The sequence below is a fragment of the Streptomyces sp. NPDC028305 genome (assembly GCF_055569495.1).
Map to the genome: position 1 here is coordinate 112,718 of NZ_JBVHTN010000007.1, position 109,791 is coordinate 222,508.

Annotated in this window: 110 protein-coding genes (2 of these 110 only partly in view); 53 read left to right on the forward strand and 57 right to left on the reverse strand. The window is 73.2% G+C overall.

Going from position 1 to position 109,791, the window contains the following annotated elements; translation table 11 throughout:
* Positions 1-1,431, forward strand: the end of a protein-coding gene (locus tag ACZ4WQ_RS30235; protein WP_398373162.1) for an AAA family ATPase. It extends 2,391 nt beyond the left edge of the window; 1,431 of the gene's 3,822 nt are visible here — the last part of the coding sequence; its start codon lies off the left edge, out of view; its stop codon occupies positions 1,429-1,431.
* A gap of 78 nt (positions 1,432-1,509) precedes the next feature.
* Here the strand turns inward: ACZ4WQ_RS30235 and ACZ4WQ_RS30240 are convergent, their stop codons facing one another.
* The 5 genes from ACZ4WQ_RS30240 to pdxR form a co-directional block, all read right to left on the reverse strand.
* Positions 1,510-3,192: a DUF885 domain-containing protein gene (locus ACZ4WQ_RS30240; protein WP_385346295.1), complete on the reverse strand. Its 1,683-nt coding sequence runs from the start codon at positions 3,190-3,192 to the stop codon at positions 1,510-1,512.
* Between the two features lie 111 nt (positions 3,193-3,303).
* Positions 3,304-4,575, reverse strand: a complete 1,272-nt coding sequence (locus ACZ4WQ_RS30245; protein WP_398373165.1) for a GNAT family N-acetyltransferase — start codon at positions 4,573-4,575, stop codon at positions 3,304-3,306.
* Between the two features lie 194 nt (positions 4,576-4,769).
* Positions 4,770-5,294: a DUF1990 family protein gene (locus ACZ4WQ_RS30250; RefSeq protein ID WP_398373167.1), complete on the reverse strand. Its 525-nt coding sequence runs from the start codon at positions 5,292-5,294 to the stop codon at positions 4,770-4,772.
* Between the two features lie 30 nt (positions 5,295-5,324).
* Complete coding sequence (locus ACZ4WQ_RS30255) at positions 5,325-6,929, reverse strand: alkaline phosphatase D family protein (RefSeq protein ID WP_385346299.1); 1,605 nt, start codon at positions 6,927-6,929, stop codon at positions 5,325-5,327.
* A 67-nt stretch (positions 6,930-6,996) separates the two neighbouring features.
* Positions 6,997-8,553, reverse strand: coding sequence for a MocR-like pyridoxine biosynthesis transcription factor PdxR (gene pdxR / locus ACZ4WQ_RS30260; protein ID WP_398373169.1), 1,557 nt, complete (start codon positions 8,551-8,553; stop codon positions 6,997-6,999).
* A gap of 47 nt (positions 8,554-8,600) precedes the next feature.
* Here pdxR and ACZ4WQ_RS30265 point away from each other — a divergent pair, with 47 nt between their 5' ends.
* Positions 8,601-9,674: a DMT family transporter gene (locus ACZ4WQ_RS30265; protein WP_398373171.1), complete on the forward strand. Its 1,074-nt coding sequence runs from the start codon at positions 8,601-8,603 to the stop codon at positions 9,672-9,674.
* Between the two features lie 108 nt (positions 9,675-9,782).
* Positions 9,783-10,691, forward strand: a complete 909-nt coding sequence (locus ACZ4WQ_RS30270; RefSeq protein WP_385346305.1) for an RNA polymerase sigma-70 factor — start codon at positions 9,783-9,785, stop codon at positions 10,689-10,691.
* Here the strand turns inward: ACZ4WQ_RS30270 and ACZ4WQ_RS30275 are convergent.
* On the reverse strand, positions 10,685-11,464 hold the full coding sequence (locus ACZ4WQ_RS30275; RefSeq protein ID WP_311729505.1) for an SDR family NAD(P)-dependent oxidoreductase: 780 nt from the start codon (positions 11,462-11,464) through the stop codon (positions 10,685-10,687). The genes ACZ4WQ_RS30270 and ACZ4WQ_RS30275 overlap by 7 nt on opposite strands.
* Positions 11,465-11,612: 148 nt before the next feature.
* Between ACZ4WQ_RS30275 and ACZ4WQ_RS30280 the strand changes: the two genes are divergently transcribed.
* A complete protein-coding gene (locus ACZ4WQ_RS30280) occupies positions 11,613-12,356 on the forward strand; it encodes a GntR family transcriptional regulator (RefSeq protein WP_385346307.1) in 744 nt (247 codons plus the stop codon).
* 146 nt (positions 12,357-12,502) lie between these two features.
* Here ACZ4WQ_RS30280 and ACZ4WQ_RS30285 read toward each other — a convergent pair whose 3' ends face one another.
* The 6 genes from ACZ4WQ_RS30285 to ACZ4WQ_RS30310 all read right to left on the reverse strand — a co-directional run bounded on the left by ACZ4WQ_RS30285 (position 12,503) and on the right by ACZ4WQ_RS30310 (position 19,109).
* Positions 12,503-14,071, reverse strand: a complete 1,569-nt coding sequence (locus ACZ4WQ_RS30285; RefSeq protein ID WP_385346308.1) for an SMI1/KNR4 family protein — start codon at positions 14,069-14,071, stop codon at positions 12,503-12,505.
* Positions 14,072-14,147: 76 nt separating this feature from the next.
* On the reverse strand, positions 14,148-14,864 hold the full coding sequence (locus ACZ4WQ_RS30290; RefSeq protein ID WP_385346310.1) for an SMI1/KNR4 family protein: 717 nt from the start codon (positions 14,862-14,864) through the stop codon (positions 14,148-14,150).
* Between the two features lie 101 nt (positions 14,865-14,965).
* Complete coding sequence (locus ACZ4WQ_RS30295) at positions 14,966-15,580, reverse strand: hypothetical protein (RefSeq protein ID WP_468022583.1); 615 nt, start codon at positions 15,578-15,580, stop codon at positions 14,966-14,968.
* A 52-nt stretch (positions 15,581-15,632) separates the two neighbouring features.
* Positions 15,633-16,880 carry an ROK family protein gene (locus ACZ4WQ_RS30300; RefSeq protein ID WP_311729500.1) on the reverse strand — a complete coding sequence of 416 codons (1,248 nt, stop codon included), beginning with the start codon at positions 16,878-16,880 and terminating at the stop codon, positions 15,633-15,635.
* Between the two features lie 67 nt (positions 16,881-16,947).
* The gene (locus tag ACZ4WQ_RS30305) at positions 16,948-17,601 is read right to left on the reverse strand and encodes a response regulator transcription factor (protein ID WP_468022584.1); all 654 of its coding nucleotides are present in this window, start codon (positions 17,599-17,601) and stop codon (positions 16,948-16,950) included.
* A gap of 197 nt (positions 17,602-17,798) precedes the next feature.
* Positions 17,799-19,109, reverse strand: a complete 1,311-nt coding sequence (locus ACZ4WQ_RS30310; protein WP_468022585.1) for a sensor histidine kinase — start codon at positions 19,107-19,109, stop codon at positions 17,799-17,801.
* A 100-nt stretch (positions 19,110-19,209) separates the two neighbouring features.
* Between ACZ4WQ_RS30310 and ACZ4WQ_RS30315 the strand changes: the two genes are divergently transcribed.
* The 3 genes from ACZ4WQ_RS30315 to ACZ4WQ_RS30325 all read left to right on the forward strand — a co-directional run bounded on the left by ACZ4WQ_RS30315 (position 19,210) and on the right by ACZ4WQ_RS30325 (position 21,431).
* A complete protein-coding gene (locus tag ACZ4WQ_RS30315; RefSeq protein ID WP_311729497.1) occupies positions 19,210-20,187 on the forward strand; it encodes an ABC transporter ATP-binding protein in 978 nt (325 codons plus the stop codon).
* A 6-nt stretch (positions 20,188-20,193) separates the two neighbouring features.
* Entirely contained in the window at positions 20,194-20,916 is a 723-nt protein-coding gene (locus tag ACZ4WQ_RS30320; RefSeq protein ID WP_311729496.1) for an ABC-2 transporter permease, read from the forward strand.
* Between the two features lie 74 nt (positions 20,917-20,990).
* Positions 20,991-21,431, forward strand: coding sequence for a hypothetical protein (locus tag ACZ4WQ_RS30325; RefSeq protein WP_311729495.1), 441 nt, complete (start codon positions 20,991-20,993; stop codon positions 21,429-21,431).
* 32 nt (positions 21,432-21,463) lie between these two features.
* Here the strand turns inward: ACZ4WQ_RS30325 and mug are convergent, their stop codons facing one another.
* The 3 genes from mug to ACZ4WQ_RS30340 form a co-directional block, all read right to left on the reverse strand.
* Positions 21,464-22,012 (reverse strand): G/U mismatch-specific DNA glycosylase, encoded by a 549-nt coding sequence (gene mug, locus ACZ4WQ_RS30330; protein WP_311729494.1) that lies wholly within the window; start codon positions 22,010-22,012, stop codon positions 21,464-21,466.
* 19 nt (positions 22,013-22,031) lie between these two features.
* Complete coding sequence (gene purB, locus ACZ4WQ_RS30335; RefSeq protein WP_311729493.1) at positions 22,032-23,465, reverse strand: adenylosuccinate lyase; 1,434 nt, start codon at positions 23,463-23,465, stop codon at positions 22,032-22,034.
* A 92-nt stretch (positions 23,466-23,557) separates the two neighbouring features.
* Positions 23,558-24,328, reverse strand: a complete 771-nt coding sequence (locus ACZ4WQ_RS30340; RefSeq protein ID WP_311729492.1) for an SGNH/GDSL hydrolase family protein — start codon at positions 24,326-24,328, stop codon at positions 23,558-23,560.
* A 31-nt stretch (positions 24,329-24,359) separates the two neighbouring features.
* On the opposite strand from ACZ4WQ_RS30340, the gene ACZ4WQ_RS30345 reads away from it, so the two are divergent.
* The gene (locus ACZ4WQ_RS30345) at positions 24,360-24,614 is read left to right on the forward strand and encodes a hypothetical protein (protein ID WP_311729491.1); all 255 of its coding nucleotides are present in this window, start codon (positions 24,360-24,362) and stop codon (positions 24,612-24,614) included.
* A gap of 133 nt (positions 24,615-24,747) precedes the next feature.
* Positions 24,748-24,969 carry a hypothetical protein gene (locus ACZ4WQ_RS30350; protein ID WP_311729602.1) on the forward strand — a complete coding sequence of 74 codons (222 nt, stop codon included), beginning with the start codon at positions 24,748-24,750 and terminating at the stop codon, positions 24,967-24,969.
* A 56-nt stretch (positions 24,970-25,025) separates the two neighbouring features.
* On the opposite strand, the gene ACZ4WQ_RS30355 is transcribed toward ACZ4WQ_RS30350, so the two are convergent.
* The 3 genes from ACZ4WQ_RS30355 to ACZ4WQ_RS30365 all read right to left on the reverse strand — a co-directional run bounded on the left by ACZ4WQ_RS30355 (position 25,026) and on the right by ACZ4WQ_RS30365 (position 27,971).
* Positions 25,026-26,030, reverse strand: a complete 1,005-nt coding sequence (locus ACZ4WQ_RS30355; RefSeq protein ID WP_311729490.1) for a hemolysin family protein — start codon at positions 26,028-26,030, stop codon at positions 25,026-25,028.
* Positions 26,027-27,406 carry a hemolysin family protein gene (locus tag ACZ4WQ_RS30360; RefSeq protein WP_361189122.1) on the reverse strand — a complete coding sequence of 460 codons (1,380 nt, stop codon included), beginning with the start codon at positions 27,404-27,406 and terminating at the stop codon, positions 26,027-26,029. Before ACZ4WQ_RS30360 ends, ACZ4WQ_RS30355 begins: the two co-directional genes overlap by 4 nt.
* Positions 27,407-27,539: 133 nt before the next feature.
* Complete coding sequence (locus ACZ4WQ_RS30365) at positions 27,540-27,971, reverse strand: GNAT family N-acetyltransferase (RefSeq protein WP_468022586.1); 432 nt, start codon at positions 27,969-27,971, stop codon at positions 27,540-27,542.
* A 108-nt stretch (positions 27,972-28,079) separates the two neighbouring features.
* Between ACZ4WQ_RS30365 and ACZ4WQ_RS30370 the strand changes: the two genes are divergently transcribed.
* The 3 genes from ACZ4WQ_RS30370 to ACZ4WQ_RS30380 all read left to right on the forward strand — a co-directional run bounded on the left by ACZ4WQ_RS30370 (position 28,080) and on the right by ACZ4WQ_RS30380 (position 31,319).
* A complete protein-coding gene (locus ACZ4WQ_RS30370; protein WP_311729487.1) occupies positions 28,080-28,307 on the forward strand; it encodes an antitoxin in 228 nt (75 codons plus the stop codon).
* A complete protein-coding gene (locus ACZ4WQ_RS30375; RefSeq protein ID WP_311729486.1) occupies positions 28,304-28,675 on the forward strand; it encodes a fic family toxin-antitoxin system, toxin component in 372 nt (123 codons plus the stop codon). The genes ACZ4WQ_RS30370 and ACZ4WQ_RS30375 overlap by 4 nt, the downstream gene beginning before the upstream one ends.
* Before the next feature lie 79 nt (positions 28,676-28,754).
* Complete coding sequence (locus ACZ4WQ_RS30380; RefSeq protein ID WP_311729485.1) at positions 28,755-31,319, forward strand: glycoside hydrolase family 3 N-terminal domain-containing protein; 2,565 nt, start codon at positions 28,755-28,757, stop codon at positions 31,317-31,319.
* Positions 31,320-31,394: 75 nt separating this feature from the next.
* Here ACZ4WQ_RS30380 and bioD read toward each other — a convergent pair whose 3' ends face one another.
* From bioD to bioB, 3 genes are all read right to left on the reverse strand, one after another.
* Positions 31,395-32,108: a dethiobiotin synthase gene (bioD, locus tag ACZ4WQ_RS30385; protein WP_468022587.1), complete on the reverse strand. Its 714-nt coding sequence runs from the start codon at positions 32,106-32,108 to the stop codon at positions 31,395-31,397.
* Between the two features lie 65 nt (positions 32,109-32,173).
* Positions 32,174-33,487 (reverse strand): adenosylmethionine--8-amino-7-oxononanoate transaminase, encoded by a 1,314-nt coding sequence (locus tag ACZ4WQ_RS30390; RefSeq protein WP_311729483.1) that lies wholly within the window; start codon positions 33,485-33,487, stop codon positions 32,174-32,176.
* Positions 33,480-34,709, reverse strand: coding sequence for a biotin synthase BioB (gene bioB / locus ACZ4WQ_RS30395; protein WP_361189134.1), 1,230 nt, complete (start codon positions 34,707-34,709; stop codon positions 33,480-33,482). The genes ACZ4WQ_RS30390 and bioB overlap by 8 nt, the downstream gene beginning before the upstream one ends.
* A 171-nt stretch (positions 34,710-34,880) precedes the next feature.
* Between bioB and ACZ4WQ_RS30400 the strand changes: the two genes are divergently transcribed.
* Positions 34,881-36,053 carry an 8-amino-7-oxononanoate synthase gene (locus ACZ4WQ_RS30400; RefSeq protein WP_468022588.1) on the forward strand — a complete coding sequence of 391 codons (1,173 nt, stop codon included), beginning with the start codon at positions 34,881-34,883 and terminating at the stop codon, positions 36,051-36,053.
* A 5-nt stretch (positions 36,054-36,058) separates the two neighbouring features.
* On the opposite strand, the gene ACZ4WQ_RS30405 is transcribed toward ACZ4WQ_RS30400, so the two are convergent.
* Complete coding sequence (locus ACZ4WQ_RS30405; RefSeq protein WP_352132645.1) at positions 36,059-36,316, reverse strand: DUF397 domain-containing protein; 258 nt, start codon at positions 36,314-36,316, stop codon at positions 36,059-36,061.
* Between the two features lie 9 nt (positions 36,317-36,325).
* A complete protein-coding gene (locus ACZ4WQ_RS30410; protein ID WP_361189141.1) occupies positions 36,326-37,195 on the reverse strand; it encodes a helix-turn-helix domain-containing protein in 870 nt (289 codons plus the stop codon).
* Positions 37,196-37,444: 249 nt separating this feature from the next.
* On the opposite strand from ACZ4WQ_RS30410, the gene ACZ4WQ_RS30415 reads away from it, so the two are divergent.
* Positions 37,445-37,873, forward strand: a complete 429-nt coding sequence (locus ACZ4WQ_RS30415) for an ATP-binding protein (RefSeq protein ID WP_311729478.1) — start codon at positions 37,445-37,447, stop codon at positions 37,871-37,873.
* Between the two features lie 6 nt (positions 37,874-37,879).
* Here the strand turns inward: ACZ4WQ_RS30415 and ACZ4WQ_RS30420 are convergent, their stop codons facing one another.
* The 5 genes from ACZ4WQ_RS30420 to ACZ4WQ_RS30440 form a co-directional block, all read right to left on the reverse strand.
* On the reverse strand, positions 37,880-39,085 hold the full coding sequence (locus tag ACZ4WQ_RS30420) for a nucleotidyl cyclase domain-containing protein (RefSeq protein ID WP_311729477.1): 1,206 nt from the start codon (positions 39,083-39,085) through the stop codon (positions 37,880-37,882).
* A gap of 85 nt (positions 39,086-39,170) precedes the next feature.
* Positions 39,171-39,569, reverse strand: coding sequence for a VOC family protein (locus tag ACZ4WQ_RS30425; RefSeq protein ID WP_311729476.1), 399 nt, complete (start codon positions 39,567-39,569; stop codon positions 39,171-39,173).
* A 76-nt stretch (positions 39,570-39,645) separates the two neighbouring features.
* A complete protein-coding gene (locus tag ACZ4WQ_RS30430; RefSeq protein ID WP_311729475.1) occupies positions 39,646-40,119 on the reverse strand; it encodes a C40 family peptidase in 474 nt (157 codons plus the stop codon).
* A 158-nt stretch (positions 40,120-40,277) separates the two neighbouring features.
* Complete coding sequence (locus tag ACZ4WQ_RS30435; protein ID WP_311729474.1) at positions 40,278-40,586, reverse strand: hypothetical protein; 309 nt, start codon at positions 40,584-40,586, stop codon at positions 40,278-40,280.
* Positions 40,587-40,592: 6 nt separating this feature from the next.
* Positions 40,593-41,228, reverse strand: coding sequence for an ATP-dependent Clp protease proteolytic subunit (locus ACZ4WQ_RS30440; protein ID WP_468022589.1), 636 nt, complete (start codon positions 41,226-41,228; stop codon positions 40,593-40,595).
* An 80-nt stretch (positions 41,229-41,308) separates the two neighbouring features.
* Here ACZ4WQ_RS30440 and ACZ4WQ_RS30445 point away from each other — a divergent pair, with 80 nt between their 5' ends.
* The 8 genes from ACZ4WQ_RS30445 to ACZ4WQ_RS30480 all read left to right on the forward strand — a co-directional run bounded on the left by ACZ4WQ_RS30445 (position 41,309) and on the right by ACZ4WQ_RS30480 (position 48,155).
* Entirely contained in the window at positions 41,309-41,608 is a 300-nt protein-coding gene (locus tag ACZ4WQ_RS30445; RefSeq protein WP_311729472.1) for a type II toxin-antitoxin system Phd/YefM family antitoxin, read from the forward strand.
* Between the two features lie 204 nt (positions 41,609-41,812).
* Positions 41,813-42,115 (forward strand): urease subunit gamma, encoded by a 303-nt coding sequence (locus ACZ4WQ_RS30450; protein WP_358846217.1) that lies wholly within the window; start codon positions 41,813-41,815, stop codon positions 42,113-42,115.
* 15 nt (positions 42,116-42,130) lie between these two features.
* The gene (locus ACZ4WQ_RS30455) at positions 42,131-42,442 is read left to right on the forward strand and encodes an urease subunit beta (protein ID WP_385336551.1); all 312 of its coding nucleotides are present in this window, start codon (positions 42,131-42,133) and stop codon (positions 42,440-42,442) included.
* Positions 42,435-44,156 carry an urease subunit alpha gene (locus ACZ4WQ_RS30460; RefSeq protein ID WP_398373205.1) on the forward strand — a complete coding sequence of 574 codons (1,722 nt, stop codon included), beginning with the start codon at positions 42,435-42,437 and terminating at the stop codon, positions 44,154-44,156. Before ACZ4WQ_RS30455 ends, ACZ4WQ_RS30460 begins: the two co-directional genes overlap by 8 nt.
* Positions 44,157-44,171: 15 nt before the next feature.
* Entirely contained in the window at positions 44,172-44,870 is a 699-nt protein-coding gene (locus ACZ4WQ_RS30465) for an urease accessory protein UreF (protein WP_398373207.1), read from the forward strand.
* Positions 44,871-44,923: 53 nt separating this feature from the next.
* Entirely contained in the window at positions 44,924-45,631 is a 708-nt protein-coding gene (gene ureG, locus ACZ4WQ_RS30470; RefSeq protein WP_311730594.1) for an urease accessory protein UreG, read from the forward strand.
* Complete coding sequence (locus tag ACZ4WQ_RS30475; RefSeq protein WP_398373210.1) at positions 45,628-46,449, forward strand: urease accessory protein UreD; 822 nt, start codon at positions 45,628-45,630, stop codon at positions 46,447-46,449. The genes ureG and ACZ4WQ_RS30475 overlap by 4 nt, the downstream gene beginning before the upstream one ends.
* A gap of 128 nt (positions 46,450-46,577) precedes the next feature.
* Positions 46,578-48,155, forward strand: coding sequence for an alpha/beta hydrolase (locus ACZ4WQ_RS30480; protein ID WP_385337214.1), 1,578 nt, complete (start codon positions 46,578-46,580; stop codon positions 48,153-48,155).
* A 70-nt stretch (positions 48,156-48,225) separates the two neighbouring features.
* On the opposite strand, the gene ACZ4WQ_RS30485 is transcribed toward ACZ4WQ_RS30480, so the two are convergent.
* Positions 48,226-49,293: an NAD-dependent epimerase/dehydratase family protein gene (locus ACZ4WQ_RS30485; RefSeq protein ID WP_398373212.1), complete on the reverse strand. Its 1,068-nt coding sequence runs from the start codon at positions 49,291-49,293 to the stop codon at positions 48,226-48,228.
* 296 nt (positions 49,294-49,589) lie between these two features.
* Here ACZ4WQ_RS30485 and ACZ4WQ_RS30490 point away from each other — a divergent pair, with 296 nt between their 5' ends.
* Genes ACZ4WQ_RS30490 through ACZ4WQ_RS30510 form a run of 5 tightly spaced genes read left to right on the forward strand, consistent with a single transcriptional unit; the run spans position 49,590 to position 54,008 of the window.
* Positions 49,590-51,095, forward strand: coding sequence for an ATP-binding protein (locus ACZ4WQ_RS30490; RefSeq protein ID WP_398373214.1), 1,506 nt, complete (start codon positions 49,590-49,592; stop codon positions 51,093-51,095).
* Between the two features lie 25 nt (positions 51,096-51,120).
* Positions 51,121-51,507, forward strand: a complete 387-nt coding sequence (locus tag ACZ4WQ_RS30495) for a roadblock/LC7 domain-containing protein (RefSeq protein WP_311730652.1) — start codon at positions 51,121-51,123, stop codon at positions 51,505-51,507.
* Complete coding sequence (locus ACZ4WQ_RS30500; RefSeq protein ID WP_311730598.1) at positions 51,504-51,863, forward strand: DUF742 domain-containing protein; 360 nt, start codon at positions 51,504-51,506, stop codon at positions 51,861-51,863. The genes ACZ4WQ_RS30495 and ACZ4WQ_RS30500 overlap by 4 nt, the downstream gene beginning before the upstream one ends.
* Entirely contained in the window at positions 51,844-52,467 is a 624-nt protein-coding gene (locus ACZ4WQ_RS30505; RefSeq protein ID WP_385336564.1) for a GTP-binding protein, read from the forward strand. The genes ACZ4WQ_RS30500 and ACZ4WQ_RS30505 overlap by 20 nt, the downstream gene beginning before the upstream one ends.
* On the forward strand, positions 52,464-54,008 hold the full coding sequence (locus ACZ4WQ_RS30510; RefSeq protein ID WP_398373217.1) for a cytochrome P450: 1,545 nt from the start codon (positions 52,464-52,466) through the stop codon (positions 54,006-54,008). The genes ACZ4WQ_RS30505 and ACZ4WQ_RS30510 overlap by 4 nt, the downstream gene beginning before the upstream one ends.
* Here ACZ4WQ_RS30510 and ACZ4WQ_RS30515 read toward each other — a convergent pair.
* The 5 genes from ACZ4WQ_RS30515 to ACZ4WQ_RS30535 form a co-directional block, all read right to left on the reverse strand.
* Positions 53,977-54,132: a hypothetical protein gene (locus ACZ4WQ_RS30515; RefSeq protein WP_311730601.1), complete on the reverse strand. Its 156-nt coding sequence runs from the start codon at positions 54,130-54,132 to the stop codon at positions 53,977-53,979. The genes ACZ4WQ_RS30510 and ACZ4WQ_RS30515 overlap by 32 nt on opposite strands.
* A gap of 259 nt (positions 54,133-54,391) precedes the next feature.
* Positions 54,392-55,342 (reverse strand): cytochrome c oxidase assembly protein, encoded by a 951-nt coding sequence (locus tag ACZ4WQ_RS30520; protein ID WP_358846209.1) that lies wholly within the window; start codon positions 55,340-55,342, stop codon positions 54,392-54,394.
* A 78-nt stretch (positions 55,343-55,420) separates the two neighbouring features.
* Positions 55,421-56,446, reverse strand: coding sequence for a 6-phosphofructokinase (locus ACZ4WQ_RS30525; protein ID WP_311730603.1), 1,026 nt, complete (start codon positions 56,444-56,446; stop codon positions 55,421-55,423).
* Between the two features lie 152 nt (positions 56,447-56,598).
* Complete coding sequence (locus ACZ4WQ_RS30530; RefSeq protein WP_311730604.1) at positions 56,599-57,330, reverse strand: type 1 glutamine amidotransferase; 732 nt, start codon at positions 57,328-57,330, stop codon at positions 56,599-56,601.
* Between the two features lie 37 nt (positions 57,331-57,367).
* Positions 57,368-58,606, reverse strand: coding sequence for a Mur ligase family protein (locus tag ACZ4WQ_RS30535; RefSeq protein ID WP_311730605.1), 1,239 nt, complete (start codon positions 58,604-58,606; stop codon positions 57,368-57,370).
* 211 nt (positions 58,607-58,817) lie between these two features.
* Here ACZ4WQ_RS30535 and def point away from each other — a divergent pair, with 211 nt between their 5' ends.
* Entirely contained in the window at positions 58,818-59,366 is a 549-nt protein-coding gene (def, locus tag ACZ4WQ_RS30540; protein ID WP_385336579.1) for a peptide deformylase, read from the forward strand.
* A gap of 20 nt (positions 59,367-59,386) precedes the next feature.
* On the opposite strand, the gene ACZ4WQ_RS30545 is transcribed toward def, so the two are convergent.
* Positions 59,387-60,037, reverse strand: a complete 651-nt coding sequence (locus ACZ4WQ_RS30545; RefSeq protein WP_311730607.1) for a TetR/AcrR family transcriptional regulator — start codon at positions 60,035-60,037, stop codon at positions 59,387-59,389.
* Between the two features lie 153 nt (positions 60,038-60,190).
* On the opposite strand from ACZ4WQ_RS30545, the gene ACZ4WQ_RS30550 reads away from it, so the two are divergent.
* Positions 60,191-61,417 carry an acyl-CoA dehydrogenase family protein gene (locus ACZ4WQ_RS30550; protein WP_311730608.1) on the forward strand — a complete coding sequence of 409 codons (1,227 nt, stop codon included), beginning with the start codon at positions 60,191-60,193 and terminating at the stop codon, positions 61,415-61,417.
* A gap of 18 nt (positions 61,418-61,435) precedes the next feature.
* On the opposite strand, the gene ACZ4WQ_RS30555 is transcribed toward ACZ4WQ_RS30550, so the two are convergent.
* The 4 genes from ACZ4WQ_RS30555 to ACZ4WQ_RS30570 form a co-directional block, all read right to left on the reverse strand.
* Positions 61,436-62,251 carry an SAM-dependent methyltransferase gene (locus ACZ4WQ_RS30555; protein WP_398373222.1) on the reverse strand — a complete coding sequence of 272 codons (816 nt, stop codon included), beginning with the start codon at positions 62,249-62,251 and terminating at the stop codon, positions 61,436-61,438.
* A complete protein-coding gene (locus ACZ4WQ_RS30560; protein ID WP_398373224.1) occupies positions 62,248-62,811 on the reverse strand; it encodes a hypothetical protein in 564 nt (187 codons plus the stop codon). Before ACZ4WQ_RS30560 ends, ACZ4WQ_RS30555 begins: the two co-directional genes overlap by 4 nt.
* Positions 62,812-62,979: 168 nt before the next feature.
* Positions 62,980-63,219 carry a DUF397 domain-containing protein gene (locus tag ACZ4WQ_RS30565; RefSeq protein ID WP_311730611.1) on the reverse strand — a complete coding sequence of 80 codons (240 nt, stop codon included), beginning with the start codon at positions 63,217-63,219 and terminating at the stop codon, positions 62,980-62,982.
* A gap of 1 nt (position 63,220) precedes the next feature.
* On the reverse strand, positions 63,221-64,042 hold the full coding sequence (locus ACZ4WQ_RS30570; RefSeq protein ID WP_311730654.1) for a helix-turn-helix domain-containing protein: 822 nt from the start codon (positions 64,040-64,042) through the stop codon (positions 63,221-63,223).
* A gap of 298 nt (positions 64,043-64,340) precedes the next feature.
* On the opposite strand from ACZ4WQ_RS30570, the gene ACZ4WQ_RS30575 reads away from it, so the two are divergent.
* Complete coding sequence (locus tag ACZ4WQ_RS30575; protein WP_398373227.1) at positions 64,341-65,768, forward strand: hypothetical protein; 1,428 nt, start codon at positions 64,341-64,343, stop codon at positions 65,766-65,768.
* Positions 65,769-66,041: 273 nt separating this feature from the next.
* On the opposite strand, the gene ACZ4WQ_RS30580 is transcribed toward ACZ4WQ_RS30575, so the two are convergent.
* The gene (locus ACZ4WQ_RS30580; protein WP_311730613.1) at positions 66,042-66,866 is read right to left on the reverse strand and encodes an SDR family NAD(P)-dependent oxidoreductase; all 825 of its coding nucleotides are present in this window, start codon (positions 66,864-66,866) and stop codon (positions 66,042-66,044) included.
* Positions 66,867-67,261: 395 nt separating this feature from the next.
* Between ACZ4WQ_RS30580 and ACZ4WQ_RS30585 the strand changes: the two genes are divergently transcribed.
* Positions 67,262-67,687 (forward strand): ATP-binding protein, encoded by a 426-nt coding sequence (locus ACZ4WQ_RS30585; protein ID WP_311730614.1) that lies wholly within the window; start codon positions 67,262-67,264, stop codon positions 67,685-67,687.
* Positions 67,688-67,785: 98 nt separating this feature from the next.
* On the forward strand, positions 67,786-68,289 hold the full coding sequence (locus ACZ4WQ_RS30590) for a hypothetical protein (RefSeq protein ID WP_385336594.1): 504 nt from the start codon (positions 67,786-67,788) through the stop codon (positions 68,287-68,289).
* A gap of 13 nt (positions 68,290-68,302) precedes the next feature.
* On the opposite strand, the gene ACZ4WQ_RS30595 is transcribed toward ACZ4WQ_RS30590, so the two are convergent.
* Positions 68,303-69,154, reverse strand: a complete 852-nt coding sequence (locus ACZ4WQ_RS30595) for an NAD(P)H-binding protein (protein ID WP_385336597.1) — start codon at positions 69,152-69,154, stop codon at positions 68,303-68,305.
* Entirely contained in the window at positions 69,147-69,659 is a 513-nt protein-coding gene (locus tag ACZ4WQ_RS30600; protein ID WP_385336600.1) for a nuclear transport factor 2 family protein, read from the reverse strand. Before ACZ4WQ_RS30600 ends, ACZ4WQ_RS30595 begins: the two co-directional genes overlap by 8 nt.
* Positions 69,660-69,797: 138 nt before the next feature.
* On the opposite strand from ACZ4WQ_RS30600, the gene ACZ4WQ_RS30605 reads away from it, so the two are divergent.
* The 3 genes from ACZ4WQ_RS30605 (at position 69,798) to ACZ4WQ_RS30615 (ending at position 73,888) form a co-directional block, all read left to right on the forward strand.
* Positions 69,798-70,415: a TetR/AcrR family transcriptional regulator gene (locus ACZ4WQ_RS30605; protein ID WP_385336603.1), complete on the forward strand. Its 618-nt coding sequence runs from the start codon at positions 69,798-69,800 to the stop codon at positions 70,413-70,415.
* 142 nt (positions 70,416-70,557) lie between these two features.
* Positions 70,558-72,642 (forward strand): SpoIIE family protein phosphatase, encoded by a 2,085-nt coding sequence (locus ACZ4WQ_RS30610; RefSeq protein ID WP_398373232.1) that lies wholly within the window; start codon positions 70,558-70,560, stop codon positions 72,640-72,642.
* 121 nt (positions 72,643-72,763) lie between these two features.
* Entirely contained in the window at positions 72,764-73,888 is a 1,125-nt protein-coding gene (locus ACZ4WQ_RS30615) for an asparaginase (protein ID WP_311730620.1), read from the forward strand.
* 55 nt (positions 73,889-73,943) lie between these two features.
* Here the strand turns inward: ACZ4WQ_RS30615 and ligD are convergent, their stop codons facing one another.
* Positions 73,944-74,948, reverse strand: coding sequence for a non-homologous end-joining DNA ligase (gene ligD, locus ACZ4WQ_RS30620; RefSeq protein WP_385336610.1), 1,005 nt, complete (start codon positions 74,946-74,948; stop codon positions 73,944-73,946).
* 241 nt (positions 74,949-75,189) lie between these two features.
* Here ligD and ACZ4WQ_RS30625 point away from each other — a divergent pair, with 241 nt between their 5' ends.
* Positions 75,190-76,251, forward strand: a complete 1,062-nt coding sequence (locus tag ACZ4WQ_RS30625) for an ATP-dependent DNA ligase (RefSeq protein ID WP_398373235.1) — start codon at positions 75,190-75,192, stop codon at positions 76,249-76,251.
* A 103-nt stretch (positions 76,252-76,354) separates the two neighbouring features.
* On the opposite strand, the gene ACZ4WQ_RS30630 is transcribed toward ACZ4WQ_RS30625, so the two are convergent.
* Positions 76,355-77,059 (reverse strand): dienelactone hydrolase family protein, encoded by a 705-nt coding sequence (locus ACZ4WQ_RS30630; RefSeq protein WP_311730623.1) that lies wholly within the window; start codon positions 77,057-77,059, stop codon positions 76,355-76,357.
* 22 nt (positions 77,060-77,081) lie between these two features.
* A complete protein-coding gene (locus ACZ4WQ_RS30635; protein ID WP_385336617.1) occupies positions 77,082-77,867 on the reverse strand; it encodes a SigB/SigF/SigG family RNA polymerase sigma factor in 786 nt (261 codons plus the stop codon).
* A gap of 258 nt (positions 77,868-78,125) precedes the next feature.
* On the opposite strand from ACZ4WQ_RS30635, the gene ACZ4WQ_RS30640 reads away from it, so the two are divergent.
* The 3 genes from ACZ4WQ_RS30640 (at position 78,126) to ACZ4WQ_RS30650 (ending at position 82,754) form a co-directional block, all read left to right on the forward strand.
* A complete protein-coding gene (locus tag ACZ4WQ_RS30640; RefSeq protein ID WP_311730626.1) occupies positions 78,126-78,734 on the forward strand; it encodes an HhH-GPD-type base excision DNA repair protein in 609 nt (202 codons plus the stop codon).
* Between the two features lie 539 nt (positions 78,735-79,273).
* Positions 79,274-80,980 carry an ABC transporter ATP-binding protein gene (locus ACZ4WQ_RS30645; protein ID WP_398373238.1) on the forward strand — a complete coding sequence of 569 codons (1,707 nt, stop codon included), beginning with the start codon at positions 79,274-79,276 and terminating at the stop codon, positions 80,978-80,980.
* Positions 80,981-81,011: 31 nt separating this feature from the next.
* Positions 81,012-82,754, forward strand: coding sequence for an ABC transporter ATP-binding protein (locus ACZ4WQ_RS30650; protein ID WP_398373240.1), 1,743 nt, complete (start codon positions 81,012-81,014; stop codon positions 82,752-82,754).
* A gap of 67 nt (positions 82,755-82,821) precedes the next feature.
* Here the strand turns inward: ACZ4WQ_RS30650 and ACZ4WQ_RS30655 are convergent, their stop codons facing one another.
* The 3 genes from ACZ4WQ_RS30655 to ACZ4WQ_RS30665 are packed head-to-tail and all read right to left on the reverse strand — an operon-like array spanning position 82,822 to position 85,929.
* On the reverse strand, positions 82,822-83,601 hold the full coding sequence (locus ACZ4WQ_RS30655; RefSeq protein WP_311730629.1) for a DeoR/GlpR family DNA-binding transcription regulator: 780 nt from the start codon (positions 83,599-83,601) through the stop codon (positions 82,822-82,824).
* A 34-nt stretch (positions 83,602-83,635) separates the two neighbouring features.
* Positions 83,636-84,670: a 4-hydroxythreonine-4-phosphate dehydrogenase PdxA gene (gene pdxA, locus ACZ4WQ_RS30660; protein WP_398373242.1), complete on the reverse strand. Its 1,035-nt coding sequence runs from the start codon at positions 84,668-84,670 to the stop codon at positions 83,636-83,638.
* On the reverse strand, positions 84,667-85,929 hold the full coding sequence (locus ACZ4WQ_RS30665) for a four-carbon acid sugar kinase family protein (RefSeq protein WP_361189187.1): 1,263 nt from the start codon (positions 85,927-85,929) through the stop codon (positions 84,667-84,669). The genes pdxA and ACZ4WQ_RS30665 overlap by 4 nt, the downstream gene beginning before the upstream one ends.
* A 250-nt stretch (positions 85,930-86,179) precedes the next feature.
* On the opposite strand from ACZ4WQ_RS30665, the gene ACZ4WQ_RS30670 reads away from it, so the two are divergent.
* The 9 genes from ACZ4WQ_RS30670 (at position 86,180) to ACZ4WQ_RS30710 (ending at position 95,399) form a co-directional block, all read left to right on the forward strand.
* On the forward strand, positions 86,180-87,769 hold the full coding sequence (locus ACZ4WQ_RS30670; RefSeq protein WP_311730633.1) for an ABC transporter substrate-binding protein: 1,590 nt from the start codon (positions 86,180-86,182) through the stop codon (positions 87,767-87,769).
* 3 nt (positions 87,770-87,772) lie between these two features.
* The gene (locus ACZ4WQ_RS30675; RefSeq protein WP_311730634.1) at positions 87,773-88,702 is read left to right on the forward strand and encodes an ABC transporter permease; all 930 of its coding nucleotides are present in this window, start codon (positions 87,773-87,775) and stop codon (positions 88,700-88,702) included.
* Positions 88,703-88,705: 3 nt separating this feature from the next.
* Entirely contained in the window at positions 88,706-89,635 is a 930-nt protein-coding gene (locus ACZ4WQ_RS30680; protein ID WP_311730635.1) for an ABC transporter permease, read from the forward strand.
* On the forward strand, positions 89,632-90,492 hold the full coding sequence (locus tag ACZ4WQ_RS30685; protein WP_358846187.1) for an ABC transporter ATP-binding protein: 861 nt from the start codon (positions 89,632-89,634) through the stop codon (positions 90,490-90,492). Before ACZ4WQ_RS30680 ends, ACZ4WQ_RS30685 begins: the two co-directional genes overlap by 4 nt.
* Complete coding sequence (locus ACZ4WQ_RS30690) at positions 90,489-91,361, forward strand: dipeptide/oligopeptide/nickel ABC transporter ATP-binding protein (protein WP_311730637.1); 873 nt, start codon at positions 90,489-90,491, stop codon at positions 91,359-91,361. The genes ACZ4WQ_RS30685 and ACZ4WQ_RS30690 overlap by 4 nt, the downstream gene beginning before the upstream one ends.
* 76 nt (positions 91,362-91,437) lie before the next feature.
* Complete coding sequence (locus ACZ4WQ_RS30695) at positions 91,438-92,448, forward strand: aldo/keto reductase (RefSeq protein WP_385336642.1); 1,011 nt, start codon at positions 91,438-91,440, stop codon at positions 92,446-92,448.
* Between the two features lie 62 nt (positions 92,449-92,510).
* Positions 92,511-93,749: a sialidase family protein gene (locus ACZ4WQ_RS30700; RefSeq protein WP_468022590.1), complete on the forward strand. Its 1,239-nt coding sequence runs from the start codon at positions 92,511-92,513 to the stop codon at positions 93,747-93,749.
* On the forward strand, positions 93,742-94,422 hold the full coding sequence (locus tag ACZ4WQ_RS30705) for an SDR family NAD(P)-dependent oxidoreductase (protein WP_398373249.1): 681 nt from the start codon (positions 93,742-93,744) through the stop codon (positions 94,420-94,422). Before ACZ4WQ_RS30700 ends, ACZ4WQ_RS30705 begins: the two co-directional genes overlap by 8 nt.
* 167 nt (positions 94,423-94,589) lie before the next feature.
* Entirely contained in the window at positions 94,590-95,399 is an 810-nt protein-coding gene (locus ACZ4WQ_RS30710) for an endonuclease I family protein (RefSeq protein WP_358847201.1), read from the forward strand.
* A gap of 47 nt (positions 95,400-95,446) precedes the next feature.
* Here the strand turns inward: ACZ4WQ_RS30710 and ACZ4WQ_RS30715 are convergent, their stop codons facing one another.
* A complete protein-coding gene (locus ACZ4WQ_RS30715; RefSeq protein WP_311730642.1) occupies positions 95,447-96,073 on the reverse strand; it encodes a ScbR family autoregulator-binding transcription factor in 627 nt (208 codons plus the stop codon).
* A gap of 111 nt (positions 96,074-96,184) precedes the next feature.
* Between ACZ4WQ_RS30715 and ACZ4WQ_RS30720 the strand changes: the two genes are divergently transcribed.
* Both ACZ4WQ_RS30720 and ACZ4WQ_RS30725 read left to right on the forward strand, forming a co-directional pair.
* The gene (locus ACZ4WQ_RS30720) at positions 96,185-97,165 is read left to right on the forward strand and encodes a ScbA/BarX family gamma-butyrolactone biosynthesis protein (RefSeq protein ID WP_311730643.1); all 981 of its coding nucleotides are present in this window, start codon (positions 96,185-96,187) and stop codon (positions 97,163-97,165) included.
* A gap of 320 nt (positions 97,166-97,485) precedes the next feature.
* Entirely contained in the window at positions 97,486-98,163 is a 678-nt protein-coding gene (locus tag ACZ4WQ_RS30725) for an HAD family hydrolase (RefSeq protein ID WP_311730644.1), read from the forward strand.
* Between the two features lie 32 nt (positions 98,164-98,195).
* On the opposite strand, the gene ACZ4WQ_RS30730 is transcribed toward ACZ4WQ_RS30725, so the two are convergent.
* The 4 genes from ACZ4WQ_RS30730 to ACZ4WQ_RS30745 form a co-directional block, all read right to left on the reverse strand.
* Positions 98,196-98,678 (reverse strand): hypothetical protein, encoded by a 483-nt coding sequence (locus tag ACZ4WQ_RS30730; protein WP_311730645.1) that lies wholly within the window; start codon positions 98,676-98,678, stop codon positions 98,196-98,198.
* 103 nt (positions 98,679-98,781) lie between these two features.
* Positions 98,782-99,771, reverse strand: a complete 990-nt coding sequence (locus tag ACZ4WQ_RS30735) for an SCO0930 family lipoprotein (protein WP_311730646.1) — start codon at positions 99,769-99,771, stop codon at positions 98,782-98,784.
* Between the two features lie 191 nt (positions 99,772-99,962).
* Positions 99,963-101,477 carry an NADH-ubiquinone oxidoreductase-F iron-sulfur binding region domain-containing protein gene (locus tag ACZ4WQ_RS30740; protein WP_311730647.1) on the reverse strand — a complete coding sequence of 505 codons (1,515 nt, stop codon included), beginning with the start codon at positions 101,475-101,477 and terminating at the stop codon, positions 99,963-99,965.
* Positions 101,465-102,316: a ferric reductase-like transmembrane domain-containing protein gene (locus ACZ4WQ_RS30745; RefSeq protein WP_311730648.1), complete on the reverse strand. Its 852-nt coding sequence runs from the start codon at positions 102,314-102,316 to the stop codon at positions 101,465-101,467. The genes ACZ4WQ_RS30740 and ACZ4WQ_RS30745 overlap by 13 nt, the downstream gene beginning before the upstream one ends.
* A 558-nt stretch (positions 102,317-102,874) precedes the next feature.
* Between ACZ4WQ_RS30745 and ACZ4WQ_RS30750 the strand changes: the two genes are divergently transcribed.
* Positions 102,875-103,912, forward strand: a complete 1,038-nt coding sequence (locus ACZ4WQ_RS30750; RefSeq protein WP_394816893.1) for a PucR family transcriptional regulator — start codon at positions 102,875-102,877, stop codon at positions 103,910-103,912.
* 104 nt (positions 103,913-104,016) lie between these two features.
* On the opposite strand, the gene ACZ4WQ_RS30755 is transcribed toward ACZ4WQ_RS30750, so the two are convergent.
* Genes ACZ4WQ_RS30755 through ACZ4WQ_RS30765 form a run of 3 tightly spaced genes read right to left on the reverse strand, consistent with a single transcriptional unit; the run spans position 104,017 to position 107,222 of the window.
* Complete coding sequence (locus ACZ4WQ_RS30755; RefSeq protein ID WP_468022591.1) at positions 104,017-105,030, reverse strand: RNA polymerase sigma factor; 1,014 nt, start codon at positions 105,028-105,030, stop codon at positions 104,017-104,019.
* Entirely contained in the window at positions 105,030-106,562 is a 1,533-nt protein-coding gene (locus ACZ4WQ_RS30760) for a DUF1996 domain-containing protein (RefSeq protein WP_468022592.1), read from the reverse strand. The genes ACZ4WQ_RS30755 and ACZ4WQ_RS30760 overlap by 1 nt, the downstream gene beginning before the upstream one ends.
* Before the next feature lie 9 nt (positions 106,563-106,571).
* Positions 106,572-107,222, reverse strand: a complete 651-nt coding sequence (locus ACZ4WQ_RS30765) for a DUF4142 domain-containing protein (RefSeq protein WP_311725349.1) — start codon at positions 107,220-107,222, stop codon at positions 106,572-106,574.
* A gap of 231 nt (positions 107,223-107,453) precedes the next feature.
* On the opposite strand from ACZ4WQ_RS30765, the gene ACZ4WQ_RS30770 reads away from it, so the two are divergent.
* Together ACZ4WQ_RS30770 and paaK are read left to right on the forward strand one after the other, a co-directional pair.
* Positions 107,454-108,020: a hypothetical protein gene (locus ACZ4WQ_RS30770; RefSeq protein WP_468022593.1), complete on the forward strand. Its 567-nt coding sequence runs from the start codon at positions 107,454-107,456 to the stop codon at positions 108,018-108,020.
* 223 nt (positions 108,021-108,243) lie between these two features.
* On the forward strand, positions 108,244-109,581 hold the full coding sequence (gene paaK / locus ACZ4WQ_RS30775) for a phenylacetate--CoA ligase PaaK (RefSeq protein ID WP_385336677.1): 1,338 nt from the start codon (positions 108,244-108,246) through the stop codon (positions 109,579-109,581).
* A gap of 26 nt (positions 109,582-109,607) precedes the next feature.
* Here paaK and ACZ4WQ_RS30780 read toward each other — a convergent pair whose 3' ends face one another.
* On the reverse strand, positions 109,608-109,791 hold the 3' portion of the coding sequence (locus ACZ4WQ_RS30780; protein WP_468022594.1) for a SpoIIE family protein phosphatase. It continues 2,729 nt past the right edge of the window; only the last 184 of its 2,913 coding nucleotides appear in the window; its start codon lies off the right edge, out of view; the stop codon is at positions 109,608-109,610.

The window sequence follows — 109,791 nt, forward strand, 5'->3', positions numbered from 1 at the left end:
GCGGGCCATGTGGACCGTACGGCGGAGGAGGCCGCGCTGGCGGCCTACCGGCGGGCCGAGGCCGGGCGGGAAGAGGACGAGCGGGGGCGGCAGTCGCTACGGGAGGCGCTGGCGGGCGCGGAGGCCGCCGCGGGCGGCGGCACGGCGGACGAGCTGGACCGGGCCGTGGCCGACGTGGAGACCGCACTGGCCGAGGCGCGCGGGGCCGGGGCCGACGGCCACGCCGCGCGCGAGGCCCTGGCCCACGCCGAGGAGGAGCACGAGCGGCGCCTGGCCCAGAAGCAGGAGGCCGAGCGCCGCGCCGCGGGGCGTACCTCGCACCGCGAGGCCCTGGTGCGGGAGCGGGCCGCGCTGCTGGCGGACCTGGAGCGGGCCCGCGGCGGAGCCGCCACCGTCGCTGAGCGCGCCGCCCGGCTGGAGCGCCACGCGGGGCTGCTGGCCGGGGCCGCCGAGGCGGCCCGCGAGGCGGAGGCCGCCACGCGGCGGCTGGCGGAGGCGGAGGCACGGCTCGCGGACGCCGCGCGCCGCGCGGGCTTCGAGACGCCGCACGCCGCGGCCTGCGCCGTCCTGCCCGCGGCGAACCAGCGTGGGCTGCGGCACCGCCTGGACCAGTGGCAGACGGAGTCCGCGGCCGTCACGGCGGAGCTGGCCGACCCGCAACTGGCCGCGGCCGCGCAGGAGCCGCCCGCCGACCCCACCGCCGCCGACGCGGCGGCCGAGGCGGCCACCCGGGCGCTGCGCGAGGCGTCGGCGCGGGACGCGGCGGCCCGTACCCGCTGCCAGGAGCTGGACAAACTCTCCGCCCAGGCCGTCGCCGACGCGCGGCGGCTCGCCCCGCTGCGCGACGAGCACGACCGCCTGGCCCGGCTGGCCACGCTCGCCGCAGGCACCTCCGCCGAGAACGAGCGGAAGATGCGCCTGGAGGCGTACGTCCTGGCCGCGCGCCTCGAACAGGTCGCGGCCGCGGCCAGCGCGCGGCTGCGGCACATGTCCGCCGGGCGCTACACGCTGGTGCACTCCGACGCCCGGACGGGCGGCCGCGGCAGGTCGGGCCTGGGCCTGCATGTCATCGACGCCTGGACGGGCAGCGAGCGCGACACCGCCACCCTCTCCGGCGGCGAGACCTTCTTCGTGTCGCTCTCGCTCGCCCTCGGCCTCGCCGACGTGGTGACGGACGAGGCGGGCGGCACCCGGCTGGACACCCTGTTCATCGACGAGGGTTTCGGCAGCCTGGACGAGCAGACCCTCGACGAGGTCCTGGACGTGCTGGACTCGCTGCGCGAGCGGGACCGTACGGTCGGCATCGTCAGCCATGTCGCCGATCTGCGGCAGCGCATACCGGTGCGTCTTGAGGTGGTGAAGGGCCGGGACGGATCGGCGGTGCGCCACCGTACGGCCGGGGCCACGGCGGGGGCGGGCCGCCGCCCCTGACACGTCCCCAGGGGCGGCGGCGCGGCCCCAACGGGGCGCGCCGCGCCGCCCCCGCCGCGGCCGGTCCCGGCCCGCCCGTCAGATCGCCGAGAGCTCGGCCACCAGGTCGTCCAGGCCCAGCGAGCCCTGCGAAAGGGCCGCCATGTGCCAGGACTTGGCGTCGAAGGCATCGCCGTGGGCCTTGCGGGCCGCCTCGCGCCCGGCCAGCCAGGCCCGCTCGCCCAGCTTGTAGCCGATGGCCTGGCCCGGCATGCCCAGGTAGCGCACCAGCTCGCTCTCGACGAAGTCCGCGGGCCGGCCGCTGTGCCTGCCGAAGAACTCCTGCGCCAGCTCCGGCGTCCAGCGCTCCCCGGGGTGGAACGGGGAGTCGGCGGGGATCTCCAGCTCCAGGTGCATACCGATGTCGATGATCACGCGCACCGCGCGCATCATCTGCGCGTCGAGATAGCCCAGGCGCCGCTCGGAGTCGGTGAGGAAGCCCAGCTCGTCCATCAGCCGCTCCGCGTACAGCGCCCAGCCCTCCGCGTTGGCGCTGACCATGCCGACCGTGGCCTGGTAGCGGGAGAGCCGGTCGGCCACGTGCGCCCACTGCGCGAGCTGGAGATGGTGGCCGGGCACACCCTCGTGGTACCAGGTGGAGACCAGGTCGTAGACGGGGAAGCGGGTCTCGCCCATGGTGGGCAGCCAGGTCCGGCCGGGGCGGGAGAAGTCCACCGACGGCTGGGTGTAGTACGGCGCCGCCGCGCTGCCCGGCGGCGCGATCATCGACTCGACCCGCTTGACCCGCTCGGCCAGGTCGAAGTGGGTGCCGTCCAGCGCCTCGATGGCCTGGTCCATGAGCCCCTGGAGCCAGACGCGGGTCTCCTCGACGCCCTCGATGGCCTCGCCGTGCTCGTCGAGGTGGCGCAGCGCCTCCCAGGGGGTGGCGCCGGGGAGGATCTTCTCCGCCTCGGTGCGCATCTCGGCGTGCAGCCGGTGGTATTCGGACCAGCCGTAGGCGTACGCCTCGTCCAGGTCGAGGTCCGTGCCGTTCCACATGCGCGCCCAGGTGCGGTAGCGCTCGCGCCCGACGACATCGGGCGCGCCCTGGACCGCCGGTCCGTACACATCGCGCAGCCAGTCGCGGAGCGCGGCGAGGGCGGCGGTGGCCTCGACCGCCGCCCCGTCCAGCTCGGTGCGCAGCGCGTCGGGGCCGCCGGACGCGAAGTCGGCGAACCAGCCGCCTTCGGCGCCGATCCATTCGCCGAGCTGGCCGACGACCGTGGTCACCTGCCGGGGGCCCGCGGGCAGCTCCCGGCGCAGCCCCTCGGCGAGCGAGGCGCGGTATCCCTCCAGGGCGGCGGGTACGGCGCGCAGCCGCGCGGCGACCGCCGCCCAGTCGTCCTCGGTCTCGGTCGGCATCACGGTGAAGACGCCGCGCACCTCGTGGAGCGGGGAGTGGAGGTTGCTGACGGCCCGCAGCTGCTCGTGAGCCTCGTGCACGGCGAGTTCGGCGGTCAGCCGCTCCCGCAGCAGCCGGGCGCAGCGCCGCTCGCTGTCGCTGTCCGCACCGGGCCGCGTCTCGGCCTCGGCGAGCCGGTCCAGGGTGGTGCGGGCGAGGCTCGCGAGCGCCTCCCGCCCCGCGGGGGAGTAGTCCGGCAGGCGCCGGGCGCTCTCGGGCACCCCCAGGTAGGTGCCGGTGATCGGATCGAGTTCGATGAGGGCGTCGACGTAGGCGTCGGCCACCTGGCGGGGCAGGGATGCGTCATTGGTGTCGGACATGCGGCCATCCTCGTACGGCGGGAGGTGTCGCGTCACGGGCATTGGACGTGACGTACCTGACCGAGATCATCTCGTGCCGGACCAGCCCGCGCCCCCGCCCGGCGCGGCCCGCTACGCGCCCGAGGTGATCACCGCGGGTGAGAGCCGGGCGGTGATGACGAGCGTGCCCTCCTCGATCTGGTAGTCCAGCGGCAGCTCCAGCGCGCGCATCGCCGCGACCATGCCGGTGTTGGCCGACTGGGTGACGGCGTAGACGCTTTCGCCCCCCGCCTCCGCGGCCATCGCGACCAGCCGCCGCAGCACCTCGCCGCCGATGCCCCGCCGCTGCCACTCGTCCTCGACGAGCAGCGCGATCTCGGTCTCGTCCCCGTCCCACAGCAGATGGCCGAGGGCGACCAGCCGTCCGGAGGCGGTGTACGCGGCAAGGGTGCGGCCGAAGCGCGGGCTCAGCAGGTGGGTCAGATAGCGGTCGGCGTCGTCGGCCGGGCCGTGGTAGCGCCGGGTGAGCGTCGCGGCCGAGCACCGCTGGTGCATGGCGCGCGCGGCGTCCAGGTCGCGGGTGTCGGCGCGGCGCACGGTGATCTCGTTGCCCTCGGGCAGCGTCAGCACATCGTGGCGGCGGGGCACCCGCGGGCCCAGCCGGGTGTCCAGCTCGACCAGGGCGCGGGCGCGCGCGAACTCGGTCGGGGTGAAGGGGAGGTAGGGGCGCTCGACGGTGATCGCGCCGCCGGACGGGTCCCGCAGCCGCATCACGGTCTCCTCCAGCACGCCCTCAACCGGCGGGGCGCCGTCCGCCCCGGCCACGGGATGCCTGCCGAGGGACTTGGCGGGCACCGACCGGATGGTGCAGCGGCCGAGCAGCCCGCGCAGCGCGAGGGGGAGTTCGGCGGCGTCCAGGGCGGTGCGGGTGGCCAGGGACAGGATCCGGGTCGGCGCGTCCACCAGGTCGTGGGCGTCGGCCCGCTCGAGCCAGGTGTCGCGGCCGCCCCCGGTGGTGACGGCGCCGGTGAGCTCGGAGGGCGGCAGACCGGCGGGGGCGCGCAGCAGGAACTCGTCGACGGTGCCGTCGGCCAGCGGGTGGGTCTGGAGCGACAGGATGTCGACCTCGTGGTGGGCGAGCGCCATGCACAGCGCGGCCAGGGTGCCCGGCTCGTCCCGCACGGTCGTCCGCATCCGCCACAGGGTGGTCTCGGCGCTCCGCGCGCCGGTTCCGCCGTTTGTGTGGTGAGCGCCGTTCGTGCCGTCCGTGCTGCCCGTACCGTCAGTGCCGTCCGTGACAGGGCCGTTGCCGTGGCGCCGTGACCACCGGGCGGCCAGCTCTACCAGATCGCGCCGCCAGCCGTGGGGGCGCCGGGTGTGGTCGTGAGGGGTCGCGTCGGTCATGCGTACACCCTTGCGGAGGGGTGTTGCGCGATCACGAACGCATTGTGACCGATGGGTTAAGAGGGTATTTGCGACGCGAAACCGTTTTTGTCTGGAATGGAGCGGTTGAAAGGCGGAGCCTGTCGGGGCTCGCCGCCGCCTCTCAGGGTCTCATGCCGCGCCAATCAGGCTGCCATGCGGTGGGGTTCAGGTTCTCACGCGGTGGCCAGCCGCCGCAGCACGGCCCCGCAGCGCCGCGCGTACGCCCGCTGGAACAGCGGCACCAGCGGCCCGGCGGCCCGCGCGTACCAGACCGCCGGACGGCTGAACGCGGTCACCGTGAGCAGCACGGTCCCGTCCCGCTCCAGGCTGACCACGAACGACTCCTCGCCACGCTCCGGGTGCCCGGGCAGCGTCCCGTACGCGAAGCCGATCCGCGTCTCCTCCGCCAGCGTCCACACCACCTGGCACGGCGCGCGCAGCCGCAGCCGCCCCACCCCAAGACCGATCACCACCGGCAGACCCGCCACCGCGGTCGGCTCCCAGCAGCGCACCGACACGCCCACCGCCCGGTGCATGCGCCAGTCCATCACGGCCCGGCCCGCGGCCCCGAACGCGTCGGGGCCGCGGCCCACCGGGACGGACACCCGGAGATGGCTGTAGCCGTCGGGCAGCGGCCACTGCCGCGTGGCGCCCGTCTCCGGGTAGGTCAGACGGGATGCGGGGCCGGTCGTGGACATGCCCGTACGGTACGAGCCCGGCCCCGCACGTCACTGACCGACGCGCCCGGGCTGGAGCACCTTGGTGTAGAGCACCGTGCCGCCCACCTCGCGCAGCCGCACCGTCAGCTCGCCGCTGTGCCCGTCGATGTCCACCTCGCCGTAGAACTGGAAGCCCTCGGCCGGCGAGACGTTCGCCCTGGTCGGCGCCTTGACGAAGGGCTGCTCCGGCCCGAAGGTTCCGTCCAGCTTCACCGCCGGGAAGGAGCCCGCGTTCAGTGGCCCGGAGACGAACTCCCAGAACGGGGCGAAGTCCTTGAAGGCCGCCCGCGACGGGTCGTAGTGCTGGGCGCTGGTGTAGTGGACGTCCGCCGTCAGCCACACCGTGCCGGTGATCTTCCGGTGCTTGATGTGCCGCAGCAGCTCCGCGATCTGGAGTTCACGGCCGAGCGGCGCGCCCGGGTCGCCCTGCGCGACCGCCTCGAAGTCCGTCGCCCCGTCCGGGACCACGAGGCCCAGCGGCATGTCGCAGGCGATCACCTTCCACACCGCGCGCGACGCCGACAGCTCCCGCTTGAGCCACGCCAGCTGCTCGGCGCCGAGGATGCCCTGGGCGTCGTCGGGCTGCCGGTCCGGGGAGTTGGCGTTCCGGTACGTACGGCAGTCCAGCACGAAGACGTCGAGCAGCGGGCCGTGCCGGAGCACCCGGTACACCCGGTTCTGGGCGTCCGACCGCATCGTGGAGATGGGGAAGTACTCGCTGAACGCCTGCCGCGACCGCGCCGCCAGCACGTTCACGTTCTTCTCGGTGTAGCGGTCGTCGGTGAGGATCTCGCCCGGGTACCAGTTGTTGAGCACCTCGTGGTCGTCCCACTGGATGATGGTGGGCACCTGGGCGTTGAAGCGGCGCAGATTGGCGTCGAGGAGGTTGTAGCGGAAGTTGCCCCGGTACTCGTCGAGCGTCTCGGCGACCTTGGACTTCTCCTCGGTGACCAGGTTCCGCCAGGTGCGGCCGTCGGGCAGCGTCACGCTCTGCGTCATCGGGCCGTCGGCGTAGATGTTGTCACCGCTGCACAGGAAGAAGTCCGGGTCCAGCCGCCGCATCTCCTCGAAGATCCGGTAGCCGCCGAGCTCCGGGTTGATGCCCCAGCCCTGCCCCGCCAGGTCGCCCGACCACACGAACCGCAGGCCCTGGCGGCGGGCCGGCGCGGTGCGGAACGTCCCGTACACCGGCTCGCCGGTGCGGCGCGGGTCGTCCGGGTCGGCGAGCAGCACCCGGTAGTGCACCTGGGTGCCCGCGGGCAGCCCGTGCAGCGGGGTGGTGCCGGTGAAGTCGCTGCCGGCCCCGAGCACCGGGCCCCGCCAGCGCCGCGCCTTCGCGAACGACTCGGTCGCGGATGTCTCGACGACCATCCGGGCCGGACGGTCCGAGCGCACCCACACCAGGCCCGAGGACGTGGTCACATCGCCCACCTGGACGCCCCACTGGGCGCTCGGCCGTCCGGACAGCGCCTGCGCGGGCGCGGCGGACGCCACTGACGACGCCAGCGCCGGCAGCGCCAGCCCGGCGGACGCCGCCGCCGAGCCCCGCAGTACCTGCCGCCGTCCAATTCCTCTGTCGGATTCCCGCGCCATGCCGAACCTCCCGTTGCTCATGGAACCGCTGTGCGGTCCTGTTGCTATCGGTGCCAGATGCCTCGCGTTCGAACGGACAGTGAACAACTCACCGCGGGGTGCCGGGAAGGCCCGGGGCCCGGGCCTCGGCGATCAGCGCCACGGCCCGGGCGATCCGGGCGGGGGAGAGGTGGGCGTAGCCCATCACCAGACGCACCTCGCCGGCGTCCTCGGCGTCCTCGGCGTTCTCGGCGTCCTCGGCGTTTTCGTCGTCCTCGGCGTTTTCGTCGGGCGAGTGGGCGGGGGTGTCGGCGGGCCGCCGGGCGAAGTCGGCGAGCGGGCGCAGCGCCACCCCCGCCTCCGCCGCGCGCTCCAGGAAGCGCGCCTCGGGCCCGTACCGCCGCGGCAGCCGCGCGATGATGTGCAGCCCGGCGGCGATCCCGGTCACCTCCGTGCCCGGGAAGTGTTCCGCCAGCGCCGCGACCAGCGCGTCGCGCCGCTCCCGGTAGGCGCGCTGACAGCGCCGCAACTGCCGGTCGTAGTCGCCGCGTTCGATGAACTCGGCCAGCAGCGCCTGGTCCAGCGCCGGATTGCCCAGGTCCATGGTCCGCTTGCGCTCCACGACCAGGTCCACGAGGTGTTCGGGGACCACCAGCCAGCCCAGCCGCAGCCCCGGGGCGAGCGACTTGCTGACCGACCCGGCGTAGGCGACCCGCGCCGGGTCCAGGCCCTGGAGCGCGCCGACCGGCGCCCGGTCGTAGCGGAAGTCGCCGTCGTAGTCGTCCTCCAGCAACAGCCCGTCGGCGGTCCGCGCCCACTCCAGCAGTTCGAGGCGGCGCCGCGCCGAATACGCGATGCCCGAAGGGAACTGATGGCACGGAGTCAGCTGGGCGGCCCGCGCGCCCGAGGCGGCCAGCGCGGCGGGGGAGGCCCCCTCGGCGTCCAGCGGCACGGGCACGGTCGTCAGGCCCGCCGCCGAGAGCAGCGCGGTGTTCTCGGGGCTGCCCGGATCCTCCACCGCCACGGCCCGGTGGCCAAGACCGGCCAGTGTGAAGCCCAGCAACGTCATGGCCTGCGCCACACCCGAGCAGATCACCACGGACTCCGGGTCCGCCACCACCCCGCGGCGGCGGGTGAGCAGCCCCGCCACGGCCGCCCGCAACTCCGGCAGCCCGCGCGGATCCGGATACCCGAGCCCGCTGTGCGGAAGGCGCGCCAGAACCCGGCGGTGCGCCGCCGACCACGCGGCGCGCGGAAACAGCGACAGATCGGGGGTGCCGGGCAGGAAGCCGGTCCCGGGGGCGTCGGCGGCCGCGGGGCGCCGGTGCTCCCGCGCCGCCGTGGCCCGCGCCGCCCCGCTCACCCATGTGCCCGAGCCCCGGCTGCTGTTGAGGTATCCCTCGGCCGTCAGCTGCTCGTACGCGTCGGTCACCAGGCCGCGTGAGACCCCCAGGTCGGCGGCCAGCTCCCGGCTGGACGGCAGCCGGGTCCCGGCGGCGATCCGGCCGGAGCGCACCGCCTCGCGCAGCGCGGACTGAAGTGTCCGCCCGCGCTTACGGGGCGGCGCGGCCGCGGTGGGGAGCAGCAGCTCCCACGCGGCGGTCCAGGAAGAGGCCCGCGAGGTGGTCCGGGAGGGGGTCCGGGAAGTGGTCCGGGAATCAGCCATCGAATTGGACCTTAAGGGGTACCGGTCGGCTGCCTAGCGTCGGCGCCATGAAACGAAGTGATCTTCCGGAGGGCGCGGGACCGGCCGAGCCCACCGCTGCCACTGCTGCCACCGCGCGGTCGCGCCATGGGCGGCTGGGGGCGCTGCTCGCGGCCGTGGCGTGCTGCCTGGTCGGTGCCTCGTTCACCGCCAACAGCGTGCTGGGCGACTACCCGCTCGCGGGCGGCCAGGCGCTGCGCTACGGCCTCGCCTGCGTCCTGCTCCTGCCGCTCGCCGCGCGCGGCGGGCCGGTGCGGGCTCCGCTGCGGGCGCTGAGCGGGCGGCAGTGGGGGCGGCTGGCCGCGCTGGCGGCCGTCGGGATGGTGGGGTTCAACCTGGCCGTGCTGGCGGCGGAGGGCAGCGCGGAACCCGCGGTGCCCGGGGTGTTCGTCGGCTGCGCGCCCGTGGCCGTCGCCGTGATCGCGCCCGCGCTCGACGGGCGGCGCCCGGCCCCGGCGGTGGTCGCGGGGGCGCTGTCGGTCGCCGCGGGCGCCTTCGTCGTGCAGGGGTGGGGGCGTACGGACACGGCGGGGCTGCTGTGGTCGCTGGGGGCGCTCGTGGGCGAGGTGGGCTTCGCCGTCCTGGCCGTCCCCGTGCTGCGGCCGCTCGGACCGCGGCTGCTGTCCGCCGCGGCCTGCGGCCTGGCCGCTGTGGAGTCAGCGCTGCTCGGCCTGGTGCTCGACGGCGGGGGATGGCTGCGGACACCGGACGGCGGGGAGGCGGCGGCGCTGCTGTGGCAGGGGGTGGTGGTCACCGTCGTCGGCTTCGTGTGCTGGTACGTCGGCGTCCAGCGGATCGGCGCCGAGCGGGCCACCCTCTTCTCGGGGCTCATCCCCGTCTCCGCCGCCGCGACCGCACCGCTCGTCGGCACCGGCGGATACGGCCCGGCACAGGCGGGCGGCAGCCTTCTGGTCGGGCTGGGGGTGGCCCTGGGCTCGGGCGTGCTGGGCACGGCGAGCGGCCGGTCAGCGGCTGCCGTCCAGGATCACGGAGGCGACGGGCGCGGGGTCGTCGATCACGCGGACACGGCGGCGGCCGGGGAGGCGGACCAGCCGGGCCCCTGCGACCACGGCCCCGGCTGAACGCCGCCAGGGCCGGGCGCGGATGGCGCCGGCAGGGCGGATCGGTGCGGTGCGGTGCCCGCCGGGCCGCCGGACGACCGGCCTCGGCCGGATGGGATGATGAGCCGCGTGACCACCGCAGATACCGCGACGGACGTCTTCGAAGAGCACCGCCCCACGCTGACCGGCGTCGCCTACCGGATGCTGGGCCGGGCGGCGGACGCGGAGGACGTCGTCCAGGAGGCGTGGCTGCGCTGGTCCGGCGCCGACCGCGAGCCGGTGCGCGACCCCCGCGGCTATCTCGTACGGATCACCACCCGCCTCGCCATCGACCGGCTGCGGCAGGCCCAGGCCCGCCACGAGGCGTACGTCGGCCCATGGCTGCCCGAGCCCATCGCCACCGACTTCGGCCACACCGCCCCGGACACCGCCGAGCTGGCGGTGCTCGCCGAGTCCGTCTCGCTGGCCGTGCTCGTGGTCCTGGAGTCGCTCTCGCCGCTGGAGCGCGCGGTGTTCGTGCTGCGCGAGGCATTCGGCTTCCCGTACGGGGAGATCGCCGCCGCCCTGGACCGCACGGAGGCGGCGGTGCGGCAGATGGCCGGGCGGGCGCGGCGCCATGTGGACGAGCGCAAGCCGCGGTTCGAGGTGGACCCGGGGCAGCGCCGCGACCTGACGGAGCGTTTTCTGGCCGCAGCCCGCAGCGGGGACCTCGACGGCCTGCTCGCCCTGCTGGCACCCGACGCCCGCCTGATCAACGACGGCGGCGGGAAGGCCAAGGCGGCGCTGCGCGTCCTGGAGACGGCGGGCAAGATCGCCCGCTTCGTGGTGGGGATCAGCCAGGACGCCGTCCCGGACCCGGAGTTCGTCTTCACCGAGCTCAACGGCGGGCCCGCGGTGGTGCTCTTCTCGGCCGGCCGCCCCGACACGGCCCTCTCCCTCGATGTCGCCGAGGGCCGTGTCCAGGCCGTCTACATCGTGCGCAACCCCGACAAGCTGACACACCTGACGCGGCGGTTGCCCGGCGCCGGGGGTCAGTGAACGGAGAGCCCGCCGTCGACGAAGATCGCCTGCCCGGTGACATAGGCGGAGGCGCGGCTCGCCAGGAACACCGCGGCGCCCTCGAAGTCCTCGGCCAGGCCGTTGCGCCCGACCATCGTGCGCGCGGCCAGCGCCGACACCTTCTCGGGGTCGGACGACAGCCGCACGTTGAGCGGCGTCATCACGAAGCCCGGGACCAGGGTGTTGCAGGTGACGCCGTACGGCGACCACGCCTCGGCCTGTGACCGGGCCAGCGACTCCAGCGCCCCCTTGGAGACCCCGTACGCGCCGCTCTGCACAAACGCCCGGTGCGCCTGCTGGGAGGTGATGTGGATGATCCGCCCGAAGCCCCGCTCGGCCATCCCCGGGCCGAACCGCTGCCCCAGCAGATAGGGCGCCTCCAGGTTCACCGCCATCGTGGTGTCCCACACTTCCTCGCCCAACTCGCCCATCGGGGGCCGCAGATTGACCCCGGCGCTGTTGACCAGGATGTCGGGCTCCCCGAACACCGCGGCCGCCTCCTCGGCCGCCGCCCGGACGGCGTCACGGGTGCCCAGGTCGGCGCTCACCCAGGCCGCCCGGCAGCCCTGCCCCGTCAGCTCCTCGACCGTGGCGGCCAGCTCCGCCTCCCTGCGCGCCACCACCACGACGCTCGCGCCCGCGCGCGCCAGGGCCCCGGTGATGGCACGGCCGATGCCCGAGCTGCCCCCGGTCACCACGGCGACCCGGCCGTCCAGCGAGAAGAGTTCGGAGAGATAGGACTGTGAGCTCATGGCGGCATCCTAGGCGGCGCGTCGATTGGTCTTGACCAACCCGGGGCGCCGTCCTATCGTCGCCATAGATACTGCAACAACCTTTAATAAAGAAACACGCATATCGAAGCGCGCATGTCGCGGCGCACAGACTGTTGCGGAGGACAGGGTGGGGACCACGCAGCTCGACACGGTGCCGGAGCCCAAGTACTGGCATCTGAAAACCGTGCTCACCGACGCGCTCGACTCGGAGTTCGCGGTCGGTGAGATCCTGCCCAACGAGCGTGAGCTCGCGGCCCGCTTCGGCGTGGCCCGCGCCACCCTCCGGCAGGCCCTCGAACAGCTCGAGCTGGAGGGCAGGTTGCAGCGCCGCCGCGGCGTCGGCACCACCGTGGCCCCGCCCCGCATGGGCGTCGCGGTCGGCGAGCGCGCCCACAGCTGGGAGGACGCGGACGACGCGGCCTGGCAGCCCGTCGACAGCACCGAGACCGCCCCGCCCGCCGAGATCGCCCGGCTGCTGGAGATCCAGCCCGGCGCCCTGGTGCACATCGTGCGCCGCAGCCGCGTCGGCCACGGCCAGCCGATCGCCGCCGAGCTTCTCTACGTCCCGCCCGCGTCCGTCCCCGGCCTCAGCGCCCTCGACACCCCGCCCGGCGCCGCCCGCGCCCGCGCGATCCTCCGCGAGCTGCGCCACGTGGAACTCGGGGGCCGCGAGCAGTCGGTCGAGCTGGGCTCCGCCCGGGCCGACCAGGCCAAGGCCCTGGACCGGCTGCCCGGCGCCCCCGTCCTCGTGGTCACCACCCGCTACACCGCGGCCGGCCACACGATCGCCGTGGCGGTGGCCACCTACCGCGCCGACACCTGCCGCCTCACCTTCGGCGACGGCGCGGGTGTGGAACTCCTGGCGGGCTGACCCCGGACGGAGCCGCCCGCCACCACCCGCGCCCAGGCCCTGTCTCCCCGATCTCAGCGGGCCCGCGACGCCTGGCACCCGCCCCCAGCGGTCGCTGGGGGCGTCACCGTCACAGAGATCGGAGAGACGGGGCCCAGCGCCCGGGCTCACCCGCCCTCGGTTCCGAGCGTGCCGGTGAAGCGCAGCGCGCCCCCGGTGTCCAGGCCGATCCGGTCCGACCAGGCGAGGGCCTCGTCCAGCGTGGCCTCGTCGTCGGCCAGGCGGGCGGCGGCGAGGGTGGGCGGCGCCTTGCCCTCGTCCAGCAGGGCGGTCCACTGCCGCGCGGTGAGGGCCAGATAGCGCAGGTCGGGCAGGTCGGCCAGGACGGTCGGATCGCGGACCTCGGCCCGGGAGAGGTCCAGGCCGCGCAGGTTCGGGACGGTGCGCAGCGGGGCGATGTCGATCGGGGCGGTGGTCCCCAGGCTCAGAGAGCTGAGATCCGGGTGGCCTTCGAGCGGCGTCAGGTCGCCGCCGTCCAGGGTGACGCGCAATGACTCGACGGGCAGCGCGCGCAGCGGCGTCAGATCGGCGGTGGCGCCGCTGTTGAGGTGCAGCAGCCGCAGGCTCGGGGCCGCCAGGAGCGGGGCGAGATCGACCGGGCCGGTGGCGTCGTTGATGTGGATGGCCTGGAGGGCGGGCGGGATCACGTCGGGGATCTCGCCGATGATCCTCTCCGGGCCGAACCTGCGGCCGGGCTCCAGCGGGAAGACATAACCGTCCTCCTCCTCGTACGCCCCTTCTTCCAGCTCCTTCAGGTGGCGGCCGAGCAGAGAGGTGAGCGAGTCGGCGACGTAGGCCGGGCCCCTGTTGTAGTCGCGGCCCATCCGGATGACCTGGCCGGGCCGGCCGTCGCGGGCCGGGGCCAGGTCCACCGCCAGGTAGTTGCCGTCCTCGCCGGTGGCGAAGGGCAGCCAGGCCGGGTGCCCGTCGCAGCGCCGGACGGTGTCGGCCGGGTCGGTGTCGAAGACGACCGAGTGCCAGGCCAGCTCCCAGCTGTACCAGGCCGATTCGCGCTGGTCGGCATGGACGGTGACCAGGCTCTTCAGCGCCATCCAGGCCATGCCGCCGAGCAGGTAGCGGTGCTCGAAGCCGACGCCGTCCCCGTCGGCGATCGAGTACAGCGCCCGCAGGTCGGCGGGCAGGGGCCGGCCGATGCGGCGCTCGGCCTCGTCGAGCGCGGCGGCCGAGGCGGGCGGCGGCAGCTGCTCGGGCCGCCCCAGGATCGCGGCCCGCCGCTCCAGATACGCGCGGAACCGCGCCACCGCCAGCTCCGGGTCGCCCGCGGGCGCGGCCGTGCCCGCCTCCTGCCCGAACCCCGGCTCGGGCAGCCGGTAGTCGGGGTCCAGCACGACCTGGAAACCGCCGCCTCGCCCGCGCAGGCTGGTGATCGTGTCCGCGGACGCGACCAGCCGGTACTCGCCGGACGGGCGGCACTCGATCTCCAATGTGGTCGATTCACCGCCCCCGGTCGCCCGCAACGCCCCGGCCAGTGCCCTCAGTTCGGGAAAGAGGCTGGGCACCGGGTGGCGCCACGAGGCCGTGCCGGGGACGAAGTAGGCGCCGGTCAACGAGGCCCCGCCCGCGCGCGCCGTGCACCCCAGCACCGCCCGCGTCCAGCCCGCCGGCGCGGCCGCGACGAGCTTCTCGACGATCCGCCGCGCGGCCTGCTCCACCATGCCCTGCTCCCCGTTCTGCCGGTACTGCTCGTCATCATCGCAGTGGGCTGTGACAGACGGACGGGCGCGGTGTCCGCTACCCGCCGGACGTGGTCCGGCCGGAGGTGAACTGAAGCCGTGGCGGCGGCTCGGTCGTCTCGTCCCAGGCGCGGCGCTCGGCGTGGTCGAGCCAGTTCAGATACCACTCCGCGAACGACACATGCCCCGTTCTGCGGATCAGCTCGACCGGCACCACGCCCTCCCCGACCGCCCGTACGTCGTCCCACATGGTGCCGCTGAGGGGGCCCGTGACCACGAGGAGCGAGTAGTACCCGCAGCCCTGGTGGCCGATGCAGAGGGTGCCCTCGGTCAGTGCGTCGAGCAGCTCGTCGTGGCGGGCGTCCCAGGTGGCGTACACGGCGGCGAAGGCGTCGTCGTCGGCGTCCGGATGGTCGGCCCGCGTGGGCTCCGCGCACTCGTGGTCCTCGAGCTCGGCCGTGAGCCCGGGGCGGAAGGGCAGGGCGCAGTGGCCGGAGGCGGGCGGGGTGTCGGGGCCGGGGGGTTTGATCGGGAACAGGCCGTACTCGGGGCCCGCGCCACCCGCTCCCACCTCCAGGAGGAACGTGCGGTACTCCTGGGGCAGTTCGGCGCCGAACCGCCTCTCCACCGCCTCCAGCTGCTCCTCGGTGAGGACGGGCAGCAGCTCGAAGTTGTGGCCGTGGTCGGGGTAGTCGGCGCCGAACACCGCCCACCACCGCGGCGCCTTCCGCAGCGCGAGCACACGCTCCCGCACCCCTGCCCAGGTCCCGCCCATCGCTCCTCCTCGGGAATGCAACACCGCCACCACCGTACGCAGCCCCGCGCCACTCCGCCGCGGGGCCGGCATCCGGTGGCGCAGGGGGGCCGGGGACGGCGTCAGCCGAACCAGACGACCAGGCGTACGTTGTCGGCGCCGATATCGGCGGCCAGCTCTCGCATCGTCTGCCAGACCTGCGCCCAGGGCGCCTCGTCCGGAGGGACGAGCATCCGTGCGGTGAGGATCACGGGGCGGTACACCGCGCCGTCCAGGGGCACTTCGCCGCCCGGTGGCCACTGCGACGGCGCGAGGAGCATGTGGCCGCCGAAAATGTCGGACGCTGCATCGGCCAGGTCGACCGTGGCCGGTACGACGTCGTGCCTGACGAGTTCGCCGGTCGGGCCAGGTCGCCACCGGGCCGCCCAGTACCGGGCGGGGCCGTCGGCGAGGGGGGCGTCCCAGTCGATGGCGGCGACTTCGGCCCAGGTGGCGCAGGTGTGGCTGTGACCGTAGAAGTCCTCGGTGCCCGTTTCCCGTACCCAGTCCGAGGCGTCGGGCGGAAGCCCCCGGCTGTCGAAGAGCGGACGCTGGATGTCGTCGCTGTTTCCGAAGCCGAAGAGACACTCCCACGCGGAGCGGTCCCGGCCGAGCCGGAAGTCCAGCAGGTTGACCTCGGTTTCCCAGCGGCCGTCCGCCGCACGGATTTCGATCACGCCGCTGATGTCCGTTCCCATGAGGGACGACCCTAGAACAGCCGGAACATCTGGGCGGCCTGCCGCGGCCGGATCAGCGGCTCGCGCGGCGGGCCGTGACCGTGGACTCGACGGCGAACAGCTCCTCTTCCACATGGTCGAGGGCCAGCCGGAGCGCGCCGGTCACCACGGCCGCCTCGCCGAGGAGGGACTGGGCGACCTGGGGCGGGCGCAGGCACCAGCGGGCGAGCTCGTCCCGAAGGGGGTCGAGGACGCCGTCCAGGCCGGTGGCCCAGCCGCCGACCACCACGACCTCGGGGTCGAGGGCGAGGACGAGCGCGCCCACGTCATGGACGAGGCGGCGGATGAAGCGGTCGACGGCCGCGCGGGCGCGGGTGTCCCCGGAGCGGGCGAGGGCGAAGACGCGGGCGACCTGGCCCTCGTCGAGAGGGTTGAGCGGTTCGCCGGTCGTGGAGAGGACCTCTTCCGGGGTGGCTTCGCGGCCCAGCAGGTGCAGGGCGCCGATCTCGCCCGCCGCGCCGCCGAAGCCGCGGTGCAGCCGCCCGCCGATCAGCGACCCGGCGCCGGGGCTCAGACCCGCCAGGACGAAGACCACGTCGTCGGAGCCGACGGCGGCGCCCTTCCAGTGCTCGGCCACGGCGGCGGCGTTGGCGTCGTTCTCGACGAGCACCGGGCAGCGGAAGGAGCGGCGCAGGCGCTCCCCGAGGCGCAGCCCGGTCCAGCCGGGGAGGGCGGTGCCCAGGTGGACGGTGCCGTCGGCCTCGACGACGCCGGGGCTGCCGACCCCCACCGCCCGCAGCGAGTGGCGGGAGACCCCGGCCCGGCGCAGCAGGTCGGCGACGGCGCCGCGGACCCGCTCCAGGCGCTCGTCGGCCGACGCCTTCTCGGACACCTCCCGCACCGTGGAGCCGAGCGGTCGGCCGTCGAGGTCGGAGAGCAGGGCGGCGACACGGTGGGCGCCGATCTCGACGCCCAGCAGATGGCCGGCCTCGGCCCGGAACCGGAAGCGCCGGGCGGGGCGCCCCTGACGGCGGACGCCGCCCTCCTCGGCGGGCATCTCCACCACCAGGCCGTCCGCGATCAGCCCCTCGACCACGCCCTCGACGGTGGGGCGGGACAAGCCGGTCACCCGGGTGAGGTCGGTGAGGGTGGCACAGCCCGGCGCGGCGTCGGGGGCGCGCTCCGGGGCGCGGTCGGCGTCCGCGCCGGCACCGGGGTCCCGGCCCTCGGGGGACACGGTCGCCGCGCGCAGCGCGTGCAGGACGACGGCGGAGTTGATGCGCCGCAGCAGGGACGGATCCCCGCCGGTGAGCCGCCCCACGTGGACCTCCCTGCTGTGGGTGTCTGCCGGATCGTAGCCGCTGGACGTGGACGCGGCGAGAGGCACGTCAGCCGGGCACCACGAAGCCCGACTCGTACGCCGCGATCACCGCCTGGGTGCGGTCCCGCGCGCCCAGTTTCGCCAGCACCGCGCTGACGTGTGTCTTGACCGTCTCGGTGCCGATGAGCAGATGGCCGGAGATCTCGGCGTTCGACAGGCCACGGGCCATCAGCCGCAACACCTCCGCCTCGCGTTCGGTGAGGGCGGCCCGCTCCATGGCCTCGCGGGCGCGCGCGTTGCCGCCGCGGGCCGCGGCGAGCGACCGTACGGCCGCCGGGAACAGCAGCGACTCCCCCTCCGCCACCAGGCGCACCGCATGCACGATCTCGGCCGGGCGGGCCCGCTTGAGCAGAAAGCCGTCCGCCCCGGCGAGCAGCGCCTCGTACACGTACTCGTCGTTCTCGAAGGTCGTCACGACCAGGATCCGGGGCGGGTCGGGGACCGCCCGCAGCACGGCGCGGGTCGCCTCGATGCCGTCCAGCAGCGGCATCCGCACATCCATCGCCACCACATCCGGCCGCAGTTGCCGCACCAGCGGCACCACCGAGGCCCCGTCGGCCGCCTCGCCGGTGACCCGGATGTCCGGCTGGGACTCCAGGATCGCGCGCAACCCGGCACGCACCAACTGCTCGTCGTCGACGAGGAGGACACTGATCGGCACGCGAACACCCTAGACCGTCCGGCAGTAGGGCCCGCGGCGTCGCGTGCCGATGGGCGGCGCCTGGCCGCACCCCGCTCGTCGCACGCAGCGCCGCTGCGCTCTCCTCACGGGGCACGCCCATGCTTGCCCCTCGACCCGCTCCTTCACCCGCGCTCCCTACCGCCGGACGGTCTTAATGTGCTCGCCTCGGCCTCGGATCACACGTGGGCGTCGCTCCGGTCGGGCGGCAGGGTCACACTCAGCCGCCACTCGCCCTCGTACGGGCCCGCCTCCGCCTCGCCGCCCAGCAGCGCCGCCCGCTCGCGGATGCCGCGCAGGCCGGTGCCGCGGCCGGGACCGGCGAACGGCCCGTCCGGGCGGCCGGGACCCGGCAGCGGGTTGCGTACGTCCAGCCGCAGCGCCCCCGTGTCCGCGGCGACGGCGACCCGTACCGTCACCGGCACCGGGCCCGCGTGCCGCAGCACATTGGTCAGCGCCTCCTGGAGAATGCGGTAGCCCTCGCGGGACACCGGTCCTGGCAGCTCCTCCAGCGGGCCGGTCACCTCCGCGTCGAGCGTCGAGCCCGCCGCCCGCGCCGACTCCAGGAGGCGCTCGGCGTCGGTGAGTCCCGGGCGGTCGGCCGGGCCCCGGGCGGTGTCCTCGCGCAGCAGCCGCAGCACCCGCTCCAGGTCCTCCAGCGCGCTCCGCCCGGTCTCCTCGATCGCGGCCAGCGCGCGGTCCGTGAACTCCGCGGAGCCCGCCGCGCGCGCCGCGCCCGCCTGCACCACGGCGACCGTGAGCGCGTGTCCGATGGAGTCGTGCAACTCGCGGGCGAGCCGGTTGTGTTCCAGGAGCCGCTCCGTACGCTCCTCCAGCGCGGCCAGCCGCTCCGCGGCCGACGGGCCCAGCAGCCGGGTGGCGGCCGCCGTCATCAGGCTCCCGGCGGCCACGACCAGGGCCATCAGGGCGGCGAGGGGGAGCGGGGCGAGCAGCGCGTACCACCAGTGGTGGCCGCTGATCCGTAGGCCCATGACCGCCGTGGGCGTGCCATCGGACGCCGCGGCGACCAGCGCCCCCGTCACATTGGGCAGTTGGACGCTCAGCAGCGCTGTCAGACAGCCCGCCTCCAGCCGCAGCACCAGCCACAGCGCGGTGCGCGCCCGGTCGCCCCGGGACGCGGACGGCGCGGCCGCGATCCGCGGGGCGAGATGCCCCTGCTGGTGGCGCGCGTGCTCTCCGGGGGTGAGGAGCAGACGTGCCTGGAGCCCCTCCGCCAGCCGGGTGGCCGGCACCATCGCGACGGCCACCAGCGGCAGCACCGGCAGCACCGGCAGCCACAGCAGATCGGCGGTGCGGAGGTCGAAGAGCCCGGGGTAGACCAGGCCGCACGCCGCCGCCACCACGGCCCCCATCAGCAGATGCAGCCAGCGGGTGTAGGTGACCGCCCGGGCCAGCGGGGCGACGGCGGCCCGTGCGGCGCGCGGGATACGGGTGGCGAGGGCGGCGGGCGACGTGGACACATCGGCCATCGTGCCCTGAGCCCCGCTCCCACGCCCTCCCCCGCGCGGGGGAGGCCGACCCCGCTGGTGGGGGAAGCCACGGGCGGCCCGGCACGGCAGCGTGGAGACCATGACCACCGCGACGTCGATCGACGTACATGAGCTGACCAAGGACTACGGGTCGGTGCGCGCCGTGGACGGGCTGACCTTCCGGGTGGAGCCCGGCCGGGTCACCGGCTTCCTCGGGCCCAACGGCGCCGGCAAGTCCACCACCATGCGGATGGTGCTGGGCCTCGACCGGCCGGACTCCGGCACCGCGACCGTCGGCGACCGCCCGTACCGCGAGCACGACGAGCCCCTGCGCCACGTCGGCGCGCTGCTGGACGCGGGCGCCGCCCATGGCGCCCGCACCGCCCGGGACCACCTGCTGTGCCTGGCGCTGAGCAACCGCCTCCCCGCGAGCCGGGTCGACGCCGTGCTGGAGGAGTCGGGGCTGGCCGCTGCCGCGAAGCGGCGCATCAGGACGTTCTCGCTCGGCATGCGGCAGCGACTGGGCATCGCGGCGGCGCTGCTGGGCGACCCGCCCGTGCTGATGCTCGACGAGCCGGCCAACGGGCTCGACCCCGAAGGCATCATCTGGATCCGTACGCTCATGAAACGGCTGGCCGGAGAGGGCCGCACCGTCCTGGTCTCCAGCCATCTCATGGCCGAGACCGCGCTGACCGCCGATCACCTCGTCGTGCTCGGCCGGGGCAGGCTGCTCGCCGACATGTCCATGGAGGCGTTCATCCGGGAACACAGCCGACCGCGGGTGCGGGTGCGCACCACCGAGCCGGAGCGGCTGCGCGCGGAGCTGACCCGCACGGGGCTGACCGTGGAGCCGGACGGGCCGGACCACTGGACGGTCGACGGGGCCACACCGGAGCAGGTCGGCACGCTGGCCGCCCAGCACGGCATCCCCGTCCTCGAACTGGTCGACGACAAGGCCTCCTTGGAGCAGGCGTATCTGCGGCTCACCGCGGACGAGGCGGAATTCACGGCGTCCGCGCCCACATCCGCGCCCACATCCGAGGACGAGAACGTGAACACAACGAAGCAGGAGGTTTGAGGTCGTATGTCGGTCAAAGCGGTGCTGCACTCGGAGTGGATGAAGATCCGCACCCTGCGATCCCTCCTGCTCGCCCTCCTCGGCGGTCTGGTGGCGACCGCCGGGATCTCGGCGGTCGCGAGCGCGACCTATGACGGCAAGGAGAGCGACTTCGACCCGGTCTTCTACTCCTTCTTCGGCCTGCCCTTCGGACAGATCGCCGCCGTCTGCTTCGGCGTCCTCGCGGTGGCCAACGAATACACCGGCGGAGGCATCCGCGTCTGGCTGGCCGCCGTACCCCGGCGCGGCCTCTACTACGGGTGCAAACTGACCGTCGTGGGCCTGTGCGCCCTGGCCGTCGGTCTGGTCACCGGATTCGTGTCGCTGCTCAGCGGCCAGGCGCTGCTCGGCGACGAGGGCGTGGGCCCGGGCGCACAGGGAGCGCTGCGCGCGGCGGTCGGCTGCGGGATCTATCTCGCCCTGCTGACGGTGCTGGCCGCGGGCGTCGCCGCCGTGCTGCGCAGCTCGGTCGGCGCCCTGGCGCTGGTCGTCCCCGTCGTCTCGTTCCTCTCCCCGGTGTTCGGCGCCACGTCCGCCACCAGGTTCCTCCCCGACCAGGCCGGTCAGCAGGTGCTGCATGCCACGCCGGAAGGCCCGCTCGGCGCGTGGACGGGGCTCGGGGTGCTGGCGCTGTACACGGCGGTCGCGGTGTTCTGCGGGCGGCTGGCGGTCGAGCGCCGGGACAGCTGACGGGCGGCCAACTGCCGGGCGCCGTTTGACCGCCGGACCGCCTGATTGTCGTACCCCGCTTGTTTAATGACGTCATGACCAGCACGGCGGACCATCTGGCGACCATCGACCGGCTGCGCGCCCGGGACTTCCCCGACCGGCGGGGCGTCGTCGGGGGCGTGGCGAGCGGCCCCGGCTTCCATGTCGCCGACCTCCGGGTCAGCGAGGACTTCTGGGACGCGGATCTGGAGCGCCTGATCGAGGTCGAGGAGGAATTCGAGGCGGAGCTGCGGGTGCTCGTCCAGGTGTTGTCCTTACGCTGGGGCGAGCCCGAAGTCCTCGACCTGGCATACCATTTGGAGCGCGAAGCCATGGGCGAGCCGGTGCCGGAGCCGCTGCGGTCGCTGTGCGGCTATGTGGGGCGGATGTACGGCTGGCGGACCGGCGGGCGCTGGATAGGGCTGGGGATAGGGCAGGGGGACCGCGAGCTGCCCCTGCAACTGGTCGCGGCGATAGGGGAGGACAGCGTGCGCTGAGCCGCCTGCTCCCAGCCGCCTGTTCTCAGCGGTCAGCCGTCACCGTCGGCGTACGCGGCGGCGCGCAGCCGGCCGTACTCCTCGGCCATCGTGGCCAGGGTCCAGTGGGCGTTGAGCCCGCTGGGGTTGGGCAGGGCCCATATCCGGGTGGCGCCGATGGTGCGCTCCTGCGGGCCGATCCTGGCCCGCTTGTCGCCGAAGGCCACCCGATACGCGGTCACACCCGCGACGGCGAGCCACCGCGGGCGCAGCCGGGCGACCTTCTCCGCCAGGAGCCGCCCGCCCTCGCGGTACTCCTCGTCGCTCAGCTCGTCGGCCCGGGCGCTGGCGCGGGCGACCACATTGGTGATCCCCAGGCCGTACCCCAGCAGCTCGTGCTGCTCGGACGGCTGGAGCCGGCGCGGGGTGAACCCCGAGGCGTGCAGGACGGGCCAGAACCGATTGCCCGGCCGGGCGAAGTGGTGGCCCGTCGCGGCGGTCATCAGCCCGGGGTTGATGCCGCAGAACAGCACGCGGAGGCCGTCCGCGACCACGTCGGGCACGAGGCGGTCGCGGGCGGCTTCCAGTTCGTCGGGGGTCATCTCGGGGTGCCGGGCCCGGTCAGAGGATCGACCCGGGCGTGTACGCCGCGGCCTCCGGGTGGCGCTTGGCGATCTCCTCGATCCGGGCGACCACCGCGGCGACCTGCTCGGCGGCCGCGCCCGTGAAGGACAGCTTGTCGGCCATCAGCCCGTCGAGCTGAGCGCGGTCCAGCGGGATGCGCTCGTCGGCGGCCAGCTTGTCGAGCAGCTCGTTGCGCTCGGCGCCCTGCTCGCGCATCGCGAGCGCCGACGCGACCGCGTGCTCCTTGATGGCCTCGTGGGCCACCTCGCGGCCCACCCCGGCCCGCACCGCCCCCATCAGCACCTTCGTCGTCGCGAGGAAGGGCAGGTAGCGGTCCAGCTCGCGGGCGACGACGGCGGGGAAGGCGCCGAACTCGTCGAGCACCGTCAGGAAGGTCTCCAGCAGCCCGTCGAAGGCGAAGAAGGCGTCCGGCAGTGCGACGCGGCGCACCACCGAGCAGGACACATCGCCCTCGTTCCACTGGTCGCCGGCCAGCTCGCCGGTCATCGAGGCATAGCCGCGCAGGATCACCGCGAGGCCGTTGACGCGCTCGCACGAGCGGGTGTTCATCTTGTGCGGCATGGCGGAGGAGCCGACCTGCCCGGGCTTGAAGCCCTCGGTCACCAGCTCGTGCCCGGCCATCAGCCGGATCGTCTTGGCGAGCGAGGAGGGGGCCGCGGCCAGCTGCACCAGCGCGGTGACCACCTCGAAGTCCAGCGAGCGCGGGTAGACCTGGCCGACGGAGGTGAAGACCTGCCCGAAGCCCAGGTGCCCGGCGATCCGCCGCTCCAGCTCGGCCAGCTTGGCCGCGTCGCCGCCCAGCAGGTCCAGCATGTCCTGTGCGGTGCCGACCGGGCCCTTGATGCCGCGCAGCGGGTAGCGGCCCAGCAGCTCCTCCAGCCGCCCGTACGCCACCAGCAACTCGTCGGCCGCGGTCGCGAAGCGCTTGCCGAGGGTCGTCGCCTGCGCCGCCACGTTGTGCGAGCGCCCGGCCATGACCAGCTCGGCGTGTTCGGCGGCCAGCTTCCCCAGCCGGGCGAGCGTGGCGACCGTACGGCCTTGGACCAGCTCCAGGGAGAGCCGGATCTGGAGCTGCTCCACGTTCTCGGTCAGATCGCGGGAGGTCATGCCCTTGTGGACGTGCTCATGCCCGGCGAGCGCGTTGAACTCCTCGATCCGGGCCTTCACGTCGTGCCGGGTGACCTTCTCGCGCTCGGCGATCGAGGCCAGGTCGACGGTCTCCAGCACCCGCTCGTAGTCGGCGAGGGCGGCGTCCGGCACCTCGATCCCGAGGTCCTTCTGGGCGCGCAGCACGGCGAGCCACAGCCGCCGCTCCAGCGTCACCTTGTACTCGGGGGACCACAGGACGGCCAGCTCCGCCGAGGCGTAGCGGCCGGCCAGGACGTTCGGGATGCGCGGCTTAGCAGTCACGGACAGACAGTCTACTGGGCGTATGCGCAGGCCAGCGCGGTGGCCGTGGTCACGCCCGAACGGCAGCGCCCCAGCGCCGGTACGGCGACGGATCAGCCCTCGTACGGCAGCAGCTCGGCCCGCTTCGGCGGCCGCCCGTCGCCCGAGGAACGGCCCGTCAGCCGCCTGCCGATCCACGGCCCGAGGTGCTCGCGGGCGAAGCGCGCGTCCGAGGCGCGCCGGGCGGCCCAGCCGGGCCGTACGGCGGGCGGCAGCGGTGCGTCCCAGTCGGCCTCCGGCTCGTGCCCCAGCGCCTGCCAGACCGCCTCGGCCACCCGCCGGTGCCCCTCGGCGTTCAGATGCAGCCGGTCCTCCGCCCACATCCGCTGATCGCCGAGCGCCTCGGAGGCGAACAGGTCCACGACGATCGCGCCGTGCCGCGCCGCCAGCCCGTCGATGAAGGAGAACAGCTCCTCCATCCGCGGCAGGAACCGCCCCAGCACCGGCCCGCGCCGCCCCGGGCTGCGCATCAGCACCAGCTGTTTGCAGCTGGGCGCCAGCCGCCCCGCGGCATCCTCGAGCAGCCCGCAGACCTGCTCCACGTCGCACTTGGGCCGCAGCACGTCGTTCAGTCCGCCGACCAGGGTGACCAGATCCGCACCCATCGCCGCCGCCGGGTCGGCCTGCTCGTCGACGATCTGTCCGATGAGCTTGCCGCGCACCGCGAGGTTGGCGTAGCGGAACCCGGGGGTGCGGGCCGCGAGGCGCGCCGCGAGCAGATCGGCCCAGCCCCGGTAGCTGCCGTCCGGCAGTCCGTCGGACATGCCCTCGGTGAAGGAGTCGCCGACCGCGACGTAGCTGGTGTAGGTGGTGTTCATCCGCATGGCGCGGGCGATCCTATCCGGTGGGCGTGCCATGACCGCCCCGTGGGTGCGCGCCACGGCGGGCGCGCGCATGATGAGCCGCATGGGCATGACCAACATCTACTTCGAGGGCGGGGCGCGCAACGGCACGACCGCCATCTGGAACCTGGAGCCGGGCGCCGACATCTACGACGACAACATCTTCCGGCCGCCCGAGCTGTACCGGCGGACCACCAGAACGAAGGTCATCGGGAGGATCGAGTACACGATCTTCCGCTACGACCCATCCGGCACCCGGCCCACATGAGGCTCGCGTGACCCGCGCCTCACGCGCGCCCCGCGCGCCCGGCGGATCCCTCGGTTGGCCCGTGCCGGGTTCCGGACGGGGCGCATCGGGGCAGTCTGGCGGCGTGGATGCCTTTGAATGCGACCGTACGACCATGGCCATCGTGGCCGCCGCGCTCGCCGACGACGGGGAGGGGGCCGTCGCCCTGCTGGACCCGCTGGAGCGGCGGGACGTGTGCCGGGTGGCCGTCCGGCTGGCCGCGATGGCAGCCGACGCGCTGCTGGCCGTGGCGGAGGAAGGGGGCGGGGGCAAGGCCGAGGCGCTCGCCCACTGGCAGGCGTGCATCATCGCGCACGAGTCGCGGCGGGGTGACTAGGCGGTGACACATGGCAGACGCATGAGGGGCGGATGGCGGGCCGCCTGCCCGCCCGCTCAGGCGACCAGCTCGCGCAGCACGTCCTCCATGGTGACCAGGCCCTCCAGACGACCGTCCGGGCCGATGACGGCGGCGAGGTGGGTGCGGCTGTCGCGCATCGCGGTCAGCACGTCGTCCAGCGCCGTCTGGGGCCGCACCCGGGCGATCGAGCGCAGCTGGTCGAGGCGGAACGGCAGGTCGCGGGGGCGGGCGTCCAGCGCGTCCTTGACGTGCAGATAGCCCAGGATGCGCCCGGAGCCGTCGACCACCGGGAAGCGCGAGAACCCGGATTCGGCCGCCAGCCCCTCCAGCTCCTCGGGGGTCACCCCGAGCCGGGCGGAGACCACCCGGTCCAGAGGCAGCACGACATCGCGCACCCGGCGGCGGCCGAGTTCGAGGGCGTCCCGCAGCCGTTCGGTGGCCCGGTCGTCGAGCATTCCGGCCTTGCGGGAGTCCACGACCACCCGGGCCAGTTCGTCGTCGGAGAAGGTCGAGGCCACCTCGCCCTTGGGCTCCACCCGCAACAGCTTCAGCAGGGCGTTCGCGAAGGAGTTGACCGTGAAGATCACCGGGCGCAGGCCGCGCGCCAGGGCGACCAGCGGCGGGCCGAGCAGCAGCGCCGTGCGCACCGGCTCGGCCAGCGCCACGTTCTTGGGCACCATCTCGCCGAACAGCATGTGCACATAGGTCGCCGCGGTCAGCGCGATCACGAACGCCACCGGGTGGATCAGCCCCAGGGGCAGGCCCACCGCGTGGAACACCGGCTCCAGCAGATGCGCGATGGCCGGCTCCGCGACCGCGCCCAGCACCAGCGTGCACAGCGTGATGCCCAGCTGGGCCGCGGCGAGCAGCGCGGAGACGTGCTCCAGGCCCCACAGCACGGCGTGCGCCCGCCGGTCGCCCTGCTCGGCGCGCGGCTCGATCTGGCTGCGCCGCACCGAGACGAGGCTGAATTCGGCCCCCACGAAGAAGGCGTTGACGACCACCGTCAGCAGGCCGATCAGCACCTGGAGCAGGGTCATCGGGCCGCCCCCTCACCGTCTCCGCTCCGGCCGTCCCGGGGATCCCCGCGATCCCCGCGATCCCCGTCGTCCGGCAGCGGCGCGCGCAGCCGTACGCGCGCGGCCCGGTGGCCGGAGTCGTCGGCCACCTCGACGCCCCAGCCCGCCACCTCCAGGGTGTCGCCCCGTACCGGGATCCGGCCGAGCCCGGTGGCCACCAGCCCGGCCAGGGTCTCGTACGGGCCGTGCGGCACCCGCATGCCGAGCGCCTCCAGCTGGTCGACGCGGGCCGCGCCGTCCGCGTCGTACAGCGCCCGGCCCTCCGCGTCCTCCCCGGCCGGGGCCAGGCCCGGCTTCTCGTGCGGGTCGTGCTCGTCGCGGACCTCGCCGACCACTTCCTCGACGATGTCCTCCAGGGTGACGACCCCGGCCGTGCCGCCGTACTCGTCGATGACCACGGCCATGCTGCGCTCCCCCGAGAGCCGGTCGAGCACCCGGTCCACGGTGAGCGGCGCGGGGACGAACAGCGGCTCGCGCATCAGCTCCGACACCGGGCGGCGGGGCCGCTCCTCGGCGGGGAGGGCCAGCAGGTCCTTGATGTGGGCGGTGCCGACGACGGTGTCCAGGCTGCCGCGGTAGACCGGGAAGCGGGACAGGCCGGTGGCGCGCGTGGCGTTGGCGACGTCCTCGGCGGTGGCCCGTACGTCCAGCGCGATGACCTGCACGCGCGGGGTCATCACGTTCTCCGCGGTCAGCTTCCGCAGATTCAGGGTCCGTACGAACAGCTCCGCGGTGTCCTCCTCCAGGGCGCCCTCCCGGGCCGAGTGCCGGGCCAGCGCGACCAGCTCCTGAGGGCTGCGCGCGGAGGCCAGTTCCTCGGCGGGCTCCAGGCCCATCCGGCGCACCGTGCGGTTGGCGGCGTTGTTGAGATGGGCGATGAGCGGGCGGAAGGCGGCGCTGAAGGCGCGCTGCGGGGCGGCGACGGCCCGGGCGACGGCCAGCGGGCGGGAGATGGCCCAGTTCTTGGGGACCAGCTCGCCGACGACCATCAGCACGACCGTCGACAGGGCCGTGCCGATCACCAGCGCCACCGAGTGGACGGCGGAGGCCGGCACCCCCGCCGCCTCGAGCGGCCCGGCCAGCAGCGCGGCCACGGACGGCTCGGCGACCATGCCGACCACCAGATTGGTGACGGTGATGCCGAGCTGGGCGCCGGAGAGCTGGAAGGTCAGGCTGCGCGCGGCCTTCAGCGCACTGGCCGCGCCCCGCTCCCCGCGCTCGACCGCCCGCTCGAGCTCACCGCGATCGACGGTGGTCAGGGAGAACTCGGCCGCGACGAACCCGCCGCAGGCGAGGGCCAGCAGGACCGCCACGGCCAGGAGGAGCACTTCGGTCATCGGGTCACCCCTGTCCCATGGTCCGGCAGGAACAGGGGGAGTGCGCGATGTGGGCCGGCGGGTGTCCGGCGGCCACGCGGCGGAGCCGCACAGGTGGGGCCCGCCGCAGGCGTCAAGATCCGCCGGACAGGGCCTACCGGGAGGTGGCCAGCGGCTTGACCCAGCGGCTCCACTCCGGCTGCGGGGCGTAGCCCGCCGCGCGCCAGGCGTGGTGGGCGAGTGCGTTGTCTTCCAGCACCATCGCGTCACCGCGCCGCCCGCCGAGCGCGGTGAACCGCTCCTCGGCCGCCCGGAGGAGCGCGGTGGCCACCCCCTGGCGCCGGTGGCCGGGGTGCACGGCGAGCCGGTACAGATGGCAGCGCCAGCCGTCGAAGCCCGCGATCACGGTCCCGGCGAGCTGTCCCTCCCGCTCGGCCAGCAGCAGCGACTCGGGGTCGCGGTCGAGCAGTCGGGCCACGCCGTCCCGGTCGTCGCTGATGCTGGTGCCCTCGGCGGCTTCCTTCCAGAAGGCCAGCACGGCGTCGAGGTCCGCGGGCGTCGCGGCCCGTATCACGAGATCGTTCATGGTGGGATCCCATCACCGCCGGGAGCCCGGCGTCGATCGAATTGCCCCCGGTCCCGCGATGCGAGACCCGGCTTGCCGATGCTAGCGGATTGACGCTAGCGTGAGGCCGTGGCGAAGACACAGCTGAACGTCCGGGTCGATGAGGCCACCGCGGAGGTGGCGCGGGAGCGTGCGCTCCAGCGGGGCATGAGCATGAACCGCTACATCGAAGAGCTGGTCCGCAAGGACGCCGGAGAGGTCGGCCATACCTTCGTGGAGGCGGCCGCCGACTTCATGAAGCAGTATCAAACCGTGTTCGACGAGGAGTTCGGCAAGGAGGCCGGGGCGCGGTCTTGACTGTGCGGATCGACCTCGCCTGGCTGCTGATGGTCGCCGAGCGCAGCACCCCCGGGGACCCGCAGGTCACCGACTACGGCGCGCTGGTCGCCGCCGTCAGCAGGCATGAAGCCGAGATATTCGGCACCCCCGTCTACCCCGACCCGCAGACCAGGGCCGCCTCGCTGCTCCAGCTGCTCCTGCTGGTGCCCGCCCTGGAGCGGTCCAACGCGCTGTTCGCCACCGCCGTCGCGTACGCCTATCTCGTCGCCAGCGGGCTGAAGATCGCCACCACCCCCGAGCGCGTCCGCGACCTGGCCCGCCTCGTCAAGGACGGCACCGCAGACGTCCACGCCATCGCCGCCGAGCTGCGCACCTGGAGCGCCTGAGCGGCGTGCCGCCGCGATCGGGGCGGCCCGTCGGCCCAGGATCTGTGCATCCAGCCGAAGGAGCGCCGAAGGAGCCGCGATGCCAGGCCAGCGAGGACAGCGGAGACAGACAAGAGAGCACGGAAGGCTCGGACCCACCGCGGCGTCGCTCATCGCCGGGGCCGTCGTCGTCGCCTTACTGCCCCTCACGGGAGGCGCCGCGGCCGCGGGCCACGCGACGGCCGACGGCTCGCTCAAGGCGCGGGTGGTCACGGACGCGGCCGTCTACCCGGTCGAGGAGGGCGCGACCGCCCGGGTCAGGATCTCCGTGGCCACCACCGGCTCCGCGCCGCTCGGCGAACCCGTGACCGTCGACTACGCCACCGACGCGGACGGCCCGGGCGCCACCGCCACCCCCGGCGAGGACTACCGCCCGGCCGAGGGCAGCGTGACCTTCCCGGCCGGCACCGCCTCCGGCGCCTCCCGCACCGTCGAGGTCGTCACCGCGCGGGGCGGCGGCGCCGAACCCGCCGAGACCGTTCCGCTGCGGCTCACCGTGTCCGGCGCCAAGGCCCCCGCCGAGCCGCCCCGGGTCGTGATCGACGCCCATGGGCTGCCGTATCTCGACCCGAAGCTGCCCGTGCGGCAGCGCGTCAAGGACCTGCTCTCCCGGATGTCGCCGGCGGAGAAGGCCGGACAGATGACCCAGGCCGAGCGCGGCGCGCTCACCTCACCGGGCGACATCGCCGCCTACGGCCTCGGCTCCCTGCTGTCCGGCGGCGGCTCGGTGCCCACCCCCGACACGCCCGAGGCCTGGGCGCGGATGGTGGACGCCTTCCAACTGCGCGCCCAGGCCACCCGCTTCCAGATCCCGCTGGTGTACGGCGTGGACGCGGTGCACGGCCACAACAATCTCGTCGGGGCGACGATCATGCCGCACAACATCGGCCTCGGCGCCGCCCGCGACCCCCGGCTGGCCGAGAGGACGGGCGCGGTGACCGCCTCCGAGGTGCGCGCCACCGGCGTCCCCTGGGACTTCGCGCCCTGCCTGTGCGTGTCCCGCGACGAGCGGTGGGGACGGGCGTACGAGTCCTTCGGCGAGGACCCCGCGCTGGTCATCGCCATGGAGCCGGTCATCAGGGGCCTTCAGGGCGCGCCGAGCGGCAAGGACCTCGACCGCCGCGACAAGGTGCTGACCACCGCCAAGCACTTCGTGGGGGACGGCGGTACGGAGTTCGGCTCCTCGACGACCGACGGCTACACCATCGACCAGGGCGTCACCAAGGTCACCCGCGAGGAGCTGGAGAAGATCCACCTCGCGCCGTACCGGGAGGCCGTGCGCCGCGGGGTGGGCACGGTCATGCCCTCGTACTCCTCGCTCGACATCCTCGGTGACGGGCGGCCGCCGCTCAAGATGCACGCCGACGGGGCGATGATCAACGGCGTGCTGAAGGGCCGGATGGGCTTCGACGGCTTCGTCGTCAGCGACTGGAAGGCCATCGACCAGATCCCCGGCGACTACCCGAGCGACGTCCGCACCTCGGTGAACGCCGGGGTGGACATGGTCATGGTGCCCACGGCGTACGCGGACTTCCACTCCACCCTCGTCGACGAGGTCGAGGCCGGCCGGATCAGCCGGGCCAGGATCGACGACGCGGTCTCCCGCATCCTGACGGCCAAGTTCCGGCTCGGCCTCTTCGAGAAGCCGTATGCCGACACCTCGAACCTCGACCGGATCGGCTCGGCCGGCCATCGCGCCGTCGCCCGCGAGGCGGCCGCGAAGTCGCAGGTGCTGCTGAAGAACGGCGGCGGGGTGCTGCCTCTGACCCCCTCCCAGAAGGTCTACGTCGCCGGGTCCAATGCCGATGACCTCGGCAACCAGACCGGCGGCTGGACCATCACCTGGCAGGGCTCCTCCGGCCGGCACACCGAGGGCACCACGATCCTGGAGGGCATGCGGAAGGCGGCCGCCGACTCCGCTGTCACCTACTCCAGGGACGCCTCCGCCCCGACGGACGGACACGACGTCGGTGTCGTGGTCGTCGGCGAGACCCCGTACGCCGAGGGAGTGGGGGACGTCGGCAACGGCCACGACCTGCGGCTGTCCGAGGCCGACCGGGCCGCGGTCGACCGGGTGTGCGGCGCCATGAAGTGCGCGGTGCTGATCGTCTCCGGCCGCCCGCAGCTCATCGGCGACCGCCTCGGCGACATCGACGCCCTCGTCGCCTCCTGGCTGCCCGGCACGGAGGGCGACGGGGTCGCGGACGTCCTCTACGGCAAGCGGCCCTTCACCGGGCAGCTGCCGCTGACCTGGCCCAAGTCCGAGGCCCAGCTGCCGATCAACGTGGGCGACGCGGCGTACGACCCGCAGTACCCGTACGGCTGGGGGCTGACGACGGCCCGTGCGCCCGGTGCGCACGGCGGCGCGAAGCGCCTCGGGGAGCTGACCGCCGAGGCGAGGGCCCTGTGGAAGGCCGGGCGCGCGGACTCCGCGGAGGGCCGGGCCCTGGTGACGGCCGCGCGGCTCCTGGTCCAGGACCGGGTCGGCCAGAAGATCACCCCGGCGGTGGCGAAGCCCTTCGCCGAGGCGGACCATCTGCTGCTCGGCGGGGATGTGACCGGGGCGCTGCGGAAGCTGAGGGCGGCGTATCGCGCCGCGGGATGAGGCCGCGGGGGTGGGTCGGCGGGGCGCACGCGACGATCGCGTGCGCCCCGCCGCCCGGTTGGACCGTCGGCCCGGTCAGCCGTGCGCCGCGGCGAACCGCTCCGCGCTCCAGGTCCCGTCGAGCTCGGGGGCCAGCCAGCCGGGGGCCGCGGCGCGGAAGTCGGCGGGCGGGAGGGCCGCCGCGCCCTGCGGCACGGCGCCCAGCAGCGGGGCGCCCGCCTCCCCGGGCAGTTCCGCGACGTTGCAGCGGTCCGCGAGGCCCGGGGCCGTGGGCCAGCTGCCGATGACGATGCCGGGGCAGTGCAGGCCCCGGGCGCGCAGCGCCTCCGCCGTCAGGGCGGTCGTGTTGAGCGTGCCCAGGCCCGCCTGGACGACGACCAGCACGGGCGCGTCCAGCAGCCGCGCCGCGTCCGCGAGCGTCGTGCCCTCCTCGTCGAAGCGCACCAGCAGCCCGCCCGCGCCCTCCACGAGCACCAGGTCGTGCTCGGCGGCCAGCTTTCCCGCCGCCTCGGCCACGTCGGCGGGCCGCACGGCGGGACGGCCGGCCCGGCGGGCGGCGGTGGCCGGGGCCAACGGGTCCGGGTAGCGGGCGAGTTCCGCCTGCGTGACCGCCCCCGCCAGCCGCGCCACCTCCGCCGCGTCCCCCGGCTCGTCCGCCCGGACCCCGGTCTGCGCGGGCTTGAGCACCGCGACGGACCGGCCGCCGGCCAGCGCGGCGGCGGCGATGGCCGCGGTGGTGACGGTCTTGCCGATTTCCGTGCCGGTGCCGGTGATGACGAGTACGGGCATGGGGTGGCGCCTTTCGGTCTCTCGTGTGGGTGCGGGGTGTCGCGGCGGACGCCTGCCCGGTCGGGTCAGGCCGCTCGGGCCGCCGCGTGGACGGCCGCGCAGATGCGGGTCACGTCGTCGTCGCCCGTGATGTAAGGCGGCATGGTGTACAGCAGGTCGCGGAACGGCCGCAGCCAGACGCCCTCCCGTACCGCCGCGCGGGTGGCCGCCGCCATGCCCGCTCCGTCGAGGGCGTGGTCGAGCTGGACGACACCGATGGCGCCCAGGACCCGGACGTCCCGTACGCCGGGCAGTTCGGCCGTGGCGGCCAGGCCGTCCCGCAGGCCCGCCTCGATGCGCTTGACCTCCTGCCGCCAGTCGTGGCCGAGCAGCAGGTCGATCGAGGCGAGGGCGACGGCGGCGGCCAGGGGGTTGCCCATGAACGTCGGGCCGTGCGCGAGCACCGGGAGCTCGCCGCGCGAGATGCCGTCCGCCACGCGCGGGGTGCACAGCGCCGCGGCGAGCGTCAGATAACCGCCGGTGAGCGCCTTGCCCAGGCACATCACATCGGGGCTGACGCCCGCGTGTCCGGCCGCGAAGAGCTCGCCCGTGCGGCCGAAGCCGGTGGCGATCTCGTCGAAGACCAGCAGCACGTCGTGCTCGTCGCAGGCCTCGCGCAACACCCGCAGCAGGCCGGGGGAGTGGAAGCGCATACCGCCCGCGCCCTGCACCACCGGCTCGACGATCACCGCGGCCAGTTCGTCCGCGTGGCGGGCGATCAGGTCGCGCAGATGCGCCTCGTACGCGGGGTCCGGCGGGGCGTCGAAGCCGGGCGGGGGCGCGTCGGCGAAGAGGTGACGGGGCAGCAGGCCCGACCACAGGTGGTGCATTCCGCCGTCCGGGTCGCAGACCGCCATCGGCTGCCAGGTGTCGCCGTGGTAGCCGCCGCGCCAGGTGAGCAGCCGTCGCTTGGCGGGGCGGCCCAGCGAGCGCCAGTACTGGAGGCACATCTTGACCGCGACCTCGACCGAGACGGATCCGGAGTCGGCGAGGAAGACGTGTTCGAGCGGCTCGGGGGTGAGCTCCACGAGGCGGGCGGCCAGCCGCACGGCGGGCTCGTGGGTGAGTCCGCCGAACATCACATGGCTCATCCGGTCCAGCTGGCCGCGGGCCGCGTCGTTGAGCACCGGGTGGTTGTAGCCGTGGACGGCGGACCACCACGACGACATCCCGTCGATCAACTCCCGGTGGCCCTCGGCCGGTTCGGCCAGGCGCAGCCGGACCCCGGAGGCGGACTCGACGATCAGCGGGTCCTGGCGGCCGGGCATCGGCCCGTACGGATGCCAGACGTGCCGCCGGTCCAGGGCCAGCAGCTCGGCGGGCGTCAGCGGCTCAGGCATTGGGCGGCAGGTCCGTGCCCGCGCCACGGCGGCGCACGGCGACCAGGTCGGTGCGGGCGCCGGCGGCCTGCGCGGGCTCGACTGCGCCGACCCCGGCTTCGGCGGCCGGCGCCTCCGCGGGCGCGGCGTCGCCGCACGGCCCGCAGCCTCCGCCCGTCGCCTCCCCCTCGGAACAGCTGTGCGAACCGCAGCCCACCCGGGCCGCCGCGAGCGCGTCGGCCCGGTGCGCGGGCAGCGTCGTCGTGTCGCTGCCCTCCACCTCGAAGCCGGCGTCGGCGATCATCGCGAGGTCGTCCGCGCCCGCCTGGCCCTCGGTGGTCAGATAGTCGCCCAGGAAGATCGAGTTGGCCAGGTGCAGGGCGAGCGGCTGGAGCGAGCGCAGATGGATCTCGCGGCCGCCGGCGAGCCGTACCTCGACGTCCGGGCAGACGAACCGCACCATCGCCAGGATGCGCAGACAGCGCTGCGGGGTGAGCGTCCACTCCTGCGCGAGCGGGGTGCCTTCGATGGGGATGAGGAAGTTGACCGGCACCGAGTCCGGGTCCATCTCGCGGAGCGCGAAGACCACGTCGACCAGGTCCTCGTCCGTCTCGCCCATGCCCGCGATCAGCCCGGAGCAGGCGGACATGCCCGCCGCCTGGGCCTGCTGCACGGTCGACACCCGGTCGGCGTAGGTGTGGGTGGTGGTGATGTCCCCGTACGTGGCTTCCGAGGTGTTGAGGTTGTGGTTGTACGCGTCGGCGCCCGCCTCCCGCAGCCGCGTCGCCTGCCCGTCCGAGAGCAGGCCGAGACAGGCGCACACCTCGACGCCCTCGTTCTCCTCCTTGATCGCCTCGATGGTGCGGGAGACCCGCTCCACGTCCCGGTCCGTCGGCCCGCGCCCGCTGGCGACCAGGCAGACCCGCTTGGCGCCGCCGGCGACCCCCGCGCCCGCCGCGGCCGCGGCCTCCTCGGGCTTCAGCCAGGTGTACTTGAGGATGCCGGCGCGCGAGCCGAGCCGCTGTGAGCAGTACGAGCAGTCCTCGGGGCACAGGCCGGACTTGAGGTTGACCAGATAGTTGAGCTTCACCCGCCGCCCGAACCAGGCGCGGCGCACCCTGCCCGCCGCGGCCACCACGTCGAGCACATCGTCGTCGGCGGTCGCCAGCACGGCGAGGGCCTCTTCTCGGGTCGGCAGCTCGCGCCGCAGCCCCTTGTCCACCAGCGTCTTCAGCAGCTCCATGGCGCCGATCCTGCCCTGCCCCAGGGCCCGGGGCAAAGGAGAGACTCCACAACACCACCCGTTCCAGGTGTGTGTATTGCCACACCCTGACCATGCATGGACGCCGCTACGTTCTATCGGGACCCGACAGTTGGCGCCCGACAGGTGCCCGGCGGAAGGCAGGGACGGCGTATGCCCCAGGACCGTCACGACGACCCGTTCGAGTGGATCGACGAACAGAGCGAACGGCGGCGCCGTGCCGGACTCGTCCGCACGCTCACCCCCCGTCCCGCCGACTCCCCGCTGCTCGATCTGGCGGGCAATGACTACCTGGGCCTGGCCAGGCATCCGGAGGTCACGGCCGCGGCCGGTGCGGCGGCGGCACGCTGGGGGGCGGGCTCGACCGGGTCCCGGCTGGTCACCGGCCATACGGAGCTGCACGCCGCGCTGGAGGCGGAACTCGCCGCCTTCTGCGGCTTCGAGGCGGCCCTGGTGTTCTCCTCCGGCTACGCGGCGAACCTCGCCGCCGTCGCCGCGCTGAGCGGTCGCGACGCCCTGGTCCTGTCCGACGCGGGCAACCACGCCTCGCTCATTGACGGCTGCCGGCTGTCCAGGGCCGAGGTCGCCGTCGTGCCGCACGCGGACCTCGAGGCGGTGCGCAAGGCCCTGGAAACCGCCTCCCGGACGGAAACCACCTCTCGCCGCGCGCTCGTGGTCACCGACTCCGTCTTCTCCGTCGACGGCGATGCCGCGCCCCTGCCCGGCCTCGCCGCCGCCTGCCGCGCACACGGCGCGGCCCTGGTCGTCGACGACGCGCACGGCTTCGGGGTGCTGGGCGACGGCGGGCGCGGCGCGCCGTACGCCGCCGGGCTCGCGGGGGCGCCCGATGTGGTCGTCACGGTCACGCTGTCCAAGGCGCTGGGCAGCCAGGGCGGGGCCGTCCTGGGACCGGCGCGGGTGATCGAACACCTGGTCAACTCGGCCCGTACCTTCATCTTCGACACCGGCCTCAACCCGGCCGCCGTGGGCGCCGCCCAGGCGAGCCTGCGCCTGCTGCGCCGCGAGCCGGAGCGCGCCGAGCGCGCCCGCGCGGTGGCCACCGCGCTGTACGAACGGCTCACCGCCGCCGGGCTGAGTGCGGTGCGGCCGGACGCGTCGGTGGTGTCGGTGCGGGCCCCCTCGCCCGAGCGGGCGGTGCGCTGGGCCGCGGACTGCCGGGCGGCCGGGCTGGCCGTCGGCTGCTTCCGCCCGCCGTCCGTCCCGGACGGCATCTCCCGGCTGCGGCTGACGGCCCGGGCGGATCTGACCGATCAGCAAATCGAGGAGGCGGCCGACGCGGTCGTGAGGACCGCGCCGACCGCTTAGACGGCTCAGCTACGCCCGTCGGCGCGGGTCCCGTCGGTGTCGAGCGCGCCGCCCCGTAGCGCGTCGACGAACGTGACCCACGTTTCCGGGGTGAACAGCAACGCGGGACCGGCCGTGTTCTTGGAGTCCCGCACGGCCAGCAGGCCGGGCGGGAGTGCGGCCGACTCGACGCAGTTGTTCATTCCGGTGCTGTAGCTGCTGCGCCGCCATTGCGCATCGCGCAGTGCCGAATCGCAGGGTAGGGACCAGGACATTCCAGACATGGTGCCCCCTCAGGCGCCGCCCCCGATTTTTGTGATGAAGGTCAACGATTCCTTGACTGACAGGGCGTTGGTGCGCAGCGTGTCGAACGCGGCGCTGTACGCCCGGAGGTCTTCTTTCCGCTCCAGGTAGAGGCTACTCGTCAAGTGGTCGAGAACAACAACATCGAGATCACTAATGTGCGAAAACGAAAAAATAATGAAAGGACCCGTGATGCCAATGGGCATTCCGGCCGAGAATGGCAGTACCTGGAGCCGTACTTGAGGGAGCGCCGCCACCTCTGCCAGATGCCTCAGCTGAGCCGCCATCACCCCGGGCCCGCCGACCTCCCGCCGCAGCACCGCCTCGTCGAGCACCGCGTGCAGCCGCAGCGGACGCGCCCCGCGCAGCACCGACTGCCGCGCGATCCGCACCTCCACCAAGGTGTCCACCTCCGGCCGCGGCAGATCCGGCAGCGCCGCCCGGGTCACCGCCCGCGCGTAGTCCGGGGTCTGGAGCAGCCCCGGCACCACCGTGGTCTCCAGCGTGTACGCGGCCGAGGCCTCCGACTCCAGGCTGATGAAGTCCCGGTAGGCGGGCGGCAGCAGATCGCGGTACGCGTACCACCAGCCGCGCCGCGAACCCTCGGGATCCGAGGCGCCCCCGCCGCACAGCGCCTCCAGCAGCGCCCGCAACTCCGGGTCGGCGACCCCGTAGACATCCAGCAGCCGCGTCACATCGGACGGTCTCGCGCCGCTGCGCCCGGTTTCCAGCCGACTCACCTTCGACTGGTGCCAGCCCACCCGGCGCGCGGCCTCACCGCTGGTGAGTCCGGCGAGATCGCGGAGGCGGCGGAGTTCCGCACCGAGCTTGCGGCGGCGCACCGCAGGGCCATACCGCATGATGTCCCCTTTCGGCTATCTGTGAATTCCCGGTCGCCAGTGTGCCGCTCAAATCCGGTCTTCCGTAGCAGAGTTCACCGTTTCGAGCGACAGATATATGCATAACTCGGCGGATCGCCCCCGTCGCGGGCCCTATCGATGGCACTCTGACGCTAGAGCCGCCGGGGCTGCCCAACGACTTCACTGGCTTGGCAATACCACTCGCACGCGCCCGCAGCCGCGACCCCGGCGGGAAGGGACAGGGTCGCCATGGCTGACCACCAGGAAGCATCCGTCACTCTGCCGAGCGCGCCGGTCTCGGTGACCGCGGCGCGAAGATATGTGACGAGCGTGCTGACCGAATGGGGTCTGCCGACGGACGCGGAGACCGTCGGCATCGTACGGCTCGTCGTCTCCGAACTCGCCACCAACGCGGTGCAGCACACGATGGGCCAGTCACCCACCTTCACCGTGGACGTGCGGCTCGAGCGTGAGGAGCGGCTGCGGATCGGCGTCACCGACAGCCACCCCCGATGGCCCAAACGGCTCCCGGCCGCCCCCCACCAGGACAGCGGCCGGGGTCTGCTGATCATCCGTTCACTGGCCGCGGAGTGGGGCGGCGAGGTGTCCGTCATTCCGACACCCGAGGGCGGGAAGACCGTCTGGATCGCGCTGCCCTGGAGCGTTCCCGTGGGCTGAGCGGGCTCACAGGACGCGCTCGACTCCCCCCGTGGTGCCGCGCGCCTCGGCCAGCTCCCGGATGCGCCCGAACACCGGCCCGGCCGCCGGGCTGATCAGATGGTGCGGCATATCGCCGCGCTCGATCACGCCGTACTTGCCGGCGCCCATGAGATACGAGGAGTAGAGGATCAGCCCGTCGGGCCGCCGCATATCGACGGCCAGCGCCGAGAAGCCCGGGAACTCGTCCGTCTGATACACCCGAAGCCCCTCGGCCTCGGCGCCGTAGCGTTCCTTGAACCGGCCGAACCGCTCCAGTGAGTCCTTGATCTTCCGCGTCATGTCCTCCTGGTACTGGTGCGACAGCGTGGCCGCGGCGTCCGAGGACGGATCCAGCAGATAGCAGCTGTAGACGCCGCCCCGGCGCAGCAGACCGAGCACCGCGTCGCGATAGCGGGCCGGGCGCTCCGTGGTCACCAGCCGGCCGGACGAGGTGCGCAGCGCCGTGCCCATGTCGAGGACCTCCTCGGACGCCGCGTCCAGCAGCCGCGCCTTCTCCTCGGAGCTGGGCCGTTCGGGATACGCGTGGACCGTGGTGCCCCCGTCAAGACCGCGGCTCCCCAGCCAGGCCTTGGCCGCTCGCTCAGGCCCGCCGTCCCCGGCCATCAGATACACCCGCTTGCCCTCGTGGCTCCCCACGAGCGCGAACCGCTCCGCGTGCGGGCCCGCGGTGCGGTACACGTCCTCCGAGATCGCCAGGCAGTCCCGGGGGGTCGCCTTCTCCAGATGGGCGGCCAGATTGATGTCGGGGGAGTGGATCGCACCCGTCCGCCCCTCGCCGGTGTGCTGGATCGTGCCCTTGTGCACGGCCATCCGCAGATGCAGCTCGCCGCCCACGCCCGCCCGCGCGAACTCGTCCCGCAGATGGAGCAGGTCCAGGGTGAGAAACGTCCTGGCCGCCTCCAGTGCGACATCGCGGGCCACGCTCTCGCTGTCGTCGTGGACGGCGAAGAAGCCGCCGTCGCCCCGCCAGCTCCACACCCCGCTGCGGGCGCAGCGGCGCTCCGCGGCCAGCTGCTCGATCCGGCTGCGCATCCGCTCGCGCAGCAGATCGAAGGCGTGGGCGGCGCGGTCTCTCGGATTCGACAGAACGATCGTCGAATACCCCGCGGTGTCGACGAACACCAGATACACATGGTCGTAGGTCCGGTCCGCCTCGAACTGCTCGGTCACCACAAGCCCCCTCCTGCTGCCGACACCGGGCCACGCTACGCGCGTTGGCGCAGGCGTCGAAGACCCCCGTCGCAGAAGACTCGCGTCACATCGGCTCCACCAGGCCGCGCTCGACGGCGCTGCGCTCCACGCAGAACTCATTGCCCTCGGGGTCCGCCATCACCACCCAGCCCAGCCCGTCGTCCGTGCGCCGGTCGTCGACGACCCGCGCGCCCAGCGGGAGCAGCCGCTCCACCTCGGCGTCCCGCGTGCCCGAGGGCGGCTGGATGTCGAGGTGGACGCGGTTCTTGACGGCCTTGGCGTCCGGCACCCGCTGGAACAGCAGGCCCGGAGCCCCCGTCTGGCCCGACGAGATCAGCACCTCGTCGTCACCCGGCGCGGAGCCCTCCAGCGGGTACCCGGTGAGGGCGGACCAGAACTGTGCCAGGGCGTACGGGTCATGGGCGTCGAAGGTGATGTTCCGGACCGGGTTCAGATATGACATGTGATCCTCGCGGCGATGGACGGGCCTTCCCGACCCCGCCAACGTACCGGCGCCCACCGACAGTCGGGCTCAGGCATCAGCGCACCTTGCCGTACCAGACCTTCTTGGTCCAGATGCGCTCCAGCCGCACCACGGTCCCCGGCTTGGGCGCGTGCCAGATCCGGCCGCGCCCCGCGTACAGGCCCACGTGGTAGACGCTGCTCCCGGAGTGGAAGAACACCAGGTCGCCGCCGTGGCGGGAGGCGGCCTTGATATGGCGGGTGCGGTTGTACTGCGCGGACGCCGTGCGCGGCAGCCGCTTCCCGGCCCGCTTGTAGGCGTACTGGGTCAGGCCCGAGCAGTCGAAGCGGCTGGGGCCCGCCGCCCCGTATCTGTACGGGGCGCCCTTCTTCGAGGCGGCGATCTGTAGCGCCCGCGCGGCGGCGGACGCCGCGTCGGCCTGCTGTGGAAGCCCTGGCGCCGCTACGGGGCCGCCGACCGCGGCGACGGTCATGGCCGAGACGGCGCCGGCCCTGGACACCACTGCGGGAACTCGCATGTGCGCATTCATCGCGCACCCCCTTCCGTCCGCCGGGGCCCGCCCGGACCGGGCCGGCCAGGCGCCCGGCACGGCGGGTCCTGTCGTCCTAGGGATGGTGCCGCAGCCGTGCCCGGCATGCCGAGCCGGCCGGGCGCGGATTACGCCGTTTGGGTGAACGGGGTCCGGCCTCAGGGCGCCGACGCCGGGGGAAGCGTGACGCGCTCGGTGCGACGCTCGCCGTCCAGGACGCGCAGGGCCCGCTCCAGCGTCGCGGCGTGCAGCCGGCTCTCCCCGCGCTCGTGCATCAGCGCCAGCGCGTCCCGGAGCGCCGTGGCCTTTCCGACCAGGGCCTGCGCGGCGCGCAGCCCCGCGTACGTGTCACTGCCGCGGGCCGGGTTGATGCGGCCCAGCAGGTCCACCACGTCCAGATAGCCGTCCACCAGCGCGCCCTCCGCGCGGGTGAGCGCGGGCAGCGGGGGGAGTTCGGGCGGCAGCACGGCCGCTCACCTCGCCCCGCGCGGCGCCGACGGGCGCTTGCGGCTCTGGGTGAGCCGGTCCACCAGCCCGTAGGCCACCGCGCCCTCCGCGTCGAAGATCTTGTCGCGCTCGACATCGGCGCGGATGCGCTCCGCGCTCTGCCCGGTGTGCCGCACCAGCAGTTCCTCCAGCAGCTCGCGGGTGCGCAGCATCTCCTTGGCCTGGAGCTCCAGGTCGGACGTCGTGCCCTGGACGGGCTCGCTGAACGACGGCTGGTGGATGAGGACCCGCGCGCCGGGCAGCGCGAAGCGCTTGCCGGGGGCCCCGGCGGCGAGCAGCACGGCGGCCGCGGAGGCGGCCTGGCCCAGGCAGACCGTCTCCACGTCGCAGGTGACGAAGTGCATGGTGTCGTAGATCGCCGTCATGGCGGAGAACGAGCCGCCGGGCGAGTTGATGTAGATCGAGATGTCCTGGTCGGGCCCGGCGTGCTCGAGGTGGATGAGCTGTGCGATCACGTCGTTGGCCGAGGTGTCGTCGACCGGCGTGCCGAGGAAGACGATGCGCTCGGACAGGAGCTTGGAGTACGGGTCCATGGTGCGGATCCCGGAGCTCGTGCGCTCGGTGAACTCGGGCAGGACATAGCGCGCCGTCGGGCGTTCCATCGCGTCACCCCTCAGTGTCAGTCGGTAGCCAGGAGCCTGTAAAAAATGTACAGGACGTACACCTCGTTATGATGGGGAGCATGGCCTACGAGATTCCGGTGACGCAAGCCCGAGCAGAGCTCGCGGAGCTCATCAACCGCGTTGTCTACGGCGGTGAGCGCGTGGTCGTGACCCGGCACGGAAAGCCGCTCGTGGCCCTGGTCTCGGCCGATGACCTGCGGCGACTCGAGGAGAGCGAGTCGGAGGCGGAGGATCAGGTGATCAGCACGGTCTCCGCGGTGCGCCCGGTGGCGTCCGCTCCCGGCGAACGGCGGCGGTTCGGCATCGCGGCGGAGCACCGCGGCCCGGACACCGGGGACCGGCGGCCCGGCCGCGCCTGACACAGCCGCCCACCCGCCACCCGCCGCACCCGTACCGCCCGGCCGCACCCCTCGGAGTTAACGCCGTGGAAACGCCGCGGAACTAGCCTTCCGAAACCGGGTGCGAGCCGCCCTGGGCCGCAGGTGAACGGGCGATTTTCCCCTCGACGAGGGACAGAGGGTCCGAGGGACCCCGCCCGACGGGACGAGTGTGAGGTGGTAGGCGTGCAGTTGACCCCGCACGAACAGGAACGGCTGCTCATCCATGTGGCCGCCGACGTGGCCGAGAAGCGGCGGGCCCGCGGAGTGGTCCTCAACCACCCGGAGGCCATCGCGCTGATCACCGCGCACATCCTGGAGGGCGCCCGCGACGGCCGTACGGTCGCCGAGCTGATGTCCTCCGGCCGCGAGGTGCTCACCCGCGAGGAGGTCATGGAGGGCGTCCCCGAGATGATCCACGACGTCCAGGTCGAGGCCACCTTCCCCGACGGCACCAAGCTCGTCACCGTCCACCAGCCGATCGCCTGACGGAGGACGCCTTCCGTGACACCCGGAGAGATCCTGCACGCGGACGAGCCGATCGGCCTCAACGAGGGCCGTCCCGTCACCCGCCTCACCGTGCTCAACGCCGCCGACCGGCCCGTCCAGGTCGGCTCCCACTACCACTTCGCCGAGGCGAACCCCGGCCTCGACTTCGACCGCGCCGCTGCCCACGGCAAGCGCCTGCACATCGCCGCGGGCACCGCCGCGCGCTTCGAGCCCGGCATCCCCGTCGAGGTCGAGCTGGTCCCGATCGCGGGCGCGCGCGTCGTACCCGGGCTGCGCGGGGAAACCGGAGGTTCCCTCGATGGCTGAACTCAACCGCGCCGCGTACACGGACCTCTTCGGGCCGACCGCCGGCGACCGTATACGACTCGCCGACACCGACCTGCTCATCGAGATCGAGGAGGACCGCGCGGGCGGCCCCGGCCGCGCCGGGGACGAGGCGGTCTTCGGTGGCGGCAAGGTGATCCGCGAGTCCATGGGCCAGTCCCGCGCCACGCGCGCCGAAGGGACCCCCGACACCGTGATCACCGGCGCCGTGATCCTGGACCACTGGGGGATCGTCAAGGCCGACATCGGCCTGCGCGACGGCCGGATCACCGGCATCGGCAAGGCGGGCAACCCGGACACCATGGACGGCGTCCACCCCGACCTCGTGATCGGGCCGGAGACCGAGGTCATCGCGGGCAACGGCAGGATCCTCACCGCCGGGGCCATCGACGCCCATGTCCACTTCATCTCCCCGACCATCGCCGACGAGGCGCTGGCGGCGGGCATCACCACCCTGGTCGGCGGCGGCACCGGACCCGCCGAGGGCACCAAGGCGACCACCATCACCCCGGGCCCCTGGCACCTTGCCCGGATGTTCGAGGCGCTGGAGGCCTACCCGGTCAACATCGGGCTGCTCGGCAAGGGCAACACCGTCTCCCGCGAGGCGATGTACTCCCAACTGCGCGGCGGGGCCCTCGGGTTCAAAATCCATGAGGACTGGGGCGCCACCCCCGCCGCCATCGACGCCTGCCTGGGCGTGTGCGAGGAGAGCGGCGCCCAGCTCGCCATCCACACCGACACGCTCAACGAGGCGGGCTTCGTCGGCGACACCCTCGCCGCCATCGCCGGGCGCTCCATCCACGCGTACCACACCGAGGGCGCGGGCGGCGGGCACGCGCCGGACATCATCACCGTGGTGTCCCAGCCCAACGTGCTGCCCAGCTCCACCAACCCGACCCGCCCGCACACCGTCAACACCGTCGAGGAACACCTCGACATGCTGATGGTCTGCCACCACCTCAACCCCGCCGTCCCCGAGGACCTCGCCTTCGCCGAGTCCCGCATCAGGCCCAGCACCATCGCGGCCGAGGACATACTCCACGACCTCGGCGCCATCTCGATCATCTCCTCCGACTCCCAGGCCATGGGGCGGGTCGGCGAAGTCGTGCTGCGCACCTGGCAGACCGCGCACGTCATGAAGCGCCGGCGCGGCGCCCTGCCCGGCGACGGCCGCGCCGACAACCACCGGGCGCGCCGCTACGTCGCCAAATACACCATCAACCCGGCCGTCGCCCAGGGCCTGGACCACGAGATCGGGTCCGTGGAGACCGGGAAGCTCGCCGATCTGGTGCTGTGGGACCCGGCGTTCTTCGGCGTCAAGCCGCAGCTGGTCATCAAGGGCGGACAGATCGCGTACGCGCAGATGGGCGACGCCAACGCCTCCATCCCCACGCCCCAGCCGGTCCTGCCGCGCCCCATGTTCGGCGCGATCGGCCGCGCCCCGGCCACCAACTCGCTCAACTTCGTCACGCGGACCGCGCTCGACGACGGCCTCGTGGAGCGGCTCGGGCTCGGCAAGCGGTTCGTCCCGATCCGCAGCACACGCGGCGTCACCAAGGCCGACATGCGGGAGAACGACGCCCGCCCGCGCGTCGAGGTCGACCCGGACACCTTCACGGTGACCATCGACGGCGAGCCGGTCGAACCGGCCCCGGCCGCGGAACTGCCCATGGCGCAGCGCTACTTCCTCTTCTGAGCGGACGTGGCGACCATGACCGTGCCCCTGTCCGCGGCCACCGCCCGGGCGGCCCTGCTCGTCCTCGCCGACGGCCGGTTCCCCGCCGGGGGCCACGCGCACTCCGGGGGCGCCGAGGCCGCCGTCAAGGCGGGCCGGATCCGGGACGCGGCCACCCTGGAGGAGTTCTGCCGGGGCCGGCTGCACACCGCCGGGCTCACGGCGGCCGGGCTCGCCGCCGCGGCCGCCGCCGGGCTCGACCCGCTCGCGCTCGACGAGGCCGCCGACGCCCGCACCCCGGCCCCCGCCCTGCGCGCCACCGCGCGGCGGCTCGGCAGACAGATGATGCGCGCCGCCCGGGCCACCTGGCCAGGACCGGAGCTCGACGCCCTGGCCGCGGCCCGCCCGCGCGGCGCCCACCAGCCGGTCGTCCTCGGCCTGGCCGCCCGCGCCGCCGGGGCGAGCCCGCTGGACGCCGCGCACATCGCCGCGTACGAGTCGGTCAGCGGGCCCGCGACCGCCGTCGTACGGCTGCTGAGCCTCAACCCCTTCGATGCCACTGCCGTGCTCGCCCGCCTCGTCCCCGAGCTCGACCAGGTGGCGGCGCGCGCCGCCGAGGCGGCCCGGCGGGCCCTCGACGAGGGCCCGGACGCGCTGCCCGCCGCCTCCGCGCCCCTGCTGGACATCACCGCCGAGGCGCACGCGGCCTGGCCCGTACGCCTCTTCGCCTCCTGAGCGCCGTAGCCCGCTCGACCCCATCCCGCACCCCCCAGCCATCCGGAGCCGTCATGCATCTCGACGACCACCTCGACCACGCCGGCGCCTACCCCCAGCGCCACACCCACAGCGCCGCCGACCCCCGCCGCCCCGACGGCACCCGGCGCGCCCTGCGCATCGGCCTGGGCGGCCCCGTGGGCTCCGGGAAGACCGCGACCGTCGCCGCGCTGTGCCGCGCGCTGCGCGACGAACTGTCCATCGCCGTGGTCACCAACGACATCTACACCCGCGAGGACGCCGAGTTCCTGCTGCGCGAGGCCGTGCTGCCCGCGACGCGCATCACGGCGGTGGAGACCGGCGCCTGCCCGCACACCGCCATCCGCGACGACATCTCCGCCAACCTCGAGGCGGTCGAGGACCTCGAGGACGCGCTCGGCGGCCTGGACATCGTGTTCATCGAGTCCGGCGGCGACAACCTCACCGCGACCTTCTCCAAGGGCCTGGCCGACGCGCAGATCTTCGTCATCGACGTGGCGGGCGGCGACGACATCCCGCGCAAGGGCGGCCCCGGCGTGACCACCGCCGACCTCCTGGTCGTCAACAAGACCGACCTCGCGCCGTACGTCGGCTCCGACCTGGAGCGCATGGCCCATGACGCCCGGGCCCAGCGCGGCGACCTGCCCGTCGCCTTCACCTCCCTGGTCGCCGAGAACGGCGTCAAGCCGGTCGCCGACTGGGTGCGCGAGCGGCTGACCGCCTGGACGGCGGCCCCGGCGTGACGGCACCGGCCGTACCGGCTGTACCGGCTACGGGAACCGGCGTACGAGCCACCGCCCGCGTCGTCGCCGAGGCGGACGGGCGGGGCGGAACCGCGCTGCCCGTGCTCGCCGGGGACGGCCCGCTTGCGCTGCGGCGGACACGGCCGGGTGCGGCCGGCGGGGCCGGCGGCGGCGCGGGTGCGGCGCGGGTGACCGTGGTGGGGGCGATGAGCGCCCCGCTCGGCGGCGACCGGCTCGCCCTGGATGTGACGGCCGGGCCCGGCGCCCGGCTCTGGATGGGCGCGGCGGCCGCCACCATCGCCCTGCCCGGCCGGTCGGCCGAACCCGCCCACTACGACGTACGGCTCACCGTCGGCGACGGCGCGACGCTGTGCTGGCTCCCCGAACCGCTCATCTCAGCGCGCGGCAGCGATCTGCGGATGACCTGCCGCGTCGAGCTGGCCCCCACCGCCCGGCTGCTGCTCCGCGAGGAGCAGGTGCTCGGCCGGGCCGGGGAGCCGCCGGGACGGCTGACGGCCCGTCTGACGGTGCGCCGCGCCGGACGGGCCCTGCTGGACCAGGAGCTCGGCTACGGGCCGGGGAGGCCCGGCTGGGACGGCGGCGCGGTCCTCGGCGGGCACCGGGCCACCGGCCAACTCCTGCTCGTCGACCCGGCCTTCGAGGACCGGCCCGTGCCCGTCAGGCAGCTGGGCGAGACGGCGGTCCTCACCCCGCTCGCGGGCCCCGCCGCTCTGGTCACCGCGGTGGCGCCGGACGCGCTGCGGCTGCGCCGGCTGCTCGACGAGGTGACCGCCGATGGCCGCATGTTCACGAATTGACAAAGAAATCCCGGTTCGCGCTGTACCCAGCGGTGAGTCAGGCGCGAGGATCCTTCTGACAATCTGTGATCATCGCCGCAGGGGCGGCGCGACATGGCAGGGGGAGTAGCTACGTGAGACGTACAGCAATGCTCGGCACGGCCGGCGGTGTGCTCACCGGGGCGCTGATAGCGGGCGCCCTGGCCACGCCGATGGCCAGCGCCAAGGCGCGTACGCCGGGGGGAGCGGCGGAGGCGCGCGGTGTGGCGATCGCCGCGGCCAGGGCCGCCGAGGCGGGCGTCGACTGGAAGGACTGCCCGGCCGACTGGAGCCTGGAGAAGCCCATCCAGTGCGGCTATGTGACGGTTCCGCTCGACTACGCCAAGCCGGGCGGCCGCACCATCAAGCTCGCCGTGGACCGGATCGGCAGCACCGGGAGCGCCACCGAGCGCCAGGGCGCGCTGCTCTACAACCCGGGCGGGCCCGGCGGCTCGGGCCTGAAGTTCCCGCGCCGGGTCACCACCGAGAACCCGCTGTGGAAGAAGGCCTCGAAGGCCTACGACTTCGTGGGCTTCGACCCGCGTGGAGTCGGCCACTCCGCCGCCATCTCCTGCGTCGACCCGCAGGAGTTCGTCAAGGCGCCGAAGGCGGACCCGGTGCCGGACAGCGAGGCGGACAAGCGCGCGCAGCGCAAGCTGGCCAAGGAGTACGCGCAGGGGTGCGCGGAGCGCAGCGGCTGGATGCTGCCGTACATGACGACGCCCAACACCGCCCGTGACATCGACGTCATCCGGGCCGCGCTCGGCGAGAAGAAGCTCAACTACCTCGGCGTGTCCTACGGCACCTACATCGGCGGCGTGTACGCCACGCTCTTCCCGACCCATGTGCGCCGCATGATCGTCGACAGCGTGGTCAACCCGTCGCGGGAGAAGATCTGGTACCAGGCCAACCTGGACCAGGACGTCGCCTTCGAGATGCGCTGGAAGGACTGGACGGCGTGGGTCGCCAAGAACGACGCGACCTACCACATCGGGGACACCCCGCAGAAGGTCCAGAAGCAGTGGGAGACGCTGCGCGCGGCCGCCAAGAAGCACCCGATCGGCGGGGTCGTCGGCCCGGCCGAGCTGGTGGGCTTCTTCCAGAGCGCGCCGTACTACGACTCGTCGTGGGCCCCGACCGCCGCGGTGTGGAGCGCCTATCTCGCCGGTGACGAGAAGCAGCTGGTCGAGGCCGCGGGCCCGGATCTGTCCGACACCGCGGGCAACATCTCCTCGGAGAACGGCAACGCCGTCTACACGGCGGTGGAGTGCGCGGACGCCAAGTGGCCGACCAGCTGGCGCACCTGGGACCGGGACAACACCCGGCTGCACAAGGACTACCCATTCATGACCTGGGCGAACGCCTGGATGAACCTGCCGTGCAGCACCTGGGGCGCCCGGCAGCAGACCCCGATTGAGGTCGGCGCGGACAAGGGTCTGCCCCCGACGCTCATCGTGCAGAGCACCCGCGACGCCGCCACCCCGTACGAGGGCGCCGTCGAGCTGCACAAGCGGCTGAAGGGGTCGCGCCTGATCACCGAGAAGGACGCCGGCTCGCACGGGGTCACCGGTCTGGTCAACGCGTGCATCAACGACCGGGTGGACACCTATCTGCTGAAGGGCACGGTGGACGCCCAGGACGTGACGTGCGGCCCGCACGCCACGCCCGTACCGGCCGCCGCCAAGTAGCCGGAGCCACACCGGGCCGGGCCCCGCTCCGGGGGTGCGAGACGCACCCCCTGGGCGGGGCCCGGTGCCGTCAGCGCCCGGAGCCGGCGGCGGACCCGCGCTCGGCCAGCCACGCGTCCTCCGCGGCGTAGTCGAAGAGGTCGAAGGACCCATAGGCCTTGGCCAGGAGCGGGAACGCCTCCCGCCAGTCCCGGCCGCCCGCCAGCCGGCGGGCCGTCCACTCCACCGTCTCCGGGAGCGATTCGGCGTAACCGGTCGCCGCCCGGTAGCCCAGCTCGCGCTCCGCCGCCGACATGTCCATCACCACCGGCCGGGCCGTGCTCCAGGGGGTCTGCCCAAGACCCGGGCGCGGCGGCTCGCCGTCGAACGTGATCAGCTCGCTGGTGGCGCCCATCGCCGCGTCCACCGCGGCCGCGATCTCGGCGACCGTCGGCGCCTGCGGATCGCCCGCGTTGAGCGCCCGGGAGCCGGGCCTGCGGGCGGCCAGCCGCACCAGCTCGGCCAGGTTGTCCACGTGCACCGGGTGGAACCGGCTGGCGCCCCCGTGGGCGAGGATCCGCACCGGCCGTCCGTCGAGCACCCGCTTGACGAAGTACGTCTCGCGGGGCAGGGGGCTGTGCGGGCCGTGGATCGCCCCGGCGCGCAGCAGCGTGGTCGGCAGCCGGTCCCCGGCGGCCAGCAACTCCCGCTCCAGCGCGACCTTGGCGGTGCTGTACGTGTCGTCGCCCGGCGCGACGGTCGGCTGCGACTCGGGAATCGGCACCGGGTAGTCCGGGACGCCGTCCGGCTCGGCCTGGGTGTCGAAGCCGCGGCCTCGGTCGTCCTGGTACACCGCGACGCTGGAGATCACCACCGCCGAGCCGATCCGGTCCGCGAGGCCGAGCAACTGCCGGGCGTGGCGCGACCCGTAGGCCACGCAGTCCAGCAGCACATCGCAGCCGTCCCCGAGCGCCGCCGCCAGCGCGGCGTCGTCCTCCCGGTCCACGGTCACGGCCCGCACCTCCTCGGGCCATCGCTCGTCGCGGCCACCGCCGCGCGAGGCGGCCCGCACCCGCCATCCCTCGGCGGCGAGCGCCCGTACGGCCGCCCGCCCGATCTGTCCCGTCGCCCCGATCACGAATGCGTCTCCGATGGTCATACGCGGACGCTACGTGCTCTCCGGGGCACCGCCCAGCCGCGTTCACCCTGCGCGGATCAGCTCTGGGCGCAACGGCCGTGCGTTCCGGAAAATTTCGAGAACGCAATGAAAATGAAAGAACGCGATCGGTTCTTGGGCTATTTCAATTCGTACTTCAGTGCATTGCCGAGAAAAACGCATATTCGTCTCGGTCGTCGGCGAAAGCGCTATGCTCCTTGGCTCATAGCGAACTCTCCCTGGCTCATTACGAGCCCTTCGCGCTTATTCTCTCCCCGCAGTTCTCAAGAAGGACGCCCATGGTTTTTGCTGGCTCGTCACCCGGAGGCCGGCGGCCCGCCTCCGCGCTCGTATGGCTGATCCCTCCCGCCGCCACGGCGCTCTGCGCGGCGCTGGCCGTGACCCGCGTGCCCACCGGGGCGCGGGCGGCGGCCGTCTGGTGCGGCCTGGCGGCGACGCTGGCGGTGGCCGTGGTGGCGGGCGAGGCGGTGCGCCGCGGGCGCGCCACCGCGACCCTGCGCCTGCGGGCCGCGGAGCGTGAGGCCGCGCTGCGGCAGCGCCTGGTCGACCAGGAGGCGGAGACCAGACGGCTGGCCAAGGAACTGCTCCCCGCGGCCGTGGCCCGGCTCAGGGCCGGCGCCGAACCCGTCGACGTGATGAAGGACATCGACCACTCGCCGTGCCTCGACCCGGACTTCGAGTCCGCGCACCGCTCGGTCCTGGCAGCGATGCTGTACACCGTGCGGGCCGAGGAGGACCTCAGGGACGCCGCCCAGCGGGCCTTCGTCAACATCGCCCGCCGCGTCCAGGCCATCACCAACCAACAGGCCTACGACATGCGGGAGATGGAGGACAAGCACGGCGCCGACCCCGAGGTGTACGCCGATCTGCTCCACCTCGACCACGGCAACGCGCTGATCGGCCGCATGGCGGACAGCATCGCGGTGCTCGGCGGCTCCCGCCCGGGCCGCCAGTGGCGTAGCCCGATCCCGCTGTACAACGTCTGCCGCGGCGCCATCTCGCGGATCCTGGAGTACCGGCGGGTCGATCTGCACTCGGTGGCGGACGTCGGCATCGTCGGCCCCAGCGTCGAGCCGCTGATCCACGCCATGGCCGAACTGCTGGACAACGCCACCCGCTACTCACCGCCGAAGACCCGGGTGCATCTCACCGCGGTCGAGGTCCAGTCCGGGATCGCCATCGAGATCGAGGACGCCGGGGTGGGCCTGACGGAGGAGGCCCGCCGCCGCACCGACCTGGTGCTGGCCCACGCGGCGGCCGGACTCGACCTCAACGACCTGGGCGAGACGCCGCGTCTGGGGCTCGCGGTGGTCGGCCGGCTCGCCCACAAGTACCGCTTCCAGTTCTCGATGCGCCCCTCCGCGTACGGCGGCGTCCGCGCGGTCCTGGTCGTACCGCAGGACATCACCTGCACCACCCCCGCGCCCGGCGGCATGATCGCCCTCGCCGCCAAGCTGCCCCCGCCCAAGCCGGTGCGGCGGCCCACGCCCACCCCGGCCCCGGCGCGCACCGGCCCGGTCCCCGCCGGCCGCGGCCCCGCGATGCAGAACACGGCCGGACTGCCGCAGCGGCGCCGCCGGATGCCCCAGGTGACCCGGCCCGCCCGGGCCCGGGCCGAGAGCGGCGCCGGGCCCGGCGCCCCGGCCGAGCCGGCCGTGGAGCCGGGACTGTGGCTGGGCCCTTTCTTCCAGGGCGTTTCCGGTGCGGCCGAGAACACCGAATCCGGCCGTCCGCACCGTGATGAATCGTCGAACACCTCGTATGAGTCGGATAAGGGTGAATAGGCAAGTGACGCAACCGCGGTACAACATGGACTGGATGCTCCGGGACCTGGCGACCAGCGTTCCGCAGACCCGCCACGTGGTGCTCCTCTCCTCGGACGGCCTGTGCATGGCGCAGATCGGCGCCGACGAGGAAACCGCCGACCGGCTGGCCGCCGCCTGCGCGGGGCTCCAGAGCCTCTCGGGGGCGATCGCCGCCGAATTCCCCGAGGGCGACGGGCGGATGAAACTCGTCGCCATCGAGGTCGACGGCGGGTTCTTCTATCTGATGGCGGCCGGCGTCGGGGCGTATCTGGCGGTGCTGGCCGAGGACAGCGTGGACGCCGGGCTCATGGGCCAGTGCATGAGAAGCCTGGTGGCCCGGCTCGGCGAACACCTCAGCAGCCCGCCGCGCGTCGACGGGCGGACGGCATGAGCGAACCGCGGGAGCGCCTCGCCGAAGGCGCCCCCGAGCGGCTGTACACCCTCGCCGACAGCCGGGCGCGCCGCACCCCGCGGGCCGACGTGGAACTGGTCACCCTGATCGTGGCGCGGGCCGAGACGGAGCCGGGGACACGCCCCGAGTGCGCGGCCGTCCTGAGAATGTGCCAGTTCCCGCTGTCCGTGGCCGAGATCTCCGCGTATCTGGCCCTGCCCGTATCCGGCGTCACCGAGGTGCTCGCGGAGCTGCTCGCGGAGGACCAGGTGGAGACCCGGGCGCCGGTCCCCGCCGCCGAACTGCCCGACCCCGCACTCCTCCAGGCGGTGATGCATGGACTACAGAAGCTCTGAGGCGGTCGCTGGACCGCGCGCCGAGGACGTCCTGCCGTCCTCGGTGAACGCTGCGGTCAAGGTGGTGATCGTCGGTGGGTTCGGCGTCGGCAAGACGACCATGGTCGGCTCGGTGAGCGAGATCCGTCCGCTGACCACCGAGGAGACCATGACCCAGGCCGGGGTCGGCGTGGACGACCTCGCCGGGGTCGAGCGCAAGACCGAGACCACCGTGGCGATGGACTTCGGCCGGATCAGCCTCAACGACCAGCTGGTGCTCTATCTGTTCGGCACGCCCGGCCAGGAGCGCTTCTGGTTCCTGTGGGACGGCCTGTTCGAGGGCGCCCTGGGGGCCGTGGTGCTCATCGACACCCGGCGGCTGGAGGTCAGCTTCGACGTGGTCGGCCGGCTGGAGGAGCGCTCGGTGCCCTTCGTCGTCGCCGTCAACGCCTTCCCCGAGGCCCCCGCCTACCCCGTCGCGGAGCTGCGCGCAGCGATGGACCTGCCCGAATCCGTACCCATGATCGACTGCGACGCCCGGGACCGCGGGTCCAGCCGTGACGCCCTGCTGACCCTCGTGCGCTATCTGCACTCCCTGATCACCGTGACCCCGGAGACCCCGTGACCCCTCCACCCGAGCACCCGGGCACCGACCACCTCGGCACCGGGCAGGTGGCCATGCCTCCCCCCGAATGCCCCGCCCACGCCGCCGTTCACGCCGCCGCCCCCGCCTCCGCCCTGGCGGACCTCTTCGGACCCGGCCACGAAGCCGACCCCAAGGGCTTCTACGAGCGGCTGCGCGCCGAACACGGCGCGGTCGCCCCCGTCCGGGTCGCCGGCGACCTGCCCGCGTGGCTGCTCCTGGGCTACCGGGAGAACCTGGAAGTGGCCCGCACCCCCTCCCGCTTCTCCCGCGACTCCCGCCACTGGGGCGACTGGCGGGAGGGCCGGGTCGCCCCCGACTCGCCGCTGCTGCCGGTGGTCGGCTGGCAGCCCATGTGCACCTTCGCCGACGGCGCCGAGCACGAGCGGCTGCGCACCGCGCTCACCGAGAGCATGGACCGCGTCGACCGGCGCGGGATGCGCCGCCATGTCACCCGGTTCACCAACCAGTTGGTCGAGAAGTTCGCCACCGACGGACACGCCGACCTGGTGACCGAATTCGCCGAGCAGCTGCCCATGCTGGTGCTCACCCAGCTGCTCGGCATGCCCGACGAGGACGGTCCGCGCCTGGTCGAGGCCAGCCGGGACCTGATGAAGGGCACGGAGACGGCCATCAGCAGCAACGAGTACGTCATCCGGACCCTCGAGAACCTGGTGGCCCGCAAGCGCGCCGAGCCCGGTCAGGACCTGGCCTCCTGGCTGTTGAGCCACCCTTCCGGGCTGACGGGGGAGGAGATCGTCCAGCATCTGCGGCTGGTGCTGCTCACCGGCAATGAGACCACCACCAACCTGATAGCCAACACGCTGCTGACGGTGCTGACCGACCCGCGCTTCCGCGCCTCCCTGGCCGGCGGTCAGATGACCCTGCCGGACGCCATCGAGCATGTGCTGTGGAACGAACCGCCGCTCGCCGTGATCCCCGGCCGCTGGGCGACCGGCGACACGGAGCTCGCCGGGCGGCAGATCAAGGCCGGGGACATGCTGCTGCTCGGCCTGGCCGCCGGAAACATCGACCCCGCCATCCGCCCCGAGATCGGCGCGCCCATGTACGGCAACCGCTCCCATCTCGCCTTCAGCGGCGGGCCACACGAATGCCCCGGCCAGGACATCGGCCGTGCCATCACCGACACCGGCATCGACGCCCTGCTGCTGCGCCTGCCCGATCTGCGGCCGGCAGTCCTGGAGACCGAGCTGCGCTGGACCGTCTCGTGGGTCTCCCGCCGCCTCGTGTCGCTGCCCGCCGAGTTCACCCCGCGGCAGGGCGACTCGGACACGGTGGAGACCGAGACGGGCTTGTTGGCACCGGACTTCCTGGCCCGCTATATGGCCCTGCCGGACCGGGCGGAACCGGCCGACCCGGCGGACCCGGCGGAGTTGTCGACCACGCCGGCGCCGCCGCGGGCGGCCGTCGCCGAGCCCGGAAAGCGGCCGTTCCGGGCCCGGTCCTGGTGGCGGTCCCTGTGGCGCGGGCTCAGGCCCGGGCCACCAGCACCCCCACGGTGAGCAGGCCGAGCACCACCCAGCCGAACCAGAGCCATCCATTGCTGCCCAGGGCCACCGAGTACGCGGTCACCACGACCAGGCCCCCCACCGTGCACGCTGTCATCGCCTTCGCAGATCCGGGCATCCCCGCAACCTCCTCAGCCTCAACGGCCCAGGAGGACATCGTCGTACGGACGCCGCCCCCGCCGCTAGACATCGTCCGGCGGCGGGGGCGGCGGGGTGCTCGGTTTGGCCGAAACGGTCAGGTCCTGTCTCCCTGATCTCTGTGACGGTGACATCAGCGGCTCCGCCGCGGGGGCCCGCGGCGTCAGGGGGCACCGCCCAGCGGTAGCTGGGGGCGCGTGCCAGGCGTCGCGGGCCCGCAGAGATCGGGGAGACAGGGCCTAACGGCCGCGGCCCTGAAGCGAGGCCAGATAGGCGTTGTACGCGGCGAGCTCCTGGTCGCCGTCCCGGTCCGCCGTACGGTCCGCGCGCCGCGCCTGGCGCTGGTCCGACTTGTACCACTGGGCGAGCAGCGCGACCAGGACGATCACCGAGGGGATCTCACTGAAGGCCCAGGCGATCCCGCCCGCCGCCGTCTGGTCGGACAGTGCGTCGATGCCCAGCGAGGCGGGCGGGTGCTCGTAGGTGCCGACCATGGGCTCGCTCGCCATCATCAGGGCGATCCCGAAGAACGCGTGGAACGGCATGCCCGCGAAGAGCTCCAGCATCCGCATCACATAGCCGGGCCGGTGCGGGCCCGGGTCCACACCCATGATCGGCCAGAAGAAGAACAGGCCGACCAGCAGGAAGTGGGTCATCATCGCGATGTGTCCGAGCTTGCTCTCCATGAGGAAGTCGAAGAGCGGGGTGAAGTAGAGCCCGTACAGGCTCGCGATGAACATCGGGATCGTGAACGCCGGGTGGCTGACGATCCGCACATAGCGGCTGTGCAACAGTGCCACCAGCAGCTCCCGGGGCCCCTTGCGGCCACGCCCGGCCGTCGGCAGGGCGCGCAGGGTCAGCGTCACCGGGGCGCCGAGCAGCAGCAGGATCGGCGAGACCATGCTGACGACCATGTGCTGGACCATGTGCACGCTGAACATGACCATGCCGTAGTCATTGAGCTTGGTGCACATCACCAGCGCGATGGTGAGGACCCCGAGCGCGAACGACGCCGTCCGGCTCACCGGCCAGCGGTCGCCGCGCCGCGCCAGCCGCGCCACGCCCCAGCCGTACAGGGCGAGCGCCACCACACAGCCGATCAGGAAGAACGCGTCCCCGCCGAACTCCAGCCCGCGCGCCAGCGTGAACGGCGGCAGATCCATGGGCATGCCGTGCCCGCCGTGATCCATGTGTTGTTCTCCTGGTAGTAACGCGACATTGCGACGCGCCCCCGCCAAGCGCCTCGCACCAGGGTAGAACCGCTCAGCTCACAGGACGCACTCGGCCTCGGCGTACCGCTCGGCGGGCACCGTCTTGAGGTGCTCCACGGCCTGGGCGAGGGGCACCAGCGTGATGTCCGTGCCGCGCAGCGCCGTCATGCTCCCGAAGGCGCCGCGGTGCACGGCCTCCACGGCGTGCCAGCCGAACCGGGTGGCCAGCACCCGGTCGTACGCCGTCGGCGTGCCGCCCCGCTGCACATGGCCGAGAATCACCGCCCGCGCCTCCTTCTCCAGGCGCCGTTCCAGCTCGACGGAGAGCTGCCGGGCCACCCCGGCGAACCGCTCATGGCCGTAGACGTCCGTGCCGCCCGCCTCGAAGGCCATGGTGCCCTCGCGCGGCTTCGCGCCCTCCGCCACGACCACGATCGCGAACTTCTTGCCCGCCTCGAAGCGCGCCCCGACCACCTTGGTCAGCTCGTCGATGTCGAACGGGCGCTCCGGCACCACGATCGCGTGGGCGCCCGCGGCCATCCCGGAGTGCAGCGCGATCCAGCCGGTGTGCCGCCCCATGACCTCGACGATCAGCACCCGCTGGTGCGACTCGGCGGTGGTCTTCAGCCGGTCCAGGGCCTCGGTGGCCACGCCGACCGCCGTGTCGAAGCCGAAGGTCACATCGGTGGACGCGATGTCGTTGTCGATCGTCTTGGGGACGCCGACGATGGGCAGCCCCGCGTCCGACAGCAGCCGGGCCGCCTTGAGCGTGCCCTCCCCGCCGATCGGGATGATCGCGTCCAGGCCGAGCTCGGCGACGTGCCCCTTGGCGCGCTCCACGCCGTCGCGCAGCCGCGTGGGCTGGACCCGGGTGGACCCCAGGATGGTGCCGCCGAGCGCCAGGATGCCGCCCACGGCGTCGAGGTCGAGCTTGCGGTAGTCGCCCTCAAGCAGGCCCTTCCAACCGTCGTGGAAGCCGATCACCTCATCGCCGTGGTCGACGACGGCGCGGTGTACGACGGACCTGATCACAGCGTTCAGGCCGGGGCAGTCGCCGCCGGACGTGAGCACACCAATGCGCATGGCCCTGATACCTCTGCAATGTGGGCTGACGGCCGGACCGCGTCGTCCGGCGGGACCCCGCCACCCTACAAGCGCGGGGGCGGCGGGGCCGTGGTGTGTCCGCCATGCGGGCGGACGGTGCGGACCGGGCGGGCCGAAGGGGCCCGGGCCGGTTACGCGGAGGCCTGGGTGGCCGCCGTGATCCGCTCGTTGCGCAGCGCGTCGTACCACTGGTCGTTCACCGGCGGCAGCGCGTTCACATCCAGCGCCAGCTTGAGCAGCAGGTCCGCGATGTGCGGGTTGCGGGCCATGACCGGGCCGTGCATGTAGGTGCCGAAGACGGTGTCGTTGTACGCGCCCTCGGTGCCGTCGCCCGTGCCGTTGCCGTTCCCGAACCGCACGCGCGCGAAGGGGCGCGCGGTCGGGCCCAGGTGGGTCACGCCCTGGTGGTTCTCGAAGCCGGTCAGCGGCGGCAGCCCCAGCCGGTCGTCGATGTCGGCCAGGACGTCGCCGACGCAGCGCTCGCCCTCGCCCCGGGTGCTCACCACATCGAGCAGCCCCAGGCCCGGCTCGCGCTGTCCGAGGTCGTTGATGAACTCGTGCCCCAGGATCTGGTAGCCCGCGCACACCGAGAACACGATGGCCCCGTTGGAGACCGCGCGGTTCAGCCCGCCGTCCCGGCGCAGCCGCTCGGACGCCAGCCGCTGCGGCCGGTCCTCGCCGCCACCGATCAGATAGATGTCACCGGAGGTGGGGATCTGCTGGTCGGAGCGGACGTCGAGGCGGGAGACATCCAGTCCGCGCTGGCGCGCCCGGCGCTCCACGACGAGCGCATTCCCCTGGTCGCCGTACGTGCTCAGCAGGTCCGGGTAGACCCACACGAGCCGCAGGCTGTTCTGGTTCATCCGTCGCATTTTGATTGCCCTTTTTGCTCGTACGGCCTCAGTTGCCCACGCGGCGGCGCAGGTCCTGGAACGCGGTGTAGTTGGCGATCGCCTCGATCCGGCCGGGCGGGGCGATCTGCAAGGCCTCGTCCACGGTCTCGCAGACCCGGAAGTCCAGGCCCGCGACCTCCAGCCGCACCGCGAGGTCCAGCTTGCGGTCGCCGATCACGCAGATCGGGTGCCCGGCGAGCCGGGTGTAGTCCACGTCCCACAGCCAGGAGGTGTCCGTGCCGTCCGCGCCCCGGGCGTTCACCGACAGCAGCACCGGGGTGGGCGGCGGGTCGATGAGGGAGAAGGTCTCCAGCCAGCCCGCCGGGTTCTTGGCCAGCAGCAGCCGCAGCTGGCGCTCCTGGAAGGTGACCACGTCGTACCGCCCGGCGACCGCCTGGACCTGGTACATCCGCTCCAGCGCCACCTGCGGCGGCACCCCGAAGGTCGCCGCGACGGCCGCCGAGGTGGCGGCGTTCGCCTTGTTGGCGCGGCCGGGGAGCTGGAGGTGGATCGGCCAGGCCGAGCCGTGCGGGTCCATCACGTAGTCGCCGTTGAGCGCCCAGGTGGGGACGGGGCGGCGGAAGCCGCAGTCGCCGCAGACCCAGTCGTCGCCGGGGCGCTGAAGCACACCGCCGCACGAGGGGCAGGACCAGGCGTCGTCCTTCCACTCCTGGCCGGCCGCGACCCAGACCACATTGGGCGAGGAGGAGGCGGCCCAGACGATCAGTGGGTCGTCCGCGTTCGCGATCACCACGGCCTTGGAGCCGGAGAGGCCCTCTCGCCACTTCTCCGCGAGCATGCGCGTCTCGGCGGCCCGGTCGAGCTGGTCGCGCGAGAGGTTGAGCAGCGCGATCGCCTTCGGCTCCGTGTCGCGTGCCACCCCGGCCAGGTACTTCTCGTCGACCTCGATCACGCCGTAACGGGCGTCGGAGCCGCCGGCGAGTGCCGAGGTGATACCGGCGGGCATGTTCGCCCCGAGCGCGTTGGAGACAACGGGCCCCGCCGCCCGCAGCGCCTCGGCGATGAGCCGGGTGGTCGTGGTCTTGCCATTGGTCGCCGACACCAGGATCACGTCCAGGTGTCGCGCCAGCCTGCCCAGCAGCTCGGGGTCGAGCCGCAGGGCCACCTTGCCGCCGATCACCGATCCGCTGCCGCGGCCCGCCGCCCGCGACACCGCTGCCGCGGCCTTGCCCGCCGTCACGGCCAGCTTGGCCCGCGGCGACAGCGGCTCCGAGTTGCCTGCCATCGTCTTCGTCCTCCTCGCATACCGGCGCCGCTCCTGCCCCCTGAGGCGCCGGTGGTACGCCCCCTCCGCGCCGAATCGCCAGCCGGGAGGCCACGGTCGGGGATCAGCCTATCGAGATCCGGGCGCTGTCCCGAACCTCACCCGCACAACCTAGACCCTGCCTCCCCGATTCCCGCGGGCCCGCGACGCCTGGCACGTAGGCTTTGCTGCCATGCGAAACGGCGCGATCCCCGGCAGTCGGGGACTGGTGCGGACGATGCGGCTGCTCGGCGATCCGGTGCTGGCCACGCCCTGCGAGGAGGTCACCGCGTTCGACGCGGCCCTCGGGCGGCTGGTCGAGGACATGTACGCGACGATGTACGCGGCGCAGGGCGTCGGTCTCGCCGCGAACCAGGTCGGCGTGGGCCTGCGGGTGTTCGTCTACGACTGCCCGGACGACGAGGACCGCCGTCACCTGGGGCATGTGGTCAATCCGCGGCTGGTCGAGGCCGATGGGGTGACGGTGCGGGGGACGGAGGGCTGTCTCTCGCTGCCCGGCATCGAGGCGGGCACCCCGCGCCACGACCACGCGGTCGTGGAGGGGGTGACCGTGGCCGGGAAGCCGGTGCGGGTGGAGGGCACGGGCTTCTTCGCGCGCTGTCTCCAGCACGAGTGCGACCACCTCGACGGGCGCCTGTTCACCGACCGGCTCACCGGCCTGCGCCGCCGCCGCGCCCTGCGCGCGGCCCAGCGCGCGCCGTGGTCCGCGGACACGGCCTGAGGCCCGGTCCCCGGGTCCGCTCAGGTGCGCGGTGCGCCGATGCGGTCGTCCACCATGGTGAGCCGCCCCCACAGCAGATCGGTGAGGTGCCGCACCAACTCGGCGCGGGTGCAGGGCCGCTCGCGCAGCCACCAGTCGCCCGCCGCGTGCATCATGCCGACGATCCCGTGTCCCCAGACGCGGGCCACGCGTGTGCCGTCGGGGCCGAGGTCGAGCTGTTCGGTGATCACCTTGGCCAGTTCCTCGCCGAGGCGGCGCAGCACCGGGGCCGAGTGGCGGCCGATGTCGAAGCCCTGCTCCGCCTGGGGGGCGTCCTCGGCGGGGTGCATCAGGAAGCGGTAGACCTGGGGCCGCGCCTCGATCGCCGCGAGGTACGTGTCCAGCGTGGCCTCGACGCGCTCCCGGCGGTCGTTGGGGGCGTCGAGCGCGGCGCGCAGCGAGGCGAGGAGCGCGTCGGTGTGGCGCTTGGCGAGGGCGCGATAGAGCCCGCCCTTGTCGCCGAAGTGGCGGTACAGGATGGGCTTGGTGATGCCCGCCTCCGCGGCGATCGCGTTCATCGAGGCGTCCGGCCCGTCCCGCAGCACCACCCGGTCCGCCGCCTCCAGCAGCTCCTTGCGCCGCCGCTGGGCCGCCTGCTGCTGATCGTCACGCTGGCTGGTGCCGGTGTCCATGAAGTCGCCTCCCGCCCCCTGGTCGTTCTTTACGCCTGCGAAACGTAACACTCCGGGCTGGCGCGGGGGGATGGATCTGCCGTGGGAGTTGACATCGTCTACTCGCGAGTAACAGACTCTTGTTACCGACGGTAATGGTGAGGTGGAGGGGTAATGCCGGAATTCTCGTTCGAGCTCGACGACGACCAGAAGGCGGTGCGCGACTGGATTCACGGATTTGCGGTCGATGTGATGCGCCCGGCCGCGGCGGAATGGGACGAGCGGGAGGAGACCCCCTGGCCGATCATCCAGGAGGCCGCGAAGATCGGGCTGTACTCACTGGACTTCTACGCCCAGCAGTACTTCGACCCCACCGGCCTCGGCATCCCGATGACCATGGAGGAGCTGTTCTGGGGCGACGCGGGCATCGCGCTCGCCATCGTCGGCACCTCCCTGGCCGCCGTCGCCGTCCTCGCCAACGGCACCGAGGAGCAGATCGGCACCTGGATCCCGCCCATGTACGGCGACGCGAACGACGTGAAGGTCGCCGCGTTCTGCTCCTCCGAACCGGACGCCGGATCGGACGTCGCCGCGATGCGCACCCGGGCCGTCTACGACGAGGCCAAGGACGAGTGGGTCATCAACGGCACCAAGACCTGGGTCACCAACGGCGGCATCGCGGGCGTCCACGTCGTGATCGCCTCCGTCGACCCGGAGCTGGGTGCCCGCGGCCACGCGTCCTTCGTGGTGCCCCCGGGCACCCCCGGCCTCTCCCAGGGGCAGAAGTTCAAGAAGCACGGCATCCGCGCCTCGCACACCGCCGAGGTGGTCCTGGACGGCGTCCGCGTCCCCGGCCACTGTCTGCTCGGCGGCAAGGAGAAGCTCGACGAGCGCCTCGCCCGCGCCCGCGAGCGGGCCCGCGCCGGCACCGAGCGCGGCAGGAACGCCGCCATGGCGACCTTCGAGGCCTCCCGCCCGGCCGTCGGCGCCCAGGCGGTCGGCGTGGCCCGCGCGGCGTACGAGGTGGCGCTCGACTACGCGAAGAACCGGGTGCAGTTCGGCCGGCCCATCATCGACAACCAGGGCATCGCCTTCCAGCTCTCCGACATGCGCACCCGGATCGACGCGGCGCGCCTGCTGGTGTGGCGCGCCTCCTGGATGGCCACCGCGGGCAAGCCCTTCACCGCCGCCGAGGGGTCGATGTCCAAGCTCTTCGCCGGGGAGACGGCGAAGGCGGTGACGGCCCAGGCGGTGCAGATCCTCGGGGGCAACGGATTCACCCGTGAGTACCCGGTGGAGCGGATGCACCGCGATGCGGCGATCTTCACGATCTTCGAGGGTACGAGCGAGATCCAGCGCCTGGTCATCGCCCGCACCCTGTCCGGCATGCAGATCCGCTGACGGGGAGCGGCGGGGGCGTCAGAGTTTGCGGGCGACGCCCCCGTAGACGTCGGTCTTCTCGACGGGCGCGTCGGGGGGCTCGGGGCGCCACAGGGGGCAGGACGCGATGCCGGGCTCGATCAGCTCAAGACCGTCGTAGAAGCGCGCGACCTGCTCGGGGCTGCGCAGCACGTACGGCACCGCGCCGGTGTCGTCGTAGCCCTGCTGGGCCTGCTTGAGCGCCTGGTCCGTGTCCGTGCTGTCGTAGTGCACGAAGTAGCTGCCCGGCGGAAGCGCCTCCTGGAGCCGCCGCACGATCGCCCGGGCCTCGTCGTAGTCCTGGATGTGGCCCAGGATGCCCATGAGCATCAGCGCGACGGGGCGGCTGAAGTCCAGCGTCTTGGTCGCGGCCTGAAGGATCTTCTCGGGGTCGTGCAGATCGGCGTCGATGTAGTCGGTGACGCCCTCGGGGGTGCTGGTGAGCAGGGCCTGGGCGTGCCGGAGCACCAGGGGGTCGTTGTCGACATAGACGATGCGGGCCTCGGGGGCGATCCGCTGGGCGACCTGGTGGGTGTTGTCGTACGTGGGCAGCCCGGTGCCGATGTCCAGGAACTGGCGGATCCCGGCCTCTCCGGCCACATGCGTCACCGTGCGGATCAGATACGCCCGGGACGCGCGGGCCATGACCTCGATGGTGGGCGCGACCTCGCGGTACTGGTCGCCGGCCACCCGGTCGACCTCGTAGTTGTCCTTGCCGCCCATCCAGTAGTTCCAGATCCGGGCCGAGTGCGGAACCGAGGTATCGATCTTGCCTGAGGCCGGCTGCTGGTGGGGGGTGGACGAGCCGTGAGTCATCTAGGGATTCTCCTGCCCTGCGTGAGGCCGTGCGCGGAGTTCCAACTTACCGCCGAGGCAAGGGACTTCGCCGCGCCGGGGCGCACGGTGAGCACCGGGGCGTGCTGGGCGAGGGTGGCGAAGGCGCGCTCGTAGGCGGCCGCCACGGCCTCGGTCTCCGCCGCGGCCGCCGTCGCGTCCCGCCCGCCGGGCCGCCCCGCGAGCGCGGGTGGCGGGGCCGTCAGATGCAGAAACGCGCCGCCGCGCTCGGCCACCGCCTCGGCGAAGTCGAAGGCCTCGATCCAGGTCACCCGGGAGTGTCCCCGGCGCAGCGGCCCGTAGACCAACTCGCCGACGAACCTGGAGTCCAGGGCGAGCCGCCCGCCGCGCCGCAGCAGCTCGCGGTACGGGCGCGCCGGGTCGAGCGCGGGCAGCTCGCGGGGCGGGCGCTCGACGGTGAACCCGTGGCGGTGGGCCAGCCAGGTCAGCAGCCCGGCGCGGGCGGCGCCGCCACAGCCCTCCACGATCAGGACGCGGCGCCGCACCGCCTCGTGGAAGTCCATCCGCGCCACCCCGGTCATGCCGACATCCCGGTCAACCCGCCGTTCCGTTCGTTGATCCCGCACGGGGCATTCAGTGTGCGCGGCCCGGTCGTCCGGGGGGAGTCCGGGGCCGGGTTGTGCGGTTGTGCGGGCGTAGTGGTTGCCGGGACGGCTTGCGGGGTGGTTTCCGTGGGTGTCGGGGGCCGGTCAGGCGATCAGGAAGTCCGCCCGGCCGGCCTTCGCGGCCTCCAGGAACGAGGCCACCTCGGCCCGGGAGTAGATCAGGGCGGGGCCGGCCGGGTCCGTGGACTGGCGGAGCGCGACCCGGCCGTCCGGCAGCTTCTTGGCCTCGATGCAGGTGCCTCCGTTGGTTCCGCTCCAGGGCTTCTCCCAGCCCTCCGTGCCGAGGTCCAAGGCCGGCATTCCGCTGTAGACCGGGTCCGTCATGTCAGAGCTCCTTACGCAGTTCGGCCAGGATGGGAATGGTCTCGCCGACCGGCTCGGCCTGGACGGCCATCCGGTCCAGCACCTCGAGACAGGTGACGACCTCGCCCGGCTGGTCCACGTAGACCGCGCCGGTCACGCTCTCGGTGTAGACGACGTCGGGCAGTTCGGAGAATCCGAACCGGAAGTAGTGCAGGGGACCGAAGGCCCCGGGGTGCGGGCCCGCCGCGAACCGCATGATCTGAAGCCGGACCTTGGGCGCCGCCAGGGCCTCGACGAGATGGTCGATCTGCCGGCGCATCACCTCGGGCCCGCCCACGGGGCGGCGCAGCGCCGTCTCCTCCAGGATGGCCCAGATGGCCGGGGCGTCCGGCTTGGAGAGCAGGCTCTGGCGCTTGACGCGCAGGGCGATCCGGCGCTCGATCTCCTCGTCCGTGTGATTGGGAAACCCGGCGCGCAGCACCGCGCGGGCGTAGTCCTCGGTCTGGAGCAGACCGGGGACGTAGTGGGGTTCATAGGCGCGGATGACGGTGGCCTCGCTCTCCAGGCTCACATACGCGCTGAACCACTCCGGCACCACATCGCGGAACTGGTGCCACCAGCCGGGCTGGTTGGCCTCCCGGGTCAGATCCAGGAAGTCGTCTATCTCGGGGGAGGGGACGCCATAGGTCCGCAACAGCTCCTTGACGTACGGGATCTTCAGGCCGACCTCGGCCTTCTCCATCCGGCGCACCGTCAGCGGGGTGACCTCGACGGCCCGGGCCGCCTCCTCGAACGACACCTTGGCCCGCTCCCGCAGATGGCGCAGGCGCTTGCCCAGGACCATGCGTAAGACGGTGGGGGCGGCGCTCCCCGGCCGTGCCTCACTCACGTCCTGCCTCCCGGAATCACCGTCATGTGGGTGCAGTGTGCCACGACCTGATAGCACCGGACAGAGCGATGCGGATCGTTCTGAAATTATCAGGACGAAGGTTGCGAGCTGAGTCTGTCGGCGCGCATAGTGGGCACGTGACCCATCTCACGCACCACGGCTGGTGCCCTCAACCGGCCTTGTCCGATAAGGCGTTACGGGTACTCAGCAGCTCCGCACCGCGCGGCCCGGTCCCGAGCGGCCCGATCCAGGAGTGGCCCCGGTGACCCGCGGCGCGGCGCCGGGCACCCGGCACCAGGGCTCGCCCCCCAACCAGGCGCTGGCCGCGGCCCTCAGAGAATCCGGCTGCTCATACGCCTCACTGGCGCTGCGCGTCAATGAACTGGGCCGCTGTCAGGGACACTCCTCCAACTACGACAAGGCGTCCGTCACCCGCTGGCTCCAGGGCGGCCAGCCCCGCGGTACGACGCCCGAACTGATCGCGGCCGTGCTCTCCCACCGGCTCGGCCGGCCGGTGGCCCCCGCCGAGCTCGGCTTCATCCCCGACCGACAGCGCCCGGTCGTCGCAAGGGCGCTGGCCTACCGGGAGGACGTGGCGGAAACCTTGCACACGCTCGCCGAACTCGGCTCCACCGACATATCCCGCCGCAGCCTGCTGGGCGCGGTCCCCTTCGTCGCCGGCGCGCTGGTGACCCCGCAGCGCGAATGGCTGCTGTGGCTGGTCGAGAACCAGGGCACCGCCGGCCCGGCCGCAGGCGATCCGGCCGCGGCCGCCGACGCCGGCCGGATCGAGCAGGTCCGCGCCGCGATCAGCATGTTCGACGAGATGGACAACCGTTTCGGCGGCGGCCAGGTCCGCGCCAGCATCGTCCTGTATCTGTCGACCGAGGTCGTCCCCATGCTCCAGCGGCGCGGCGTGGCCACGGGTGAGCGGCGGGAACTGTTCACCGCCGCCGCCAAGCTGGCCGCGATGGCCGGCTGGAGCAGCTACGACAACGCCGAATACGGCCTGGCGCAGCGCTATATGACCCAGGCGCTGCGGCTGTGCGCCGAAGGCGGCGACCGGGTCCTCGGCGGCCAGATCCTGGCCGGGCTGTCCCATCTGGCCACCAACCTCGGCCAGCCCCAGGCCGGGGTCGAGCTGGCCCGGGTGGGCGTGGCCACGGCCAGGAACGCGGGCAGCCCGCTGGGGCTGATGCGCCTGCACGCGATGGCGGCCCGCGGACACGCCGCCCTCGACGAGCCCCGCGAGGCCACCCGCGCGCTGCGCGCGGCGGACACCGCGCTGGAGGCGAGCCGGGGCGCGGAGGAGGAGTCGGAGTGGGTCCGCTTCCTCGACCACCACTATCTGGCGGCCGAGGCCGCCCTGTGCTTCCGCGACCTGGGCAGCGCGGCCGAGGCCGAGCGCGCGGCGGACAAGTCGGTGCGGGCCAACGGCGACCGGCGCCGCCGCCAGGCCATCAGCCGCTCGGTCCTGGCCACCGCGCATTTGCAGCAGAACCGGCTCGACGAGGCCATCGGCACCGCCGACGCGGCGCTGAGCGCGCTCAGCGGTGTGCACAGCGAGCGCTCGGTCCAGGCCCTGCGCGACTTCCGCGGCCGGCTGCGGCCGCACCGCGGCGAACCCATGGTCCGCGACTTCGAGCTCCGGTCCCGGACCCTGCTCGGCGCTGCGGCCTGAGGCGCGTCCCACGCGACTCCCGCCCACAGCTCCTTCCGGGCTCCACCGCCATGCGGCCCGGAAGGGGACCTCGCCCGGACCCTGCGCCGCCGGGGGTGCGCAGGGACGGGCGCGGCCCACTTCCCGGCAGCGCCCGAACCATGGGCTCTGCCCCTGGACCCCTGGGTCCGGGGCAGCGGCCCCGCGCGGCGCGGCCGCATATCGACAGGCCGCGGAGGTGTCTGGCGGACCTTTCCCCGGCCCGCCGCGGCGTCAAGATCCGCCGGACAGGGCCTAATACCCCTCCGGGGTCGGCGCGTTCTGGGCGCGGTCGACGGGGAGATGCGCGCCGGAGACGCCGCTGGCGGCGTCCGACAGCAGGAACGCGACGACCCGGGCCACCTCCTGTGGCGCGACCAGCTCGCCCTGCGGAAACTCCGCCGCGAACCTGGCGAACGCCTCCGGCTCCGCGCCGCGCATCCGGTCCCAGCGCTTCCCGGGGATGAGCATCGACCCGGGGGAGACGGCGTTCACCCGGATGCCGTCGGGCCCGAGTTCGCGGGCCAGCGAGGCGGCCAGGTGGATCTGGGCGGCCTTCGCCGCGCCGTACTGGGCCTGCGGTCCCGGCTTCCAGCCGGATATGGACGCGATGACCACGACCGATCCGCCCCCGGCCGCGCGCAGATGCGGCGCGGCGGCCCGCACCAGCCGGGCGGTGTGACCGACGTTCAACTCCCAGGTGGCGGCCCAGTCGTGGGCGTCCGCGTCCTCCAGACCGCCCCCGTGCGCGCCGCCCGCACAGGCCACCACGCCGTCCAGACCGCCGAAACGCGCCGCTGAGGCATCGACGAACGCCTCCAGCCGTCCCGCCTCGACGACATCGAGCGCCCGGCTGAACAGAGCATTCCGCTCCGGCCCGCGCAACGACCGTGACAGGGCGGCCAGATCGTGCGCCGTCCGTGCGCAGGTTGCGACCGCCGCGCCATCCGCCAGCAACAGTCGTACGATCTGCTCACCCAAGCCCCGGGTGCCTCCGGTGACCACGATCCGCTTGCCATTCACCCCGGACCACCCCGCAGGCCAGGGCTGATGCCCGCGGTCCTCACTCGCGCTCGCCACGCCCGGACCGTACAGTCCCCGCGGTGTGCGACCCGAACCACTACGCCCGTACAACCGAACAACCCCCGTGCCCCCTCGCCGACCGGACCGTCCAACCGTTTGTCTACGTGAACGGTGACTGACGCACGTCCCGCGCTGTCTTCGAAGGAGGATTCCATGCCGCAACCCGGCACCCACCGTGACCGGGCCGCAGCCGCCCGCGGTAGTCGGCCCCGGTGGGTGGGCCGAGGGGCGCGCACCCCCCGCCCCCGGCGAGGATGCCGCGGTGGGGGCCGTCGGCATGCGCTTACCCGCTTAGCAGGGCATCAACCACCCGCGGCGCCGGGCGCGTTACGGGCGCGCCGGGCCCACGGGGCAGGGCGGGCGGGGCAGGCTCGACAGGCGGTGAGGGGCCGGTGATCTCCTTGGCGACCCGCCGCTTCTTCCGGGCCGAGTTCCCGGCCCGGACCGACCGGGCCTTCGCCGTCCGCCGGATGCTCACCGCCTTCCTGAAGTACTGGAAGCTCGACCAGGCCGTGGACAGCGCCGTGCTGGCCACCAACGAGCTGTTCGCGAACGCGGTGGAGCACGGCAGCAGCGGCCCCGACGACACCGTCACCGTCACGGTGGGTGTGGAGCCCGCCGGGGACGAGCTGCGCATCGAGGTGGCCGACGGCTCGCCGGTCCCGCCGGTCTTCCGCGCGGCGGCCGAGACCGAGGAGTGCGGGCGGGGGCTGGCCATCGTCGACGGCCTGGCCAGCGCCTGGGGCACCGATCCGCCGGACGGGGACGGCGCGGGCAAGAAGGTGTGGTTCACGCTGGCGCTCGACCGGGCGCGGTAGCCCCGGCGGCAGGACGGGCCGACGGGGAAGTGGCAGAGCGCGGGGCCTCCGGGCAGCGGTGCGGACAGCGGACGGGACAGTGGGGGAGCGGAGGCGCTATGCGTAGGCCAGGCACCGTGGAGACCGGCGCGGCCGACTGGCTGCTGTCGTCGACCGGCGAGGAGCCCGGCCGGGTGCGCCTCCAGTGGGCCAGCGGCGACGGCCTCGCCGACCTCCCGGTGGGCCCGCTCTTCGATCTGGTCCGGATGTCCGACGACGTCGGGTTCGCGGTGGTCCAGGAGCTGCGGGGGCGCGACGCGGCGATCGGCCCGGTGATGCTGGCCACCGCCAGCCATGTGCTGTCGTTCCTCGTGCCGCCGGGCTCGGCCCGGGAGTGGAAGGCGTGGCTGGAGGGGACCGGGTACGGCCGCCGCCGCGCCGTGGCCGCCGCCGGGCCGGGCCGGGTGCTGCGCTGCCCCCGGCCCGGCTGCGTACGGCAGGGCCACATCTGGCTGGTCGTGCCGGGCGGCCCGCTCACCGACAGCCGGGTGTTATGGGCCGCGCTGCGGGACAGCGCCCCGCCCCGGCCCCGGGACCGCGCCTCGTACGCGCTCTTCCGGTAGTTCCGGCGCGCGCTCAGGCCCAGGCCGCGCGGTGTTCGACGGCGAAGTCGCGGAAGGAGCGGGGGGCGCGCCCGGTGACCCGGAGCACCGTGTCGGTCGTGCGGTCCTCCGCGCCGCGCCGGATGTCCTCGTCGAGCCCGGCCAGCATGGCGGCGAACTCCTTCGGGTATCCCGCGTCGGTCAGCCGCCCGGCCAGGGCCGCGGTGTCCACCGCGACATGGCGGACGGCCCGGCCGGAGACCTCGGCGATGATGCGCGCGGCGTCGCCGTAGCCGATCGCCTCGGGCCCGGTGATGATGTGCGCGGTGTCGTGCGGCCGTTCGTCCAGGAGGGCCCGCGCCGCGACGGCGGCGATGTCGCCCGCGTCGACGAAGCCGACCCTGGCGTCCCCGGTGGCGGTGACGATCTCGCCGGTCGCGCGGATCGCCTGGGCCACCGGGTGGTCGCGGGTGAAGTTCTGCATGAACCAGGAGGGCCGCAGCACCGTCCACTCGGGCGCGGTCTCCTGGACGAGCCGGTGCAGCGAGCCGAGCCCCGGCGTCTCGGCGGTGACCGCGGAGGAGCTGAGCAGCACCACGCGCCGTACGCCCTGGCGGACCGCGTCGGCCAGGAACGGCTCGACCAGCGACAGCGGCTCGGCCTCCGCCACCGGGGCGATGAGGTACAGGTGGGTCGCCCCGCGCAGCGCCGCGGCGTGGGTGGCCGGGTCGCGCCAGTCGAACCGGACGGTCTCGTGCGGCCCCGCCGCGGGGGCCGGGCGGCGGGCGGCCGCCCTGATCCGGGCGCCCCGCGCGGCGAGAAGCGGCAGCAGCCGGGAGCCGGTGTTCCCGGTCGCGCCGGTGACCAGGACGGTGGGTTCAGCCATCGGCCCGGCCCTCCGCGTACGCGGCGGTCAGCTCGTCGAGGATGCCCAGCGTGTGGCCGGCGGCGAGCGGGTTCCAGTAGTCGCGGTAGGCGGTGATCTCGCCGTCCTCGACCGTGATGAAGGCGACGTACGCCATGCGGTACGGGCGGCCGGTGCGGACGGCGACGCCCTCCACCGCGAACTCGACGATCAGCGTGTCCGGGTCTTCGGTCCGGTGTCTGACGTCATGGGTCACCGTGCGCACGTCCAGATGGTCGGTGTAGTCGCGCACATACTCCCGCACCGCCTCGCGCCCCTCCAGCCGGCTCGGCCGGCCGGGCGGCGCGAACGGGAACTCCATGGTCCCGTCGGCCGCCCACAGATCGGCGAACCCGAGCATGTCGTGGGCGAGCAGCAGTTCCTTGGCCCGGTCGAACACCTCGGCGGCCGTACGGGGGGTACGGGGACGGGGACGGTCCGCGGGATCGGGCTGCCCGGTGGGGGCGGTCCGGTGGGTTGTCTTCATGAGCGAGCACCCTCGTGAGTGAGCTGTGGAGCAGTGATGGAGCAATGATGGAAGGGTCGGACGGAACGGTACCGTTCCGTCGTCTTCCCGAGCGTAAACGGGACGGGACCGTTCCGTCCATCTGTTACCCTCGCCCGTATGCCTGAGCCGACCCGACGCGCCCCGAGCGGCGCCGCCGCCCTGCGCGCCGACAAGACCGCGGCCATCGGCGAGGCCGTGCTCGACGAACTCGCCGAACACGGCTACGGGCGGCTCTCGATGGAGGCCGTGGCCAAACGGGCCGGGGTCGGCAAGAGCGCCCTGTACCGCCGCTGGCCCTCCAAGCAGCACATGATCATCGCGGTCGTCTCCGAGCTGAGCGTCGAGCGCCTGGAGGCCCCCGACACCGGCTCGCTGCGCGACGATGTGCTGGCCCTGCTGCGCTCGGTGGCCGACTGGCTCACCCATCCGCGGTTCTCGCGGATCTTCCCGGACCTGATCGCCGAGGCGCACCGCGACCCCGCGCTGGCCGAGGCGCTGGCCAGGAGCGTCGGCGAGCCGCGCCGCTCGCGCGCCGTCGTGGTCCTGGACCGGGCGGTGCGGCGCGGCGAGCTGCCCCCGGACACGGACCGCGAGACGGCGCTCGACCTGCTCGCCGCGCTGGTCCACTGGCATGTGTCCGTCCGTGGCGTGCGGCCCGACGCCGACTATCTGGAGCGCACCACCGAGACCGTGCTGCGCGCGCTGTCCGCCCGGCCGCGGCCCGTCACCCCCTGAACGCCCGCCGCGTGACCTGGGTGTGCGGGCCCGCGCCCGGAGAGGTATGACAGAAGAAGGGCACTCCGGAGGCCCGCCCGGCCGACCGTTGGTGCCACGTCGGCCCGCCCCTGCGTACGGGCAGCGGGAATGAGGTGCCGGGATGACTGCGCAAGACCGCCCGCGAGGGGACGGCGAGGCGGTGGCCCCGGCCGACCTGGCCGCCGCCCCGGGAGGTCTCCTCGATCTGCTGCGGGTCGCCGCGGTGGTGCTGGACAGCGACGGCCGCATCGCCCTGTGGAGCCCGGAGGCCGAGCGGCTGCTGGGCTACCGCGCCGCCGAGGCCCTGGGGCGCAACGCCGCCCGGCTGCTGGTCGACCGCGAGAACCGGCGGTCCGCGGCGGAGCTGTTCGCCCAGGTGCGCGCGGGCAAGATGTGGGCGGGGGTCTTCCCGGTCCGTCACAAGGACGGCGGCGCCCTGCGGGTGGAGTTCCGCACCATGGGCCTGCGGGACTCCCGCGGCGACGCCTACGCCCTGGGGCTCGCCGCCGACGAGGGCACCGTACGGCAGCTGGAGACCGACCTGGCCGTCTCCGGCTTCCTGGTCGAGCAGTCGCCCGTGGGCCTCGCCGTGTTCGACACGGACCTGCGGTGGGCCCTGGCCAACCCGGCCCTGCGGAAGATGAACGGCCTGTCGCAGGAGCGGGTGCGCGGCCGGCGCCTCGCGGAGATGTTGCCCCACATGGACACCCGGGCCATCGAGGCCGCGATGCTGCACGTCATGGAGACCGGGCGGCCGCTGCTCGACCAGCAGACCGTCGGCCGCACCCCGGCCGACCCGGACCACGACCACGCCTGGTCGGAGTCGTACTACCGGCTGGAGGACCCCAGCGGGCGCGTCCTGGGCGTCGCGATCTCGGTGATCGATGTGTCCAGACGCCACCGGGCGACCAGCGAGATCTCCGAGGCCCGCGAGCGGCTGGGCCTCATCGCCGAGGCCGGGGTGCGCATCGGCACCACCTTGGACCTGCGGCAGACCGCCCAGGAGCTGGCCGATGTGACCGTGCCCCGGCTGGCCGACCTCGCCGCCGTGGATGTGCTGGACGCCGTGGTGCACCGCGAGCCCATGGCCCGGGTGGGCACGGACGGCTCGGCCCGCTTCCGGGCGCTGGCCGTGGCGGCGGGCTACCCCACCGACGCCGTGCACGCCGCGGACCCGGTCGGCGAGATCGCCCGGTACGACCCGAGCCGCATGATCACCCGCTGTGTCCGCGAGGCCCAGCCGATCTTCGTGCCCCAGGTGACCGACGAGGACCTGCGCCGCATCGCGCGGGACGAGGCGGCCACCGCCGTGCTGCGCAAGGAGGGCGTCCACTCCTATCTCGCGGCCCCGCTGATCGCCCGCGGCAGCGTGCTCGGCACCCTCAGCCTGCACCGCACGATCAACGACCGCCCCTTCGACGAGCAGGACCTCACCCTCGCCTGCGAACTGGCCACCCGCGCCGCGCTGTGCATCGACAACGCCCGGCTGTACGCCCGGGAGCGCGACGCCGCGCTCACCCTCCAGCGCAGCCTGCTGTCCCAGCAGCCGCGCGACCTGGACGGCCTGGAGATCGCCTCGCGATATCTGCCCGCGGTCAGCGCGGCCGGCGGCGACTGGTTCGACGTGCTGGCGCTCAAGGACGGCAAGGTGGCCCTGGTGGTCGGGGACGTGATGGGCAAGGGCATCCACGCCGCCGCGATCATGGGCCAACTGCGCACCGCCACCCGGGCCTTCGCCCAGCTCGACCTGGCCCCCGCCGAACTGCTGCGCCACCTCGACGACATCACCACCACCCTGGGCGACTCCATCGCCACCTGTCTGTACGCGGTCTGCGACACGCGCAGCGGCCGGTGCCGGATGTCCACCGCCGGCCATCTGCCACCGGTGCTGGTGCCCCCGGGAGGACAGGCCGAACTCCTCGAGATGCCCAGCGGCGCACCGCTGGGCGTGGGCGGCGTGCCCTTCGCCCCGGCCGAGTGCGAACTGTCGCCGGGCACCCTGCTGGCCCTGTTCACCGACGGTCTGGTCGAGAAGCGCCACCAGTCCATCGACGTGGGTCTGCGCACCCTGCTGGAGCTGCTGAGCCGTCAACAGGGCCCGCTGGAGCGCACCTGCGACCAGGTGCTGGCCGCCCTGCACGGGGCGCCCGACGACGATGTGGCGCTGCTCCTGGCCCGGCTTCGCGCCCCGGCCCCAGGAGGGTAGGAACTCCTGGCGCGGACGGCAATCCCCAGTTCACGATCACCGAACGCCCGGGAAACATGTATGCGGAAAGTTTCCGTCCGCCTGGTTCACATCACCCCCGGCCGAGGAGACCATCCCACCGATGCGCAAGCTCACCCGCCGCTCCACCGTGCTGCTCACCCTCATCTCCCTCGCCCTCGGCACGACCGCCTCGGTCGCCGGAGCGGAGCCCGACAAGAAGCCCCTGCCGAAGGTCGCCGTCATCGGCACCGGCGGCACCATCTCCGGCGTCAGCAAGAGCCGGGTGTCCTTCCAGGACTACGAGTCCGGGAAGCTGCCGGTGTCCAAGCTGGTCGACGACCTCAAGCCGGAGGTGGACACGGTCGCCGACGTCTCCACCGAGCAGTTCGGCAACAAGGGCTCCAGCGGCTACTCGATCGCCGACTACCGCAGACTCACGGCCGCGGTCGACAAGGCGCTGAAGACGAACGACGGGGTCGTGGTCACCACCGGCACCGACACCATGGAGGAGTTCGCGTACTGGCTCGACCTGACCGTCCGCAGCGACAAGCCGGTCGTCCTCACCGGCTCGATGCGCCCCTGGACGGTGATCGGCACCGACGCGCCCGCCAACCTCTACAACGCCATCCACCTGGCCGCCAGCTCCAAGACCACCTGCTACGGCACCGTCCTGATGCTCAACGACCAGATCCAGGCCGCCCGTGAGGTCCGCAAGACGGACGCGCTGCGGATGGACACGTTCACCAGCGGAGCCAGCGGCGAACTCGGCGTCGTCGACCAGGACAACATCCGGCTCAACCGCGCGCCCGCGCGCGTCCAGCAGTGCGGCAGGAAGTCCTGGCAGACCCCCTTCGACCTGGACAAGATCGCCGAGAAGGGCCTGCCCAAGGTCGAGATCGCCTACAGCTACCAGGACGCCGGCGGCGAGGCGGTCAAGGCCTTCGCCGACGCCGGGGCGGACGGGGTGGTGACCGCGGGCACCGGCGCGGGCGGCATCTCCCCGCAGATGTCCGCGGCGCGCAAGGAAGCCGTCAAGAACGGCGTGCTCTTCGCCGCCACGACCCGCACCGGCTCCGGCGCCGTCTACGACACAAACACCGACGGCGTCATCGGCGCCGCGGACCTCACCCCGCAGAAGGCCCGGCTGCTGCTCCTGCTGTCGCTCGCCGCGACGCACGACCAGAACCGGATCCGCGGCTGGTTCGCCACCCTGGGCACCGCCGAGTTCACCTCCCCCAAGAGCTGATTCCGAAGCTGTGAGGGGTGTGGCCGTCCGGCCACACCCCTCACTTCTCGGTGCGTCACTTCTTGGCGCGGCTCGGCTGCACCCGCTTCGGCTCGCCCTTCACCTTCGGATGCTCGGGCGGATACGGCAGATCGCCCAGGCCGTGCTCCCGCTCGTCCCGCTCGGCCAGCTCCAGCGCGGCCTCCAGCCGACAGGGCTGCCCTTCCATGTCGGCGTGCACATCGCCCAGTTCCCGGAACCGCACCGGCATGGTGGCCAGGTCGAAGTCCTCCGGCCGGGCGTCCGGCACCTCCTCCCAGCGCAGCGGCGCCGAGACCGGGGCATCCGCCCGGGGGCGTACGGAATAGGCGCTGGCGATGGTCCGGTCGCGGGCCGTCTGGTTGTAGTCCACGAACACCTTCTCGCCGCGCTCCTCCTTCCACCACGCCGTGGTGATCCGCCGTGGCGCGCGCCGCTCCAGTTCGCGGGCGATGGCGATCGCGGCCCGGCGCACCTGGGTGAACGTCCACACCGGCTCGATGGGCACGAACACATGCAGCCCGCGGCCGCCGGACGTCTTCGGCCACCCCCGCAGCCCCAGCCCCTCCAGCACCGGCCGCAGCTCCCCGGCCGCCCACACCGCGTCCTCGTAACCGGTGCCCGGCTGCGGGTCCAGATCGATCCGCAGCTCGTCGGGGTGGTCGGTGTCCTGACGCCGCACCGGCCACGGGTGGAAGGTCAGACACCCCAGATTCGCCGCCCACACCACGGCCCCGGCCTCGGTGGGGCAGATCTCGTCCGCGTGGCGCCCGCTGGGGAAGGAGATCCGCCCGGTCGGAATCCACTCGGGCAGGTTCTTCGGCGCCCGCTTCTGGAAGAACGACTCGCCCTCTACGCCGTCCGGGTAGCGCTCCAGCATCGTCGGCCGGTCCCGCAGCGCCCGCAGGATGCCGTCGCCCACCGCCAGGTAGTAGCGGGCGACGTCCAGCTTGGTGAAGCCCCGCCGCGGAAAATAGACCTTGCCGGGGTTGGTCAGCCGTACCGTGCGCTCGCCGACCGTGAGCTCCGCCGTCTCTCCCATGACCCCACGCTAGGGCCTGTCGTCAAAGGGGGCGACCGGCCGCGAGCGGCGTCTGGCGCGGTGGATCGCAAGGCGGAGCATCGTCCTCGTACTGGGCGTACTTGGACGATGCGACAACGCAGCGAGGCGCCGTGCCAGGCGTCGGGAGCAGGACGCCCCCTTTGACGACAGGTCCTAGGCCCGCGCGCCCCCGGCCACCTCCCGGCGGGCGCGCGGCCCGCGAGGGACAGACAATCGGGGCATGGACCTTCCGGTCATGCCGCCCGTGGAGCCGATGCTGGCCAAGTCCGCGGCCGCCATCCCGCCGGGCATGCGGTACGAGGCGAAATGGGACGGCTTCCGGGCCATCGTGTTCCGCGACGGGGACGAGGTCGAGCTGGTCAGCCGCTCGGGCAAGCCGCTGACGCGCTACTTTCCGGAGCTGGTCGACGCCCTGCGCGCGAATCTGCCGCCGCGCTGCGTCCTCGACGGCGAGATCGTGATCGCCCGCGGGGGCCGTCTGGACTTCGACGCGCTCCTGGAACGCATCCACCCCGCCGCGTCGCGGGTGCGCCACCTCGCCGAGGTGACCCCGGCGAGCTTCGTCGCCTTCGACCTGCTGGCGCTGGGCGACGAGTCCCTGATGGACACGCCCCTGCGGCAGCGGCGGGACGCGCTGACCGAGGCGCTGAGCGCCGCCGCCGACCCGGTCCACACCGCGCCCTGGACCGATGACATCGAGGTCGCGGAGCGGTGGTTCCAGCAGTTCGAGGGGGCGGGCCTGGACGGCGTCATCGCCAAGCGCCCCGACCTCGGCTACCGGCCGGGGGAGCGGGTCATGGTCAAGGTCAAGCACGAGCGGACCGCGGACTGCGTGGTGGCGGGCATGCGGCCGCACAAGTCCGGCCCGGTCGTCGGCTCGCTGCTGCTGGGCCTGTACGACGCCTCGGGCCGGCTCCAGCACGTCGGCGTGTGCGGCGCCTTCTCCATGCGGCGGCGCCAGGAGCTCATGGCCGAGCTGGAGCCGCTGCGGATGGACTCCTTGGGCGGGCACCCCTGGGCCGACTGGGCCGGCGAGGAGGCGCAGACGCGCGGCCGGATGCCCGGCGCGCCCAGCCGCTGGACCGGCGTCAAGGACCTGTCGTGGGTGCCGCTGCGGCCGGAGCGGGTGTGCGAGGTGGCGTACGACCATATGCAGGGCGACCGCTTCCGCCACACGGCCCGGTTCCGCCGCTGGCGGCCCGACCGCGAGCCGCACGGCTGCACATACAGCCAGCTGGAGGAGCCGGTGCGCTACGACCTCGGCGAGGTGCTGGGCGGCTGACGCACACTCAGCGCCCCTCGGCGCCCCCTCCGTGCCCCCCGAGCGCCCCGGCCGTGCTCCCCCGTGCGACCCGGGGGCGTAACGCGTGTGCCCTCGGGTGCGCTCAGGGCCGCCGGGGGGACCGCCGGGAGCCGCCCGGGCCTCCGGCGGGGGCGGCGGTCATGTCCAGGAACCAGTCGCGGGCCGCCGCGGCCGCCTGGTCCAGCGTCCCGGGCTCCTCGAACAGATGGGTCGCACCGGGCACCACATGCAGGGAGTGCGGCGCCGCGAGCATGGCCGCCGCCTGCTCGTTGAGCCGCAGCACCTCACGGTCCTCGCCGCCCACCACCAGCAGCACCGGGGCGCGGACCCGGGAGAGCGCGCCGCCCGCCAGATCGGGCCGGCCGCCCCGGGACACCACGGCCCGCACCCGCTCCGGCCGCTCCGCCGCGGCCACCAGCGCCGCCGCCGCGCCCGTGCTGGCGCCGAACAGCCCGACCGGCAGCGCGGCGGTCTTCGGGTGCCCGCCGAGCCAGTCCACCGCCGCCACCAGGCGCCGGCCCAGCAGGGGGATGTCGAAGCGGTGCTCGGCGGTGATCGCGTCCACCCGCTCCTCGTCCAGGGTGAGCAGGTCGAACAGCAGCGTCCCCAGGCCCGCCCGCTGAAGCACCTCGGCCACCGCGCGATTGCGCGGGCTGTGCCGGGAGCTGCCGCTGCCGTGGGCGAAGGCCACCATGCCGCCGGACCCCTCGGGCACCACCAGGTCGCCCACGAGCATCGCGCCGTCCGCGGCGATGCGGGCCGTCTCGTCCTCGGGCTCCGGGGCCATCGGCCACCTCCTCCTGCGCGGCTCAGGCATGGGCCAGCAGGCCCTGCCTCAATTCGCTGTACAGCCGGGAGAGCCTGCGGGAGATGTGCATCTGCGAGAAGCCGAGGATCTCGCCGATCTGGCTCTGCGAGAGGCCGACGAAGAACCGCAGATACAGGACGTAACGGTCCTGCTCCGAGAGGTGGGTGATCAGCGCCCGGAGCGCCTCCCGGTTGACGACGCGCTCGATCGCCGCGTCGTCCGCGCCCACCGTCTCGGCGAGCAGCCGCTCCTCGGCACCCTGGACGGCGGCGTTGAGGGAGAGCGGGGTGCACGAGGCGCTGGCCTCCAGGCCCGCTTTCACATCTTCCTTGGGCATGCCGGTGCGGGTGGATATCTCGGTGATGGTGGGGGCGCGGCCGCCGAGTTCCTGTTCCAGCGCGTCGCGCGCCGAGCGGGTGCGGGAGCGGACCTCCTGGATATTGCGGGGGACGTGCAGCGTCCACAGATAGTCGCGGAAGTGCCGCTTGAGTTCGCCGGTGATGACGGGGATCGCATACGAGGGAAATGCGTGACCGAGGTCGGGGTCGTAGCGGTCGACCGCCTTCACCAGGGCGAGCGAGGCGACCTGGGTGAGGTCTTCCATATTCTCGCCCTTATTGCGGAAACGCAGCGCCAGGCGTTTTGCCACGGGCAGCCAGGCGCAGATGATCGCCTCTCGCAGGGCGTCGCGCTCCGGTCCCGGCCGCAATCGGGAAAGGCGAGCGAAGTCACCGTCGGTATCGGGAGTGTCGTCATGGCGCCGGTGGCGAGTCGCGGTTGCTGACATGGTCACTCGTCTCCGTGGTCCGATGTCACATCCAGCCCGCGGCACATGAGGTTCGCTGATGTCCCGCTTGCTCGGCCTCCCCCGGCTGTCGCCGGGAGATACCCCCTTTGTGGTTGATCGAATTCACGGTCGCCACCAGATTCGCACGGTCCCGAATGCCTCGCAATTCGGCCGAATTGACCCCCGTGCCTCCCCCGTGCGGGGGAAGCCGGCCGGGGGAGGCTGGTTCGGCCCCGCCGCGAGGGGTATCCGGGCGGGATGGACGTCACCCTTCGCCTCGCCCAGCAGCCCGAGGCCGACGCACTGCTCGGGCGCAGCCCGCTGGCCGCGCTGACCGGCATGCTGCTCGACCAGCAGGTGCCCATGGAGTGGGCCTTCTCCGGCCCGTACACCATCGCGCGGCGCATGGGCGGTGACGACCTGGACGCGCACGAGATCGCCGCCTGCGACCCGGAGCGGTTCGCGGAGGTGCTGTCGGCCAAGCCCGCGGTGCACCGGTATCCGGGGTCCATGGCCAGGCGGGTGCAGCAGCTGTGCCAGTACCTGGTCGATCAGTACGACGGCGACGCGGCCGCGCTGTGGCGGGACGTCGCCACTGGCGAGGAGCTGCTCGGCCGGCTGAACGCGCTGCCCGGCTTCGGCAGGCAGAAGTCGCAGATCTTCCTGGCGCTGCTCGGCAAGCAGTTCGGCGTGCGGCCGAAGGGCTGGCGCGAGGCGGCGGGCCTCTACGGCGAGGAGGGCTCGTACCGCTCGGTCGCGGACATCACCGGACCCGAGTCGCTGGACAAGGTCCGCGCCTTCAAGCAGCAGGCCAAACAGGCCGCGAAGGCGGCCAAGACCGCCACCCCGAAGCGGCCCAAGCCCTAAGGCCCCGTCCGGCGGATCTTGACGCCTGCGGCGGGCCCACGCGGCGGAGCCGCACATCGACGGGGGCCGGGAAGGGGCGGGGAACAGAACCAAGGTGTGGCTCCGCCGCGTGGCCGCCGGACACCCCCTGGCCGCGGGCCTGCCGGGTCAGTGGTCCGGGGGCTGGAGAAGGGTCCGGGACCGGGTCGGGGCCGGGTGGGTGCGGGACCGGGTCCGGCGCCGGGCCGGGCGGCGGACCGGGCGTGGGGCCCGGGGGTGGCGGGCTCGGCGGCGGGCTGGGTACGGGGTCGGGCGGCGGCCCGGGCGCCGGCCCCGGCTCGGGGCCCGGTCCCTGCCCGCCGGGGCCGGGCGACGGCGGCGCGGGGGCGCGGTCGTCGGGGAAGAGGCGCCGGGGATCGGCCTGCCGTGTCACGGTGACCTCCAGAATTCGTGCGACGGCCACTCATCCATCGCGCCGCGAGTGCCCCGCCCGCCCCCGGCCATGCCTGCCGGAAAATCCATCGTCGGGCGGGGAACGGCATCGCTAGCATCGGCGTGCCATGCGACGCTTCCCTGATCCGGAACCCGGAATCCCAGACCATCGGTCACCCATATCCTATCTGTTATGGCTCGCCCGTGATCTCCGCAATTCAATTCTCCTCGGCATTTTGTGGGGAATTCTCTGCGTGCTGGCCCAGGCGTTCGTACCGGCCGCGATCGGGGCCGCCATCGACGACGGGATCGTCGACCGGGACCGCCGGGCGCTGCTGCTGTGGGGCGGCGCCGTGCTGCTGCTCGGCGTGGTCCAGGCCGTCACGGGGATCCTGCGGGACCGCGCCACCCTCACCACCCGGCTCGGCGCCTCGTACCGCACCATGCAGCTCATCACCCGACAGACCGCCGGGCTCGGCGCCACCCTGCCCAAGCGCATGGCCAAGGGGGAGATCGTCAACGCCGGAGTGGCGGACATCGACCGGATCGGCGAGGCGCTGGCCGGCACCGCCCGCGGCAGCGGCGCGGTCGTGGCCATCGCCGCCATCGCCGCGATCATGCTGGACGCCTCCTGGCGGCTCGGCGCCGTGGTGCTGGCCGGTGTGCCGCTCATGGTCTGGGCGGTCGCGCTGCTGATCCGCCCGCTGCACCGGCGCCAGGAGCGGCTGCGCGAGCACCAGGCCGAACTGACCGGCCGGGCCGTCGACATCGTCAGCGGACTGCGCGTGCTGCGCGGCATCGGCGGCGAGGCGGTCTTCGCCGGGCGCTATCGCGCCGACTCCCAGCGGCTGCGCGGCGCGGGGGTGGCGCTGGCCCGGGTCGACGCCCTGTTCGGCGCCGTCAAGGTGCTGCTCCCGTCCTTGCTGACCTGCGCCGTGGTCTGGCTGGGGGCCCGTTCCGTGGAGTCCGGCCGGATCGGCGCCGGGCAGTTCGTCGCGTTCTACGGCTACGCCGTCTACCTGGTCGACCCGCTGCGCCGGCTCACCGACGCCGTCGGGCAGATCACCCGGGGCCATGTCGCCGCCCGCGGCGTCACCCGCTTTCTCGCGCTCGCGCCCGAACTCGCCTCCGGCACCGATCGGCCCCGGTCTCGCACCGGCCCCCTGGCCGACCCCGACTCGGGGCTGACCGTGGCACCGGGCCGGTTCACGGCTGTGGCCTGCGCCTCCCCGGCCGACGCCGCCACCCTCGCCGACCGGCTCGGCCGCTACACCGACTCCGCCGTCACCTGGCAGGACACTCCGCTCGCCGATCTGCCCCTCGCGGAGGTGCGGCGGCGCATCCTCGTCGCCACCAACGACGATGTGCTCTTCGCCGGCCCGCTGAGTGCCGAACTGGACCCCGCCGGGCCCCGTCCGGGCTCCCGCGAACTGCTGGAGAGGGCGCTGGACACCGCCTCGGCGCGCGACATCGTCGAGGCCCTGCCGGACGGGCCGGACACCGTGATCGCCGCGTCCGGACGCGACCTCTCCGGCGGCCAGCAGCAGCGGCTGCGCCTGGTACGGGCGCTCATGGCCGACCCGGAGGTGCTGGTCCTGGTCGAGCCCACCAGCGCGGTCGACGCCCACACCGAGGCCCGCGTCGCCCGCGGGCTCGGCGCCCATCGCGCGGGCCGCACCACCGTCGTGTTCACCACCAGCCCGATCCTGCTCGACCGGGCGGATCACGTCGTCTACGTGGAGAACGCCAAGGCCGTCGCCCACGGCACGCACGGCGAACTGCTCGGCGACCCCCGCTACCGGGCCGTGGTCGCCCGCGAGGAGGAAACGATATGAGCGCGCCAGGACCGAGCGCGAGTGGGGTGGCATGAGCGCCGCGCTGCCCGTCGCCTCCGCGAAGGAGGTCCGCGCCCATGCCCGGCGGCTGGCCCGGCGTCACCCGCGTGAGCTGGCCGCCACCTTGGCGCTGCACGGCCTGGCCGCCGTCTGCGGCCTGGTCGGCCCCTGGCTGCTCGGCGGCCTGGTCGAGGACGCCGCGCACGGCACCGCCGACATTCCCCGCACCGCGCTGCTGATCTGCGCGTTCATCGTCGCCCAGGCGGCGCTGACCCACGCCGCCGGGTATGCCTCGGCCAGGCTGGGCGAGAAGGTCCTGGCCGGGCTGCGCGAGCGGTTCGTCGACGATGTGCTGACGCTGCCGCTCGCCACCGTCGAGCGGGCGGGCTCGGGCGATCTGGTCACCCGGACCACGCGCGATGTGGACGTGCTCGCGCGCGTGGTGCGCGGCGCCGTCCCGGCCGCGCTCACCGCGCTGGTCACGATCCTCGTCACCCTCGGGGCGATGGTCGTGGTCGGCCCGCTGCTCGCGTTCCCCTGCCTGATCGCCGTCCCCGTCCTGTGGGTCGCCTCCCGCTGGTTCTTCAGCCGCTCCCGCGACGCGTTCCTGGCCCAGAACGCCTCCTACTCACAGCTCACCGAGGGCCTCACCGAGACCGTCGAGGGGGCCCGTACGGTCGAGGCGCTGCGCGTCGCCGAGCGCCGCACCGCCCGCACGGACCAGGACATCGCCGGGTCCTACGCCGCCGAGCGCCGCACGCTGCGGCTGCTCACCGTCTATCTGCCGATCAGCGACACCGCGTATGTCCTGCCGGTGGCCGCCACCCTGGTCGTCGGCGGGCTGTTCGCCGTCGAGGGCCTGGTCTCGCTGGCGTCGGTCACCGCGGCCACGCTCTACGTCCAGCAGCTGCTCGGACCGGTCGACATGCTGCTGTACTCGCTGGGCGATCTCCAGACCGGCGCCGCCTCGCTGGCCCGGCTGCTGGGGGTCGGCCGCGGGTCCGGCGGGAGCGGGCCGGACCCCGCGGCCCGCCCCGATCTCAAGCGCTCGCGAGATCTCGAGGTGCGCGCGGTGAGTTACGCCTACCGGGACGGCCGGGACGTGCTGCGCGACATCGACCTCAGGATCGAGCGCGGGGAGCGGCTGGCCGTCGTCGGCCCGTCGGGCGCGGGCAAGTCCACCCTCGGCCGGCTGCTCGCCGGGATCCACCGGCCGCGCACCGGCGCGGTCACCGTCGGGGGAGTGCCGCTGAGCGACCTCTCACCGGCCGAACTGCGCGGTGAGGTCGCCCTGGTCACCCAGGAGACCTATGTCTTCCGCGGCACGGTGCGCGACAACCTGCTCTTCGCCCGGCCCGACGCGGACGACGCCGAGCTGGAGCGGGCGCTGCGGGCGGTCGGCGCCTGGGAGTGGGCCGCGCGCACGGGGCTCGACGCCCGGGTGGGGGCGGGCGGCGCGGCGCTGCCGCCCGACCGGGCGCAGCAACTCTCCCTGGCCCGGCTGATCCTGGCCGATCCGCACACCCTGGTCCTGGACGAGGCCACCTCGCTGCTCGATCCGCGCGCCGCCCGGGACACGGAGCGGTCGCTCGCGGCCGTCCTCGAAGGGCGCACCGTCGTCGCGATCGCCCACCGGCTGCACACCGCGCACGACGCCGACCGGGTGGCGGTGATGGAGGACGGGCGGATCACCGAACTCGGGCCGCACGAGGAGCTGGTGCGGCGCGGCGGCGCGTACGCCGCGCTCTGGGCCTCCTGGCACGGCCGCACCTGACCCCGCGACCCGCCGCGAGGACGTACCCCGGCGCGCGCGCCCGGTGGGGCCGCGCGCGCCGAGCGCTTTACGCCGCCGTGTCGACGAGCACGACCTCGATGCCCGCCGCCCGCAGCGCCCGCACCTCGTCCTCGTCGGCCGCGCCGTCCGTCACCAGCGTCCATCCGGGCGGCAGTTGGACCCAGGTGTGGAAGGGGCGGCGGCCTATCTTCGACGAGTGGGCCAGCACATAGACGGCGTCGGCCCGGCGGGCCATCAGCTCCTTGAGGCGGGTCTGGCGCAGATCGGCCTCGCACAGGCCGTGGCGGGCCGTCACCCCGTCGGCGCCCAGGAAAACCCGGTCGAAGGTCATCCGCTCCAGCGCGGCCTCGGTGAGCGGTCCGACGAAGCTCTGGCTCAGCGGGCGGAGCGTGCCGCCGAGGCACTCCACCCGCACGCCGTCCACGTCGGAGAGCTCCTGGAGCGCGGTGAGCCCGGTCGTCGCCACCGTCAGATCCCCGGCCGTGCGCAGCTCATGGGCCAGGGCGCCGACGGTGGAGCCCGCGTCGAGCAGGACCGTCTCGCCCGTACGGATCTGCCCCGCGGCCCACCGGGCGATGGCCTGCTTGGCCTCGAAGGCCTCGCCGGTGCGCTGGCGCAGCGATGCCTCGGGGTGTGCCACCAGGGCCATGGCGCCGCCGTAGGTGCGCGCCAGCCGGCCGGCGGCGGTCAGCTGGGCGAGGTCGCGGCGGATGGTGGAGGCGGTGACCCCGAAGGCGCGGGACAGCTCCTCCACGCTCGCCAACCCCGTGGTGGTGGCGAGGTGGACGATCTGGTCGCGGCGGCCCCGCGCTCCCTGGGCAGGCATCGTCACTCGTGGCTCGTCTCTTCTGGTGTTCGGGTCACCGGGCGGGGACCGAGGACATCTCGGCCGCCTGCCGCAGGGCCTCGATCATGCTACCGGCGTCCGCCTTGCCGGTACCGGCGATGTCGAAGGCGGTGCCGTGGTCGACGGAGGTGCGGATGACGGGCAGTCCGACGGTCAGGTTGACCCCGGCCTCCAGGCCGAGCACCTTGACCGGGCCGTGGCCCTGGTCGTGGTACATCGCCACGATCAGGTCGTAGTCGCCCCGGCCGGCCAGGAAGAAGGCGGTGTCGGCGGGGAGCGGGCCACGGGCGTCGATGCCGTCCGCGCGCACCACCTCCAGCGCGGGGACGATCTTCTCCTCCTCCTCGCCGTAGCCGAACAGCCCGTTCTCGCCGGCGTGCGGGTTGATGCCGCACACCCCGATCACCGGGTTCGGGTTCCCGGCGCGGACCATCGCCTCGTGGCCGCGGCGCACGGTGCGCTCGACGAGGCCGGGCTCGATCCGGTTGACCGCGTCGATCAGGCCTATGTGCGTGGTGACGTGGATGACCTTCACGGTCGGGGTGGCCAGCATCATCGACACCTCCTCGACGCCGGTGAGATGGGCGAGGAGTTCGGTGTGTCCGGGGAAGATGTGGCCGCCCGCGTGCAGGGCCTCCTTGTTCAGGGGGGCGGTGCAGATGCCCTGGACCGCGCCGCTCATGGCGAGTTCGGCGGCCGCCCGTACGTACTGGTAGGCGGCGTCCCCGGCCACCGGGGACAGTTGGCCCCAGGGCAGGTCGGCGGGGAGCAGGTCCAGGTCGATCACATTGATCCGCCCCGGGGTGAACTCGGCCTCCTGGGGCGTGTCGACGGGGACGATCCGGCAGTCGACGCCCCGCAGCCGGGCGGCCTGGCGCAGCCGCTCCGCGTCCCCGATGACCACCGGGCGGCAGCGCCCCAGCGTGTCCTGGTCGAGCAGGGCCGGGACGACCACCTCCGGTCCGATGCCCGCGCCGTCGCCCATGGTGACCGCGATGAGGGGCAGCGGGACATCGGCGGGGGAGGCGGGGTTGGGGGATGCGTTCATGGACGGACCTTCCGTTGAGTCGGGTGGGGGCGCAGCGCCTGGACGATCTGCCGCAGTGAGTCGGCGTCGCCGAAGCTGCCCGGGCGGGTCACGACGGATCGCCCGTCGGGGGTACGGAGATGTACGGCGCCGTGGTGCACCTGGCCGACGGGGTGGAGCTCGGTGACGCCGAGCGCGTCCAGCACCCGCCGGGCGGTCTCCCCGCCGGTGAGGACGAGGTCGACGGACCCGTCATGGCGGGCGACGGCGGCGGCGACGGCGCGGGCGAGGCCGTGCACCAGCCGCCGGGGTGAGAACGGGGCCCGCGTGGGGGCGGGGGTGAGGACGGTGACCCCGTCGGCGCTGAGCGGGGGCGGCGCGATCGGCGCGGCCGGGCCGTCCGCGCACAGGGCCTCGACGGGCAGCCGCAGGACGGCGGCGCCGTCGGCGGCCAGCCGCCGGATCTGTTCGGCGGCCGAGGGTTCGGCGGTGCCGACCACGACCAGCAGCGGGCGCGGGTCCTCCAGCGCAGCCGGGGTCGGCGGCACGTCGTCCTGGGGCGGCTCGCCGTCCTGGGGCGACGTGCCGCCCGCCAGGTGGCGGCCGAGGGCGGCGGCCAGGCCGCCGGAGCCGACCAGGCGGGTGCCCGGCCCGTCGGCCAGCGCGGCCTCGACGATCGCGTCCAGGTCGGCGTCGGTCTCGGCGTCGCAGACGGCCACCCGCCCCTCGGCGAGGGCGGTCCGCAGCGCGGTCAGCAGGGTGCGCCGGGAGTCCCGTACGGCCGACAGCGGCACCAGCGCGGTGCGGGCCGGGCCGAGCGCGGCGGCCACGGAGGGCGGCGGGGGCACCGGCTCGGCGCGCCAGGCGTCGCTGTGGTGCAGCGGGGTGGTGCCCAGGTGGACGACGCCCGCGCGCACCGCGCGCCCGGCGGCGGGCAGCGCGGGGGCGACGACCACGCCCGCCCCGCCCGCGGCGAGGGCGGCCACCTCGGCGGCGACATTCCCCCGCAGCAGCGAGTCGATCTTCTTCAGGACCAGGGGGTCGCCCGGGGGCGGCAGGGCCAGCGCGGCGCGGACCGCCTCGGCCGCCTCGGCGGCGGGCAGATGGCGCGAGTCGAGGTCGAGCACGGTGGCCTCGCCCGGGTGGCGCGGGGCGGCGGAGTCCCCAACAAGCACCACCCGACTGCGCGTTGTGCGCGATTCAAGCCCGGCGGCCGTCTCGGCCGCGCCGGACAGGTCGTCCGCGACGGCGAGCAGCCGGCGACTGGGCGTCGGTGACACCGGTACCTCCTCGAACGACCATGAACAGCAATGACCATGAACAGCACGGAATGGCATGGCAGCGGCAGATGGCGGCGCACGCCGCCCCGGCGGTCTCGATGATGACACACCCTGCGCGAAGTGTGCGAGGGGTATTGCGTGAAACGCGCATCCATGTCACGGTGACCGCCGCGACACTGTGACCCGTCCGGCGGCGATCCGGACGGATCGAGCGAGCCGGTCGCTCGCCTGAAATGCCGAGAGGTCAACGATGACCCGTAACCCATCCGGTTTCCCAACCGGTCTGACCGCCGCCAGCCGGCGGACCGTGCTGCGTCTGGGCGCGGGTGCCACCGCAGGCCTCGCGCTCGGTCCCCTGGCCGGGTGCGCCGGTCCCACCGGGGCCCCCGGCCCCGGCACCGTCATCCTGGGGCTGAACCGCTCCCTGGTCAGCCTCGACAACAAGCTCAACCAGTTCGACGCGGCGGTCACGGTGCAGCGCGCCGTCCGCCAGGCGCTCACCCGGATCGGGCGGGGCATGAAGACCGAGCTGGTCCTCGCCGATCGCTTCGAGATGACCGAGCCCACCCGCTGGACGGTGCGGCTGCGGTCCGGCGTGCGCTACTCCGACGGCACCCCGGTCACGGTCAAGGACGTGGCCACCGCCCTGAAGATGTACGCGGGCGTCAACGGTTCCTTCCTGATCGGCCTGTTCCCCGAGCTGCCCGTCGTCGAGCCGGTGAACGAGCGCACGTTCTATCTGCGCACCAAACATCCGGTGCCGATCCTCGACCAGCTGATGGCCAACATCCTGATCAGCCCGGCCGCCAAGAACCGCCCCGAGGAGCTGTCCGGCGGGGTGGGCTCCGGCCCGTACATCGTCACCTCGGCGAACTCCGGCACCGGCGAGTACTCCCTGGCCGCCAACCGCAACTACTGGGGACCGCGCCCCCGCACCGAGAAGGTGCGGGTCCGCTTCGTCCCGGAGGAGTCCAGCCGCGTGGTCGCCCTGCGCAGCGGCGAGCTGGACGTGATCGACACCATCACGCCCGACTCCGCCGAGCAGCTGCGCGGCCTGCCCGGCGTGCGCCTGGAGCGCACCTCGGGCACCCGGGTCAACCAGCTGTTCTTCAACTTCCGCAAGCCCAAGGGACACCCGCTGGCCGACCCCCGGGTGCGCGAGGCGCTCAGCTACGCCATCGACGGCGAGTCCCTGGTGCGCGATGTGCTCACCGGCTCCGCCCAGCAGGCCGAGGGCGTGGTCCCGCTCGCCCTCAGGGGCGCGGTGCGCACCGGGTCCTATGTCTACGACCCCGGCAAGGCCCGCAAACGGCTGACCGCGCTGGGCGCCGGTGACCTCAAGGTGAAGATCATCTGGGAGTCGGGCGAGTTCCCCGCCGACACCTCCGTGATGGAGGCCGTGCTGGAGATGCTGCGCGCCGTCGGCGTCCGCGCCTCCCTCCAGCAGTTCCAGCCGGGCGGCGACATCCTCCAGTGGCGGCAGGGCCGCCGCGGCGACTGGGACGTCCTCGGCAACGGCTACTCCGTCCCCACCGGCTACGCCAGCACCAGCCTCCAGGGAATGTACGGAGGCACCCCCGAAAAAGAGAAGACCCGGGACACCTACCAGGGCTATGTCTTCCCCGAGATCGCGGCCCGCCTGGCCGACGCCTCCCGCGAGAGCGACGAGGACGTCCGCAACAAGAAGCTCGCCGCCGTCCAGAAGGCGATCTGGGACACCCGGCCCTGCCTGTGGGCCTTCATCCCCAATGTGGTGCTGGCCCGCCGGACCCGCGTCCAGGACGTGCGGCTCCTCCAGGTCAACTCCTACGACCTCGCCGCCGTGCGCCTGGAGGGCTGAGCCGTGATCCGCTATCTCCTGCGCCGCCTCGGCCAGAGCGTCCTGACCATCTTCCTGACCGTCTCCACCGTCTTCGTGCTGGTGCGCATGGCGCCCGGCGACCCCGCCACGGCCCTGGCCGGGCCCAACCCGACCAGCGAGGACCTGGCGCGGATCCGCGAACAGTTCGGCCTGAACGACAGCCTGCTCACCCAGTACGGGGTGTTCCTGCGCGATCTGTTCACCGGCGACCTCGGCACCAGCTACTCCTTCCACGCCCCCGCCTTCGACGTGGTGCTCGACCGGGTGCCGTACACCATGACCCTGTCCATCGCCGCCATCGCGCTCACCACAGTTGTCGCCGTACCGCTCGGCGTATGGATGGCCCGCCGCGCCGACACCAAGCGCGAGCTGGGCGCCAACGTCCTCACCATCGCCGGACAGTCCATGCCGGACTTCTGGATCGGCGTGATGCTGCTGACCGTCTTCGCGGTGCTGGTGCCGGTACTCCCCGCCTCCGGGTTCACCACCTGGGGCGGACTGATCCTGCCGACCGTCACCGTGGCCATCCTCCAGATGGCGCTCATCTCCCGGCTGGTCCGCCGCGAGATGGTGGCGGCCCTGACCTCCCCGTATGTCACCGTCGCCCGCTCCCGCGGCGTCTCGGAGCGCGCTCTGACCTGGCGTTACGCCCTCGGCAACTCCGCCATCCCGGTGCTGACCGCGCTCGGCACCCGGTTCGCCGCGATGCTCAACGGCGTCGTGGTGGTCGAGGTGGTCTTCGGCTGGCCCGGCGTCGGCTCCCTGGTCGTCCGCGCCCTGGAGACCCGCGACTACCCCCTCATCCAGGCCACCGTCCTGGTCACCGCCGCCCTGGCGGTCCTCGTCCAACTCCTCATCGACCTGGCCTACCCGCTGCTCGACCCGCGGGTACGCCTGGGAAAGGCGGCCTGAGACATGAAAGGCGCCCTCGAACCCCCGGCCCCGGCCGAGACGGCCGCAGCGGCCCGCCCGAGCGCGGTCACCGCGAAGGACGTGGCCCGCGCCACCGCCACCCGGCGCCACCGCAGCGCGAGCCTGAAACTTATGGCCGGCGCCGTGTGCACCCTGCTGGTGGTGGTCCCCGTGGCCCTCGCCCAGCTGCTGCCGCTGGCCGGAGCCGACGACCAGGACCTCTCCGCGCGGCGGCTGCCGCCGCTGACCGACGGCCATCTCTTCGGCACCGACCAGCTCGGCCGCGATGTGCTCTCCCGCGTGCTGCACGGCGGCCAGGTGTCGCTGTCCATCGGTGTGCTGGCGGTCGTCGTCTCCGGACTCATCGGCATCGTCGCCGGCGCGGCCGCCGGATACTTCGGCCGCTGGATCGACACGGTCGTCTCCCGGCTGCTGGAGGCGCAGATGTCGCTCCCGCTGCTGATGATGCTGCTGCTGGTCGTCGCCCTCTTCGGCCCCTCCGTCACCGTCATCACCTGCGTGATCGCGATCGCCCAGTGGCCCGAGGTGGCCCGGATCACCCGGTCACTGGTGCTGGTCGAGCGGGAGAAGCCGTACGTGGCCGCCGCCCGGGTACTCGGACTGCGTCAGGCCGCCATCCTGGCCCGCCACATCATCCCCAACATCGTCCGCCAGGCGTCCCTGGTCGTCCTCCTGCTGCTCGCCCAGGCGGTGCTGCTGGAGAGCGCGCTCAGCTACCTCGGCGCCGGGCCCCAGCGGCCGTTCGCCACCTGGGGGCGGATCATCTCCGACGGCCAGGACTACATCACTACCTCGTGGTGGCTGGTGACCCTGCCCGGCCTCGTCATCGTGCTCCTGGTGGTCGGGGTCAACCTGCTGGGCGACGGTCTGCGCGACCGCACCCGCCGACGCGCCACGGAGGCCTCCTCATGAGCGAGACCAGCGAGAAGGCTCCGCTGCTGGAGGTCGAGGATCTCCAGATCGAGCTGATCACCGACCGCGGCGTGGTCCGCGCCGTCGACGGCGTCGGCTTCACCATCGCCCCGGGCGAGACGGTCACGCTCATCGGCGAGTCCGGCTCCGGCAAATCGACCACCGCCATGGGCCTGCTGCGCCTGCTGCCCGAGGGGCTGGCCGTGCTGTCCGGCACCGCCCGCGTGCTCGGCTGCGACATCATCGCCGACCCCAAGGCGATCCGGCGGATCCGCGGCCGGGGCGTGTCCCTCATCCCGCAGGACCCGATGACCGCGCTCAGCCCGGTGCACACCATCGGCCACCAGCTGGGCGAGGCGCTGCGGCTGCGCCACCCCGAACTGTCCAAGGCCGAGGCGCGCACCCGCGGCGTCGAACTCCTCGGCCGGGTGCGGATCCCGCACCCCGAGACCCGCTGGGGCGCCTACCCGCACCAGTTCTCCGGCGGCATGCTCCAGCGCGTCCTCATCGCCATCGCCCTGGCCGCCGAGCCCGAGCTGCTCGTCGCCGACGAGCCGACCTCGGCCCTGGACGTCACCGTCCAGGCCGGCGTCCTGGACCTGATGATGGAGTTGCAGGAGCGCACCGGCATCGGCATCCTGATGATCACCCACGACCTGGGTGTGGCCCGGCTGGTGTCGGACCGCATCCACGTCATGCGCGACGGCCGCTTCGTCGAGTCCGGCCCCGTCGAGCGGATCGTCGACCACCCCGCCGAGCCGTACACCCGCGGCCTGCTCGCCGCCGTCCCCACCCTGGGCCCCTGGGACGAGGGCGTCCCCCAGGCGCCCGCCGCCGCACACCGGGAGGCGCTGTGACCACACCCCTGCTGGCCGTCGAGAACCTCGTCGTCGAATACCCCGTCCACGGCGGGAAGTTCCGCGCCGTGGACGGCGTCGGCTTCACCGTCGAGCGCGGCGGGTCGCTCGCCATCGTCGGCGAGTCCGGCTGCGGCAAGTCCACCATCGCCCGCTCCCTCGTCCGGCTGCTGCGCCCCACCGAGGGCCGCATCCTGCTCGACGGCACCGACATCGCCACCCTGCCGGAGCGGCGGCTGCGCCCGCTGCGCCGCCGGGTGCAGATGGTCTTCCAGGACCCGTACGGCTCCCTGGACCCGCATCAGAGCGCCGAGGAGATCGTGGCCGAGCCGCTGCGGCTGGCCGGTGTCGCCTCCAAGGCCGAGCGCGCCCGCCGGGCGGCGGAGCTGATCGACCAGGTCGGGCTGCCCTCCAGCGCCCTCCACCGGCGCCCCGGCGAGTTCTCCGGCGGGCAGCGGCAGCGCATCGGCATCGCCCGCGCGCTGGCCAGCGACCCCGAGCTGCTGGTCTGCGACGAGGCCACCTCCGCGCTGGACGTCTCCGTCCAGGCGCAGGTGCTCCGGCTGCTGCGCGATCTCCAGGCCGAGCGGCAGCTGGCCTACATCGTGATCTCCCACAACCTCGGAGTGGTCCGCGAGATCAGCTCCGAGGTCATGGTGATGCGCGGTGGACGGGTGGTGGAGTCCGGCTCCACGGAGACGGTCCTCGCCGCCCCCGCCGAGCCGTACACCAGGGCGCTGCGCCGCGCCGCCCTCGACCCGACGACGATGCGGGGGCGCAAGCCGCGCGCCCTGGTCTCCGCGATCGTCGCGGCGGCCGCCGCGTCACCGGCCCCGGCGATGTCCACGGACCCCGCCACCCCGTCCTGACCCACCACCCCACCACCCCACCGGCCCCGGCGCGCCCCGCGCGCCGGGGCGCGCCGGCCGAAGGAGCCACCCCCCGATGACCGACCCCGACACCACCCCCCGGACCTCGCCCGGCGCGGTGGAGCTGCCCGGCGTACCGGTGCCGCTCTCGCGCCTGGTGCTGGGCACCATGACCTTCGGCGACACGGTGGACCGCGCCGGTGCCGCCGCGATGCTGGACGCGGCGCTGGACGCCGGGGTGACCGGTGTGGACACCGCCAACGCATACGCGGGCGGGGTCACCGAGACGATCCTGGCCGAGCTGCTGCCCGGCCGCCGGGACCGGATCGTGCTGGCCACCAAGGCCGGAATGCCGCACCCCGACCACGGCGACCACTCCCCGCTGTCCGCGCGCGGGCTGCGGGCGGCCCTCGAAGGCAGCCTCCGGCGCCTGGACACCGACCACGTCGACCTCTTCTATCTGCACCAGCCCGACCGGTCGGCCCCGCTCGAGGAGACGCTGGGCACCGTCGCCGAGTTCGTCGCCGAGGGCAAGGTCCTGGCGCTGGGCGTGTCCAACTACGCGGCCTGGCAGATCGCCGAGGTCGGCCACGCCGCGGAGCGGGTGGGCGCGCCGCGCCCGGTGGTCGCCCAGCAGCTGTACAACCTGCTGGCCCGGCGGGTCGAGGAGGAGTACCTGGAGTACGCGGCCACCAGCGGCGTGCGCACCATGGTCTACAACCCGCTCGGCGGCGGTCTGCTGACGGGTCGTCACACATTCGAGGAGACACCCGGGTCGGGGCGGTTCGGCGACTCCCGGCTGGCCGAGATGTACCGGCAGCGGTACTGGGACCCCCGGCTCTTCGAGGCCGTGCGGGACCTGGCCCGGATCGCCGAGGGCGCGGGCCTCGGACTCGTCGAGCTGTCGCTGCGATGGCTGCTCGGCCGGGACGGGGTGGACGCGCTGCTGCTCGGCGGCTCGCGCGTCGAGCATCTGCTGGCCAATGTGGCGGCCGCGCAGGCGGGTTCGCTGCCGGCCGACGTGGTCGCGGCCTGCGACGAGGTCGGGGCCCGGCTGCGGGGGCCGATGCCGGCGTACAACCGCTGACGTCCCGCTCCAGCATCACTGTGATCTGACACCCACCCCGCACCATCGAAGGAGCCCGCGGCATGACCGCCGACCACGACACCACCCCAGTGCAGTCCGACGAGGCGCTGCGGACCGACGGGCGGGTGCGCGAGCGCCCGGACGACCCGGCGCGCGCCGAGGCGTTCCTGCCCGCGCCCGCCGTGCAGAACCACGCCGCCAACCTGGCCGTCCTGCCGGGGGGCGACCTGGGGTGCGTGTGGTTCGGCGGTACGCAGGAGGGTGTCGCCGACATCTGTGTGTGGTTCTCCCGGCTCGCCCCGCGCTCGGACACCTGGACCGACCCGGTGCGGCTCTCCGACGACCCGACGCGCTCGGAGCAGAACCCCGTGCTCTTCTCCGCGCCGACCGGTGAGCTGTGGCTGCTGCACACCGCCCAGCAGGCGGGCAATCAGGACACCGCCGAGGTGCGGCTGCGGACCTCGGCGGACGGGGGCGCCACCTGGGGGCCGACGCGCACGCTGTTCCCGGCCACCGCGACCGGCGGTGTCTTCGTACGTCAGCCTCCTGTGGTCCTGGAGGACGGGCGGTGGCTGCTGCCGGTGTTCCACTGCGTGGCCACCCCGGGTGTCCCGTGGGTCGGCGACCACGACACCAGCGCGGTGATGATCAGCGATGACCAGGGGCGGACCTGGCGGGAGCGGCCGGTACCCGGGTCCACCGGCTGTGTGCACATGAACATCCACCCGCTGCCGGACGGCACCCTGCTCGCGCTGTTCCGCAGCCGGTGGGCGGACGCGGTGTACCGCTCGCACTCCCGCGACGGGGGCGAGACCTGGAGCGAGCCGGTGCCGACGGAGCTGCCGAACAACAACTCCTCCGTCCAGTACGTCCCGCTCGCCGACGGGCGGCTCGCGCTGGTCTACAACCACAGCAGCGCCGCGGACGCCACCGCGCGCCGGGTCTCGCTCTACGACGAGATCGACGAGGACGGCCAGGCGGGTGAGTCCCCGGCCGCCACCGCCGCCACCGCCCCGGCCGAGGTGGCCGACGGCGGCAGGACCGCGTTCTGGGGCGCGCCACGGGCCCCGATGACCCTGGCCCTCTCGTCCGACGGTGGCCTGACCTGGCCGCACCGCAGGGATCTCGACACCGGCGACGGACACTGCCTGACCAACAACTCGCGCGACCGGCTCAACCGCGAGCTGTCCTACCCGTCCGTGACGCAGGCGCCGGACGGCGCGCTGCACATCGCGTACACCTACCACCGCCGGGCCATCAAGTACGTGCGGGTGGCGCCGGATTGGGCGGCCGATGTCTGAGCCCCGCCACGCGGTGGTCACCGGCGCCAGCTCCGGCATCGGCGCCGCCATCGCCGCCCGGCTGCTGGACGAGGGGTGGCGGATCACCGGGATCAGCCGTACGGAGCCGGTGTCCGCCGAGCGGATGCGCTGGATCCCGGTCGATCTGGCGCGGCCGGAGGCGCTGCGGGACGCGCTCGCCCCGGTGGCCGGGGTGGGCGCGATCGTGCACGCGGCGGGTGTTCAGCGCTCCGCCCGGCTGGGCGGGTTGTCGGCGGCCGACGGCGATCTGATGTGGCGGGTCCATGTGCAGGCGGCCGAGGTCCTGGTCGACACCCTGGCGGACCGGATCGCGGACGGGGGCCGGGTGGTGCTCGTGGGCAGCCGCACCATGACCGGTGTTCCGGGCAAAAGCCAGTACGCGGCCACCAAGGCGGCGCTGGCGGCCATGGCCCGGTCCTGGGCCGCGGAGCTGGCGCCGCGCGCGGTCACCGTGAACGTCGTGGCGCCCGGCCCCACGGACACCCCGATGCTGCGGGACCCCGGCCGCAGCGCGACCCCTCCGGTCGTGCCGCCGCTGGGCAGGCTCGTACGCCCCGAGGAGGTGGCCGGGCTGACGTCGTTTCTGCTCGGGCCGGAGGGGGGTTCGACCACCGGCCAGACGCTGGTGATGTGCGGGGGCGCGTCGCTGTAATCCCCCCGGAGGGAGGGAGGGAGAGGGGGGACGGAGCCCTCTCCCGCGGGCGGGTTTAGTCATGACCCTGTCACGAAACCTCTCCCTGTCGTTCACCTTTGGGAGATCCGCTCTCTGACACGCTTTCGGCGATCGAACGTGAATCGGGGAGAGGACCGCCTGTGCACATGACCCGTGTGACCCGCTGGAAATCCCTGGCCCTGCTGGTCTGCGCGGTGGCCGTGACCGCCACCGCGCAGGCCCCCGCCACCGCCGGCTCCGCGCCCACGAGCCCCGCGCTCGCCGGTGGATACGACGACACGTACTACAAGGACGCCATCGGCAAGACCGGTGAGCCGCTCAAGGACGCGCTGCACAACGTCATCAGCACCAACTCGAAGATCTCGTACAGCCAGGTCTGGGAGGCCCTCAAGAACACCGACGAGGACCCGCGCAACTCCGCCAACGTCATCCTGCTCTACTCCGGCCGGTCGCAGAGCAAGAGTTCCAACGGCGGCAACGCCAACGACTGGAACCGGGAACACGTCTGGGCCAAGTCGCACGGCGACTTCGGCACCGCGACCGGTCCGGGCACCGATCTGCACCATCTGCGCCCCGAGGACGTGTCGGTCAACAGCACCCGTGGCAACAAGGACTTCGACGAGGGCGGCTCCGCGGTGTCCGAGGCGCCCGGCAGCTACACCGACGCCGACTCCTTCGAGCCCCGCGACGCCGTCAAGGGCGATGTGGCCCGCATGATCTTCTATATGGCGGTGCGTTACGAGGGCGGCGACGGCTTCGCCGACCTCGAGGTCAACGACAAGGCGGGCAACGGCAGCCAGCCGTATCTGGGGCGGCTGTCCGTCCTGCGCAAGTGGAACGCCGAGGACCCGCCGGACGCCTTCGAACAGCGTCGCAACCAGGTGATATACGACGACTACCAGCACAACCGGAACCCGTTCGTCGACCACCCCGAGTGGGTCGACGAGATCTGGTAGCCACGCGCCCGTAAGGCCCGCCCACGGCCCTGCCCGCGGCCCCGCGCTCAGCCCTGCCGGGCCACCGGGAGTAGCTCCATCGGGGCGGGGCGGGCCTGGAGCGAGGGCAGCAGCAGCGCCCAGAGATCGGACAGATGGTCCTCGATGGACCGGCGCCGGTCCAGGGCCTCGGAGACGGTGTGCACGCCGAAGAAGGCGCACACCACCGTCCGGGCGGCGCGCTCGGGGTCGATGTGCGGGGCGAGCTCGCCCTCGGCGCGCGACCGCTCCAGCATCGCGGTCACGGCGTCGATCCAGCCGACGAAGGGCGGCGGGAGCGGCGCCGCGATCAGCGTGCGCTCCGTCCACAGCCGCGCCCCCGCCCGGACGACGATGTCGTCGCGGAAGGCGCGGGCCACCGCGAAGCTCAGCCCCACCAACTGCTCCAGGGCGGGGGTGCCGGTGGCGGGCTCGGTGTGCCGCTCGATCAGCGGCGGCCAGGTGGCGAAGTGTCCCTCGACCACGGCGAGCGCGAGTTTCTCCTTGCTCGCGTAGTGGAAGTAGATGGCGCCGCTGGTATGGCCGGACCGGGTGGCGATATCGCTGATGCTGGTGCCGGCGTAGCCCCGTTCGTCGAAGAGGGAAGCCGCCGCTTCCAGGAGGGATCGGCGTGTCTGCTCGGCCCGCTCTTGCACGTGGTGTCCGTCCTCGATCCGTCGCGTGCGATGCGTTGTCGGGGTGAACTTAGCGGACTTCTCGCATGTCATGGAGGTGAAGACCCACAGGTCAACGATTATTAATATTTTATGGCCATTATTGGTGAGGCGCGTGGTTTTCCAGAGCCGCCGGAGCCTGAGAAGCGCCCGCAGCGCGCACAGCCCCCGGAGCCGTGGGAGCTCGCGGTGCCGCGGCTGAGCTGGTCCCGCACCGTGGCGCGCGAGGCGGTGCACCGCACCTCGGTGGCCGAGGTGCTGCTCACCGATGTCCGCGCGCTGGGCGGGGACCGGTTCGTGGCCGCGGTGCAGTGGCCCCGCTCCCACCCCACCTTCCCGCACGGTCCGGACGGCCGCCATCACCCCCTGATGGTCGCCGAGACCCTGCGCCAGCTGGGCATCTATCTGCCCTCCCGCCACTTCACCACCGCCGCGGGGGCGCACTTCGTGATCAAGGACCTCTCCTTCGCGCTCGACCCGTCCGCCGAGCCGCGGGTCGACCACGGGGCCACGGACGTGGTCTGCCGCGCCGCTGTGGCCGACGTGCGCACCACCCCCTGCGGCCGGTTCGTCTCCGGGCTGCGTCTCGACATCCGGCTGCTCACGGACGGGGTGCCCTTCGCGCGGGCCGGCGGCACCGCGCGCTTCCTCGCCCCGGAGGCGTACGAGACGGCCCGCCGCGCGGCGCCGGAGCCTGCCGCGCGGCCCCGCTCGGAAGTCCTCGCGCGGCCCTCGCCGCGGTCAGTGGCGGTGCCGGCGGAGCGTGACGTCATGGTGGTGCGGGAGGGCGGCGCCCTGCGCCTGGACCCGGCGGACCTGCGCCACCCGTTCTTCTTCGACCACTGGAGCGACCATGTGCCGGGCCTGGTCCTGCTGGAAGCCGCCCGCCAGGCCGCGTCGTTGGCGACGGGGGGTGTGCTGACCCGCCCCTTCGGCTGCCGGCTGCGCGCCCTCCGGTTCACCGAATTCGCCCCGCCCGCCCGGGTCGAGTGCGTCCCGCACGGCCGGACCTGTGTCTTCCGGCTGCGGCAGGCGGGGGAGTGGACCGCGGTCGGCGCGCTTCGGTACGTCTGAGCGACGAGCACCCGACCGCAGAACACGGCACCGGCGAACACGGACTCGGCGAACACGACACCGACGAACGAAACGCCGACACATAGTAGTCTCTTGCTTACTGCGGGTCATCTAACTACCGTAGTGATCGTTATCTTTCGGGCAGGCGACTCTCCGCCTGTACGGCTTCCCGCGTCGCGCGAGCGATCAGGCGCTCGCGGATCGGACGGCAGCGGTCGGCGCTCTCGCGCCTGAGCCGCCAGGAACCCCACTGCGCTGGTCTTCCGCAGGTACAGGCACACCCTGCGCCGATTCGTCCACTCCCATGGAACGGCAGGCAGATGACAGCCAACACGCTTCTCGCTTGGACCCCCGCAGCCATCGTCTTCGACTGCGACGGCACCCTCATGGACTCCGAACGGCACTGGGAGAAGGCGCGCGAGGTGGTGCTCAGCCGCCACGGATCCACCGCCGACCGGCAGTTCGCGAACGCCACCAAGGGCCTTCACTACAGCGAGTGCGGCCGCATGATGGCCGAGTACGCCGGGGCTCCCGAGCTCGCCGGGCAGATGACCGCGCAACTCCTGGCGAACTTCCGCCAACTGGTGGCCGAGGACCCGGTCACCATGCCCGGGGCCAGCGAAATCGTCCGCAAGGCCGCCCAGTTCGCCCCGCTCGCCGTGGCGAGCAACTGCCCGCGCGACGTGGTCGAGGCCGGGCTCTCCCGCGCCGGCCTGCTGCGGTACTTCGGCCATGTGCTGGTCCCCGAGGGCGAGGTGCGCCCCAAGCCGCATCCGGACGTGTATCTGGAGGCCGCCCGGCGGTGCGGTGCGGCCCCCGGCGACGCCCTGGCGGTGGAGGACTCCCAGTGCGGATTTCTGTCCGCGTCCCGGGCCGGGCTCAGAGTCCTCGGGGTGGGCCCCCGCAAACCCGCGGACGAGCGGCCACCGGTGGACCTGTGGGTCGCCAGCCTCGCCGATCCCGACCTGCTCAGGTGGGCGGACACCCGCAGATCCTGAGGGCCGCACGGCCGGGCCGACATGACACGCCGTCAGCCGTGCTGCGCGTGTTCGGAGTGGCCCTTCCCGGGCTCCATCTCCATGCCCTGGTGGGAGGTTCCGATCTCGATGGCGCCGCCGAGCTTGGTGCGAAGCGGCTTCAGGGAGTTCTCCGAGGGGGCTGTCACCGACCAGCGGTAGCCGACGAGATAGGTGCCGCCGTAGTCCTTGGACTCCGACAGCCACTCGCGCTTCCCCTTGTCGGTGGCGAAGGTGACCAGGGTGTACTGGGACTTGCCGGACTTGCACGCCGCCTGGCGCAGCTCCTCGGCGTCGGTGACGACATTCGCCTTGCAGCCGATGGCATCGGCGATCTTCGTCAGCGTCGCGGGTCCGGCGGTCTTCACGGCAGAGCCCTCGGCGGCCGGGGAGGTCTTCTTCTGCTCATGGCCTGCGTGGCTCTGCCCCTGGCCGCCGGCGCAGCCGCTCACCAGCAGCACCGCGCAGAGCGCGGTGGCACGCAGTAGGTGTGACACGTCAACCTCCCGGTAGTGGTCCGGCGGGGAGGCCCGGGGGCGCCGGTGGCCTCGGGCCCCCCGCTCGGTGGACCGCTGATTGATACGGATCGCTGCTCGTACTTCACTCCGAGGCGGACACGCCGGCCTTCTTGGCCTTGTCGGTGACCGCGAACCAAAGCCCCTGCTTGCCCTGTCCGTTGGTGTCGCCAGGCTTGGTGTCCCCGGTGAAGGTGTACAGCAGCCAGCAGTCGAAGGCCAACTGCTTGGACCCGTCGGGCCGGGTGAAGGTGGTGAGCTTCTTCGGGTCCACGCCCGCCACCTTGGAGGTGTCCACGGGCTTGACGGGCTTCCAGGTCTCCAGGCAGGCGCCCAGGCAGCCGGTCTTCATCGGCCAGGCGCTGTCCTTGTCGAACCGGTAGACGGTCATGCCCTGGCCGTCCACGACGATCTTGCCGAGCTTGGCGTTGTCGTTGACCGAGAGCTGGAGGCTGTCGTCCTGGGCCGCCTTCTTCCCGGCCGGCTTTCCGTCGGGCGCCAGGGCGTTCCAGGTGCCGCCCACGCCGTGGCCCTTGGTGTCCCCGGCCTTGGTGTCCCCGGCGAAGCGGTACACCGGCCAGCCGCCCAACGTGAGCTGCTTGGTGCCGTCGGCCCGGGTGGTCGTGCCCAGCTCGCCCTTGTCGATCCCGGTGCTGACGGTGGCGTCGGCGGCGGGCACCGGCGGCCACTTGGTGGCGCAGGCGTCGTTGCAGTTGGACTTGGGGGAGGCGCCGGAGGTGTCCTCGTCGAACCGGTAGAGCGTCCAGCCCTTGCTGTCGGTGACGACCGAGCCGAGCTTGGGGACGTCGCGCACGGACAGCTGCTTGGCCGGGCCGGTCAGCGCGTCCTTGCCGGACTCCGTGGCGCCGCTGTCGCCCCCGGCCTCGTTTCCGGAGCCGGCGCTGGTGCCGTAGCCCGACGACCCCGAGGTGGCGCCCACGCCCACGGTCTGGGTGCCGCCGATGGGCTGGACGTTGGCGCTGCCCGAGGACTTGTTCTCGGTGCTGCCGCACGCCGCGGTCATCAGGACCATCGCGACGGAGGCCCCGGCGAACGCGATCTGCCGCTTCTTCATGCCCACTCCTTCAAGCTTGCGGTCCGGCGGCTGTTTTGCGCCGACGTCACTTGCATACGGAGCGGGTCTCGGCGGGCGTTCATGGGCTTCGAAATTTGTCATCAGACGCAAAAACACGTGTTTCCGTGAGCACAGACGAATCGACGGCCGTTATATGACGGCCGTCGAGTGGGGGGAGGTCGAAGCGGGGGCTACTCCTCGAGGCGCAGCGCCAGCGCGGGGCACCGCCGCACCGCGCGGACGGCCTGCCCGCGCAGCTGGCGGGGCACCCCGTACTTGGCCCGGTGCGGATAGCCGTCGATGCCGAGCTCGATCACCTCGGGGAGGATGTCCGCGCACAGCCCATGGCCCTGGCACAGTGTCCAGTCCACGAGGAGCTGTTCCGAGGCGTCCCGCTCGTCCCGCCGGGTGGCCGAGGGACCCGGGGGCAGGGCCAGCGGCCCGGAGGAGGCGCCGTCGGTCAGCGGCAGCACCCCGAGCGTGGGACGGCCGCACCCGGGGCCCAGCGCGTGTTCCCGGAACTCGTCCGGAAACGCGTCCAGCGCGGTGGTCACAAAGCCCGCCGTGCCATCCGGGTGGCTACAGGCGCCACGGCGCTTCACCGACTCGATGTACGCGCTCACGCTGTCCAACGCCGCCTGGCCACCGCCCCGTTCCACCTGGCCGATCGCGTCCGCGAGCGCGGGCAGCCCGATGAAGCAGGGCCCGCACTGGTTGGCGGTCTCGCCCGCCAGCCAGCGCGCCACCCGCGCGGTCTCGCCGACCGGGCAGGTGTTCTCCGGTATCGGCAGCACCGCCCCGGCCCCGAGCCGCGCGTTGTACTTCTCCATGGACTCCCGGGAGATGTTCACCGACGCGAGGCTGTCGGGCAGCAGCCACTTGCCGTGGTAGCCGCCCACCAGAACACCCTGGCCCGGGGTGAGGCCGCACAGCTCCAGGACGTAGCTGAGCGGCACCCCGAACGGGGTCTCCATGACGAACTTCCCGCCCACCGTCAGCAGGGTGGTGCCGGGCTCGGTGGGCAGCCCCACCGAGCGGAACGGCAGGGCGCCCATCCGCGCGGCCACGGCGAGCTGCGCATAGGTCTCGGTGTTGGACAGCAGGGTCGGCAGCCCGGCCAGGCCGCTGTCGCTGGTGCGAATCTTGCGGCCGTTGGGGATGGCGGGCGCGCCGCTGATGCCGTTGATGACGGCGCCGCCCTCACCGGCGACGAACCGGTCGTCCGTCACGCTCACCTGCACCCGCGGGCCGCTCGGGCCGCGCTCGGCGATGGCGGCGTTCAGCGACTCCTCGACATCCGGCCGGTGGACGGCGATGGCCACATCGTCGGCGCCCAGCGCGGTGGCCGCCAGCACGGCGCCGTCGATGACCAGATGCGGGGTGTGCAGCAGCAGCGCGGTGTCCTTGAGGCAACTGGGCTCGCCCTCACTGCCGTTGACCACCACCGCGCAGCGGCCGTCCCGGCGGCCGGCCGACTCCATCACGGCCGTCAGCTTCTTGGCGAACGGAAAACCCGCGCCGCCTCGGCCGCGCAGGTCGATGTTCTCCGCGAGGGCCACCAGTTCGTCCGCCCGCAGGGCGGGCATCGAGCCGTGGACGGTCAGGTGTCCCACCCGGTCGAGCCGGTATGTCTCGTCCAGCCCGGCCAGCAGCCGGGGCGGATCGATACAGGCCAGTCTGGGTTTGGTCGAGATCACGCGCCCCACCCGCGCGAGGCGCCGAGGCGTTCACCATCACGCGAGGAGGCCCCGCCGGCCGAGGGCGCGGAGGACACGGGCCTGCGCGGCCCGCCGCCCTGGGGGCCGCCGACCGCGTTCATCTGGCCGGTGATGACGGCGTCGCGCTCGCTGCGCTCGGCCCGGCGGGTGGCGAGCCGGATCCACAGGGTGATGGCCACCGCGGCCAGCGCCATGATGTATCCGGCGGTCGCCCAGTCCTTCGCGGCGCGGCCGCTCTTCAGACCGTGGATCAGCGCGGCACACCACGCGGGGTACGCGGCCACATGCAGCGCCCGCCACCAGCGGTACCGCCAGCGCGACTTGCCGGCGGAGGCGAAGGAGCTGCGTACCGCTCCGGTGACCGCCGCCGTGATGAACAGGTATCCGGCCAAAGTGCCAAGTCCGATCAGCACAGGTTTATTTGCGTCAGCGAACGGTATCACGATGGCCGCGGCGGGCGTCCGGCTCTCCGCCACCTTCACCCACACATGGAGGACGAGGAAGAGCAGGCCGGCCACCGCGGCGCCACGGTGGACACCCTGGGCGAGCAGCCGGTGGTTCGAGTGCAGGATCAGCCGGTCGGTGGCCGCCAGGCCCCAGAGCACGGCGCTGCTCAGCGAGACCAGTGCGAGGACACCGGCCCCGAAGTCGAGGAAGGCCCAAGTTTTCGTGAACGCACCGGCGTTGCCGGCCACGATCAGCGAGAGTATGACCGCCGCCACAGCGGCGTACAGCACGGTGTGGCGCGGCCAGCCGATGCCGGCTCGGACCGGGCGGGCGCGGCGGGCGGCCCGTCGTCCGCCGGGTCCTCCGGGTCCTTGTGGCATGGTTGATCCTCCGCGGCGAGCCCTGCGGCGCGGCCCCGGAATCGGGGGAGTCGGCGGCTGGGGCATGGGCATTCGAAGCCTCCCGATCGCGCCTGATCGCGCGAATGACGAGTACGTCAAGTCGTCGTTGGGTACGGCAGCATCTCCGAACTACACGTGATCTCCATAAGATTTGTCGTAATGTGACAACTTCTTGTGGACGACCACTGCCCACACCGTCTCGGGCTGCTCCACTGTCATTTCGATGGCAAAGACCCGGCAAAGCGCCGGGACCGGCAGGGGAGGGGTGCCTCCAAGATTCATCGGAGGACCCTCGACTCCCTCTTCCGGAGCGGACGACCGGCGACGGAGGCAACCTCCACGGGCCTGACCGACCCCCCAACGGGCAGGCCTCCCCCCGGCAAGAACGAGGTAATGATGGGCGAACTCGCGAACCGCATCTGGTCCCCCCGTCCCCCCCGTGGCGAGCGGACCCGCGTCCTGCGCAATGAACTCCCGTCCCTGGCCGAAGAAGTGGTTGAGACCCTTCGGCGCAGGATTCCGGGATTCGCCAACCTCTTGGAGGACACTGAGCGTGACAAGGTCCGATGGACGGTCGAACAGGCCCTCCTGACGGCTTTCGGCTACCGGTCCCCTGGCGACGAGGCCACCGAGCAAGCGGTGGCCGACGGAGCCCGGGGCCGTAAGTCCCTGACCGAGGTACCGCCCGAGCGGGCCAGGCGTGACCTCTTCGACGCCCTCGTGGGCGAAGTGCCCGTGTCCGAGCGGGCCCTGGCCGAGCTGTCCCGGGCCGCCCGCTGGCCCCTGCCCGAGACGGTTCAGGCCATCGTCCTGCCCACCCCGGGCGAGGCGCCGCAGTTGGCCGCGGTGTTCGGCGACACCCTCATCGGCGCCGTCGGCGACGAACTGTGCCTGCTGATCCCCGACCCGGTCGCGGACACCGTCCCGGACACCCTGGCCGAGCCGGCGGCGACCGCCGAGCCGGACCCCGACCGGGAGCCCGCCCCCGAGCCGGCCTCCGGGCGCGGCGCCCTGGAGACCGCGCTGCGGGGCCGCACCGCCGCCGTCGGCCATGTCGTTCCGCTGAACGACACGGCCTCCTCGGTGCGGTGGGCCCGACGGCTGCTCACCATGACCCACGCGCGCAGCGGCCCCGAGGCTCGGATACTCTTCGTGGACGATCACCTCTCGACGCTGCTCCTGCTCCAGGACGAGTCCCTGGTACGGGCGTTGGCGTCCCGGTGGCTCAAGCCGCTGGCCGGACTGACCCCCCGGCAGAGCGAGCGGCTACAGATGACCCTGCTCGCATGGCTCGAGGGCGGCGGCGCGCCCGAAGCGGCCAAGGCGCTCAAGGTGCATCCGCAGACCGTGCGCTACCGGCTGCGCCAGATCGAGAAGCTCTTCGGGCCCGGTCTGCGGGACCCGCGGATACGCTTCGAGCTGGAGATGGCGCTGCGCGGCCGCCGGCTGATGGCGCAGATGGACCGGATCCGGCGCCACTACTCCCGGGCGGTCACCCGCCGCGGCCGGGGCGCGCCGACCGGGCTGCGGCCCGTGGGCGGCATGGCGAGGGAGGCGCGCGTCAACGGACTGTGAGCGAGGGCCCGTAGGCCCCGCACACCCGACTGCCGGCCGCGAATCGCGGCCGGCAGTGCCATGTCCGGGGCCATGTCCGGGCCCGGCCCGGAGGAGCGAGTGGTTCAGCGCCGGGTGCCGGTGGACTCCGGGGCCCGAGTGGCCCCAGGCAACGCCGAGTTGAGGCCGAGCAGCTCGGTGTACGCCCGCGCGCAGAAGGAACACTCGGCCAGGTGGCGCCCGAGGCCACGGCCGCGTACCGCGCCACGCCGGACCGACGCGCCGATCATGGCGCTGAAGTGGCGGCAGCGGTCGTTGTCCGCGGACTCGGACTGCACATGGGCGCGCAGATACGCCTCGCGCAGCCCCTCACGGGCCCGGAACGCCAGGGACGTGAGACCGCTGGGCGACAGCCCCATCAGCGCGGCCACGCGCTGCGGGGAGGCGTCCTCCACCTGCGTGTGCCACAGCACGGTCCGCCACCGCGCGGGCAGCGTGCGGAAACCGCGGGCCAGCAGCCTGCGGTCCTCGTCGGCCAGCAGGCGCTGCTGGGGATCCGTCTCGGTGGTCTCCTGCCGCCACGACTCGAAGTCCGCCGTGAGCAGCACCTGGCGCTCGCCGGCGGTCCACTCGATCGCGGTGTGGCGGATGACGGTCAGCAGATACGGGCGCCAGGGGCCACGTGGACCCCCGCCCGACCGGATGGCCTGCAACGTACGAATGAACGCCTCGGACACGAGGTCCTCGGCGTCGTGGAGGGTGCGGCAGCAGGTGCGGGCGTAGGCGAGCGCCGCCTCGTGGTGGCGGCGGTAGAGGATCTCACCGGGCGTCGGGTCCATGGTGCCGAGCCGGCCTCGGTACCCGTCCTTGAGCCGCTGGGTGAGTTCCTGGTCCGTGGGCGATGCCTCACGGCCTCGGGGATCCGGCCCCGTCCGCCCGGGTAACCGCCCGGGGGTGCCCTGGGGTAACTCCTCGGGGTCGGCCCGTTCCGGGTGGCCCGGGGGGCCCGAACGCTCCGCGTGGTCCGGGTGCTGGGCGGCCGGATCGCCGCCGGCCGCGTCGTCCGCGGTCTCGTGCTGCGCGGAAACGCGGCGTGCGCCGACCGAGGAACGGTCGGCGCACGCCTGGCGTTGGGGCATCAGCCGCACTTCCGGCCGCTGTTGATGCAGTCCACCGCCTCGCTCATCAGCTTGTCCGACATCACGTTGATGAAGTCGTCGTGGTCGGTGATCGGCTTGTGCAACTGCTCGGGGAAGCCGTCGACCGCGTAGGTCTGACCCGCCGGGACCTCATAGGTGATCTTGTTCACCAGCTGGGGGATCGCCTGGAAGCCATTGGGGCAGGAGCCGTCCTGCTGGGCGAAGGCCACGTGGTCACGGTGGTTCGCGCTGTCGGCGTTCTTGCCGTCCCAGCAGCTCTGGAAGGCGAAGCTGCGCACCACATCGCTGCCCGCGGGGCAGAGCGGGTACTTGTCGGTCAGCTGGCGGTCCTCGAAGCCGGTGCAGCTCCAGTGGGCGTTGGCGTTGGCCGTGCCGTTGGTGAACGCCTTGGCGTCACCGGTGATGATCCGCAGGAAGCGGGGCATCGCCGTGACCTTGCCGACCGGGTTGCCCTTGAACTCGAGTGTGGAGCTCTTGGCGGTCAGGATCCGGCCGACGTTGCCCTCCAGGCCGCCGCCGAGCTGGTTGGCGTCCTTCTCCTGGGTGCCGTCCTGAACCCGGACCACCGGCCAGTAGTACGTGGACTGGTCGCCGTTGGTGCAGGTGGTGTCGCCCGCGGCCAGGCTGTCGTTGGTGGAGTTGGCGCTCGTGGTCTTGTTGCCCACGTAGTCGTGGGTGTGGTGGGCGCCGTTGCCCACGCCGGGCGCGACGATCACGTTGTCGGTGTTCCGGATGCCCTGCTCGTTGACACCGCACTTCGACTCGAAGCTGCCGGTCGACGCGCCGCCCTGGTTCTGCGGCTCCTTGACGTTGGGCTGCACCTTCGTGATGTCGACGAAGTCGTCCTGCGAGGGGCCGTTGCCCTGCTGTCCGCCGTTGCCACCCTGGTTGTTGCCACCCTGCTGGCCGCCCTGCTGCTGGCCGCCACCTTGCTGGTTGCCGCCCTGCTGCTGGCCGCCCTGCTGGTTCCCGCCCTGGTTGTTTCCGCCCTGCTGGTTGCCGCCTTGCTGGTTGCCCTGCTGGCCGCCGCCCTGCTGGTTGCCGCCCTGGCCGTTGCCACGGCCCTTCCCGGCGAAGTTGGTCTGCATCTTGCAGGCGCTCATCTGCTCGAGGCCCGCCGGGCGTTGGGAGCCGCGGCCGATGGCGGTCCCGATGCGGTCCAGGGTGGCCGTGCGCTGCTGCTGGAGCGTGGTGAGCACGGAGTCCGTGCCCGCCTCCTTCTTGGCCATCCGCTGGTAGGCGTTGGCCACCTGGGTGTCCAGCTCGGCCAGGTTCCTGTCGACCTCGGCACGGGCCTGACGGGGCACGGTGTTGAGCTTCTGGCCCACGTCGGGGCAGCTGATCGTGCCCGCCGTAGCCGACAGCGTCCGGTCCTGGCCGGAGCTCTTGTCGCCGCTCGCGGACGCGTTCGCCGCGATGATGGCCGCCCCGCCGCCGCCGAGCGCCAGCGCGGCCACGATGGCCACGGTCTTGTTCGTGAAACGCCCGCGTTTATGGGTCTGTTGCCTCATGAGATCACTTCACTTTGTGTTGAGGGCCTCGAAGTCGACAAGTCCGGTGTCCTCAAGGACCGTGATGTGGTCGAGAACGACTGCGTTGGCCCTTGTCGCGAGGGACCTGACCATGGAGTTCTCGCTCTGCGCCCGTACCTGAGCGACCAGGCCGAAGACCTTTCCGTGCGCGGCGCGCAGGAGGTTGGCGAACAGCTGCTGGAACTCGGCCGGTGACGCGGCGCTGGTCATCTGGTTGAGCCAGCCCTGCTGCTGCTCATTGGGCTGGGTGGGCAGGGGGATTCCGAGAGCCTGGCCCACCTCGTTGGATCGGCGGTCCAGCTCGGTGTGGCCCTCGATGAGGTGTTCGCCCGCGGTCTTCACGGCGTCGGTGTTACCGCGCTCCTGCGCCATGCGCCCCGAGGGCAGCTCCCACAGGCCGGCGAGCTTGACCTTGCGGACGAAGTCCCTGTCGACCGCGGTGAGCGGTCCGTATTGCGTACTGATGGTTCCTTTACCGTCGTCGATGACCCCGCTCGGGAGCGCTGCGGCGCTGCTTTGGCCGAACAGGCTCACGGGGATGAGCAGTGCCGCGAGCGTCATCGCGAGCGCACCAATGATGAGCCCGGTCCCGATCGTGCGGCTGGAAGCAATGGATCTGCTGATGATGGCTGATCGCACAGCGCCCTCCTTGGTTCGGAGTGACACCGGACGCTAGTGCCTGGTGTGGCCCGGGAGTGGAGAGCTCATCACCAATGAATAAAAGCCTGACAGCGATCTCTACTTGCTGGTACCCTCCCAAACTTTTGCCCTCCGCCCGCCCGGGCCGCTGCCTCCGGTCCTCGCGGCGGCGCGCGAAGGAATTCCCGGAACCGGTGAACGGCCCGCGCCCCGCCTACGTATGGGATGGGTGTGAAGCCCGAGCACGCACCGCGAAGGTGCTTCCCGGAAGACGTCTCCCGTTCGGCGTTCGGCCCCGCCGCCGTGGCCCCGCGCCCCCGGCCGCCGGCCCCGCCGCGCCGCCGGATCGCCGCCGTGGCCCCGGCCGTGGTGGCGGTGGCGCTGCTGGCCGCCGGGTGCGGGTCGGACGCCGACTCCGACAAGGCGGCGATCGACCGCGGCGGAAAGGCCAAGCCGAGCGCGAGCGCCCCGGCCGCCCGGCCGGCCAGCGTGGAGAAGCTGGCCGGGACCATGGGGTGCAAGCCGGAGATCACCACGGATGTCGACGACTACCGTCAGGGCGTCTGCCACGCGGGCAAGAAGAACTATGTCTTCCTCAGCTTTGTGACCACCAAGGGGCAGCGCGACTGGCTCGGCTACGCCCAGATGTACGGCGGGACGTATCTGGTCGGCAACCGCTGGGTGGTCTCGGCGGAGTCCATGCGCACGCTGAAGGAGGCCCGGGGCAAGCTGGGCGGCACCATCGAGGAGTCCGCCGCGTACGGGGCGTCCCCGACGGCCGGGGCGCCCTCGCCCTGACCGCGCTGAGGAGTCGACCGGATCTTGCGCCGATCCATCCCGTTTGTTCCCTCTGTCTGTCCCCTATATAGGGCCCTTCTGCGGGGCCCTCCGCAGCGTCCCCATATATAGGGGACAAGAGGGCGGCCGCGCCGACCCTTGACAGCCCGGTCGGCTGCTGGATTACTTGATCGCGTCGCGCGCTAAACCGAATGGTCGGTCGGCTCCTTGGGGTGGTGCCAGCATGACGGATTCGACGACTGCCGCGGGTGGCGGACGCAGACTGGGGTCCCCGCCGCCGGCCGAGCTCCTCGACGCCGCCGAACGGATGGGGCCGGAAGAGCTGCGCGAGACTCAGCTCGCCCGGCTGCGGGCCACCCTCAGGCGGGTCCACGACCATGTCGAGCCGTACCGGAGGAAGTTCCGCGCGGCCGGCGTCGAACCCGAGGACTGCCGCACGCTCGCGGACCTGGCCCGCTTCCCCCTCACCACCAAGGCCGATCTGCGCGACGCCTACCCCTTCGGCATGCTCGCCGTGGACCGCTCCCGGCTGCGCCGCGTCCATGCCTCCAGCGGCACCACCGGCCGCCCCACCGTCGTCGGCTACACCGAGAACGACCTGTCCATGTGGGCCGAGGTGGTCGCCCGCTCGCTGCGCGCGGCCGGCGGACGCCCCGGCCAGATGGTGCACATCTCCTACGGCTACGGCCTGTTCACCGGCGGCCTCGGTGCCCACTACGGCGCCGAGCGCCTCGGCTGCGCCGTCGTCCCCGCCTCCGGCGGGATGACCGCCCGCCAGGTGCGGATCATCGAGGACTTCGGGCCCGAGGTCATCATGGTCACCCCCTCCTACATGCTCACCCTCCTCGACGAGTTCGAGCGCCAGGGCATCGACCCGCGCACCACCTCCCTCAAGGTCGGCGTCTTCGGCGCCGAGCCGTGGACGGAGGAGATGCGCCGGGAGATCGAGGAGCGCGCCGGCCTCCACGCGGTGGACATATACGGGCTGTCCGAGGTGATCGGCCCGGGGGTGGCCCAGGAGTGCGTGGAGACCAAGGACGGGCTGCATGTGTGGGAGGACCACTTCTACCCCGAGATCGTGGACCCGGTCACCGGCGAGCCGGTGGCCGCAGGCGAGGAGGGCGAGCTGGTCCTGACCTCGCTGACCAAGGAGGCCCTGCCCGTCATCCGCTACCGCACCGGCGATCTGACCCGGCTGCTGCCCGGCACGGCCCGGCCCGCGTTCCGCCGCATCCAGAAGATCACCGGCCGCTGCGACGACATGATCATCCTGCGCGGGGTGAACCTCTTCCCCAGCCAGATCGAGGAGATCGTGCTGCGCACCCCCGGCGTCGCCCCCCACTTCCAGCTGCTGCTGACCCGGCGCGGCCGGATGGACCACCTGACGGTGCGGGCCGAGGCGCGCCCCGGCGCCACGCCCGAGGCGCGCGCGGCGGCCGAGCGGGCCATCGCCCAGGCGGTCAAGGACGGGGTGGGGCTGACCGTCGAGGCGGAGGTCGTGGAGCCGGAGTCGCTGGAGCGCTCCGTCGGAAAGATCCGCCGGGTCAAGGATCTGCGCTGACGGCCCACCAGGTCGGCGCGCCCAGGTCAGCGCGCCCCGCCGCGGGGCAGCGGCTGCTCGGTCCAGATCACCTTGCCGTGCTCGGTGTAGCGGGTGCCCCAGCGCTGGGCGAGCTGGGCGACCAGGAACAGCCCGCGGCCGCCCTCGTCGGTGGTGCGGGCCCGGCGCAGCCGAGGGGAGGTGCTGCTGCCGTCGGCCATCTCGCAGATC

Excerpts from the sequence above, each read along its gene's own strand:
- ACZ4WQ_RS30240 (WP_385346295.1), bottom strand. The coding sequence starts at position 3,192 with ATGTCCGACACCAATGACGCATCCCTGCCCCGCCAGGTGGCCGACGCC.
- ACZ4WQ_RS30245 (WP_398373165.1), bottom strand. The coding sequence starts at position 4,575 with ATGACCGACGCGACCCCTCACGACCACACCCGGCGCCCCCACGGCTGG.
- ACZ4WQ_RS30250 (WP_398373167.1), bottom strand. The coding sequence starts at position 5,294 with ATGTCCACGACCGGCCCCGCATCCCGTCTGACCTACCCGGAGACGGGC.
- ACZ4WQ_RS30255 (WP_385346299.1), bottom strand. The coding sequence starts at position 6,929 with ATGAGCAACGGGAGGTTCGGCATGGCGCGGGAATCCGACAGAGGAATT.
- pdxR (WP_398373169.1), bottom strand. The coding sequence starts at position 8,553 with ATGGCTGATTCCCGGACCACTTCCCGGACCCCCTCCCGGACCACCTCG.
- ACZ4WQ_RS30265 (WP_398373171.1), top strand. The coding sequence starts at position 8,601 with ATGAAACGAAGTGATCTTCCGGAGGGCGCGGGACCGGCCGAGCCCACC.
- ACZ4WQ_RS30275 (WP_311729505.1), bottom strand. The coding sequence starts at position 11,464 with ATGAGCTCACAGTCCTATCTCTCCGAACTCTTCTCGCTGGACGGCCGG.
- ACZ4WQ_RS30285 (WP_385346308.1), bottom strand. The coding sequence starts at position 14,071 with ATGGTGGAGCAGGCCGCGCGGCGGATCGTCGAGAAGCTCGTCGCGGCC.
- ACZ4WQ_RS30290 (WP_385346310.1), bottom strand. The coding sequence starts at position 14,864 with ATGGGCGGGACCTGGGCAGGGGTGCGGGAGCGTGTGCTCGCGCTGCGG.
- ACZ4WQ_RS30295 (WP_468022583.1), bottom strand. The coding sequence starts at position 15,580 with ATGGGAACGGACATCAGCGGCGTGATCGAAATCCGTGCGGCGGACGGC.
- ACZ4WQ_RS30310 (WP_468022585.1), bottom strand. The coding sequence starts at position 19,109 with ATGGCCGATGTGTCCACGTCGCCCGCCGCCCTCGCCACCCGTATCCCG.
- ACZ4WQ_RS30315 (WP_311729497.1), top strand. The coding sequence starts at position 19,210 with ATGACCACCGCGACGTCGATCGACGTACATGAGCTGACCAAGGACTAC.
- ACZ4WQ_RS30320 (WP_311729496.1), top strand. The coding sequence starts at position 20,194 with ATGTCGGTCAAAGCGGTGCTGCACTCGGAGTGGATGAAGATCCGCACC.
- ACZ4WQ_RS30325 (WP_311729495.1), top strand. The coding sequence starts at position 20,991 with ATGACCAGCACGGCGGACCATCTGGCGACCATCGACCGGCTGCGCGCC.
- mug (WP_311729494.1), bottom strand. The coding sequence starts at position 22,012 with ATGACCCCCGACGAACTGGAAGCCGCCCGCGACCGCCTCGTGCCCGAC.
- ACZ4WQ_RS30340 (WP_311729492.1), bottom strand. The coding sequence starts at position 24,328 with ATGCGGATGAACACCACCTACACCAGCTACGTCGCGGTCGGCGACTCC.
- ACZ4WQ_RS30345 (WP_311729491.1), top strand. The coding sequence starts at position 24,360 with ATGACCGCCCCGTGGGTGCGCGCCACGGCGGGCGCGCGCATGATGAGC.
- ACZ4WQ_RS30350 (WP_311729602.1), top strand. The coding sequence starts at position 24,748 with ATGGCCATCGTGGCCGCCGCGCTCGCCGACGACGGGGAGGGGGCCGTC.
- ACZ4WQ_RS30355 (WP_311729490.1), bottom strand. The coding sequence starts at position 26,030 with ATGACCCTGCTCCAGGTGCTGATCGGCCTGCTGACGGTGGTCGTCAAC.
- ACZ4WQ_RS30360 (WP_361189122.1), bottom strand. The coding sequence starts at position 27,406 with ATGACCGAAGTGCTCCTCCTGGCCGTGGCGGTCCTGCTGGCCCTCGCC.
- ACZ4WQ_RS30365 (WP_468022586.1), bottom strand. The coding sequence starts at position 27,971 with ATGAACGATCTCGTGATACGGGCCGCGACGCCCGCGGACCTCGACGCC.
- ACZ4WQ_RS30380 (WP_311729485.1), top strand. The coding sequence starts at position 28,755 with ATGCCAGGCCAGCGAGGACAGCGGAGACAGACAAGAGAGCACGGAAGG.
- bioD (WP_468022587.1), bottom strand. The coding sequence starts at position 32,108 with ATGCCCGTACTCGTCATCACCGGCACCGGCACGGAAATCGGCAAGACC.
- ACZ4WQ_RS30390 (WP_311729483.1), bottom strand. The coding sequence starts at position 33,487 with ATGCCTGAGCCGCTGACGCCCGCCGAGCTGCTGGCCCTGGACCGGCGG.
- bioB (WP_361189134.1), bottom strand. The coding sequence starts at position 34,709 with ATGGAGCTGCTGAAGACGCTGGTGGACAAGGGGCTGCGGCGCGAGCTG.
- ACZ4WQ_RS30400 (WP_468022588.1), top strand. The coding sequence starts at position 34,881 with ATGCCCCAGGACCGTCACGACGACCCGTTCGAGTGGATCGACGAACAG.
- ACZ4WQ_RS30405 (WP_352132645.1), bottom strand. The coding sequence starts at position 36,316 with ATGTCTGGAATGTCCTGGTCCCTACCCTGCGATTCGGCACTGCGCGAT.
- ACZ4WQ_RS30410 (WP_361189141.1), bottom strand. The coding sequence starts at position 37,195 with ATGCGGTATGGCCCTGCGGTGCGCCGCCGCAAGCTCGGTGCGGAACTC.
- ACZ4WQ_RS30415 (WP_311729478.1), top strand. The coding sequence starts at position 37,445 with ATGGCTGACCACCAGGAAGCATCCGTCACTCTGCCGAGCGCGCCGGTC.
- ACZ4WQ_RS30425 (WP_311729476.1), bottom strand. The coding sequence starts at position 39,569 with ATGTCATATCTGAACCCGGTCCGGAACATCACCTTCGACGCCCATGAC.
- ACZ4WQ_RS30430 (WP_311729475.1), bottom strand. The coding sequence starts at position 40,119 with ATGAATGCGCACATGCGAGTTCCCGCAGTGGTGTCCAGGGCCGGCGCC.
- ACZ4WQ_RS30440 (WP_468022589.1), bottom strand. The coding sequence starts at position 41,228 with ATGGAACGCCCGACGGCGCGCTATGTCCTGCCCGAGTTCACCGAGCGC.
- ACZ4WQ_RS30445 (WP_311729472.1), top strand. The coding sequence starts at position 41,309 with ATGGCCTACGAGATTCCGGTGACGCAAGCCCGAGCAGAGCTCGCGGAG.
- ACZ4WQ_RS30460 (WP_398373205.1), top strand. The coding sequence starts at position 42,435 with ATGGCTGAACTCAACCGCGCCGCGTACACGGACCTCTTCGGGCCGACC.
- ACZ4WQ_RS30465 (WP_398373207.1), top strand. The coding sequence starts at position 44,172 with ATGACCGTGCCCCTGTCCGCGGCCACCGCCCGGGCGGCCCTGCTCGTC.
- ureG (WP_311730594.1), top strand. The coding sequence starts at position 44,924 with ATGCATCTCGACGACCACCTCGACCACGCCGGCGCCTACCCCCAGCGC.
- ACZ4WQ_RS30480 (WP_385337214.1), top strand. The coding sequence starts at position 46,578 with ATGCTCGGCACGGCCGGCGGTGTGCTCACCGGGGCGCTGATAGCGGGC.
- ACZ4WQ_RS30485 (WP_398373212.1), bottom strand. The coding sequence starts at position 49,293 with ATGACCATCGGAGACGCATTCGTGATCGGGGCGACGGGACAGATCGGG.
- ACZ4WQ_RS30490 (WP_398373214.1), top strand. The coding sequence starts at position 49,590 with ATGGTTTTTGCTGGCTCGTCACCCGGAGGCCGGCGGCCCGCCTCCGCG.
- ACZ4WQ_RS30495 (WP_311730652.1), top strand. The coding sequence starts at position 51,121 with ATGGACTGGATGCTCCGGGACCTGGCGACCAGCGTTCCGCAGACCCGC.
- ACZ4WQ_RS30500 (WP_311730598.1), top strand. The coding sequence starts at position 51,504 with ATGAGCGAACCGCGGGAGCGCCTCGCCGAAGGCGCCCCCGAGCGGCTG.
- ACZ4WQ_RS30505 (WP_385336564.1), top strand. The coding sequence starts at position 51,844 with ATGGACTACAGAAGCTCTGAGGCGGTCGCTGGACCGCGCGCCGAGGAC.
- ACZ4WQ_RS30515 (WP_311730601.1), bottom strand. The coding sequence starts at position 54,132 with ATGCCCGGATCTGCGAAGGCGATGACAGCGTGCACGGTGGGGGGCCTG.
- ACZ4WQ_RS30520 (WP_358846209.1), bottom strand. The coding sequence starts at position 55,342 with ATGGATCACGGCGGGCACGGCATGCCCATGGATCTGCCGCCGTTCACG.
- ACZ4WQ_RS30525 (WP_311730603.1), bottom strand. The coding sequence starts at position 56,446 with ATGCGCATTGGTGTGCTCACGTCCGGCGGCGACTGCCCCGGCCTGAAC.
- ACZ4WQ_RS30530 (WP_311730604.1), bottom strand. The coding sequence starts at position 57,330 with ATGAACCAGAACAGCCTGCGGCTCGTGTGGGTCTACCCGGACCTGCTG.
- ACZ4WQ_RS30535 (WP_311730605.1), bottom strand. The coding sequence starts at position 58,606 with ATGGCAGGCAACTCGGAGCCGCTGTCGCCGCGGGCCAAGCTGGCCGTG.
- def (WP_385336579.1), top strand. The coding sequence starts at position 58,818 with ATGCGAAACGGCGCGATCCCCGGCAGTCGGGGACTGGTGCGGACGATG.
- ACZ4WQ_RS30545 (WP_311730607.1), bottom strand. The coding sequence starts at position 60,037 with ATGGACACCGGCACCAGCCAGCGTGACGATCAGCAGCAGGCGGCCCAG.
- ACZ4WQ_RS30550 (WP_311730608.1), top strand. The coding sequence starts at position 60,191 with ATGCCGGAATTCTCGTTCGAGCTCGACGACGACCAGAAGGCGGTGCGC.
- ACZ4WQ_RS30555 (WP_398373222.1), bottom strand. The coding sequence starts at position 62,251 with ATGACTCACGGCTCGTCCACCCCCCACCAGCAGCCGGCCTCAGGCAAG.
- ACZ4WQ_RS30560 (WP_398373224.1), bottom strand. The coding sequence starts at position 62,811 with ATGACCGGGGTGGCGCGGATGGACTTCCACGAGGCGGTGCGGCGCCGC.
- ACZ4WQ_RS30565 (WP_311730611.1), bottom strand. The coding sequence starts at position 63,219 with ATGACGGACCCGGTCTACAGCGGAATGCCGGCCTTGGACCTCGGCACG.
- ACZ4WQ_RS30570 (WP_311730654.1), bottom strand. The coding sequence starts at position 64,042 with ATGGTCCTGGGCAAGCGCCTGCGCCATCTGCGGGAGCGGGCCAAGGTG.
- ACZ4WQ_RS30590 (WP_385336594.1), top strand. The coding sequence starts at position 67,786 with ATGCGTAGGCCAGGCACCGTGGAGACCGGCGCGGCCGACTGGCTGCTG.
- ACZ4WQ_RS30595 (WP_385336597.1), bottom strand. The coding sequence starts at position 69,154 with ATGGCTGAACCCACCGTCCTGGTCACCGGCGCGACCGGGAACACCGGC.
- ACZ4WQ_RS30600 (WP_385336600.1), bottom strand. The coding sequence starts at position 69,659 with ATGAAGACAACCCACCGGACCGCCCCCACCGGGCAGCCCGATCCCGCG.
- ACZ4WQ_RS30605 (WP_385336603.1), top strand. The coding sequence starts at position 69,798 with ATGCCTGAGCCGACCCGACGCGCCCCGAGCGGCGCCGCCGCCCTGCGC.
- ACZ4WQ_RS30610 (WP_398373232.1), top strand. The coding sequence starts at position 70,558 with ATGACTGCGCAAGACCGCCCGCGAGGGGACGGCGAGGCGGTGGCCCCG.
- ACZ4WQ_RS30615 (WP_311730620.1), top strand. The coding sequence starts at position 72,764 with ATGCGCAAGCTCACCCGCCGCTCCACCGTGCTGCTCACCCTCATCTCC.
- ligD (WP_385336610.1), bottom strand. The coding sequence starts at position 74,948 with ATGGGAGAGACGGCGGAGCTCACGGTCGGCGAGCGCACGGTACGGCTG.
- ACZ4WQ_RS30625 (WP_398373235.1), top strand. The coding sequence starts at position 75,190 with ATGGACCTTCCGGTCATGCCGCCCGTGGAGCCGATGCTGGCCAAGTCC.
- ACZ4WQ_RS30630 (WP_311730623.1), bottom strand. The coding sequence starts at position 77,059 with ATGGCCCCGGAGCCCGAGGACGAGACGGCCCGCATCGCCGCGGACGGC.
- ACZ4WQ_RS30635 (WP_385336617.1), bottom strand. The coding sequence starts at position 77,867 with ATGTCAGCAACCGCGACTCGCCACCGGCGCCATGACGACACTCCCGAT.
- ACZ4WQ_RS30640 (WP_311730626.1), top strand. The coding sequence starts at position 78,126 with ATGGACGTCACCCTTCGCCTCGCCCAGCAGCCCGAGGCCGACGCACTG.
- ACZ4WQ_RS30645 (WP_398373238.1), top strand. The coding sequence starts at position 79,274 with ATGCGACGCTTCCCTGATCCGGAACCCGGAATCCCAGACCATCGGTCA.
- ACZ4WQ_RS30650 (WP_398373240.1), top strand. The coding sequence starts at position 81,012 with ATGAGCGCCGCGCTGCCCGTCGCCTCCGCGAAGGAGGTCCGCGCCCAT.
- ACZ4WQ_RS30655 (WP_311730629.1), bottom strand. The coding sequence starts at position 83,601 with ATGCCTGCCCAGGGAGCGCGGGGCCGCCGCGACCAGATCGTCCACCTC.
- pdxA (WP_398373242.1), bottom strand. The coding sequence starts at position 84,670 with ATGAACGCATCCCCCAACCCCGCCTCCCCCGCCGATGTCCCGCTGCCC.
- ACZ4WQ_RS30670 (WP_311730633.1), top strand. The coding sequence starts at position 86,180 with ATGACCCGTAACCCATCCGGTTTCCCAACCGGTCTGACCGCCGCCAGC.
- ACZ4WQ_RS30680 (WP_311730635.1), top strand. The coding sequence starts at position 88,706 with ATGAAAGGCGCCCTCGAACCCCCGGCCCCGGCCGAGACGGCCGCAGCG.
- ACZ4WQ_RS30685 (WP_358846187.1), top strand. The coding sequence starts at position 89,632 with ATGAGCGAGACCAGCGAGAAGGCTCCGCTGCTGGAGGTCGAGGATCTC.
- ACZ4WQ_RS30695 (WP_385336642.1), top strand. The coding sequence starts at position 91,438 with ATGACCGACCCCGACACCACCCCCCGGACCTCGCCCGGCGCGGTGGAG.
- ACZ4WQ_RS30700 (WP_468022590.1), top strand. The coding sequence starts at position 92,511 with ATGACCGCCGACCACGACACCACCCCAGTGCAGTCCGACGAGGCGCTG.
- ACZ4WQ_RS30705 (WP_398373249.1), top strand. The coding sequence starts at position 93,742 with ATGTCTGAGCCCCGCCACGCGGTGGTCACCGGCGCCAGCTCCGGCATC.
- ACZ4WQ_RS30710 (WP_358847201.1), top strand. The coding sequence starts at position 94,590 with ATGACCCGTGTGACCCGCTGGAAATCCCTGGCCCTGCTGGTCTGCGCG.
- ACZ4WQ_RS30720 (WP_311730643.1), top strand. The coding sequence starts at position 96,185 with ATGGCCATTATTGGTGAGGCGCGTGGTTTTCCAGAGCCGCCGGAGCCT.
- ACZ4WQ_RS30725 (WP_311730644.1), top strand. The coding sequence starts at position 97,486 with ATGACAGCCAACACGCTTCTCGCTTGGACCCCCGCAGCCATCGTCTTC.
- ACZ4WQ_RS30735 (WP_311730646.1), bottom strand. The coding sequence starts at position 99,771 with ATGAAGAAGCGGCAGATCGCGTTCGCCGGGGCCTCCGTCGCGATGGTC.
- ACZ4WQ_RS30745 (WP_311730648.1), bottom strand. The coding sequence starts at position 102,316 with ATGCCACAAGGACCCGGAGGACCCGGCGGACGACGGGCCGCCCGCCGC.
- ACZ4WQ_RS30755 (WP_468022591.1), bottom strand. The coding sequence starts at position 105,030 with ATGCCCCAACGCCAGGCGTGCGCCGACCGTTCCTCGGTCGGCGCACGC.
- ACZ4WQ_RS30760 (WP_468022592.1), bottom strand. The coding sequence starts at position 106,562 with ATGAGGCAACAGACCCATAAACGCGGGCGTTTCACGAACAAGACCGTG.
- paaK (WP_385336677.1), top strand. The coding sequence starts at position 108,244 with ATGACGGATTCGACGACTGCCGCGGGTGGCGGACGCAGACTGGGGTCC.